This window comes from Microbulbifer sediminum (genome assembly GCF_021729035.1).
GTDB classification, from domain to species: Bacteria; Pseudomonadota; Gammaproteobacteria; order Pseudomonadales; family Cellvibrionaceae; genus Microbulbifer; species Microbulbifer sediminum.
The window spans coordinates 115,343-228,410 of record NZ_JAJSAP010000003.1 but is presented as its reverse complement, the minus strand read 5'-3'; the positions used below and the strand labels follow the sequence as shown (position 1 = coordinate 228,410).

Genomic DNA, 113,068 nt, shown 5'->3' with positions numbered 1-113,068 from the left:
GCGTACCGGAAGTCTCGATGGAGAAGGCCACGATGTTCTTGTAAGGCAGGGAGGTAAAGGCCTTCTTGCTGCCGGTAATGCCCTGGATATTGACCGCAATAATGCGCTTACTGGTAAACACCACGCCGTCGCGCATGGACTTGAAGGCGTCCAGTACTTCCTCGCCGTCCATCAACAGGTCGGCTACCTTTTCGGCGTAGGCCTGTTTTTGCTTGAGCTTGAAGATGGTCTTGTTATCGAAGTCGATCATGAGGCTTTTCGCTACTTTTACAGATGGACAATGTTCGAATGTGGAAACATGAATATCAAAAATCCATTCTTTGCGCCATATACTACTTAACACCCGGTTTACATAATGCTGTAATCAGGTTCAGGCTCCAGAGGTGGCTAATTCACAGTTCCTGGAAACCTACAACAAAGTCTGTGTGCAGGCTCAATAGAGCACCCCACATCAGTGATTACGCCTATGCCCCCGGTATCCCAAGCCTGGCTTAACGAGCTCTACCAGAAAGAATCAAGTCGTGTGCTCTCCACCCTGATTCGCCTGCTTGGTGATTTTGACCTGGCCGAGGAAGCCCTGCACGATGCCTTCGCCGCAGCGCTCACGCAATGGCCAGGTGGCGGCATACCCGATAACCCCCGTGCCTGGCTGGTTTCCACCGGGCGCTTCAAGGCGATCGACCAGCTGCGTCGCAAGGCCCGCTTTGACGTATCCTACGAGGATGTCGCCGAACGGCTGGAAGCAGAACTGGTGGCCGGGGAGGAAGAGGAGCACGGTATAGAGGACGACCGCCTGCGCCTGATCTTTACCTGCTGCCACCCTGGCCTCGCTCCGGAGGCGCGGCTGGCCCTGACCCTGCGCGAAGTGTGCGGCCTGACCACCGAAGAAATCGCCCGCGCTTTTATTACCGCCACCCCGACCCTGGCCCAGCGCATCGTGCGCGCCAAGGCGAAGATCCGCGATGCCGGGATTCCCTACGAGGTGCCGGAAGCGGACCAGCTAGCCGAGCGCCTTGAGAGTGTGTTGCAGGTCATCTACCTGATCTTCAATGAAGGCTATTCCGCCTCCGTTGGTGACACCCTGCTCCGCCATGACCTGGCGGCGGAGGCCATTCGCCTGGCGCGCCTGCTGTGCACGTTGTTGCCGGAACCTGAGGCCATGGGCCTGCTGGCGCTGTTGCTGCTGCAGGACTCGCGCCGCGCCGCCCGCGTCACCGCCGATGGCGACCTTGTCCTGCTGGAACAGCAGGACCGCGCCCTCTGGGACCGGCAACAGATCAGCGAGGGCAGCAACCTGGTAGTGCGTGCACTGGCCAGCCGTCGTTTCGGCCCCTACACCCTGCAGGCCGCTATTGCCGCGCTGCATGCTGAAGCCGACTCCGTGGAGGCCACCGATTGGCCACAGATCGTCGGCCTGTATGATGCCCTGCTCACATTGACCCCGTCACCAGTCATCGAGCTCAACCGTGCGGTGGCGGTGGCGATGCGAGATGGCCCCGCACAGGGTCTGCACCTGATAGATAGCCTGCTCGCCCGGGGAGAGCTCATCGACTATCACCTGTCCCACGCCGCCCGTGCCGACCTCCACCGCCGCCTGGACCGAAAAGATGAAGCGCGCGCCGCCTACCGGCGCGCACTGGAGCTGGTACAGCAGGGACCGGAACAGCGATTCCTTGCGCGCCGCCTGGCCGAGCTGGATGTCGGCTAACCAATTCCGAAAAAATCCAGAAAAATTTCACCCCCCTGTCGAATTCCACCAATCCTGTTCGACTATTTATCAAGGCGCACAAATTTAACAATGCAGCCCACAGTGGATCACAGTGGCCTTCTGCCTGTTTGGGCACTATGGGGGCACAAAACAATGGGCACTGAAGCGGGAGCTTGGCCTGCTAGAGAGCTGCATGGAATAGAACAACCGTACCGAAACAGCGGCTAGCAAAAAATGAGGAGCACAGAATGAAATACCTGGCACTAGTCTATTACGACGAAAAGCTTATGGAGCAGAAGTCCCAGCAGGAATGGGATGCCCTCAACCGGGAATGTATTGCCTGTGTCGAGGGCCTCAGCAAAGACGGCCACTACATTACCGGCAGCCCACTGCTGCCCACCAGCGCAGCGACCACCGTGCGGGTGCGCGACAACCGCGTGACGGTTACCGACGGCCCCTTTGCCGAGACCAAGGAGCAGCTGGCCGGCTTTTACATGCTCGAAGCCAGGGACCTCAACGAAGCCATTGCCCTGGCCGGCAAGATCCCGCCGGCACGTTACGGCTCGGTGGAAGTCCGCCCGGCGCGGGAGCTGGTGGAAACCGGAAACCAGGCCGGCGGCAATGCGGCCGAACCAGTGGAAGAAGAAACAGGAGAGGCACCATGACCGGCACCGTGCATCTACATCGCATCCTTCGGGCCCCGGCAGAGCGCGTTTACCGCGCCTTCCTGAATCCCCAGGCCATGGCCAAGTGGCTGCCGCCAGATGGCTTCTACGCCAATTTCGACTGCCTGGAGCCGGAAGTGGGCGGTACCTTCAGGGCATCATTTATCAATTTCAGCAATGGCCAGAGCCACTCGTTCGGCGGCGAATACCTGGAGCTGGTCGAGAACGAACGGATCCGCTACTCCGACAGCTTCGACGACCCGAACCTCCCCGGCACCATGCAGGTAACGGTCACTTTGGAGGCCGTGTCCTGTGGTACCGAGCTCACCATCGTCGCCGAGGGCCTTCCCGAAATGATCCCCGTGGAAATGTGCTACCTGGGCTGGCAGGACTCCCTGGAGGGACTGGCTCGCCTGGTCGAGCCGGAAACCAGTGAGTGATATCTGTGCAGATAAACAAGCAATCGACATCAGCAATGTAAGGAGCAACCGTGAAAAACTTCCTCGCCATGTATCTCGGCACCCCCGGATCAATGAAAGGGTGGGAACACCTGTCCGAAGAAGAGCGTCAGGAGCGCATCCAGGAAGGCATGGCCGCCTGGGGCGACTGGATGGAAACCAATAAGGATATCCTGGTGGAAGCCGGGGGACCGCTTGGCAAAACCAAGCGGATTGATCCCGCCGGTGTCCGCGACACCAGCAACAACATGACCGGCTACGTCATCATCAAGGCGGAAACCCACGAGGCGGCCGCAAAGCTCTTTGAAAGACATCCGCACTTCAGCATCTTCCCCGGGGATTGCGTGGAAGTGATGGAGTGTATGCCAATACCGACGCTGTGAGTCGAACCGTTCTCGGGGCCTACCTGCTGCGCAGTTTTAGGTAGGCCTGTCCCGCCATTTGTGAAACCCACAGGGAGTGATTACCTGAGTGTCCGCAGGATGTTGGTCGGTATGGACCCGCCCCGGTGGTAATTAGATAGTTAGTTGGAAATTGGCCTTTAAAAGTGTCGATCGAAAGCATTTCGCGCCATAATTTAACTCTGGCCTCAACTACCGTGACCCAAGTTATCGCAATATGCCAATGAGTGCGCTGGGGCATTTCGTCAATTAAGCCGGAAATGCTCGCTATCAAGTGCACCAGAAAAAATGCTTCAGTCTGTGAGGCAGCTCGGTTAGCGCAGTACAGAGAATCCTCTACTCATGCCGAACCTAAATAGGTTTGTTATTCACCTTGGTATCCGCAGAGAGAAAATACTTTAAGCCCTTGTTGCCTTAGTTTTTTACTGCCGCCCAGGTCTGGCAAGTCAATAATCGCGCAAGCTTCAACTACTTCCGCCCCCAGTCTCTTGATCAGGCTGCTGGCTGCCAGCAGGGTGCCTCCGGTGGCAATCAGGTCATCTACCAGTACCACCCTATCCCCCGCTTGCAGGGCGTCGGCATGCAATTCAACTTCGGCGGTGCCGTATTCCAGTTGATAGCTTTCGGTAATGGTGTCAAAGGGCAGCTTGCCTTTTTTGCGGACAGGAACGAAGCCGGTCTTTAACTCGTAGGCCAAAGGTGCGCCCAGGATAAAACCCCTGGCATCGACACCGACCACCGCGCTGATATCCGCTTCAAAATAACGTTGCACCAGGGTATCGATCACACAGCGGAAAGCCCGGGCATTTTCCAGCAGGGTGGTAATATCCCGAAACTGCACGCCGGGTTCGGGCCAGTCCGGAATGGTACGAATAAAGGGTTTCGGGTCAAAGCCCTGGCTCATTAGTATCCCCTCCGTGTACAAGGAATAATCAGTGATGCCCAGCTGCACCGGTTTGGTAAGCAGCGTCAATATGGCAAGAATTGCCCTGGCTTATTTGCATCAATAGCGTCAATGGGCTCAGGGGCATTGAGGCGGACTTTTTTGAACGAATAGTCGCACCGGTCCTGCAACTGTTCCGGCCAGGGTCTCCCCTTTGATTCCAGTGCATAAATCTTTTCCGGTATTGCTCTCAGCTTTTTCCCCAGGGGTTATTGCGTCTGAAAGTGGCCAGATAAAGCTCCTCGACCTTGCTTCGCGCCCAGGGCGTCCTGCGCAGGAATTTTAGGCTGGATTTCACCGATGGATTGCTCTTGAAGCAATTGATATCAATCCGTTCAGCCAGTCCTTCCCAGCCATAATGTTCCTGCAGCTCCTCGACGATAGTGGCGAGTTTGATGCCGTGGAGCGGGTTGTTGGGCTGGGATTGCTGCATAGTGGTTCGGTGCCGGTCTTGGCCTGTCAGGTGGGGTGCGGTCGGACTGCTGGAATCCCCAGTATAGCGGGCTGTTCCCGTGAAGCGAAAGGCACCTGTCAGTAGTCCTGCGGGCTGCGGATGACCTGGCGGGCCCGCTCGCGAAGCTTTTCAAGGTCGCGCTCTTCGATCCTGCCCAGCGTACTCAGCATCATCGCCATGCGCTGGTTGGCCTCAAGAAATTCCCGCTTCTCCGCCAGGAAGTTCCAGTACAAGCTGTTGAACGGGCAGGCATCCTCGCCGGTCTTCCCCTTCACGTTGTAGCGGCAGCCCTCGCAGTAGTTGCTCATCTTGTGGATATAGCTGCCGCTGCTGACATAGGGCTTGGTGGCCACGAGGCCGCCGTCGGCGAACTGGCTCATGCCGCGGGTGTTGGGCATCTCCACCCACTCGATGGCATCGATATAGATGCCCAGGTACCAGGCATCCACCTGGTCCGGGTGTACGCCCAGCAGCAGGGCGAAGTTGCCGGTGATCATCAGGCGCTGGATATGGTGAGCGTAGGCGTGGTCCAGGCTGTTCCTGATGGCGTGATGGAGGCAGTTCATGTCTGTCTCTGCCGTCCAGTAGAAGTCAGGCAGGTCCTTTTGATTGTCCAGCCGGTTGCAGCGGGCGTAGCCGGGCATCTCCTTCCAGTAGATACCGCGCATGTACTCCCGCCAGCCCAGGATCTGCCGTACGAAGCCCTCCACCTCGTTCAGGGAAATGGCCGATTTGTTACTTTCCCAGTGATGGATCACCGCCCGGATCACCTCCATGGGGTGCAGCAGCTTGCTGTTCATGGCGAAGCTCAGGCGACTGTGGAACAGGTAGACCTGCTCCGGGTCCATGGCATCCTGGTAGTCACCGAAGTGGACTAAAAGGTGGTCGCAGAAGTAGCGCAGTACCTTGAGGCAGTCTGCCCTGGTGGTGGGCCAGCTGAAATTCTGAGAGTCGATATTGCCGAAGGTCTTTACGCCGGCATCCTCGATACGCTTGACTGTCTTGCGCACATCCTTGCGGAAGCCTTTCTCGTGGGGAATCTGCGGCTGGCCCTTCCATTTGTTGCGGTTGGACAGGTCGAAGTTCCACTTGCCGCCCTCGGGTTTACCATTCTTGGTCATGAGCACATTGTGCTTCCTGCGCATATGCCGGTAGAAGCTCTCCATCAGCAGGGACTTTTTGCCCTCGAAAAATTCCGCCAGCTCGTTGCGGGTGGTGAGGAAGTGCTCCGTATCGAAGGCCTCGCTGGGGATGCTCAGGTCGTCCGCCAGCTGCCTGAGCTGCTGGTCCAGCCGGTACTCGTCCGGCAGCTGGTACTCGAACTTCTCGATACCGCGCTCTTTTACCAGCGCGGCGATGTTGGTTCCCAGTTTCTGGGTGTTGTTCCTGCCATCCAGCTTGTAATACACCACCTTCTTGCCCTTGTCCCGCAGCCACGCCACGAAGGCCTCCATGGCCTCGAAGAAGGCCACCACTTTCTGGATGTGGTGCTTCACGTAGTCGGTCTCTTGGCGCATCTCGGCGATGAAGTAGAGGGTGTCGTCATCATCGTTCCTGTACCAGCTGTGCTTGTGGTTTAGCTGGTCGCCCAGGATCAGTCGCAGGGTCTTCACTCAAGTGCTCCGTTTTCCGCTCGGCCGGCCGCGCATCGTTATCCTCGCAGACATTAACTTTGCCTCCATTAAGTTAGCAGCCCGCTGGGGGCCTGACGCGGCTTTTCACCTCCGGCGGGTGCGCGCTCACAGTGCCAGCTCGCCATCGATACCGACCGCCCCGACGAACACCGGGTCGTGGGATACCAGCAGGAAGGCGCCGGGGTACTCGCGCAGGGCGCTTTCCAACAGTCGGCGGCTGTCCAGGTCCAGGTGGTTGTCCGGCTCGTCCAGCAACAGCAGGTCCGGCGCGCGGCTGCCGCGGGTCGTCGCGAGCAGGGCCACCTTGAGCCGCTCGCCGCCGCTCAGCGTGTGCAGGGGGCGCAGTGCGCGCTCGCGGCGCAGGCCCATATTCCCCAGGGCGGTCCTCCAGTAATTATCGTCCAGGTCCGCGTGCAGGCGGCGGAGGTTAGCCAGCGCCGAAGCCTCTCGGTCCAGCAGGCTGAACTCCTGGTCCAGGTAGAGGCAGCTGCCCGACCTGCGGCAGATGCCGGCGGCCGGCGGTAGCTCGCCGGCGATCACTTTCAGCAGGGTGGACTTGCCACAGCCGTTGCTCCCGCTGACATGCCAGCGCGCGCCGCCGGGCAGGGTGAGCGAAATAGGCTCGCGTCGCGGACCGCGGGGCAGGACCAGCTCCTGCAGGTGCAACCGCGGGCCACCGCGCAGGCCGGCGCGGGCCAGTTGCAGCCGCTGGGCGCACTGTTGCTCGAGGCCCTTCCGCGCAGTGTCCAGCTGGCGCCGCAGGCGTTGCTGCTGCTGGGCGAACTGCTGGCTCACCTTGCCGCGGCTCTGCTGGGCGGACTCTTTGCGCGCATTGAGCAGCAGTTTGCTCTGCGAGCCGCGATTGCGCTCGCCCTGCCGGCCGCGCTTCACCGCACGCTCCATCGCCTGCTGCTGTCCGCGCGCTGCCTGCTGTAGCTGCCGGCGGGCAGTCTCCACCCGTTTGCCGACGCCGGCCAGCTCACCCTCGCGAAGCCGCCGGTAGAAACTGTAGTTGCCGCCGTAGTGGCGCAGCCCCGCCCGGCCCAGCTCGAAGATATGTCCGGTGGCCTCCAGCAGTTCCCGGTCATGGCTGGCAACCAGGGCGCCGCCGGGGTGACGGTCGAGCCGCTCCTGCAGCCACTGGCGACCCTGCCGGTCCAGGTGGTTGCTGGGCTCGTCCAGTAGCAGGAAGTGATCCCGCAGCAGGAATGCAGCTGCCAGTGCCAGCCGTCGGCGCTGGCCACCACTCAGTTTGGCCGCCGGGGTTTCCGGCGCGCAGTGCAGACCGGCGTCGTCCAGCGACTGGCGCCAGAGCGCCGGCAGGTGCCAGTGGCCGTCGACGGCCGCCAGGTCGTGCTCTCCGCGAGCACCCTGTTCGATACGCTGGAAACAGTCGAACAGACCTGCGCGATCCAGCGTGTCCACTGCGCGATGACCATCGACGCGTGCCAGCTGGTCCAGCTTGTACACGGGGTGGCGCCAGTCGACAGCGCCCCGATCGGGTATCCGGCGCCCGGCCAGCACATCCAGCAACACCGACTTGCCGCGCCCGTTGGGCGCTACCAGGCCGCTGGTACCGGCGGGCAGGACGGCAGTGAGATCGTCGAGGATCGGGCGGCCGTCCAGGGTGAGGAAAACATTGGTGATGGTACTGGCTGTCGGCATGGGCCCCTCCGGGTGTCGGAGCGGGTGGCGCAGTCTTGTCAGCCGGGATCTGGTGAGCCGGAAATATTTTACGCCACCTGCACAGGAATTTGCCGGCCACGCAGCGGGAGGCCGATCGGTATCCGGTGTGTGCAGGTCTTAATTCATTGGCGTATCTGGGCTCCGGGAAAATAGTGCGGGAGGTAATGGGGAAAGCTTAACGGAGCGGCGGCACGGACGCAATCGGGTGGACAATCGGGCCGGGCAGGTTTCGCGGATTGCGGTCACCTGTCCGTCAGCCACAACCTGCGGTAGGTGCCGTCCGGGTCGTAGCGCTCCGCCTGGCTGTCGATATTGAAGTGGCGGTCACGCGGGTCGTTGCCGACGCCGCTGCAGTACATCCAGTTGCCGTAATTGCTGTGCACGTCGTAGTCGAGTAACACGCTCTCGAAGTAGGCGGCGCCGATGCGCCAGTCCTGCTGGCGCTCCCGGGCAAAGTAGCTGGCCACGTTTTGCCGGCCGCGGTTGCTCATCCAGCCGGTGGCGGCAATCTCGCGCATATTGGCATTGACGAAGTCGTACTCCGTCTTGCCGCTTATCCAGCGCTGCAGCTCCTGCGGGTCGCGGTGCCAGTCGTATTGTTTCTGCAGGATGCCGTCCTGCTGGAAGATGCGGTCCCCGTGTTTCAGGCTCACGTAGCGGAAGAAGTCCCGCCACAGCAGCTCGAACACCAGCCAGTAGGTATCTTCGTTGGCTATTACGTCGCGCTCGAACTCTTGGACCTGTTGGTATACCTGTCGCGCAGACAGGCTGCCGTTGGCCAGCCAGGGGGACAGCTTGGAGCTGTACTCGGTGCCGATCAGACCGTTGCGGGTATGCTTGTAGCGGGCCAGGTTTTCCGTATCCCAGAAGTATTCCTGGATGCGCTGGCGTGCGGCCAACTCGCCGCCGTCGAAGGGAAAGGCGCTGCGCGGGTCGGGGGTGAATTCCTCCAGGCCCAGGTCCGCCAGCGTGGGCAGCAGGGCACAGACAGCGGCCTGGTTTTCTCGCGGCATTGGCGGCGGGCGGGGCAGTGTGTCGCGCACCTGCCAGTCCGTCTCACAGGCCTTGCGGAATTGGGTGAAGACGCGCGGCAGCTGGTCCGGGTCGAAGGGCAGGTCGTCCGGGTGCAGCAGGAACTGGTCGAAGCTGCGGTGCGGGGTGACCAGCGCCATGCCCTCGGCCCGCATCACTGCGGTTTCCACCCGCCGGTCGTCGCGGGTCCATTCGTGCTGAAGGTACAGGTCGGTGATGCCGGCCTTGCGTACCAGTGCCGGGATCACGGTTTCCGGGTAGTCGTGGCGCACCATCAGGGTGATGTTGAGCGAGGCCAGTTGTGCGCGCAGTTCCGCCAGGGTCTGCAAGAGAAAGCGCGCGCGGAATTTCCCGGTGCGGCGGAAGCCATACTGGTCCCGCCGGAACTGGCGCGGGTCGAGGCAGTAGAGGGCACGCACCTGCCGGCCCCGCCTGCGTGCGTCGTCACAGGCGGCGCAGAGCGCGGTATTGTCCGTGGTGCGCAGGTCGTTGCGGAACCAGACCAGGTTCATTCCGGTGTGCCCTCCTCCCTGTGCTTGCCCGACTCGCCTGTCGTTTGGCGCTGGCGGCGGCAGCGTTCGCTGCAGTATTTCACCTGCTCCCAGCAGTTGGCCCACTTCTTCCGCCAGCGGAACGGCAGGCCGCACACCGGGCAGGTTTTTTCGGGCAGGTGCCGCTTGCGGTGGACCATGTCGGTGTGTGCTCGCTTACCTGATCACGCCCTCGTTGCGCAGTGCCTCGATTTCCTCGCCCGCGTAACCCAGGGAGCGCAGCAGTTCCCGGGTATCGATGCCCAGCGCGGTGCCGGCCCGGTGCCGCCGGGGCTTGGCGGCGCCAAACGCCAGCGGCGTGTTGACCTGCTGCAGGGTGTCGCCGTTCGGCAGCTCTGCCTCGCACAGCATCTCCCGCTCCTGCATCAGGGGGCTCTGGGCGGCCTCAAGGAATCCCAGCACCGGTTCCACACAGGCATCGCAGTCCTCGAACACGCGCAGCCAGTGCTCCAGTGGACGGCTGGCAATCACTTCGCCGATATCCCGTTTCAGCGCATGCTGCTGGTCTGCCTGCAGCACCCGTTCCGCCCATTCCGGGTGGCCGATGCCCCGGAACAGCTGCTCGGCAAACTGCGGTTCCAGGCTGCCCACGGACAGGTAGCGGTCGTCGGCGGTGCGATAGTAATCGTAGTAGCTGCCGCCATTTAGCAGCTCGCCCTCCAGTTGCGGCTCACCGGCACCCGCCAGCGCATTGGCGCCGCTGATGGCGTTGAGGGCGAAGGCACAGTCAGTCATGCTGATATCCACATGACTGCCCTTGCCGGTCTTCTCCCGCTGGTAGACGGCGGCAAGGATCCCCATTACCGCGTGGTGTGAGCCGCCGGCAATATCCGCCAGCTGGGTGCCGGCGAGCGCCGGCCCGCTGCCGACGCGACCGGAGTAGCTGGCGAGCCCGGACAGGGCCAGGTAATTGATATCGTGCCCGGCGCGGTCCTTCATCGGGCCACTCTGGCCGTAGCCGGTGATGGAACAGTAGATCAGGTCCTCGCGTGCCTTGCGCAGGGCGCTATAACCCAGGCCGAGCCGATCCATCACGCCGGGACGGAACTGCTCCAGTACCACGTCGTACTCGGTGAGCAGGCGCCGCACAATTTCTCCGGCGTGTTCGCTTTTCAGGTCCAGGGCCAGGGACTGCTTGTTGCGGTTGATGCTGGCGTGGGCGGCGGAGACCTGCTCCTGCCCGGTTTCCCTGCCGCCCACCATGGGGGGCAGGCCGCGCAGCATATCCGGGCGGGAGGGGGATTCGATGCGCAGCACATCGGCCCCCATATCCGCCAGCAACATGCTGGCGTAGGGACCCGGCAGCAGGGTGGAGAAGTCCAGGACTTTGAGGCCGTTCAGCGGACCGTCGATTTGTTGCATGGGTTTCCCCTCGGCAGTGGTTGGGGGCTGGTGCGCCTGCATTACTCAATGGAGCAGCGGCGCAGCCCGGATACCGGCCGGCGCGGTCGGTACCCGCTACTGGTTGCGTGGCGTCAGTGATCCTTGACCAGGTCGCGGCCGATAATCAGTTTCATGATCTCATTGGTACCGGCGTAGATGCGCTGCACGCGCGCGTCGGCCCAGGCGCGGGCAATGGGGTATTCCCACATGTAGCCGTAGCCACCGTGCAGTTGCACGCACTCATCCAGCAGCTTGCACTGGAAATCCGTCGCCAGCAGCTTGGCCTTGGCGGCGGTGGGCACGTCGAGTTTTTTCTCGTAGTGCAGTTCCAGGCAGCGGTCCACGAACACGCGCAGCGCGGTGAGTTCGCTGGACAGTTCGGCGAGTTTGAACTGGGTGTTCTGGAAGCTGGCGATGGGCCTGCCGAAGGCCTTGCGCTCGCGCACATAGTCGATGGTCCACTGCAGCCCCGCCTCGGCGTTGGCGATAGCGCCGATGGCCACGCCCAGGCGCTCCTGCGGCAACTCCTGCATCAGGTAGATAAAGCCCTGGCCCTCGCCGCCCAGCAGGTCCTCGGCGGGCACGCGCACATCGTCGAAAAACAGCTCGGACGTGTCCTGGGCCTTCATGCCGATCTTTTCCAGGTTGGTACCCTTTTTGAAGCCCGGCAGGCTGGTATCCACCAGTAACAGGCTGACACCGCTGGCGCCCTCGCCGGGATTGGTCTTGGCCACCACAATCACAAGATCGGCATGCTGGCCGTTGGTGATAAAAGTCTTGGAGCCGTTCAGCACATAGTGGTCGCCATCGCGGATGGCAGTGGTGCGCACATTCTGCAGGTCAGAACCGGTGCCCGGCTCGGTCATGGCGATGGCGGTGACAATCTCACCACTGATACACTTGGGCAGGTACTTCTGTTTCTGTTCCTCGGTGCCGTAATTGACGATATAGGGCACGGCGATATCTGAGTGCAGGCCCCAGCCGATGCCGGTGAGGCCCAGGCGGGAGATTTCCTCGTCGATAATGGCGTTGTAGCCGAAATCCAGCTCCAGGCCGCCGTAGGCTTCCGGCACCTGCGGGCACAGGAACCCCATCTCGCCGGCTTTGTTCCACAGGCCCCGGTCCACCTGCCCATCCTTTTCCCACTGGGCGTGGTGGGGTGCCGCCTCGTTCTCGAGGAATTTGCGCACGGTATCGCGGAACTGCTCGTGCTCTGTGTTGAAGACTGTTCTTGGGATCATGTGATTTCTCCGCCTTTGTTCTGCGAGTGGTCCCCGTAGGCGCGGCCATGGGCCGCTTTTATAAAACGGGACACTGTTGTCTGCTTTATTCGTCTGTGATGGTCCGGTTGGATTGCGCCATGTCCCGCAGCGTGGCGGGCGGCGCAAAGCGGTCACCATACTTTTCCGCCAGCTCGTCGGCCCGCTGGCAGAATTCCGCCGGACCGTACTGGTTGATGTACTGCAGCGCGCCGCCGGTCCAGGGTGGGAAGCCGATGCCAAAAATGGAACCGATATTGGCGTCGCGCACGCTACGCAGCACTTCCTCTTCGAAACAGCGCAGGGTCTCGATGGCCATGATGAATAGAAGGCGCTCCCTTACATCCTTGTAGGGCGGCTGTTCCGCCTGCGGGTATTCCTCGGCAAGGCCGGCCCACAGGTGCTTTTTGCCCTCGTCGGGATAGGTGTAAAAGCCCTTGCCCGCTGCCTTGCCGGCGCGTCCCAGTTCCAGCATGTGGTCGATCACCTTGTCCGCGGGGTGCGACGGCGGTGCCTTGCCCTCGCGCTCCAGGTCGGCAATGGTCTGCTGGCGGATCTTGCCCATCAGGGTCAGGGAGACCTCGTCGCTGACCGCCAGCGGCCCCACCGGGAATCCGGAAAAGGCGGCGGCGTTCTCGATAGTGGCCGGGTTCACACCCTCGCCCAGCATGGCTATGCCCTCATTGGTGAAGCAGCCGAATACCCGCGAGGTGAAAAAGCCACGGCTGTCGTTCACCACGATGGGCGTCTTGCCGATCTGTAGCACGAACGCAAAGGCACGGGCCAGGGTTTCGTCACCAGTCTGCTCGCCGCAGATGATTTCCACCAGTGGCATCTTGTCGGCGGGAGAGAAGAAGTGCAGGCCGATAAAGTTTTTCGGCCGCGCGGAGGCCTCTGCCAGCCCGGTGATGGGCAGGGTGGAGGTATTGGAAGCGAAGACGGCGCTGTCCGACAATACGGCTTCTGCCTCGGCGGTGACCCTGGCCTTCAGCTCGCGGTTTTCGAACACTGCTTCGATCACCAGCTCGCAGCCTTCCAGGTCGGCGGCGCTGTCGGTGGGGTGGATGCGCCCGAGGGTATCCGCCATGCGTTGTTCATCCATACGGCCGCGCTCGACGCGCTTGCGCAGGGATTTCTCCGCGTAGCCCTTGCCCTTGTCGGCGGCCTCGGTCGAAACATCTTTCAGCACCACCTCGACGCCCTTCATAGCACAGGCGTAGGCGATACCAGCGCCCATCATGCCGGCGCCGAGGATGCCGACTTTTTTCACCGGTTCGGTTTTGATGTCGCGCGCCGCCTGCGGTAGGGAGGCGCCGGCCTTGACCGCATTGAGGCCGAACCAGAAGGTGCCGATCATGTTCTTGGCTACCTGGCCGCAGGTGAGCTCCACAAAGTAGCGTGACTCGATTCGGGTGGCGGTGTCGAAGTCCACCTGTGAGCCTTCCACCACCACCGAAAGAATTGCCTCGGGTGCGGGAAAAACGCCCTTGGTTTTTTCCTTGAGCATCGCCGGTGCCACCACCAGCAGTTGCGCGTTCTTCGGGTTTTTTGCGTCACCACCGGGCATGCGGTAGCCGGGCTGGTCCCAGGGCTGCAGCACCTGTTCGTCCCGGTTGGCGAGGATAAAGTCGCGGGCGTGAGCCAGTAGCTGGTCGGGGTTTTCCGCCAGTTGGTGTACCAGGCCGGCATCCAGTGCCTGCTGCGGACCCACCTGCTTGCCCTCCATCAGGAATGGCAGGGACGCCTGCATGCCGAGCAGGCGCGGCATGCGTACGCAGCCACCGCCGCCGGGCAGCAGGCCCAGGGTCACTTCGGGCAGGCCGATTTTTACCGCCCGCTCATTCAGGGCTATGCGGTGGTGGCAGGCCAGAGCCAGTTCCCAGCCACCGCCCAGGGCGGCGCCGTTGATGGCGGCCACCACCGGCCTGCCCTGGGTTTCCAGCCAGCGCAGGTCGGCTTTCAGTTGCTGGCAGCTGTCGAAAAATTCCCGTGCATCATCGCGCCTGGCGGCGTAGAGGCCGTTGAGGTCGCCACCGGCAAAAAAGGTTTTCTTCGCCGAGCGCAGGATAATGCCGGCGTAGTCGCCGCCGTCGAGTTGCTGCACGGCTTCGTGCAGGGAGTCGGTAAAGTCGCTGTCCATCACGTTTGCGGACGCGTTCGGGTTATCGAGTACCAGGTGGACAATATTGTCGCTGTCTTTTTCGATGCGGATGGATTTCATTGTTGTTCTCCCTCGCCTTGTTCCGCTTAAACGCGCTCGATGATGGTAGCCACGCCCATGCCGCCACCCACGCACAGTGTGGTGAGGCCGTAACGCAGCTGGCGCTGTTCCAGCTCGTCGAGCAGGGTGCCGATGAGCATGGCGCCGGTAGCGCCCAGCGGGTGGCCCATGGCGATGGAACCGCCGTTGACGTTGATTTTCTCCGGGTCGATATCCAGTTCGCGCTGGAAGCGCATCACCACCGCGGCGAAGGCCTCGTTCACCTCGAACAGGTCGATATCCCCCGCCGACAGCCCGGCTACCTGCAGGGCCTTGACGGTGGCCGGTGCCGGGCCGGTGAGCATGATGGTGGGGTCGGTGCCAACCACCGCGGCGGAGACGATGCGCGCGCGTGGCTTGAGCCCCAGGTTTTTGCCAGCCTGCTCGCTGCCCACCAGGATGGCGGTGGCGCCGTCCACGATGCCGGAGGAATTACCAGCGGTGTGTACATGGTTGATGGATTCCACTTCCGGGTAGCGGGCCTTTGCCACCGTGTCGAAGCCAAACTCGCCTATGCCGGCGAAGGAGGGGTTGAGCTGCCCCAGCCCCTCCATGGACGTATCGGGACGCACCAGCTGGTCGCGGTCGAGGAGGGTGAGGCCGTTCTGGTCCCGCACCGGGATCACGGATTTGCTGAAGGCACCGCGCTCCCAGGCGGCAGCGGCCTTTTGCTGGGAATGCAGGGCGAAGGCGTCCACATCCTCGCGGCTGAAACCCCCCAGGGTGGCGATCAGGTCGGCACCGATACCCTGTGGCGCAAAACCGGTATCCAGCGCCGTGCGCGGATCTGCCGCCCAGGCACCGCCGTCGCTACCCATGGGCACCCGCGACATGGATTCCACCCCGCCGGCCACCACCAGTTGCTCCCATCCGGAGCGCACCTTGGCCCCGGCCAGGTTGACTGCCTCGGCGCCGGAAGCACAGAAGCGGTTCAGGGTCACCCCGCCGGTATTCCAGTCCCAGCCGGCGGCCAGGGCGGCGGTCTTGGCAATGTCGGCGCCCTGGTCGCCGACCGGGGTGACACAACCCATGACCACGTCATCAACGGCGGCGGTGTCCAGGTCGGTGCGCTGCTGCAGTTCGCGCAACAGGTCGGAAAGCAGGGTCACCGGCTTCACCTCGTACAGGGCGCCGCCGGGCTTGCCCTTGCCGCGGGGGGTGCGGATGGCATCGTAGATAAAGGCGTCGTTCATCGTTTCGCTGGGCATAGTGGGTGCCTCTTTATTATTGGACTGCTCCTTACATTAGCCTCATCCCGTTGGCGTGCAATGACAAAATGCGCCGCAAGGCGTGACTGGCACGACAGCGGCACCTTTTTCCGTCCGGGACCGGTAACGGCAGTCCGCAGGTCATGCACCGGCCCGGCGCCCCAGGCATTTTGTTATTCAGAATCGAACTAATGTGGAACGCCCGCTGCTTTACACTCATGGGAGACGTTGAGTTGTTTTTGGCGACGAGGTTCTGCTATGGCTGAAAATCTTCTGGAGATGGCCGTGCGCCAGTTGGGCACTTCCGGGATTGATGCGCTCAAGGGTGCCCTGGGGCTACCGGAGGACCAGGGGGAGGCGGCGGTCAATACCGGGGTCTCCTCGGTACTGGCAGGCATGCTGAACAAGGGGGAAAGCAAGACCGGGCGGGTCAGTATGTTCAACATGGCGACCGATGGCCCGGGACTGGACCTGTCGGCGCTACCGGACATTCTCCAGGACTCGTCGCAGCTGGACAGCCTGCAGCAGACCGGTGGCAAACTGGCGGAATCCCTTTTCGGGTCCAAGGCCGGTGACGTGGGCGGCCTGCTGGGCAGTGCGCTGGGGCTCGATGGCGACAAGGGCGGCCGCCTGCTCAAAACTGCCGCCCCGATTGTGATGGCACTGGTGAGCAGGGTAGTGAAGGGCAAGGGCCTGGATGCCGGTGGCCTGGGAGGGCTGCTGTTTGCGCAGAAGCCCCATATCAAGGGGCACCTGCCGAATGGCCTGCTGAAGACCATCGGTGTGCACGATTTTGAAGACCTGGGCCAGCACCTCGAGAGTCACGGCCACTCCGAGCCCCAGACGCCGCGCACCCATCACAAGGTCGAGAGAAAGCGTGCCGGATTTGCCAAGTGGTTCTGGCCACTGCTGATTGCCCTGGCAGTGCTGTATGCGTTGAATATGTGCGCCAGGAAAGAGCAGATGGAGGAGTCCCCCGGTGAGGGGGTGCTGGATGAGGAAATCATCACTGAGGAACCTGGCACTTCCGGCCAACCGGACGCGGAGCCGGACTCGACGCCCCCCGGTGCAGCCCCGCAGCAGGGCACTGCAGGTACCGGTGGCGATGAGGATCTCGGCTCCAGCATGCAGCAGTACCTGGACAATACCTCCCGTGACCCGAACCGGGAGTTCCGCCTGAAGATTGAGTTCCAACAGGACAGCGCCGAGGTCGCCAGTGCCTCGGTTCCAGATGTGCAGGCGCTGGCGACGATTCTCAGCAATAATCCCGGGCTCACCATCGCCATCGAGGGACACACTTCCAGCGAGGGCGACGAGAACCGCAACAAGGCACTGTCACAAGAGCGCGCCGATGCAGTTAAGCAGATGCTGGTGGAAAAGGGGATCGAGGGCGAGCGCATTACCAGTATGGGCATGGGCTCTGCCAAGCCGCTGGCTGACAATGCCACTGACGCAGGAAAACAGCAGAACCGCCGTATCAGCGTGCGAGTGGTGAAATTCGAGTAATCTTCCCCCTGTGCCTCAGCGCGAGCGCCAAGAAAAATCCCCGCTACGGCGGGGATTTTTGGGTCATTATTTGACAGGGGTGGGCAGCCGCTAGCCGCGTGAATCGCCGGTGCTCTGCAGGTCATCCAGGGACAGGTCCACCGGGATTTCCTTCTCAACCCACTCCGTGATCGCTTTCAGTTCCACATGGTCGGGCTCTCCCCAGAAATAGAGAGAGTACGAATCATCGTCCCAGTAATCGCCGCCGGGGAGATAGGCGATCCGGCGGCCGTCGCTGTCGAATGCACTGGCGGATCGGGGATTGAATACGGAACTATAGCGCGGGAACTCGCCGTCTTTCGGGTAGCTTAACTGGGCGCCGTCCAGCGTTGCCCCGCGGAAGGTTTCGCCCTGGTTGACGCGCACGGTCTCGGCCCTGGCCGGGTAGCTGAGCGTGATACTGCCGGTGATGCGGTCGGGCACCAGGTACGCGGAGTTGAAGCTGTCTGTGTCCTCCTGGAAGGAAACGCTGTATTCGGTAGTGCCAGAGCGACTCTGCGAGGGCGTGAACTCCACGGCCTGGCCATCCTTGAAAACCTGGAGATTGCCGTATTCCACCCGGGCAAATACGCTGTTGCTGAGCTCGGGCAGGGTGAACTGCAGGGAGGTGTGCGACTTGTTGTCCCAGGTGGTTTCCTCCACCAGTTCAACCTCGATACCGTCCAGCACGCCTGCGTCAACCGGGGACAGCTCCTGCTCCGGGCGTGGCGCCGCATAGCGGGTCTGCAGTATGGGGGCTTTCAGCTCGCCGAAAAGGACCTCTGGCTTTTGGGTGGCTGTGAACTCAACCTCCACTTCCTCCATTCCCAGAGGGAAATAGATATCGACACTGGCTGGCGTGCCGGCGACGGAGTAGCTGATCCGGGTCGAGCGCATGGGACGGGGGAACTCGTCCTTCTCGACGGGTTCAGTAGGGGTGACTGAGGATGCGCTTGGCTTGCGCAATGGCTGGCCCTGGGCGTTGCGAATGTAAACCAGCGGCTCCACTTCGGCTTGATCGTGGGGCTGGTACAGGCTCAGGCTCAGGCTGCCATTTTCCATCTGGGTCAGGTTCGCGGCGACATCGCCCTGCACCTGTAATTGATTCAGTTGACTGCCATCCAGGGAAATATGCTCGATTCGTGCGGGCAGCTGTAGCTTCAGTTGCCCGCTGGCGGTGGCGACGCTGGCGTCGGCGGAGCTTTTGGGCAGCTTGTCCTGCCACTGCCCCTGGAATATGCCTTTACCGCTCCTGAATTTCTCGCGTTCCTTCAGCTCCTGCTCGGTGAAACTTCCCAGTACCGGATTGCCGTCGGCATCGCGGGCATCCAGCCAGGTCACTTCGATCTCCGTGCCGGGGGGCACCGGCGTGTAGTGGAAATCGCCTTCCACCATTGCCTTGTCGGAGAAGTCGCCGGTGATGAAAAAAGACTTCGCCAGGCGCTCCCTGAGTGCCTCCCGGTCGATGTTGCTCCGGGGTGGTGGCGGGCTGTGGGTGTCGATTTCCTCGGCCACGGGTTCTGCACTAGCCGCGTCCGCGCTTGCCACGGGCTGCCCGCGTGGGGCGTCCATATCCAGCAGGCCGTCAATACCGATGGCTGTCAGCTGCCAGCGCCACTGGCGCATCTCCATGTACAGCGACAGGTCCCCGGCCGAAATACGGAAGCGGTCGGGACGATCGAAAAAGGCGTACCAGTCGAGTTCGGCTGCGCCGTTCCCGACGCCACCCGGTCGGGCGGTGCCGGTTTTGTCGGGGCGTGCCGGTGCGGGCTGGAGCTTGCCGGAATGGATCAGCTCGGCCAGTTTATCCGGCTGCACCAGCTCATCGATCATCGAGTCCAGCGCCTGGCGAATCATCGGCGCGAAGGCGGCCACCATCGGATCCTTTTCCGCCTGCGCGGTAAAGGCGCTATCTACCTGTTGGCGGAGGGAAGATTGGACGCTGGGAAAATCGATATAGCGTTCCATTTGCGCAGGTGAGCCGGATGAAACCGACTGCATGATGCGCCAGGCACTGTAGTAGGGCGTGGCCAGGTAAATAACGAGGTTGAGCCCGATAACCGCGGCCGCAGCTATCGCCACATTGTTTTTCATTTGGCACTTCCTGTGACTTATTGTTTTTCTCTGCTAAAGCTTTATGAAACTTTATGCCGGTTCGATTATGGCGCCTCCCCGAGCAGCCTGTAAAGGCAGCAGCCGGGGGAGAGGGACCCGGGAGGTGGTGGCAGAAAGGACGCTACAGCTGATCAGCTGCGGAACTTGTCCCGGTAGGCGCCCGGCGCCAGGCCGGTCCATTTCTTGAAGGCACGATTGAAGGCGCTGGGTTCTGAGAAACCGAGCCGCTCGGCGATTTCCGCCACGGCGGTCTCCTGCTGTTTGAGCTGGTATACCGCCATGTCCCGGCGCACGGAATCCTTGATGTCCTGCCAGCTGTTGCCCTCGTCCTTCAGGCGGCGGCGCAGGGTCTGTGGCGAGATGTAGAGGCGCGCAGCGACGTCGTCGAGGGAGAGGTTCTCGATGGCGTTCTGGGCCTGCAGCATGCGCCGGATGCGGCCGGTGAAGCTGTTGTCAGACTTGTACTGTGCCAGCAGGCACTCGGGCGCGCGCGCCAGGAATTCGCTCAGTTGCTGTGGGTCCCGTACCAGCGGCATTTGCAGGAAGCGGGTATTGAAGACCAGGCAGGTCTCGCGCTGGTGGAAGTAGTGCCGGCACGGGAACATATCGCTGTAGTCCTCGTTATAGTCCGGCGGCGGGAACGCCAGGTTGACCCGTTCCAGCAGGATGGTGCGGTCGATCAACCAGCTGAAGAATCGTAGCCAGATCAGCGCCAGCGACTCCACGAAGATCTGGTTGGGCAGCTGCCGGTCGTTGCCGTGGTGGAAGATCAGGCGCGCCTCCTCGCCGTCTTCCACCAGCCTGAGATGCAGGTCGTCACTGACCATGGCCACAAAGCGGGCTGAGCGCAGCAGCGCCCGCCGCAGGTTGGGGCAGTGGATACAGGCGTGGCCCATCATGGCGAAAGTGCCGGGGATCCACGGCCGGGCCAGGAAGCCACCGGATTCGTCGCTGAGCAGGTCCCACTCTCGCCGCAGCAGTCCGGCCACCTGGTCGCGTCCCAGCCGCGCATCCGGTTCTTCCAGCAGTGCCGGCGCCAGGCCGCAGTCCAGCAGCAGGCGATCGCAGTCGAGCCCTGCAGCCCGGGCGCCCGCCAGCTGGGCACGAATGGCCGCGGCAGGGATACCGGTATCCTCTCCGGGGAGGTTGGGGTTCTCGCTGTCCACTCAGTCACCCTCGGCGTTATTGATTTTTCCGCGTGCATCGCAGGTGTGGAGCAGGGATTATGCGCAAACCGCGGTGGAAAGTCAGGTTTGCGCGGGAACTTGGTCGGCAATGTCCGTGTTTTTGATTCAGGCGGTCAGGTATGGGCGGCGGCAGGCGGGGTCCTCGGGGAGGCCCAGGGCAGCCGGTACACGCCCTCAGGCGTGAAGAGCGTTCTCACCGGTTGCCTCGATACGTTTCCATAGCTTCTCGTGGAGGTAATAGGCCACGGTGTTTACCAGCGGCTCCACCATGGCCAGCGCACCGCCTACCCACAGGCTGCCGGTCATCAGGAATCCCACCGAGAAGGCTACCAGCATGTGTACTGCGGCGAAGCTGAGGGTCTTCTTCATAAGGCAATCACCGACATAAATGCGCTTGGTACGCAGTATTGTGCGGGGTCTGTGATTGTTGAAGCTGAATGATTCTTTGGTTCTTATTGGTTCTGGCTATGATTGGGCATGTCCGGCTCTGGGCGCCGCCGGATTCGCGGCGCCGGCCCGGCAGCTGTGGTACAAACACGGTCTGTACAGTCACGGATACTCACCATGCCCAATGACCCCGAGCTGAAGCTCAATCCCACCATCTGCCGGCGCCTGTTGATCGCCTACCTGATCGAGTCGCTGGAAAAACCGAACAACCCCGCGCTGGAGGCGGCTACCGGATGGCCCCGGCGCACGGTGCAGGACATTATCGCGAAGGGGCTGCCGGGGCACGGTACCCGGGTGGAGTTCGTCCAGGAGGGGGTGCGCAACAACGACGGGCACTACCTGTTGCACGACTGGGGGTCGATTGACCGGGAATGGGTCCAGCGGCACCTGTCGCAGATCTGCGCGACGCTGGGGGTGTCACTGGACTGATGGGAGCGGCCCCCGTGGGGCCGCCCCGGGAAGGTTATTCGCTGCCGGCGTGTTTCTGCAGCATGCCGTTGATGCGCTGCACCAGCTCCGGGTCGTTCTTCAGGCTGGTGGCGATCTGCTGGTATTCGTCCTTGGTCAGTCCCGCCTGCTGGATGGCCGCGACCATCTTGCCCTGGGCTTCCTTGTTCAGCGCTTCCGCCTGCTCGATGTTCTCCGCGGCCTTCAGCTTGGGGGCGTATTCCCGGCTGAGGAGCACGATGGCGCGGTAGGCGTCAGCAAAGCTCTGCAGCTGGGGTTCCGAGTAGGAAACCTTCTGCGCTGTAGCTGCGGCGGCTTCCCCGTTTTGTGCCTGGGCGACGGGCAGGGCGAGGAGAAGGGACAGCGCGGCAATACAGATGGCAGGAATTTTCATTGAACACCTCTAATGGGTTAGAGAGGGACGCTTTTGCTTTGTGTCGTGCGCCCAGCGTCGCAGTGGGGCTACAGGTGCCGTTCTCTCGCGGCGGCAAAAGAGTGGAGCTGTTCGCTCAGCTTAGTCGCTGTCGCCAGTCTCTTGTCAAATCTGCCGCCATCCGCGCGGTTTTTTACACCGCCGCGGATGGGCACTGCACCTGTAGGGGGCTGTGACAGTGGTTGGCAGGGCCAGTTCCGGCTGTCTCACTGGTCGGGGGAATGATTCTGCTAGAAGATCCCGAGGAACTTCTTGCGCCGCTGCAGCGATTTCTCACAGCTGTTGAGCTGGCGCTGGTAGGTGCGGGCCTGGGCTGACACCTTCTTGGCCACGTTCTTCAGCCAGGGCTTGCGGTTGAAGGAGCGCCGGTTAAAGCCGCCATGCCCCTCGTGGTAGGCGAGGTAAAGGTGATAGGTGTCGTCCGGGCGGATACGGCACTGGGCCTGGCTGTTGTTGTTGTACCAGCCGACGAAGTCGATGGCATCGGCAAAGTCGTCACGGTCGGCACCGTAGTTGAAAGAGGAGCGCTGGTAGGTCCGCCAGGTGGTGCCGAGCGCCTGGGAGTAGCCGAAGGCGTCTGAGGGGCGCGGGCCGGGGAAGATCCACAGGATCCTGGTGCGCGGTGGCCGGGCGTCGTGCACGAAGCGGGACTCCTGGTGCAGGAAAGCCATCATGGTGGCCACCGGTGAGCCCCATTTTTCCTCGGCGTCCTTGGCATCCGCATACCAGCCGTCCTTTTCCCGGAAGATGCTGCAGATATCCTCGGTGTTGTTGGGCGGGGTGGTGGCGCAGCCCGCCGACAGCAGTGGCAGGAGCAGCAGGCCCAGGCGCTGCCGGGCGCGGGGGAGCGTGTTGTTCTTATTCAGCATGGCAATCAATTGCACTCTGGCGGTTATTCGGCGGTGTAGGTCTTGACGCCTGCGGCAGTGCCCAGCAGCAGGATATCGGCGGGACGCATGGCGAAAATGCCGTTGGTTACCACACCGGTAATATTGTTGATCGCCTGTTCCAGCGCCACCGGCTGGGCGATCTCCAGATTGTGCACGTCCAGGATCACGTTGCCGTTGTCGGTGGTCACACCCTGGCGGTAAACGGGATCACCGCCCAGTTTCACCAGCTCGCGGGCCACCAGTGAACGGGCCATGGGGATGACCTCCACCGGCAGGGGAAAGTTGCCCAGCACCGGTACCCACTTGCTCTCATCGGCGATACAGACGAATTCGTCCGCACAGGCGGCGACGATTTTCTCCCGCGTGAGGGCGGCGCCACCGCCCTTCACCAGTTGTAATGCGGCGTTGGCCTCGTCGGCGCCGTCCACGTACACCTGCATCCCATCCACCGCATTCAGGTCGTAAACGGGGATGCCGTGGCTCTTCAGGCGCTCGGCAGAAGCCTCGGAGCTGGCCACGGCGCCGTCGAACTGCCCCTTGATCTCCGCCAGGTAGTCGATAAAGAAATTCGCCGTGGAGCCGGTGCCGACGCCGACTATCGAGTCCGCTTCCAGCTTGGGGGCGATATGCTCGACGGCAGCACGGGCGGTGGCCTGCTTGAGTTCATCCTGATTCATAGTGCTCGGGACATCCTTTGCAATGATTTTTAAGGTTTTGGTATTGTGAAGCTAAATATTCGCGCCTAATCGTCTTTATGGTGGCAAATATGCCTTACGGCGTATAGACTGGCCTGCCTGTCATGGGATTCCCGCGTCGCTTTCCGGAATACCGGTGGTCGGTCGCGGGATCCGCAGGATGTGATGTACCTGAACTGAGAGTTTCAACCGCTACAGCTGCCCGATTCCATCATGCCCCACTCCTATATCAAGCGCATTTTAGACGCGCGGATTTACGATGTCGCTACCGAGACGCCGCTCGAGGGGATGCGGCAGCTGTCGCACCGCTTCAACAACCGTATCCTGCTGAAGCGGGAGGACCTGCAGCCAGTCTTCTCGTTCAAGATCCGCGGGGCCTACAACAAGTTGCTGCAGCTGCCGGCAGACCAGCGGGCCCGGGGAGTGATTGCAGCTTCCGCGGGCAACCATGCCCAGGGCCTGGCCATGGGCGCGGCCCAGCTGGGGGTGCGCGCCACCATCGTGATGCCCACCACGACACCGCAGATCAAGGTGAATGCAGTGCGCATGCGTGGCGCCGAGGTGGTGCTGCACGGCGATACTTTTGACGAGGCCAAGACCCGCGCCCAGCAGCTGGTTGAGGAGCGCGGCCTGGTCTTTGTGCACCCCTACGATGACCCCGATGTGATTGCCGGTCAGGGTACAGTGGCGATGGAGCTGCTGCGCCAGCATTCCGCCAACCTCGATGCCGTGTTTATTCCGGTGGGCGGTGGCGGCCTGGCGGCAGGCATGGCCGCCTACATCAAGTATGTGCGGCCTGAGATCAAGGTCTATGCGGTCGAGCCGGAAGAGGCCGCCTGCCTGCAGGCGGCCCTCGCTGCGGGTAAGCGGGTCTGCCTGCCGCAGGTGGGGCTGTTTGCCGACGGGGTGGCGGTGGCACAGATAGGGGAGGAGACCTTTCGGGTGCTGCGTGAGACCGTCGATGGTGTGATCACTGTGTCCACCGACGAGGTCTGCGCCGCCATCAAGGATATCTTCGAGGATACCCGCTCCATCGCCGAGCCCGCCGGAGCCGTCGGGTTGGCGGGGCTGAAGAAGTACATCGAGCAGAGCGGCAGCCGCAACGCCGCCCTGGCCACTGTCTGCAGCGGTGCCAATACCAATTTCGACCGCCTGCGCTATATCAGCGAGCGCACCGAGATCGGTGAGAAGCGCGAGGCGGTGCTGGCCGTCACCATCCCCGAGCGGCCCGGCAGCTACCTGCAGTTCTGTCGTGACCTGGGCGACCGCGCGATCACCGAGTTCAACTACCGCTACGCCAACAGCGGTGAGGCCCATATCTTCGTCGGCCTGCAGGTGGCGGCGGATGCGGACCGCCACCAGTTGGTGGATGACTTGCAGGGCGGTGGCTACCAGGTCACCGACCTGACTGACAACGAGATGGCCAAGCTGCATATTCGCCACCTGGTGGGCGGGCGGGCCCAGGGGCTGCGGGATGAAGTGGTCTACCGCTTCGAATTCCCCGAGCGTCCCGGCGCACTGCGCAAATTCCTCGAGCAACTGGCGGGGCGCTGGAACATCACCCTGTTCCACTACCGCAATCACGGGGCCGCCTACGGGCGGGTACTGGTGGGCATGCAGGTTGCCCCGGCCGAGCGGGAGGAGCTGCGGGAGCTTCTGAATCAGTTGCAGTTTCCCTACTGGGAGGAAACCGAGAACCCCGCCTATCGCTTCTTCCTGTCAAGCTGAATCGCGACAGGTCAGGCCGTTATGTCAGTCGAGACAGGGTGGTTTGGCACTGCGATAGGCCAGAAATGTGCCGTTGTCCATCACGAAAGGTTAAAAATGGGACATTTATCTCAAAATTTGTACGGCAATCGGTTACTATTTGTCCGCTATTAAAGTATCTTCTCACCCGTGGAACTTCTGCGTTGAACTGAGTCTAACGCGGGGTGAAGTGCTCATAACAAGAACAGTCGAACGTACAGGATGGTCCCCATGAAACCCGATGCACTGACAATCGCAGTGGTTGTCTTTGTTGCGGGCGTGTTGCTGAGCAGCACCGGCCTTACCGAGGTGTTTGCCTCGGAAGAGGAGCCGGAGCCGCCGGCGGCATTGCAGCAAGGAGTGGTAACGCGCTGAGCTCGCTCCTTTCTGCCCGCACGCAAAACACGAAAAAGGCCGGACGCGAAAGCGTCCGGCCTTTTTCGTTGATGGCGGTCGGGTCAGTGACAGCGGTACAGCTGCCGGTCGGTGATCACCGCATCCAGCGGGATGTCCCAGCTGTCGGTGGGAAGCTGGTCGACGCACTGCAGCTGGTGCGCCGCGCCAATCATCTTCGGCCCGGCCCCGGCCAGCTTTCGCTTGAAGGCGAACGTTCGGTCATAGAAGCCTGCCCCCATACCCAGTCGCGCGCCACTGGGGTCGAATGCCACCAGTGGTACCAGCACGAGGTCCAGGTGCATGGGGGCGTGGCTGTCCCCCCGCACGGGTTCGGGAATGCCGTAGCGGTTGCGGTAGGTCAATCGCGTCCCGCGCCAGCGGCAGAAGCGCAGGTGCGGGCGTGGCTCTGCCGGTAGTCGCGGCAGGTAAAATCGCTTGTCGGGAAAACGGCGGGGCAGTCCCAGCAGGTCCAGTTCGCCGTCCATCGGCCAATAAATCCCCACGCGCGTGGCAACGCGGAACTCGGGGGTGCGGCTCAAACGGATTAGTGCGGTACGTGCTGCGAGCCGCTGGCGGTAGGTAGACAGGCCACGACGGGCCCTGCGCATCCTGCGGCGCAATTCCGCTTTGCTTTCGCTCATCGTTACTCGCGACCGGGAGGGAAATTAAGAGCCCCAAAGTGCGGCTGATGACGTAGCCTTGAACCGTAAAGTTCAAGGTGGCGGTTCCCGGGATGTATCAGGCTTTCCGCTGCGTGGCGGACTTGCTCAACAACACCCTCTGGCAACCACCCGGGTCAGATTATCGGCTCGAGGACATAGTCAACTGGCCAACACTCCAGGGTAAGGGAATTATAACAATGGCGGGGTGAAAAGGCTAAGTGCGTGTCGCGCGACAGATGGTTGCGGCGGCAAAAGTCAAGGTCGCTCAGGAGTCCCGGGTATCGATCTTGCTGAGCGCGGACTGGACCTTATCCTGCAGGCGGTCGAGCATCTCCTGCTCCAGGGGGACACGGGTCAGGTCCGCCTTGGCCTGGATCAGTTCGTGGGCGATATTCAGTGCGGCCATCACGGCGATGCGTTCGAGACCGATCACAGAGCCGCTGGCGCGAATACGCGACATGCGCTCGTTCAACAGGCGCGCGGACGCCTGCAGTTCTGCGCTCTCGTCTTCTGTGCAGGCAACGCGGTACTCCTTGTCGAGGATGGTTACCGTTACCGTTTCCTGCGTTGCTGCTGAATCACCCATTAGGATTCTTGTGCTAGCCCCTTGAGGCGGTTGATCATGGCTTCCACCCGGGAGCGGGCGGCTTCATTATTCTTTACCAGGCGCTGGCGCTCGCGTTGCCATTCAGCTTCCAGCTGACGCAGCTCGCGATTTTGCTCGGCCAGCTGTTGGCAGCGGGCGATCAGCGAGTCCACCGTGCTTTCTAACGCTTCAATTCTGTCCATAAGTCCTGCGTTACAGGCGTGCGCCCTGAATAGACTCCCACCACGACAGACCGCGCGGGATTCCGCTACTATATTGCCGGTGTCATGGTGGGTCAATTATCCCGCCCGAGCAGGCAATCACAAATTTACATCCTGCCTGCCACTGCTGGCCGTGAAGTATGCACACTTGCGGCATAAAGCGACGAAGTGCGCAAACTCTGAGCACTTCGGGCACCGGATCCGCTGTTGTCGCCGATAATCAGCAAAACTGTAAATCAATAATGTACCGAGCCGTCGATATGACAAGACCCGCTACCGATTTTCATTCCCTCGCCAACGCCATCATGGCTGCCGGTGGCCGGGCCGATCCCAGCGAGCTGCACGGGTTTGTCTGCGGTATTTTGTCGGCGGGCGCACGCCCGGACAAAAAGCGCTGGCAGTCCGAGCTGGCGGAGCAGCTCGACCTGGAGGCGGTCCCTGCTGACCTCAGCCGTGCTTTTGTCGAGTTGGCCCGGGAGAGCCAGGCGCAGCTGGAAGACAGTAATTTCGATTTCCAGCTGTTACTGACCGATGACCCGGACCTCGCGGCACGTACCCTGACCCTGGGGCACTGGTGCCAGGGGTTCCTGCACGGTTTCGGTATCGGCCAGTTCAGGGGCAAGCTGCAGGAAACCAGCGATGAGGCGTTGCGCGACCTGGGTGCCGTGGCCCAGGTGGACGAGACCGAGCTGGATGACTCGGAGGAAACCGAAAACCAGCTGTTGCAGGTGGAGGAATATGTGCGCGTGGCCGTGATGAATATCTTCACCGAGGTGGCGGCCGCGCAAGCGGCCAGCCGCCCCGGCGGTAACGGAAGCGCGGGCGGTCCCACGGTACATTGATGGCTATTGGCAAGGCGGAATATGCCCGGCGCCGAGCGCGCCTGGTGGCGGCCCTGGATCGGGATGGCCTGGCGATTGTGCCTGCAGCCCGGGAGCAGTTGCGTTCGCGTGATACTTATTTCCCTTTCCGGCAGGACAGTGACTTCCTCTACCTGACCGGTTTTCGCGAGCCGGAAGCATTGCTGGTGCTGGTTCCAGGAAGGGCGCAGGGAGAATCCATCCTGTTTTGCCGCGAGCGCGATGCGGAAAAGGAACTGTGGGACGGTCCCCGGCTGGGCCCGGAGCGGGCGGCGGAGGCGTGTGGCCTCTGCGACGCGTTTCCGATTGGCGACCTGGATGACATCCTGCCCGGTCTGCTTGAGGGGCGCAGCCGTATTTATTACACCCTGGGTCGCTTTCCCCAGCTGGATCGGCGCCTGCATGGATACCTGCGCACACTCGACGCCGCACCCGGCAGTGACGGGGCGCCGGAACTGGTGGATCTGGACCGCCACCTGCACGACCTGCGCCTTTACAAGAGTGCCCAGGAGGTTCGGCTGATGCGCCGTGCGGCAGAAATTACCGCCGCGGCGCACAAGCGGGCCATGGCTGCATGCCGCCCGGGACTGTGTGAACACCACCTGGAGGCGGAGTTGCTGCACGGTTTTGTCGCCGCCGGCGCGCGCGAGCCCGCCTACCCGAGTATTGTGGCTGCGGGCCGCAACGCACTGGTGATGCACTACTGCGAAAACAGCGCGCCGCTGAAAAACGGCGACCTTGTACTTGTGGATGCAGGATGTGAATACCGCGGTTACGCCGCGGATGTGACCCGCACCTATCCGGTCAATGGCCGGTTCAGCGGCGCACAGAAAGCGCTGTACGAAATTGTGCTGGCAGCCCAGGAGGCGGCGATTGGCAAGCTTCAGGTTGGCAATGACTGGAATGCCCCGCACCTGGCCAGCGTAGAAGTGATCGCGCAGGGCCTGGTGGATCTCGGTTTGTTGCACGGCGAGTTGAGCGGGATTATCGAGTCCGGTGCCTACCGTCGTTTTTATATGCACCGTGCGGGCCACTGGCTGGGAATGGACGTACATGATGTGGGTGACTATCGCGTGCATGGGCAGTGGCGCCTGCTGGAGGCGGGAATGGCGATGACCGTTGAGCCGGGTATCTATATCGCCGCCGATGATAACCAGGTGCCGGAAAAATTCCGTGGTATCGGTATCCGTATCGAGGACGATGTCGCACTGCTTAAAGATGGGCCCGAGGTATTGTCGGCGGATGCGCCCAGAGGGGTGGCCGACGTGGAATATCTGATTCGTTGTGGGGATGTACAGGAGGCGTTGCTGTGAGCCAGCCGCAAGAGTTCGTTGATGTTGCCATTGTCGGCGGTGGCATGGCCGGCGTCAGCCTGGCGCTAATGCTGCAACAATCCTGCCCGCAGTTGTCCGTGGCTCTGCTGGAACAGCATGCGCTGCCCGGGGCAGCTGCCAGTATCCGGTTGCCCAGTTTTGATGCCCGCGCCACCGCACTGGCCGCGGGTAGCCTGCAGTTGTTCGACGAGCTTGGGGTCTGGTCACAGTTGCGGGAATACGCTGCCCCCATCGGGCGGGTGCAGGTCAGCGACCGGGGCCACTCGGTGGGGGTTTCCCTGCGGTCGCGCAGCGAGCCGCGAGCGAGTTATGACGGCATGCTGGGCGCTGTGGTGGAAAACGCTGCGCTGGGCCCGGTGTTGCACGCTGCCCTGGCAGAGACGGACGTGCGCCTGCTGGCGCCGGCCCGGGTTACTGACCTGCAGATGTCAGCGGACGGTCCGCAATTGCAGTGGTGTGCCGGTGAGAACGAGGCCGGGCAGTCATTGCGCGCCGGCCTGCTGGTGGTGGCGGACGGGGTGGACTCGCCGCTGTGCCGGAGCCTGGGCATCGAGACTGAGCGGGTTGCCTACAACCAGCGCGCCCTGGTGACGACGCTGGGATTGCAGCGCGATCACGGTGGCGTGGCTTACGAGCGGTTCACCCCGGATGGTCCCATGGCCCTGTTGCCCCTGCCTCGCCGCCAGGGCCGGCATCGCATGGCTCTGGTCTGGACCTGCCCCGAAGAGCGTGCGCCGGAAATCGAATCACTGGCGAGCGGGGAGTTTGTGCGGCGATTACAGCAGGCGTTTGGTTGGCGGGCCGGGCGGATCGAATGCGCGGGGGAAGTAAGCAGTTACCCACTGAGCCTGTCGCTGGCGCGGGAGCAATGGCGCCGTGACCTGGTGTTGGTGGGCAACTGCGCCCATTTCCTGCACCCGGTGGCGGGTCAGGGCTTCAACCTGACCCTGCGGGACTGCCACGGCCTGGCTCAGGTGCTCGCCCGGGGTGGGTTGGCGCAAAATTCATCTGAGCGGCTAGACTTGTTACAGGAATATGCACGATCTCGGCAGCTGGACCAGCAGCTGACCATTGGTTTCAGCGATCGTGTGCCGGCACTCTTTGCCGCCCCCGGCCTGCTGGCCCAGGGAGTGCGCCAGTTCGGGTTGCTGGGCCTGGCGCTGGCACCGCCCCTGCGGTCAGAATTTGCCGGCCAGGCGGCCGGATTTGGGCTTTAATTGAGCGCACTCACCCGGCAAGCGCCGGTGGGGCAATAGCTGGAAAGGCACCTATGAACAGACAACGTCTCGATATTGCGGTGGTCGGCGCCGGTATGGTCGGGCTCGCGCAGGCGGCACTCCTGGCAGTGCGTCACCCGCAGCTGCAGGTGGCGGTGCTGGAAGCGTCCCCGGAACTGCCATCGGTGTCAGCGGATACTTACGACCCCCGTGTGGTGGCCCTGACACAGGCATCCCACGAATTGCTCGAGGAAGTGGGGGCGTGGGCGCTGATGGGGAAGCGCGCCTGCCCGTACGGCGAGATGCGGGTATGGGACGCGGAGGGCACCGGTTCCGTGTGTTTCAATAGCCGCGACGTACAGCTGCCGAACCTTGGCCACATTGTCGAAAACAATGTGGTTGTGAATGCGCTGCGGCAGCGTATCGAGGAACTCCCCAATGCGGAATTGATTACCGGCTTTCGCCTGGAAAGCTGGTGGCGGGACTGCGGGCTATGGCATCTGCAGCCGCGTTCGGACCGACTTGCGGATGTGGAGGGTATCGAACGCAATCCCGAGACCCTGCACGCGCGCCTGTTGATCGGTGCCGACGGCGTGCGCTCGCGGGTGCGCGACCTGTTGCATATCCGGTGCACCGAGACCAATTACCACCAGACTGCCATGGTGTGCGTGGCCCGCTGCAGCGAGCCCCATCGCCACACCGCCTGGCAGCGTTTCCTCAGGGAGGGGCCGCTGGCCTTCCTGCCGCTCAGCGGCCTCGGCGATGAAAATCACTGCGCAGTGGTGTGGTCGGCAGATGACGCCCTGGCGCGGGAGCTGATTGAACTGGATGATGCGGCCTTCGCCCTGAATATGGAAAAGGCGTTCGAGAGCCGCCTCGGCGAAGTGGAGGCCGTCGGTGAGCGCTTTGCATTCCCGCTGCGCGCGCGCCATGCGGAATCCTATTTTGGTCCCGGCGCAGTGCTGATCGGCGATGCGGCACATAGTATCCATCCGCTGGCGGGACAGGGGGCCAACCTGGGGTTGCAGGATGTGCGCGTACTGAGCGAGGAAATTGCGCGCGCATTGAAACGTGACCTGGAACCCGCTGATAACTCGGTGCTGGCGCGCTACCAGCGCCGCCGACGCGGCGACAACGCGGCCACCCTCAAGGCGATGAGTGCCTTCAAGTCCCTGTTCGGTGCGGGGGACCTGCACTGGCGCTGGCTGCGCAATACCGGATTGAGTATGGTGGACGCCAGCCCGCTACTGAAAAAACGTATTATCCTGCGTGCGATGGCGGTTTGACCGGTTACTCGCACGCGGGTCTTTAGGGAAGACACAGGCACAACTTGAGCGACTGGATTACCGTCCGGGAATTTCCCCCGCAACAGGATCTCACTGAGCTGGCGCAGTTTATCCGGCGTTCCGGCCTGCCGTTGCGCATTAGTGAAGAGCGCAACGGCCAGCGCCTGGCCACTCCGGACCCGCACCTCGCGGAAATCATGCAGCCCCTGCTGGAACGCTGGAGTAACGGTGAGATCGACCTGTCCCAGGTCCAGGTCACCGCGCAGCCCGGTGGCACCGAAGCGGATGGGGCCGGCGAAAACGAACGGGAATACCAGGCAATGGCCCCGGGGCTTCCCAGCTGGCCGCTGGATCGCACGCCGGTGAGCCTGGCGCTGATCCTGCTTTGTTTCGCCGGCTGGTTCCTGGCCAGTGGCAGCGTGGCGCGGCAGCTTATCATCATGCCCGATCGCGGCGCCGACTTTTCCCTCGCCACATCCACGCTCGCCTGGCATTTCGCCAGTGGCGAATACTGGCGCTTGTGGACACCGGCCGTCCTGCATTTTTCGTTGCCCCATGCCCTGTTCAATGCGCTTGGAATCTGGATCGTCGGCCGGCCCCTGGAAGCGCGTGCCGGCAGCCCGGTATTTCTTGTCGCAGTGCTGGTGAGTGCGGCCGGGGCGAACCTGGCTCAGTACTGGTCGTCGCCGGGAACCTTGTTTGGCGGTATGTCTGGTGTTGTGTATGCGCTGGTGGGCTGCGTGTTTGTACTGCAGCGACGGCATCCCGGCTGGCTGGACGTGCCCCGCGGCATCGTTGCAGTGGCGGTGGGCTGGCTGTTAGTTTGCGCCACCGGACTGGTGACCATGCTGGTCGGGGTCGGCGTGGCCAATGCCGCCCATTTGGGTGGGTTTGCCTGCGGCGTGCTGCTGGCAGGAGTCTATTGCCTTGCCGGTGGGGACCGCCACTTTACCAATGACGACGGGGCTGCCTGATCCAGAATGATTTTATTGATCGTCTACGTGCTGATCGCGTTGGGTTTTTCTTTCCTGTGCTCGATCGCCGAATCTGTAATTCTCAGTGTCACCACGCCCTATGTCAGCCTGATGGAACGTGAGGGGCATCGCTCGGGGAAGGTGCTGCGGGAATTGAAACAGGATATCAATGCGCCACTGGCGGCCATCCTGACCCTGAACACCATTGCACATACCGCCGGTGCTGCCGGTGCCGGTGCCCAGGCTGCTGCGGTGTTCGGCAACCAGTACCTGGGGATTGCGTCGGCCATCCTTACCCTGCTGATCCTGGTATTTTCCGAGATTATCCCGAAAACACTGGGCGCCTTTTACTGGCGCCAGCTCGCCCCGGCCACAGCCTACGCCCTGCGCGGACTGGTATGGGTGCTCTATCCGTTTGTAAAAATGTCCGAATGGCTGACCCGCGGGCTTTCCCATGGGCCCACACTGACCGGTTTCAGCCGAGAGGAGTTTGCGGTGATGGCGGAGCTGGGTGAGGCTGAGGGCCAGCTGGAGCGCCAGGAGTCCAGTATCCTGCGCAACCTGTTCTTCACCCTGCGCGACCATTCGGTGCGCGAGGTGATGACGCCGCGCACCGTGGTTTTTTCCCTTTCCCAGGACGCCACCGTTGGGGAATCCTACGAGGAAGTGGAAAAGAGCCGTTTCTCGCGTATCCCAATTTACGAGCAGCAGGACCCGGATTGTGTCGTGGGCTTTGTGCTGAAACAGGACCTGCTCCTGGCCTATGCCCGCAACGGGGGGAATGAAAAACTTTCGGTTTATCGCCGTGACATGTTGATGTTGCCGGAGACTGCCACCATCTATCAGGTATTCCAGAAAATGATGCGCCGTCGCGTCCAGATCAGCGCGGTGGTGGATGAATACGGCAGTCTCGAGGGGCTGGTGACACTGGAGGACATCCTCGAGACCCTGCTGGGTGAGGAAATTGTCGACGAGGCGGACAAGACTGCCGATCGCCAGGAAGTGGCCAAGCGACTGTGGCGCTGGCGCTCCAAGCGATACGGGCTTAAAGTGGATGAAGATGCGGACCGGGATGCCGGCCTGGATACGGATCGTGAAACGGCCAGTGACGCCAGCCGCGATGACGGGGAACCCCGGCAGGACGACAACCCGGACCGGCAGTCACGGGAGTGAGCGGGCAGTTCCCCCGGAGCCCGCCACCCCGGGTCGGGTCAAAATATACTGTCTGCAGCAATCCGGCCACCGGTGCTGTGGCCCTTGCCAGTCGAAGGTCCACTCGACAGAGACAGAGGTGTGAAGGTGGGTAAGCGTGCGTAAAAACCTGGCGTTAATTCTGCTGCAATCGGTACTGCTGTGTTCGGCGGTGCTGGCAGAGCCGTTTTCGCCAGGATTTGAACGTGCCGACCTGTCGGACCAGCCCCAGGACGACAGCCAGAGCGCACCGGTCTCCAACCCCGACAGCGATACCGATTCGCTGCCGCCGCGCAGTATCGGCCCGGTTACCGCAACTCCCATTTCCCGGGCCGGTACCATCGCGCGGAAGATCGGCCGGGCACTCCCCCGGGCGCGAGCCGGTAACGCGATCCGCGCCCCTCCTCTCCAGGCATAACTCCGCCATTCAATTACCCGGGGCCACCGAGGCCTTCCGAACGTAACCACAGGCACGAGTCGCGGCTGCGGCCCGTGCAGGAGAGTTAATGCCATGAAAAACCTGGATTTCGTCCCGCTTGAGAGCGTGGACAAGCTTGTATTCCCGGAAGAGTTCAGTGATCTGCACCTGGATTCGCCGGCACTCAGCTTTATCACTGACTTCAAGGACCACCACCCGGCCATCCTCACGCCGTCGGTACCGGCACAGGAGGCCTCACGGCTGATGCGTGCCGGCCACCTGGGCGCTGTCCTGGTACTGGATCGCCACGGAGACTTTATCGGCCTCCTGAGCGCTGACGATATTTCCTACCAGCGGGTCATGCAGCGTGTGGCTGCGGGCCAGTCGCGTCAGGAACTCACCGTTGGTGACCTGATGCGCCCTCGGCGGGAGCTGCAGCTGCTCAGCTATCCGCAGGTCCAGCGCTCCAGTATTCGGGAGGTTCTCCAGGCCATGCGCCGGGAGGGCCAGCATAGCTGCCTGGTGGTGGACCGCGACCTGCATCATGTGCGTGGCCTGATCAGTGCGGCGGATGTGGCGCGTCGCCTGCACGCCGATATCCATATTGATGCGGTCCCAACCGTGGCGGGCATGCTGCGCAAGGCAGCAGCCGTCTGCTGAAACCATGGCGAAGGGGCGTGACCGCCAGCCCCGGGCCCGCGTCAGGAAGCCGGGTCGACAATGTCGCCGAGGCTGTTGTTGACCCGGTACCAGCCGGTGACGCTGTAGCGTGGCCGGTTGACGGTAAGGACCTCGTGGGGGAATTCCTCGCTCAGGAAAATCACCATCTGCCCGAAACGCGGTGCCACCTTCAGCAGGGGCAGCGCGTCCGGCGCAGCCGCTTCCTCGCCCGGGGGGTAGATCGCCAGCTCGCCACCATCGCGGGGCTGCCAGTTCGGGGTCAGGTAGAGCACGGTGCTCAGCACCCTGTTGGTGCTGCCCTGGAAGCAGTCGAGGTGTTTTTTATAGAAGGTGCCGCGATCGTAATACGCGTAGTGGCACTCGTAATCGAACAGGCCCAGGAAGAGCCGCCGGTTGAGCCCCACCCGCAGGGCCTCCATCCAGGAGAGGTAGGCATTCACTGACAGGTTGGTGTTGTCGAGCCAGAAAATCTTGTCGCTGCGCACGAAGCGATTCAGCTGGTGCTCATCCTCCCGGCCAATACCCGCACGGCGGAACTGCTCGCGGTCGATGGAGCGGAAGTGCCGCAGTAATCCGCCCAGCGCGGCGGGAGGCAGCGGCGCGGGCAGCACGATATAGCCGTCGGTGCGCAGCGCCGCGGCGATCTGGTCAATGGGGTCGCCGTCCCGCGGGCCGCAGGGGCGGTCGCTGGTGGCGCGCAAAGCTGTGTTCAAAGGAGGAGGCTCCGGGCTGGAGGCGACCGGTCGTCGCCGCGAGTGACTTATACACCCAAACCCGCCGGTTGCAAAGTGTTACGACGGCCTGTGCCCGCTGTCTCTCCCGCGACGCCCGGCCCCGCGGAATCTTTGTCGGCCAGCAGGGCGCCGGACAGGTTTAAGTCCCGTTGCCTGCTAGGCTTGCAGAAGATCGCCATCTGGTAAGGGCGGTGGCGCGGCCGGTAGAATACGCGGCTTTCTAACAGACAGATTCGAGAACAAAAGATGGGAAACAGAACGCCTCTGTATGACGCGCATGTCGCCATGGGCGGCAAAATGGTCGACTTCGGCGGCTGGGATATGCCGCTGCACTATGGCTCGCAGCTGGAAGAGCACAACAAGGTGCGTACCGCGGCGGGCATGTTCGATGTCTCCCACATGACCGTCGTGGATGTCGATGGTGACGGTGCCCGTGACTACCTGCGCTACCTGCTGGCAAACGATGTGGCCAAGCTGGACGGCAAGCCGGGCAAGGCGCTGTATACCGGGATGCTGAACGAGCGCGGTGGGGTAATTGACGACCTGATCGTATATTTGCGCGATCCCGGCTACCGGGTGGTGGTCAATTGTGCCACCCGAGAGAAGGACATGGCCTGGATGCAGGAGCAGGCGAAGCAGTTTGATGTCACCCTGACCGAGCGCCCCGAGCTGGCCATGGTGGCCGTGCAGGGGCCCGAAGCCCTGGACAAGGCCAAGGAAGTACTGGGCATCGAGTGGACCGCAGCCATCGACGCTCTCAAGCCGTTTGAAAGTGTCGCACGCGGCGAGTGGTTTGTGGCCCGCACCGGCTATACCGGTGAGGACGGGCTGGAAATCATGCTGGCTGCCGATGACGCGGACGGCTTCTGGCGTGCGCTGGAGAAAGCCGGCGTGGCCCCCTGTGGCCTTGGTGCCCGTGACACCCTGCGTCTCGAGGCGGGCATGAATCTCTATGGCCACGAAATGGACGACGACACCTCGCCGCTGGCGGCGAACATGGGCTGGACCGTTGCCTGGGAGCCGGAGGAGCGCAAGTTTGTCGGCCGCGAAGCACTTGAGGCGGAGAAGGCAGCGGGCAGGAAGCAGAAACTGGTGGGGCTGGTGCTGGAAGAGCGCGGTGTGCTGCGTGCCGGCCAGGTGGTAAAAGTGGACGGCAGCGACGAGGTCGGTATCATCACCAGCGGAACGTTTTCGCCGACCCTGGGCCACTCCATCGCCATGGCGCGCGTGCCAGTGAGCGTCGGTGACCGGGCCCAGGTGGAAATCCGCAAAAAGCTGGTGCCGGTGAAAGTGGTCAAGCCCAGCTTTGTGCGCAACGGCAAGTCGGTTATCTGAGGCCGCGCCGGAACCAGTAATGCGACCGGGCACGGCGCCAGGCAGGCGTTCCGTGCCGGGTTTACCGAATCAGAAATCCTTAATCGAGGGATCACAGCATGAGCGAAATCCGCAACGAACTGAAATACCTCTCCAGCCACGAATGGGCGCGCCTGGAGGAAGACGGCACCGTAACCATCGGTATCAGTGACCACGCCCAGGACGCGCTGGGCGACGTCGTATACGTCGAGACCCCGGAAGTGGGCACCAATCTCGCTGCCGGCGATGAGGCGGGTGTGGTTGAGTCCGTGAAGGCCGCCAGCGATATCTATGCGCCGGTGTCCGGTGAAGTGATCGAGGTGAACGAGGCGCTGGAAGACGCCCCGGAGACCGTGAACTCCTCCCCTTACGACGAGGGCTGGTTCTTCCGGGTCAAGCCCAGCGACACCAGCGAGCTGGACAACATGCTGGATGCCGACGCCTACCGGGCCGAGTCCGAAGAGGGCTGATCGCCATCCGGGCATGAAAAAGCCGCAGCGGGAAACCGGTGCGGCTTTTTTTGTGGCTGCTTTTTGGCTGTCATTCCCGCGCGGCCGGTGACAGGGTCACTGTGGCTGCAGCAGCGCTTTCAGTCCCAGCCCCTTGAGGTAGTCCTGCAGGGTGGTTTCGATCTCCTCCGGGCACTGCATGTGGAGTACCCGCTCCAGCAGGCGTTGTGTATCGGCCCGGGATACGGCGCGGAGGGTGGCCTTGACCCGCGGCAGGTTGGTGGCGTTCATGGACAGCACGTCGTAGCCCATGGCGAGCAGCAGCAGGGCGCCGCCCGGATCCCCGGCCAGTTCGCCGCAGATGCCGACCTTGGTGTGCCCCTCATGGCCGGCCCTGACCACCTCGCTGAGGGCCCGCAGTACCGCCGGGTGCAGGGCGTGATAGTTCCCCGCCACGCGACTGTTGTTGCGGTCGACGGCGAGCAGGTACTGGGTCAGGTCATTGCTGCCCACGGACATGAAGTCGACCCGCTCGGCGAGCTCGCGCGCCTGGTATACCGCCGATGGCACCTCGATCATGATGCCCAGCGGCGGCATGGTGATCTTGAAGCCCTCGTCCACCAGCTCTGCATAGGCCCGCTCCACCAGCTTGCGGGCTGCTTCCAGTTCGGCCACTCCGCTGATCATGGGCAGCATGATTCGCAGGTTATCCAGCCCCTCGCTGGCCTTCATCATTGCGCGCACCTGGCCGAGGAAAATCTCCGGGTGGTCGAGAGTTACGCGGATGCCGCGCCAGCCAAGAAAGGGGTTGGTTTCCTCGATGGGGAAATAGGCCAGTGCCTTGTCGCCGCCGATATCCAGGGTGCGCATGGTGACCGGCCGCGGCGCGAAAGCCTCCAGCTGTTCGCGGTAGATTTCCCGCTGCTCTTCCTCGGACGGGAAGCGGTCGCGCAGCAGGAAGGGAACCTCGGTGCGGTAGAGTCCCACGCCCTCGGCGCCGCGCTCCAGCGAGCGCACCACGTCCGCCATCAGGCCGGTATTGACCCACAGCCGCACCCGGTGGCCGTCGGCGGTCTCCCCGGGAAGACTGGCCAGGTGATCCAGGTTGCGGGCGAGTTCGCGCTCTTCCTCGACGATGCTGTCATAGCGGCGCCGCAGTTCCGGGCTGGGGTGTACGAACAGCTCGCCGCGGTAGCCGTCAACGACCAGGTCCTCGCCGTCGATGCGCTCGAACGGCAGTTCCTGGGCACCCATGACGGCAGGCAGGCCCATGGCGCGGGCGATGATGGCCACGTGGCTGTTGGCAGAACCCTTGACGGACACCAGGCCCACCAGCTTCTCGCGGGGGACCTGTGCCAGGGCCGCGGCGGTGAGCTCCTCACCCACCAGAATGGTCTTCTCCGGGTAGTCGCGCTCGATCTGCTGTTGCTGGCGCAGGTGCATCAGCACGCGGGCGCCCAGGTCCCGCACATCGGCGGCGCGGTCGCGGAAATAGGAATCGGACATGGCTTCAAAGCGACGCACGTGCTCCAGCATGACTTCGGCCCATGCGCGGCTGGCTGTGAGCTGCTGGCGGATGCGGTCGGAGACCTCGACGGCGATGGAGCTGTCATCGAGCATGCTGATGTAGGCGTCGAACAGCGCCCGCTCCTCGCGGTTCAGATCTCCCTTGAGCCGCTCGCCCACCTCGCGGATTTCGGTGCGGGCATTGGCCAGTGCCTGGTTGAAGAGCTCCAGCTCGGCGTCCACATCCATGCAGCAGGCGAAAGGCACGGTGGCCAGGTTGGCAGGTGGGGCGACGATGTGCGCGCGGCCGATGGCGACCCCGGGGGAGGCGGCCAGGCCGGAGAATTTGGCTTCCCGCCGCTGCTGGCCAATGGCAGCCAGGGCACCGGTGGCCTCGGCGTGGGCGATGACCCCGGCCAGCTGTGCTGACAGCGTGACCAGAAATGCCTCCTCGCCCTCGTCAAAACGCCGCTGTTCTGCCTGCTGTACCACCAGCACACCGAGAACCTGCCGGTGGTGGATGATGGGGGTGCCGAGGAAGGCACTGAATCGCTCTTCCCCGGTGGCGGGAAAATAATGATATGCGGGGTGGGCCTCAGCGCGCTCGAGGTTGATCGGTTCCTCGCGCGTGACCACATTGCCCACCAGGCCCTCGCCCGGGGCCAGGTGTACATGGCCCACGGCGTCGGGGTTCAGGCCCCGGGTCGCCATCAGCACATAGGTGTCTGAGTGATTGTCGCGCAGGTAAACGGAGCAGACCTTGGTGTGCATTACCTCGCGCACGCGGTGCACGATAATATCCAGCACCGCGGGCAGGTCGCGTGCCGCGTTGACTTCCTGAACGATACTGCGCAGAGATCCGAGCAAAGGCCTTTCCTCGCCGTGAAGCGGAAGTGTCGGCCGGCCATCCCGGGCCGGGTCGATTATGACCATGCGGGCAGGACTAGCCCCGCTCGCCCAGCCAACGTTTCTCCAATTGTATTTGCTGTGGCGCCAATTCGGTAAGTGCGCGGCGATAGACCTCGCGCTTGAATGCCACCACCTTGTCGAGCGGGTGCCAGTAACTGACCCAGCGCCAGTGATCGAACTCGGGCTTGTAGCCGTTGTTGAAGCTGATGACGCTTTCCGGAGCCTGTAGCCGCAGCAGGTACCACTTCTGCTTCTGGCCTATACACAGCGGTTCAGACCGCCGGCGAACCAGGCGTTTCGGCAGGCGATATCTCAGCCAGCCCCGGGTACAGGCAATCATACTCACCTGGTCACGGGTAAGTCCGATCTCCTCGTACAGCTCCCGGTACAGCGCCTGTTCCGCAGACTCGCCCGGATTGATGCCGCCCTGCGGAAACTGCCAGGCGTCCTTGCCGCCAACCCGCCGCGCCCAGAGAGCCTGGCCGCGATCGTTCAGCACAATGATGCCGACGTTGGGGCGGAAACCCTCCGCGTCGATATTACTGCTGTTGTCGCCGCCCGAAGCTCGCCCCTGCCTGTTGCCGGCGCGGTTGCCGGTTGTGGGGTTGTTGGGGCGGTTGGACTTGGCGGATCTGCGGCGATTCTTTCGCCCGGCTTGCTTTGGCTTGCCGTCGCCCAAATTCCCGTCCTCTAAACTGTGTCTGCACGGCCGACCGCCGCGCAACCTTGCCCAGCATTGTTCCACAGCGGGGGACATTACTGCAATTCAGTGAAACGTATCCTGTGAACCGCTCCCGGGAAGGGTAAAATTGTCCGCCGCAATGCCCTGAAGTGGGGGTGGCTGCCGGCTTATTGATCTGCGTTGACTATATTTTGAGAAGGGAGTGTGCGGTGCACCTGGCAATTTTTGACCTGGATAACACCCTGATCGGGGGGGACAGTGACTACGCCTGGGGCGAGTTCCTGGTAGAGCGGGAGCATGTCGACGGTGACCGCTACCGCTCCGCCAATGACCGTTTCTACCGGGATTACCAGCGTGGTGAACTGGATATCTTTGCCTACCTCGAGTTTGCGCTTGAGCCCCTGGCGCAGATTTCGCGGGCACAGCTGGGCAACCTGCAGCGGCAGTTTATGGAGGAGGTGGTCAGCGAGATCTGGCTGCCCCAGGCCGAGGAGTTGATAGCCCGGCACCGCCGCGAGGGGCACCACATCATGATCATCACCGCGACCAACCGCTTTGTAGTGGAACCGATCGCCGCGCGGCTGGGGGTGGACACCCTGCTGGCCACCGAGCCCGAGGAAGTTGAAGGGCGCTTTACCGGCAAGGTAATGGGCGAGCCCTGCTACCGGAGCGGCAAGGTATTGCGCCTCGAGCAATGGTTGGCGGGCAATCCTGACTACCGTCGGGGGGAAAAGTGGTTTTACAGCGATTCGATCAATGACCTGCCGCTCTTGCAGCGGGTCGAACACCCGGTGGCGGTGGACCCGGACGATAGGCTGCGCGCCGAGGCTGAACAGCGCGGCTGGCCGATCATCAGTCTGCGGGAACCGTTGCGGTAAACAGGGCCGCAGACAAATAGTGAGTACCCGGGCCCTGGGGCCCGGGAACAGAAGGTTTGTAATTGCTTGACGTGGGGATTTGTGTGACTGGATCAATCGTTTTCAAGCGTATTTCAGTGGCCCTGGCCATCCTGCTGGGACTGGGGCTTGTGGGCTGCGAGAGCCGCGAGGATAGGGCGCCGCGGGAGGATACCCCGGCCGTGAAGGCGCCACCGGCGGTGGACCGCAAGGTTGCCGAGCGCTTCTCGCACACTATCTGGCAGGCGGGGGAGGCCCAGCTGATCGATGCCCGCGCGGCGGTGGAGGCACTGAACCGGGCTCTCACCACCCTGCTCGACAAGCCCAGCGCCGACCACCTGGAGTCCGCCAAGCTGGCCTGGCTGGATGCCCACCGGGAGTTTGCCGCCGTATTGCCCTATATCCAGCTGGCATTCGCGCCGGCGGAATTGCGAGACCAGGGGCGTGAGCTGTTGCTGGCCATGGACAGCTGGCCGGTGCAACCAGGCTACCTGGACACTGTGCCCGGCTATTCCGAGAGCGGTATCGTCAACGACACCGCAGTGGAGCTCACCCTGGCGAACCTGCGCCGGCAACACCGCCTGACCGCGCACGAGGAGGCCAGCACTGGCTTCCACGCCCTGGAAATCATGCTCTGGGGCCCGACCAGTGAACGCTCTGCGGACCAGTTCCAGGCCGCCTCCGGCGGCGAGGAGCCCGAGGCCCTGGCCGCAAACCGCCGGCGGGAGCTTACCCGGCTGATGGGGGAGGCACTGGCTGAGGACCTGGCGAGCCTGGAGCGCCGCTGGCCGTTTACGGTGAACGACCTGTCGCGCCATTTCCTGGCCCTGCAGCCGGAAGCCCGCCTGCAGCAGGTGCGCGCTTCGCATCTGCGCACAGTGGATGAGGAGCTTTTGCGACGGTTGCCGGAGAGCTCCGAGAGCGATGTGGAGAGTGGCCGTGCCGCGGATTCCAAGCAGGCAATCCTGGCCATGTTGCGGACCTTGCAGGCGGCCTGGGTCCCGACCCAGGGACCGGGCCTGGCGCAGCTGTTGCTCACTCCACGCCAGCAGGAGGCGCTGGCCGAGCGCTTCGATACGCTCGAGGAGCAGCTGCTGAAGATGGAAGACCCGGTGGAGTTGGCGGAACTCGGCCAGCTGGCCAGCGCACGGGAGTTACTGGAGGATATCGCGGGACTGATGTCGGGCCGTGCGGAAATCCCGGCGGGGGAGGATGATGTGACCCCGGTCTCCCTCACCACCGAACACTGATCGGTTGGGGTGGGAGACTAGTGCTGCTGACAGGGGGCAGGGCCAGCACTGGAAATGCCCCGCCCAGAAATGACAAACCCCGGCCTGGGCCGGGGTTTGCTTTATGGCTGTGTGTGCTCGGGATTACCAGCGGCGTACCGGGCCGGTGTCCACGTGCACGAAGTTACTCTTGGGATAGTAACCCACACCGCCCATTTTCAGGTCCAGTGCCGCGCGGCGCAGCTTGGACAGGGGCACACCCGGCATGCGGATATCGAGCGCCATGCCGCGAGTGTGGTAGCTGCGTTTGGCAACGCCCTTGGAGCGAGAGCGCAGCATGGCGTTGGTCTTCGCCGAGCGGTAACCGGAGATGATCTCCACAGTGCCGTTGAAGTTCAGCTTCTGCTTCAGCTTGTAGACAAGGTCAAACAGCTCCGGGTCCATGCGCGTGACCTCGTTAGCGCGATGGTCGCGCAACAGGCGGTTGAACTGCTTCAGGCCGCTGCGATCGTAGTCACCATTCGACCAGAAGGCGGTGTTCAACGTCTCTCCGGTGTGCAGGTTGCGCATTTTCAGTGTGCGGGCGTTGCCCACTTTCGCGAGTGTCGGTCCGGCAGTGACCGCAGCCGCTGTAGCACAGGTAACTGCCAGGAATCGACGTCTGGATGGATTGTTCATACCCTGTTTCCGCCTCGTCATACATTTCTCTTCAGTCGCTCTTGGCTTCCTCTCTGCCAGCCGTTGCGGGCTAGTTGCTTGGGGCGCCATCGAGCACGGGGAGAACTGTACGAAAAATAACCACCCGTTACAAACCTTTTACGGGTCATTACAAAAGGATCGTAAAACAGGTTTGGCAACTTTGTTCCAATAGGCTATGGGGGTGAGGGGGACTTGGGGGTGGTCCCGGTCGGTGGTGGCTGAAAAAATGAGACAGCGTTGTCATCCCGCCGGTTTGCACTGAAAAATAATTTTTTTGTGACCGTAAGGTGTTAGCTGGCCCCTGCTGTAGGACGACGGGCTGCTCTGGCTGGATTACGTGAAAAATCAGTGCCTGCAGCCGGGATCGCCGGTCAGTTAGCGTCCGCTCCGGACTTGTCGCGGTGGTAAATATCCCGCCGGAACTGCAGTCGGCCGTCATCATCAATCCAGGCCGTGAGGTAGGTGATAAACAGGCGGGCCGGGTTCTTGATGCGAACATTCATCGTCTCGGTGCCGGTGGTTACCTGGGCAATGCGGGTGCGGTCCCAGCCCTGCCGGCGCAGCAGCGCGTAAGCCAGTTCCTCCGGATGCTCCAGGCGCACGCAGCCGTGACTGAAGGCCCGGTGATGCTGCTCGAACAGGCTCTGGGCCTGGGTATCGTGCAGGTAGATCGATTGCCTGTTGGGGAGCACAAACTTGACCCGTCCCAGGGTGTTGCCGGGACCGCTGATCTGTCTCAGCGTGGCGTGGCCGTGTGCGGCCCGGTCGATACTGTCGGGGGAAATAGTCGTGGTATCCCCACTTCGGTACGAAACCACCCGGTAGCCGCGGTTATGCATGGCCTCGGGGTTGTTACGGGCCTTGGGTAGCAGGTCGGTCAGCAGGATGCTGCGCGGTACCGTCCAGGTGGGGTTGAAAACCACGTTGGTGATACGGCTGGTGATCGGTGGGGTGCGGGAGCTGCTCTTGCCCACTACCGTCCTCATGCCCAGGACCTCGCGCCCCCGCTCGATCAGTTGCAGCCGATAGTCGGGGATATTGACCAGCACGTAGCGATCCTTACTCGGCAGCGGCAGCTTCTCCCAGCGCTGGGCATTCAGTTCCAGCTGGCGTGCCCGCACGGTGGGACTGACCGCCAGTTCGGACAGCGTAGCTGTATCAGCGGCACCACTGACCTCGAGCCCATGGCGTTGCTGGAAACGCTCCACCGCGTATTGCACCGCGCCGTCAAACCGGGCTGTGTCGGGGGTGAGCAGGGTGATGGGCCCGGGCAGGCCCCGGAAGTCTCCCAGCAGTTGCAGTAGCCTGCGCAGTTGTTTAACACGGCTGTCGCGGTCGCCGGGCTTGAGTTCTTTGCCTCCATCCACTGGTTGCCAGCGGCCCTGCATCTGGCGGTAGCGCGTCGCTTCCATCCGCAGCTGTTCTGCGGCGCGACTCGCGTCTGCCGGGGGGCTGATGGCGATGGCACTCGCGGCGAGGGCGCCGGTGAGGGTGATCGCTGCGACACCACACAGCCAGCGCCGCCAGTAAAGCATGGGGCTGACCATGGCTTACTCAGCCGCCCGGGCGGCGTCCTCCGGGTCCCGCTCATAGATATCGCGGCGGAACTGCAGCAGCCCTTCCTCATCGACCCAGGCCGTCCAGTAGGCGATATATACCGGCAGTGGCTGCTCCAGCGGCACTCCGCGCGTGCGACTGGTGTTCAGGTAGTGCTCGATCCTCCGGTCTCCCCAGTTGTTCTGTTCCGCCAGCATCAGGCGGGCGAATTCCAAGGGCTTTTCCAGGCGGATACAGCCGTGGCTGAAGGCGCGCTCAGTTTTCTTGAACAGGTGCTTGCTGTTGGTATCGTGCAGGAAAATGGCTTCCCGATTGGGGATGACAAACTTGACCCGGCCCAGGGCATTCCCGGGCCCACCTTTCTGGTGCAGCATGACCTTGCCCCGCCGGATGGCAGCGATATTGCCGCGGGTAAAGGGCACGGCCCGGCCTCGGTGGTTGACCAGCCGGTAGCCGTTGGCGGTGAGGTTGGCGCTGCCTTTCGGCAGCAGCTCGCGTACGGCGATGTTCTGGGGCACGCGCCACACCGGGTTGAAGATCACCCGGGTCATGCGCGTCGCCAGCTGCGGCGTGGCGTGCTTGGGTTTGCCCACCACCACCCGCATGCGGAACACCTCCCGGTCATCATCCATCAGGCGCAGGCTGTAATCCGGGATATTCACCAGGATAAAACGCGGTCCCAGTTCCCGTGGCAGCTGCCGCAGGCGCACCAGGTTGGCGGTCAGTGTCTCGATCCGCCGGGCCGGGGCGACATTCAGGTGGCTGCGGGTGGCGTCGTCCACCAGCCCGTTGTCCGGAAGTCCGTGGCGACGCTGGAAGCGCCGTGTCGCCTGCTGCAGGCGCGGGTCATACTCGTCCGGTGCGTGGGCGGGAGCGTCGTGGTCTTCGAGTGCGTAGTCACCGTACTGCATCAGCAGGCTCCGCAGCTGCGTAACCCTCGGGTCGCGGGAGCCGGGCGCCAGTGCCGGGCCCTCGTCCATTGGTTGCCAGTGGTCACCGCTGGCCAGGGCACGGTAACGCTCAAGCTCTTCGCGCAGCAGCGCATGCTGCCGACCGTAAGGGGAAAACGGGTCGAACAGGTTGTCGACGGCAGTGGCCGCGGGGGTATCCCCGTTGCTGGCCAGCAGAGGGATTGGCGCAGTGAGACTGACTGCGATTGCGAGCGCCAGGGCACTGCAGTAGCGGACTGGCGGAAACGTGCGGGAACGGAGCGGATTGTCGGCACCCATGACTTACCCCTGTGAGACAGAAACGGTCAGGCGGACTGAACGCCGTGCTCACAGTGATAATTAATGTAGGGGTCCGAACCAATACCTATGGGGAATGCGCCGGGGCCGGCTCCGCTCAAAAAGGCATATGTACGGCCCGGCGGGCTTTCCGCCGGGCCCGGAGGGTCAGAAGCGGTTGGCTGCCAGCCCGTCCTTGCCGTAGATATCCGGCCGGAAGTGCAGCAGGCCCTGGCCGTCGACCCAGGCAGTCCAGTAAGTCACATAGACCTTCACGTTTTGCTTCATATTCACCTCGGTGGTTTCGTCGCCGGTGGTGAGCTGGTTGATGCGCCACTGGTCCCAGTCGCCCTGTGGCCGCAGGAGCGCCTCGGCCAGGTGGCGTGGCTTCTCCAGCCGGATACAGCCGTGGCTGTAGTCCCGCTCGGTCAGGGAAAAGAGGCTCCGCGCGCGGGTGTCGTGCAGGTAGATATCATCTGTATTGGGGATTTCGAACTTTACCCGGCCGAGGATATTGTCCTCACCGCCCAGTTGGCGCATCAGGTAGGAGCCAGCACCCGCGGCGGACAGGTTCTTGGATGTCAGGGGCAGGTGCTCGCCGCTGCCGCTGACCACCCGGTATCCCATGTTCTCCATGCCCTGGGGGTTGGCGCGGGCCTTGGGCAGGATCTCGTTGACGAGGATACTCCGGGGCACAGTCCAGGTGGGATTGAAGACCACCCGGCTGACGCGGGTCCTGATTTCCGGGGTGGCATGTTTCTTCTTACCCACCACCACGTTCATGGAGAGGCGGATGCGGTCATCCTCCACATAGTAGAGTTCATAAGCGGGCACGTTGACCTGGATAAACCGGTCACCGAGCGTTGCCGGCAGCTCCCGCCGGCGGCGAATGTTTTTCTCGATGATATGCGCCCGGGCAGTCGGGGACAGGTTGAGGCGCTTGCGGGTCTCGCGACCGACGATTCCGTCCGCCTTGAGGCCGTGGCGACGCTGGAAGCGCAGCACTGCCTCGTGCAGGCGCCGGTCAAACTGATTGCTGTTGGCCTCGCCGGGATAGCTGCGGTAATCCCCGTACAGGGAAAGCAGGTTGCGCAGGTGGGCGACATGGGGGTGCCTGGCGCCGATGGTCATGGCGGGGCCTGCCGGAATCGGGCGCCAGCGCCCGCTGGCAGCGATGCTGCGGTAGAGCGCGAGCTGTTCGCGCAGGGCCTGCTCGCCTCCGCCGTAGGGTATGTTTTCCTCGATGTAGGGGCCTTCGCTGTTGTCCGGTACGCGACCGACGTTTGGCTGGCCGTTGCTGTTCTGGTACTCGCGCTGGCCACTGCGCGGCGGCAGGCCGCCGGCGGAAAAGCGCGAGCTGGAACCACGGGCGCGGCTGTCGCCCTGTCGGGGGTAGGAGTAGTGGCGCGAGCGGTCGATATTGCGGCTGCGGGTGTAGTGGCGATAGCGGTCGATACCGCTGCTGCGGCGGACTTCTGCGCCGCGGTCATAGCCGCGGAAGTACTTGCGGCCGCTGTCAGTGGCACTACCCTGCCGCGCGGACATATAGCCTACCAGCACGAAACCTCCCTCGCTGTGGTTCACCGGGGTGATGTCGCGCTGCCGGCGGGTGCGGGGTTTCATCTTGTCCAGCTGCGTATCCTGGGCAAATGAGACAAAGGCGTCAGTTAACAGTACGTCGAGCACGGCGGCCATCTGCAGACGCTGGGGAGTGTCGCGCAGGGTGCGGTCGAAATAGCCCAGGTGATAGCGGTAATCCACCATGCTGCTGGGGTTGCCGGAGCTGGACGCAGTGAGCTGCTTGAGCAGGTCATTGGCAGTGTCGCTGAGGCTGTAATTGTCGAACCAGAGCAGCCGGTAGTCGGTGCGCTCATAGATCCGGCGCACGGCTGCGGGATTGAAGATGGGATCCTGGGCCGGCCAGGAGTCGGGGTTTTCAACCAGCCAGCGAATCAGGTGGGGTCGCACGGCGTTTTCCGGCAGGACCGGTACCGTTTTCTGGTTCGCGGTAAAGGCGTAATAGAGGGCGATAAGGCACAGGCTGCCAAGCAGTAATAGCGGCAGTACAGACTTGCGTGTGCGGTGCTCAGGGTTGAAATACGACATGGTACCTCAGCGATGCTGCAGGGCCCGGTGGTCTGTCACGTGGAGACGCGGGCGCCAGATCGTTCATACCTTCCCAACCTGCGGCGAGCGCGTCCTGTTGTTCGTCGATAGTGACTTATCGACGGCCCGCCTTTGTCTTGCGTCCCGCGCGACGTTCCTTTTTATGGGTCGGCGATGCCGCGCTGTTGCGCGTATATCAACATTGGCCAACCCGTGAAATTAAGTATGGCAACAAATCGGGGATTTGCTTGGCGCGCCCTTCATTTCACCTTATGTGACAGCGCTATTTGGGACTGGCTGGTCGATCTTTGCACGGAACCGGGGGCGGGCGTGGTGGCAGCCGGGGGATCCTGCGTCCGCTCGTGCCCGGGGGCCTGCTCAGCCTGGCAGCAGGGTGAAGTGCCGGAGCATGCCCGCCTCACCGTCCTCGCCGAATGTCTGCTCCCAGAGCTGGGTAACCCCGTCCCGGTCCACCGCCATCAATGTACTTGCGCGTGTGCCGTAGACATCGGTGAGGCTGTCGGCACCGTCGCGGGGGATGGTGATCTCGCCGTCCCCGATACGCACGAATACTGGTGACAGGGCGCGCTCCAGGGCCTCGCCGACGCCTGTGTCAGGGAGCTCTTCGAAGGGGGCCGGCTCCCGGTCGGCGAGCAGCGCCAGGGCCGGCTCGACGAAATTGCGCCGCCCGAGATCCCGGCCAAGACCGGCTGCCAGTTGCGCAAGCTTTTCCCTGCCTTTCACCACCTTGGGCCAGGGCGCATCGGGGGCACCGTTGGAGATTCCGTGTACCCCCGGGGAAAAGGCGAAGGCCGGATGCCGGTTGCCGGCGCAGACCAGCTCCGGATCCTCGCCCAGCTGGAACAGCAGGGCGTTATAGCCCCGGTAGCGCTGCGCCTGCAGCTGCCCGGCGAAAGTCCGCGGGGTTTCGTTTCCCAGCAGGAAGTCCCGCGGTATCTGCCCCCGGGAGAGGGGGGCTGCGGGCGAGGGCACCTGGGGTTCACGGATGTTGGTCACCGCCGCCACGCGCCCGGCTGCGGCGCCGGCCCAGGTGCCGCCGGCCTCCAGGTCGCGACCGGCAATCACGCCCGACTGGCCCCAGTGATCCGCGGGTGCCGCGGGGCGGGCGAAGAACTCGTCTCGGTTCGCGGCCAGCAGCAGGGGGTAGTGGGGGTGGGTTCGGTAGGCAAACAGCAGCAGGCACATGGCGCGGGATCTCCCTCTTCCTTATTACCGGTTCCTCAAAAACACCGCGACGGCCGGGTCGGGGCGACCTTTTGGCAGCGGGCGCGTTTACGCCCATAATACCCGCTTTGCCAACTGAGCCGATTTACCCATGCTGACTTACCCCGAACTCGACCCGGTGGCCGTGGCCATCGGGCCCCTCAAGGTGCACTGGTACGGACTCATGTACCTGGCCGGCTTTGTCGCTGCCTGGTGGCTGGCGCTGCGCCGCGCCGGCAAACCCTGGACGCCGCTGGTCAAGTCAGAGGTGGAAGACCTGATCCTCTACTGCGCCATCGGTGTGGTTGTGGGCGGCCGTCTCGGGTACATGTTCTTTTATAACTTCCCGCAGTTGCTGGAGGAGCCGTTGTCGATCCTGCGCGTCTGGGAAGGGGGCATGAGCTTCCATGGCGGGCTCATCGGGGTGATGCTCGCTACGACCATCTATGCCCGCAGGATCGGCACCACCTTTATCGACCTGATCGACTTTGTCGCCCCGCTGGTGCCGATTGGCCTGGGGTTGGGGCGAATCGGCAACTTTATCGGCCAGGAGCTCTGGGGTCGCCCGACCGACGGTCCCTGGGGAATGGTCTTTCCGCGGGACCCCGAGCAGCTTGCCCGGCACCCTTCGCAGTTGTACCAGGCGTTCCTAGAGGGCCTGGTGCTGTTCGCGATCCTGTGGTGGTTTTCCCGCAAGCCTCGCCCGCGCCTGGCCGTGGGTGGAGTCTTCCTTCTTTTTTACGGGATCTTCCGTTTCCTCGTGGAATTCGTCCGGGAACCGGACGGCCACATCGGGTTCGACCTGTTTGGCTGGATGACCCGGGGGCAACTGCTGAGCCTGCCCATGATCATCGCGGGGATCGCCATCCTGGTATGGAGTTACCGCACCCAGCCGCGGGCTGGAGAGCAGGGCTCGGTAAAGCCCACCTCGCAGGCCAAGGGCGGTGCCTGACAGGCCGCGCTGTTTAATAGGTGTAATAAATGAAGCAATACCTAGAGTTGATGCGCCATGTGCGCGATCACGGCACCCGCAAGGATGATCGCACCGGTACCGGCACGCTGAGCGTGTTCGGCTACCAGATGCGGTTTGACCTGGCTGCCGGCTTTCCGCTGGTGACCACCAAGAAGTGCCACCTGCGCTCGATCATCCATGAGCTGCTGTGGTTTCTGAAGGGCGATACCAACATCGCCTACCTGAAGGAAAACGGCGTGCGGATCTGGGATGAGTGGGCGACGCCGGAGGGGGACCTGGGGCCGGTTTACGGTCACCAGTGGCGCTCCTGGCCCGCTGCCGACGGCCGCCATATCGACCAGATCGAGCAGCTGCTGGAGCAGCTGCGCAGCCGCCCGGACTCCCGGCGCCTGCTGGTCAGTGCCTGGAACCCCGCCGACCTTCCGGACGAGGGGGTATCGCCGTCGGACAATGCCGCCGCCGGGCGGATGGCCCTGGCGCCCTGTCACGCGCTGTTCCAGTTCTATGTGGCAGACGGCAAGTTGTCCTGCCAGCTCTACCAGCGCAGTGCCGATATTTTTCTGGGCGTGCCATTTAATATCGCCTCCTACAGCCTGCTGACGCTGATGATTGCCCAGGTCTGTGGCCTGGAGCCGGGCGAGTTTATCCATACCCTGGGAGATGCCCACCTCTATTCCAACCACATGGAGCAGGTGGAGGAGCAGCTGTCCCGCAAGCCGCTGCCGCCGCCGCAGATGCACCTCAATCCGGAGGTGACCGACCTGTTCGCCTTCCGCTTTGAGGACTTCGAATTGCGTGGCTACGAGGCGCACCCGCATATCCCGGCACCGGTGGCGGTCTGATGGAGATGCAAGTAGCACTGATTGCCGCCGTGGCCCGTAACGGCGCCATCGGCATGGGCAACCGCTTGCCGTGGCGGATCTCCGGGGACCTGCAGTATTTCAAGCGCACCACTCTGGGGAAGCCCGTGGTGATGGGACGGAAAACCTACGAGTCGATCGGGCGTCCGCTCCCCGGTCGCGACAACATTGTTATCTCGCGCAACCCGCAGTGGCGCGCGGATGGGGTAATCCGCGTCGCTTCACTGGAAGAGGCGCTGGAAAGGGCGCGGAGGTCTGCCGAGGCCGCGACAGCCGGCGAGATCATGGTGATCGGCGGGGCCGAGATCTATCGGCAGGCGCTGCCCCTGGCGCACCGTTTGTACCTGACCGAAGTGGATGCTGAGGTCTCCGGAGACGCGTTTTTTCCGGAACTTGGTGACTGCTGGGTCGAGTCTTTCCGCGAGTGCTACCCGGCGTCGGACAAGGACGAATACAACTACTGCTTAGTCCGGTACGACAGGTCAAAATAAGCACGGGTTGCGCAAAAAGCAACCAATCTGGTAATTTTCAGTTACTCGTACATTGGACTTGCCGCCGCAAATGAGTGCACACGACTCGCAGGTGTTACCTGTTTGTTACCGTGCTACACATGCGGGTCGATACTGTTAAACGGCATTTGAATAATCAATTCGGCTGTTTACAATGTGCGGCTCTTAGCTGTCTTCAAGCCTAAAACTACCGCGTTGTGGCAGCTAACTCATCGCGACCATGTTGTGAAATATTGAACCCACTGGGGGGTCTAATGAAAACCAAGCGATTCATGGCTGTGGCGCTGACCACTGCGCTGTCTGCCGGCGCGCTCTACGGCAGCGTAGCCACTGCGGATACACTCGACAATGTGCTCGCCGTCGGCCAGCAGAAAACCACTGCGGCTCAGGCTTCACAGAAGCGCATTGACAAGATTGCCGAAGAAACCAGCAGCCTGCTGCAGGATTTCAAGGTAGTGAACAAGGAAATTGACGGTCTGCGTGTCTACAACCGTCAGTTGGAAAAGCAGCTGGCCAACCAGCTGGCCGTGATCAAGGACCTGGAAGAGTCCATTGAGAACGTTACCGTTATCGAGCGCCAGATCCAGCCGCTGATCCTGCGCATGCTCGACGCCCTGGAGCAGTTCATCAAGCTTGACGCCCCGTTCAAGCTGGAAGAGCGCCTGGCCAACCTTGAAGGCGTTAAGAACAACATGGACCGTTCCGATATCACTGTCGCGGAGAAATTCCGCCAGGTGCTGGAACTGTATAACTTCGAAGCCGAGTACGCGCGTGGTATCGATGCTTACGGCACCACCCTGAACGTGAACGGCCAGGACCGCGAAGTTAATGTCCTGCAGATCGGTCGTATCGCCCTGGTGGCGCAGACTACCGACTCCAAGATTTCCCTGGCTTACGACAAAGAGCAGAAGGGCTGGGTTGAGATCGATGCCGGCGACTACCGTCGTGCCATCATGCAGGGCCTGAAGATCGCCAAGAAGCAGGCTACCACTGACATCATGACCATGCCGATTGCGGCTCCGGAGGCAGCGCAATGAAAACCTCTATCGCCAAACGCGTAATTGCAGTAGCAGCGGCCGGCCTGATCAGCGCTTCCGCCGTTGCCCAGGAAAAGGCGTCCTCTCTGGACGAGCTGCTGCAGATGGTCCGCAACTCCAAGATCGCGGAGTCCAAGGAGCACAAGCAGCGCGAAGCCCAGTTCCGTCGCCAGAAGGCCAACCAGCAGGCCCTGCTGACCCAGGCCAAGAACACCCGTACCGCCGAGGAAGAGCGTTCCGCACGCCTGGAAGCCAAATACCAGGAGCAGGAGCTGCAGGTCCAGCAGAAGCGCGAGCAGCTGGAAGAGCGTATGGGCTCCCTGAAAGAACTGTTCGGTCACATGACCTCCACCGCCGGCGACCTGCGCGCCACCCTGGAAACCTCTATCGTTTCTGCGCAGTACCCGGGCCGTGGCGAGTTCCTGGATCAGCTGATCGAGAAAATGAACTCCCAGACCAAACTGCCGACTATCGAGGAAATCGAGCGCCTGTGGTTTGAGCTGCAGCGTGAGACTGTCGAGTCCGGCAAGGTGGTCAAGTTCACCGATACCGTGATCAAGCCCGACGGTGAGCAGGTCGAGCAGGAAGTTGTCCGTGTAGGTAACTTCAACCTGGTTTCCAACGGCAAGTACCTGGAGATGAACGACGCCCAGAAGATGGCCGAGCTGATTCGCCAGCCCGACGGCGAGTACCTGTCCATGGCGGAAAACCTGCAGTCAGCCACCTCCGGCTTCACCGCATTCGGTGTTGACCCGACTGGCCCGACCGGCGGCTCCTACCTGAAGGCCATGATCAACAGCCCGGACATCGTTGAGCGCTGGCACCAGGGCAAGCTGGTTGGTTACATCATCACTGCCGTTGGTGTATTTGCCATGCTGCTGGCCATCTGGCGCCTGATCGTGCTGTCTGGTGTGAACTCCAAGGTTAACGCCCAGCTGCGCGACTCCACCCCGAACACCAACAACCCGCTGGGTCGTGTTCTGGCCGTGGCCGACGAAAACAAGGGTATCGACGGTGAGACCCTCGAGCTCAAGATGGAAGAAGCGGTGCTGAAAGAGCGTCCGGCCATTGAGTCCGGCCTGAACCTGCTGAAGATCATCGCCATGGTTGCCCCGCTGCTGGGTCTGCTGGGTACCGTGACCGGTATGATCATCACCTTCCAGGCGATCACCATCTTCGGTGCCGGTGACCCGAAAGCCATGGCCGGTGGTATCTCCTCCGCCCTGGTAACTACCGTACTGGGTCTGTGTGTGGCGATCCCGACCGTGCTGATGCACACCGTCGTTAACGGCCGCGCCCAGCGTATCCTGCACATCCTGGATGAGCAGAGCGCCGGTATCGTTGCTGAAAACGCCGAGCGTAAATAAGAGGAGGCGGCAACATGCACGCATTGTATGACGCATGGGCCGCCGTCAACGCCTTTATGGCGTCGGGCGGGCCAGTACTGTTTCTGATCGCCGGCCTGACCTTCTTTATGTGGACGCTGATCTTCGAGCGCATCTTCTTCTTCAACAAAAGCTTGAAGGGAGATGTGCAGGCTGCGATGGACCAGTGGGAGGGGCGCGCCGAGCGCAAGTCCTGGAATGCCCATCGCATCCGCGAAGCGCTGATTTCCCGGGTATCCGAGAAGATCAAGAGCAACATGGATATGATCCAGGCCTGTGTATCCCTGGCGCCCCTGTTCGGGCTGCTGGGTACGGTCTGGGGCATGATCAACGTGTTCGAGGTTCTTGCGATCACCGGTGGCGGCGACGCCAAGCAGATGGCGAGTGGTGTATCCATGGCGACAATCCCGACAATGGCAGGCATGGTAACTGCCCTGTCAGGAGTATTCGCCAACACCTATCTCACCCGTAAGGCGGAGCGCGAAACCCAGCTGCTGGAAGACCATCTGACGATGGATCACTAAGGCACCACATATAGCAGTGAGCAGGCCAATGTGTGCGCTTATTTGCTATGAAGGTTTAGCCAAGCCAGAAACTCTCGCGGGGTCCCTGCGGGGCCCTGTTGAGGAAGTTCGCTGAGAGAGTTGCTATGAGCAGAAAACAAAATACGGCCCAAGAAGAACAGGGCACGATTGACCTCACGCCCATGCTGGACGTGGTGTTCATCATGCTGATCTTCTTTATCGTCACCGCGACCTTTATCAAGGAGCCGGGTGAAGAAGTGGTCAAGCCGGAAGCGACAACCGCTGAACTCAAAGCCGCCTCTATTCTGGTTGCGATCAATGAAAATGACGAAATCTGGATTGCCAAGGAAGAAGTAGATGATCGCATGGTGAAGGTCACCCTCGAGCGACTCTACGCGGAGAACCCCAAGGGTTGGTTGGTGATTCAGCCTGATAAGAAAGCCAGTATCGAGAAGGTTGCCCTGATTGCCGATGCGGCCAGGAAAATCGGTATTGAGAAAGTTTCGGTCGCGACAGAAAAGAGTTAACAGCTTATGAACCCGGTAAGATTATTAGGGGCGGGTGCACTGGCAGTAGCCACCACCTTTGGCCTGATCTTCACCATGCATGCGCTGATTGAGGCAAACCTGGGCACTCCCGAAGAGGAGGAGCAGTTGAAGGTTGCTGACGTCGTGATGCCGGAAAGGAAGATCGAAACCAAGTACGACACCAGTAAACCGGACAAGCCCGACGAGCCGGAAACCCCGCCGCCGGATATGCCGGAGCCTGAGTTCGATGATCCCAACATGGATAACGCCCTCAACATGTCCGCGCCGAGTACGAGTGCAGACCTGAAAGTTGGCGGTATCGGCGGCTTTGCCAGTGAGGGTGACTACCTGCCGATCGTGAAGGTTGCTCCCCAGTACCCGCGCCGTGCATTGCAGCGTGGCATTGAGGGCTACGCAATCGTCGAGTACACCGTGACCAAGAACGGTTCTGTACGAGATGCGCGAGTGGTTGAAGCCTTCACGGCAGACGGTAACGCCACCACCATCTTCAACCGCGCTGCGGTGAAGTCTGCGCTGAAGTACAAGTACAAGCCGCGCGTGGTCGATGGTGAGCCGATCGAGGTGCCCGGAGTGCGCACCAAGATCAGCTTTAACATGGCCGAGAACTGAGGGGAAGCACTATGAAGTTGACGACCATGACGAAAGGTTTGTCCAAGTTCGTCTTGCGCACGTCCGTGGCGCTGCCCCTGGTAATGGCACCCGCGGTGAGCGTTACCGTGCTTGACGCAGTCGGCGTATCCGCGCCCTTTGCGCAGGCCGAAGCGCAGAGCGATCAGAAGACGCGCAAGGTCCCGGCGATGCGGGAAAACGTGTTCAAGAAGCTGGGTAAGGTACAGGAAGCTGCCGACGCACAGAACTGGAATGCTGCCCTGGGGGCGCTGCGCGACATGGAAGCCGGCAAGGATAAGTACAACGCGTACGAAGTCGCGCAGATGTACTACTTCTACGGTTTCGTGTACTACAGCATGGAGCGTTATCGCGATGCGATTAACGCTTACAAGAAAGTGCTGGCCCAGGGAGTGCAAAACATTCCGGTGGGCGTCGAGCTGAACACACTCAAGACCATCGCCCAGCTGTACTTCGTTTCCGAGGATTACCAGAACGCCCTGAACTACCTGAACAAGTGGTTCGCCGCCTCTGATAAAGTCGGCGCGGATGACTACGCCCTGCGTGGTCAGGTGTTCTACCAGATGGGTAATGAGGCCAAGGCCCTGCAGGATATCAACCGTGCGGTATCCATGTATGAAAAAGAGGGCAAGGTCCCGAAGGAAAACTGGCTGAGCCTGCAGCGTTTCCTCTACTTCGAGAAAAACGACTACAAGAAGGTCACCAGCATCCTGGAGAAGCTCGTTAAGCACTACCCGAAAGCTGATTACTACAAGCAGCTGGCAGGCATGTACGGTGAGCTCAAGCGCGAGAAAGACCAGCTCCATATGATGGAGGCGGCCTACATCGCAGGTGCCCTGCAGAAAGAGAAAGAGCTGTTGAATATGGCTTATCTCTTTATGGGTCACGAGATGCCTTACAAAGGTGCCAAGGTGATCAAGAAGGGTATCGACGAGAAGAAGATCGAGCGCACTTCCAAGAACCTGGAAACCCTGGCGCAGGCCTACCAGATGGCACAGGAGCTGCAGAAGTCGATTCCTGAGCTGGAAGGGGCGGCCAAGCTGTCCGACAAAGGTGACCTCTATTCTCGCCTGGCCGGTATCTACCTGGACCTGGACAAGAATGAGAAAGCCATCACCATGGGCAAGCGGGCCCTGGCGAAAGGCGACATCAAGCGTCCGGACCAGCTCTACATCGTACTGGGGATGGCCAACGCCAACCTGAAGCAGTACGACGAAGCGCTGGAGCAGTTCAAGAAGGCCACGAAAGACGACCGTTCCAAGAAGTTCGCTGAACAGTGGATGGATTTCGTCGAGAAGGAGAAAAAGCGTGAGGAACAGCTGGCAATCTGATTTGCCCCTGTCCTACCGCTGGAAAAGCCGCACAGCAATGTGCGGCTTTTTTTATGTCTGCCAGAAATCAATGCCGGCGTGATTAAGAATTGTTTGCATTTGTGACCAGATACGCTATAAGTGTACATAGCTGATCAGCTTTTCCATACCCGGCCGGACCGCCGGCCCAGATCGACACCAGAATAATAAGGAGTGGTGTTATGGATAGAGCTTGTTCAGTCACAACCCCCGCTTTCACACTTGGCTTGCCCGGTTCCCGGGCGCCTGTCCGCAGTGTGGGTGCCGCCGCGCTAATGACATTGCTGCTCTTGTTGGTGATGAGCCGCCTGGTTGCCACCGACTTCGAAGAGCCTGTGGGGCCCCCGCCGATAAAGGTCAAACCGATCCATATCCCGGAGACCAAACCCACCGTCTTTCTCGACCCGGCACCGGAGCGACCGGGAGCTGTACCGGAGCAGCCAAAAGTGACCACCGTGGATCGCCAGGTGGACCCCTCCAGGATAACCACCGTGATTAGGCCGCCGGGGCCCACTGCGGAGCACAGGAACCCGGTTGCGGTCAGTCGTGACCCGGTACCGGTCTTCAAGCCGGCTCCCCGTTATCCCCCGGTGGCGCTGCGGCGCGGAATGGAGGGCTATGTGGTGGTGGAGTTCACCATCAGTGAGACCGGCAGTGTCGTCGAGCCGCGGGTTGTGGCTGGGTACGACAGCGCGGGGCAGGAGACACGGGTGTTCGACCGCGCGGCCCTCAGTGCGGTCAGCAGGTTCAAATACCAGCCACAGATGGACGACGGTGTGCCGGTGCGGCGTTACGGTGTGCGTAACCGGATTTCTTTCCGGTTGGCGGAATAGCGGCGATTATCTCATAGGGGAAAGTGCCGGCAGGGAATCCGTCCCCTGCCGGTGCGTGCAGGCCCCGGGCCCTAGTCGATCTCCCGTACCGCCCCGCGATCGGCGCTGGTGGCCAGCAGGGCATAGGCTTTCAGGGCCCGGCTTACCTTGCGCGGTCGTTGCTCTGCGGGCTTCCACGCATCCCCACCCCTGGACTGCATGGCCTGGCGCCGCCGCTGGAGCTCCTCTCCGCTGATACCGATCTCGATTGTCCGTGCCGGGATATCAATCCGGATGGGGTCACCATCCCGGACCAGCGCGATGTTGCCGCCGGCTGCGGCTTCCGGTGAAACATGGCCGATCGACAGTCCCGAGGTGCCACCGGAAAAGCGTCCGTCGGTGATCAGCGCGCAGGACTCGCCCAGCCCCCTGGATTTCAGGTAACTGGTGGGATACAGCATCTCCTGCATGCCGGGTCCGCCCTTGGGGCCCTCGTAGCGCACGATCACCGCCTTGCCTTCGGTTACCCGGCCCTCGAGGATATCCGCCACGGCAGCTTCCTGGCTCTCGACGATATGGGCCGGCCCCTCGAATTGCCACAGGGACTCTTCGACCCCGGAGGTCTTTACCACGCAGCCGTTGGGAGCCAGGTTGCCGAACAGCACCGCCAGCCCACCCTCGGCAGAATAGGCGCTCTCGACCGAGCGGATGCAGCCATGGGTGCGGTCGCCATCCAGGTTGTTCCAGCGGCAGTCCTGGCTGAAGGCGGTCTGGGTGGGAATACCCGCTGGGCCGGCGCGGAAAAACTTATGGACCTCCGGGTCGTCGGTACGGCGGATATCCCAGAGGTCCAGTGCCTCGCGCATGGAGTTGGTGTGCACGGTGGGCTGCGTTGCATCAATCAGCCCGGCGGATTCCAGCTCGCCCAGGATGGCCATGACCCCGCCCGCCCGGTGTACGTCCTCGATATGGTACTTCTGCGTGTTGGGCGCCACCTTGCACAGTTGGGGGATCTTGCGCGACAGGCGGTCAATGTCCTGCAGGTTGAAGTCCACCTCGCCCTCCTGGGCCGCAGCCAGCAGGTGCAGGATGGTATTGGTGGACCCGCCCATGGCAATATCCAGCGCCATGGCATTCTCGAATGCCGCCCGGTTGGCAATCCTGCGGGGCAGGGCCCGGGGATCGTCCTGTTCGTAATAGCGCTTGGCGAGGGACACGATTTCGCGCCCGGCACGCAGGAATAACGCCTCCCGGTCCGCATGGGTGGCCAGCAGGGTGCCATTCCCCGGCAGTGACAGGCCCAGGGCCTCCGTCAGGCAGTTCATGGAGTTCGCCGTGAACATGCCGGAACAGGAACCGCAGGTGGGGCAGGCGGAGCGCTCATATTCTGCCACCTGCTCATCGCTGGCATCGTCGGTGGCGGCGATTACCATCGCGTCTACCAGGTCCAGCTTGTGTTCGGCCAGTTTGGTTTTGCCGGCCTCCATCGGCCCGCCGGAAACAAAGATCACCGGAATGTTCAGCCGCATGGCTGCCATCAGCATGCCGGGGGTGATCTTGTCGCAGTTGGAGATACACACCAGCGCGTCGGCACAATGGGCATTCACCATATATTCCACCGAGTCGGCAATGATCTCCCGGCTCGGCAGGCTGTAGAGCATGCCGTCATGGCCCATGGCGATACCGTCGTCCACAGCGATGGTATTGAATTCCTTGGCCACACCGCCGGCACGCTCGATTTCGCGCGCCACCAGCTGACCCATGTCTTTCAGGTGCACATGGCCGGGCACGAACTGGGTGAAGGAGTTCGCCACTGCGATAATCGGTTTCTGGAAATCATCGTCCTTCATGCCCGTGGCACGCCACAGGGCCCGGGCACCGGCCATATTGCGACCGGCGGTTGTGGTGCGGGAACGGTAATCTGGCATATATCAGGATCCGGCTGTACTGCGGGTAATGGAGCGACAGCTTAACAAAAAACAGCCTGATTCGGGATGGTTTTCCCCGTCTCCTGCTCCCTTCGGCATGTTTTAGGATGGTTGTTTCCGCTTGTGCGGCTCCGGGCTGAGGTTATTGCTCGGTGAGCACCTTGCGCAGTACACGTGAATTACGCTGGATGTTGTACAGGGACTGCCTGGCCGCGGGCAGGTCACCCACTGCTACCTGGCCGAAGCCCTGCTCGATGAACCAGTGCTCCGCCTGGGTCGTGAGTACATACAGTTCCTGTATCCCCAGGGTTCGGGCCTGGCGTTCCAGGTGGTGCAGTAACTTCGCGCCGCGCCCACCGCCGCGAAACTCCGGGTGGATGGCCACGCAGGCCAGCTCTGCCGCCACCGTGTTGCCATCGTCATCCTGGATCGGGTAGAGCGCGGCACAGGCCACCGCCGTGCCGTCTACCTCCACCAGGGTAAAGTGGTCGATCTCCCCCTCCAGTTTCTCCCGCGAGCGTCGCACCAGGATGCCCTGCTTTTCCAGTGGCCGGATCAGGCCGAGGATGCCGCCCACATCGGTGATGCGCGCACGGCGGATGACTTCGTAACTGTCGCGATAAATCATGGTCCCGGTACCCTCACGCCGGAACAGCTCCTGTATCAGTGCGCCGTCGTCGGCATAGCTGAGCAGGTGGGTACGCGGTGTGCCGGCATTGCAGGCGCTGATGGCGCAGCGGAGGGATTCGCTGTCGGCCTGCGCCACCGACTGTTCCGCCTGCAGGATGCTGAGCTCGCGCACCGGCTCGCCATCGACGAGCAGCTGCGGTTCCTCGCGAAACAGTACCAGCTTCTCCGCCTGCAGCGCGCGCGCAGCCTCCGCCGCCAGGTCGAGGAAATTAAGGTTGAACAGTTCTCCGGTCAGTGAGGTGCCCAGCGGGGACAGGAGCACCAGCGCGCCCTGGTCCAGCGCACGCTTGATGGTGTTGACCTCCATGCGCCGTACCTGCCCGGTCCAGCGCAGGTCGACGCCGTCGAGCACGCCGATCGGGCGCGCTGTGACCAGATTGCCGGAAATCACTTTAAGGGATGAGCGTGCCATGGGGGAATCCGGCAGGCCCTGGCTGAAGGCCGCCTCGATATCGAAGCGCAGCTTGCCCACTGCGGCCTTGATCACCTCCAGGGTGTCCCGGTCGGTCACCCGGGCGTGACCGTGGAACTGGTTGTCGATGCCACGCTCGGCCAGCGCACGGCTGATCTGGGGTCGGGCGCCGTGGACCACCACCAGCCGGATGCCGAGGCTAGCCAGCAGTGCCAGGTCGTGTACCAGGTTGCGGAAGTTGCCGTGCTCCAGCGCGTCCCCGGGAATGGCGATTACCAGGGTGCGCTCGCGCAGGTCGTTGATATAGGGCGCGGCGTGGCGAAACCAGTTGAGAGAGGCGTTGTTGGCACTCACGAGCAGACTTCCGTGTATTCCCGGGATTCAGGCGCAATATACCGCAATTCCGGGCGGTTAATCACAGGCAGAACCTGGCGATCAGCCCGCGCAGCACATCCAGCATCGGTTCGATACGGTCCAGGCCCAGGTACTCATCCGGCTGGTGGGCCTGGTCGATATCGCCCGGGCCCAGCACGATCGTGTCCATGCCCATTTCGCGGAAAAACGGCGCCTCGGTGGCAAAGGCCACGCTCCCGGCGCTGTGGCCGGTGAGCTTCTCCGCCGCCGCCACCAGTTCCGATGTGTCCGGTTGTTCAAAAGCCTCCACGCCGGCAAACAGGGGGCCATAGTCCAGGTGGAGCCGCTCTCCATGAACTGACCAGGCCAGGCGTCGCTGTAATTCACCGCGTAGGTCATCCAGTGCCATGCCGGGCAGGGGACGAATATCGAATTGCAGCTCGGTAAAGCCGCAGATGCGGTTGGGGTTATCGCCGCCGTGGATGCAGCCCAGGTTCATGGTGGGCACCGGGACGGCGAAGCCGGGATTGTTGTAGCGCTGTTGCCATTCCGATCGCAGCGACAGCAGTTCGCCGATCGCGCCGTGCATGGCCTCCAGGGCGCTGGCACCCAGTGACGGGTCTGAGGAGTGCCCCGCCTGCCCGGTGATCCGCACGGCCTCCATCATCATGCCCTTGTGCATGCGTACCGGCTTGAGCCCGGTAGGCTCGCCCACTACGGCAAAGCGTGCCCGTGGCCGCCCGGCTTCAACCAGCGCGCGGGCGCCGGCCATTGAGGTCTCCTCGTCGGCCGTTGCGAGGATAGTCAGCGGCTGCTTCAGGGGCTTGCCGGCAATGGCCCGGGCCGCTTCGATGGCCAGCGGGAAAAAGCCCTTCATATCGGTGCTGCCGAGCCCGTACCAGCGGTTGTCCCGCTCTTCCAGCTTGAACGGATCCGACTGCCAGCGGCCCTCATCGTAGGGGACCGTGTCGGTATGGCCCGCCAGTACCAGCCCGCCATCGGCAGGGCCCCCGCTGCTGAGGGTGGCGATCATGTTGGCCTTGTGGGGCTGGCCCGGCAGCGGCATCAGCTCCACCGCAAAGCCAAGGGCCTCCAGCCATTCCCCCAGCAGTTCCACTACCGCGCGGTTGCCCATATCCAGCTTCGGGTCGGTGGCGCTGACACTCGGGATGGCCACCAGCTGTTGCAGTTGCTGCCTGAGATTCGGTACTGCGTTGTCCATAACCCTGCTCCTGAATGTGTTTGGGCGCTAGCCCGCCGGCACCGGCGGCCCGCTGCGCCGCTGCCGCCACTCGTTGAGTGCGACCGCGCCGACGATGATGCTGCCGCCCAGTGCCAGCCGCGGGAGATCCGCTTCACGGTTCCAGATTAACAGATTCACCAGCAGGCCTGCCGGGATCAGGGCATTATTCATGGCGGCCAGTGTGCCGGCGGCCACCTGCGTCGCCCCCTTGTTCCATAGGAAGTAGCCCAGCCCCGAGGCCACCAGCCCCAGCCACAACAGGATGCCCCACTGCAGGCCGGTCCGAGGGTAGTCGGGCTCCCCCAGTACCAGCCAGGCTGCGGTTACCACCAGCAGGGCACCCAGGTAAAACCAGGCGAAGACCTGCCGGCCCGGCAGGGTCGGCCGGTGTTGCATAAACTGCTTGTAGGCCACCTGCCCCAGGGCAAAGCAGATATTCGCGCCCTGGACCACCAGGAAACCCAACCAGAATTCCCCCTGTGGCCTGCCCCAGCGGATCACCGCGGCCCCAGCCACGGCGAGCAGGGCAACCAGCAGGTTCCAGGGGGAGAAGCGCCGCTCCAGCAGGTCGTACAGCAGGGCGATGTACACAGGCGTGAAGATGGTGAATAGCAGCACTTCCGGTACGCTGAGCAGCAGGAAGGACTGGTAGTAAAACAGGTACATGATGCCCAGCTGTACAGCACCGATGGCCATCAGTGCCAGGGCCGTGCGGGGGCTGCAGGCACGCCAGCGCAGCAGCGGCAGGAACAGCAGCGCGGCCAGCAACACGCGGGTGAATACGGCAAAATAGCTGTCCACGGACCCGGCCAGGTAAACGCCGATCAGGCTGAAGGAGAAGGCCCAGAGCAGGGTGACGATAATCAACAGTGGCATGGCATCGACCGGGTAAATAGCATTGTTATTGAAAGGTGAATCTTGTCAGTAAATAACGGAGCGTCCCGGGCCATCGACAGCCTGTGGGAGCGCCTGGCCAAAATATCCGAATTCAGCTTCACCGCCAGCAATGGTCCGGGCTCGGCGACCGACTGGCGCGGCCATGCGCGGGGCAGTGTGGCTGCGGAACGCGACGATAGCCGGATATTGTTTCGCGAGCAGGCCCTTTTTACCAGCAGCGACGGCCGTGAACTGGATATGCAGAACTGTTATCGCTGGACGCGCTTGCCCGGCTCCCTGCGGCTGGAGCACCTCCGCCGCAGTGAGCCAGTGCTGTTGTTCGAGTTGCAACCGGTCACTGAGCATGGTTTCCGCGAAGTGCGGCCACACCTGTGTGGCGCGGACACCTATACTGCGCAGCTGCTGCTGCGGAGGGGCCAGCTGGAGTTGATCTGGCAGATCCACGGCCCCCACAAGAATGAGCAGCTGCACTACCACTACTGGTAGCGCGGTTGCCGGATATGATTCCGCAATGGCCGCTCCAATGTTTTTTAGGGCCGAAAACGGATAAAGTGCTTTCCTGATCTCAAGGGCGACCAGGCTGTACTGGCAGTACAGTAAATGCAGCCGTCAGAGCCCGGTCGCCGACTCTGTCAGGGAAAATCTCCATGCCGACAAAACGCCAGTTATTGAAATCCGCAGCACTGCTCGCGGTGGCGCCGACCCTGCCGCTGCATGCGGCCAGCCAACCCGCGGCCAGTTCACCGAAAGACAACATTGAACCCCTGACCAGTGATATCCAGCCGATCACCGTCGCCGAGCGCCGCGCCAGGATAGCGCGGGCCCAGGAGCTGATGGGCAAGTTCAAAATCGATGCGGTAATCCTGGAACCGGGTGCGGCCATGCGCTATTTCACCGGCATTCGCTGGTGGCGTTCGGAGCGGCTCACCTGCGTGATCATTCCCCGCGATGGCGAGATCGGTGTGGTCACGCCGTTTTTCGAAGAGCCGTCGGTTCGGGAATCCATGACTTTCGGTGAGGACGTGCGCACATGGCACGAGCACGAGAACCCCTTTGCACAGGTGGCCGGCTTCCTCAGGGATCGCAAGCTGAAGTCCGGCCGCATCGGCATGGAGGGCTCGGTGCGCTGGTTTGTGGCCGATGGTATCCGTGCGGCTGCGCCGGGTTTCACCCTGGTCAGTGCCGACCCGGTGACGCGCGGCTGTCGCATGATCAAGAGCCCCGCGGAGCTGGCCCTGATGAAAAAGGCCAACGAAGTCACTCTCGCAGCCTATGGCCAGGTGTATCGGCAGCTGGAACCGGGCATGACCCCGGCCGATGTCAATCGCCTGATGCGTAAGGCGCAGGCCGCCTACGGTGGCGCCGATGCCTGGACCATGGCGCTGTTTGGCGAGGCCAGTGCCTATCCCCATGGTACCGACCAGCCCCAGCAGATCCGCGAGGGGCAGATCGTGCTCATGGACTGCGGTTGCAGCGTCGAGGGCTACCAGTCGGATATCTCCCGCACTTTCGTCTACGGCGAGCCAGGCAGGGAACAGCGGCGTATCTGGCAGCTGGTGCGCGAAGGCCAGGACGTGGCACTCGCAGCCGCCAAGCCCGGCGAGCCGGCCGGGCGGGTGGATGACGCGGTGCGCGATTTTTACCGCAAGAGCGGCTTCGGCCCCGATTACCGCCTGCCGGGGCTCTCCCACCGCACCGGGCACGGCATCGGCATGGAAGGCCATGAGCCGATCAATTTCGTGCGCGGGGAATCCACGCCGCTGGCACCGGGAATGTGCTTTTCCAATGAGCCGGGACTGTACCTGCCCGGGGAATTCGGTGTGCGCCTCGAGGACTGCCTGTACATGACAGAGGACGGGCCGGCATGGTTCACCCGTCCCCCCGAAAGTATTGCCTCCCCGCTGGGCGAGCTGGCCTGAAGTCGGTTACAGGCTAATCTGGCCGCGCAGGTAGGTCACTGCCGTGCCCCGTAACAGCACCCGGTCCCCCTTCAGCTCGCACTCCAGCTCGCCCCCGCGGGACGACAGCTGCAGTGCGCGGAACCGGGTCCGGTCCAGCCGTTCTGCCCAGTAGGGGGTGAGGACCGTGTGCGCCGAGCCCGTCACCGGGTCCTCGTCGATACCGATCCCGGGCGCAAAAAAGCGACTGGCGAAATCGCAGCCGAGTGGCTCTCCCGGGGCGGTGCAGATGACCCCGTCCGCGGATAACGGGATCACCCGGGAGAAGTCCGGAGACAGGGTGGCTACCTGCTCGGCACTGGCAAACTCCAGCACCAGCTTGCCGCCCTCCCGGGTCTCGCTCGCGGCGCGCAGGGGGCTGGTGCCGAAAGCCTCGGTATATACCGGCTGCACTTCCTCCGGCCGGGTGCCCTGGGCGGGAAAATCCATCGCGATCAACTCCCCCTCGCGCCGTACGCGCAGTTCGCCACTGCGGGTGAAGAAGTGGATCTCCTCCTCAAGGCAGCCCAGCTCGGTCCACAGCAGGTGGGCGCTGGCGAGGGTGGCGTGGCCGCACAGGGGCACCTCCACGGCCGGGGTAAACCAGCGCAACTCGTAGCCACGTCCGCTGGGTACGGTAAAAGCGGTCTCCGCGAGGTTGTTTTCTGCGGCGATGGCCTGCAGCACGTCGTCGGCCAGCCACTGCTGCAGCGGCACCAGTGCCGCCGGGTTGCCGCCGAACAATTGCGAGGTGAAGGCATCCGCCTGGTAGATAGGGAGTTGCATCGAAATTCCTTCTCGACTGAGTGATCACGGGTGATGAGCGGGCACAAAAAAAGGAGCCGGTTGCCCGGCTCCCCTTTTGTACCGTTTTGCTGCCGCTGTGGCTAGCCGAATACGCCCTTGAAGAAGAAGAAAAACAGGATGGCGATACCGGCGCCGGCGGGCAGGGTGACTACCCAGGAGGCGGCGATGGTGGTGATCATGCGCAGGTTCAGCGCACCGATACCCCGCGCCAGGCCCACACCCAGTACCGCACCGACCAGGGTATGGGTGGTGGAAATCGGCAGGCCGGTGCCGGAGGCTAGCACCACTGTCGCAGCCGCGCCCAGCTCGGCAGCAAAGCCGCGGCTCGGGGTCAGCTCGGTGATCTTGCGGCCGATGGTGGCCATCACCTTAAAGCCGTAGGTGGCGAGGCCCACCACGATACCGGCGCCACCCAGCAGCAGGATCCAGGAGGGCATGGTGGCCTTGGCAGTCACCGCGCCCATCTGCACGGTGTTGACCACCGCCGCCAGCGGACCGACCGCGTTGGCCACATCGTTGGAGCCGTGGGCAAACGCCATGGCGCAGGCGGTAAAGACCATCAGGATGGCAAACACACGCTCCACGTTGGCGAAGCGGTTCTCACGCTCGCGCTCCGGGTCGCGCTTGATGCGCTTCAGCATCAACACACCGATGCCCATGACCAGCAGGCCGACGAGGGCGGCGATGCCGGCGTCCTGCAGGAAGTTCAGCTCGATATTGAGGTCCTTGAATACATGCTTCAGGCCCTTGGTCAGGGTGACCATGGCGATCATCCAGCCCACGGCGAACATGTAGATGGGGATATAGCGCTTGGCGTTTCCGAAGGGGTCCTCGGTATGGAGGATCAGTCGCTGCACACTGCGGAACAGCAGGAATGAGATGGTGCCGGCGAGCACGGGCGACACTACCCAGCTGGCGACGATACTGCCGACCTTGCCCCAGGCCACCGCGTCCACGGAAATGCCCACAGCGGAGAAGCCGACGATGGCCCCCACAATCGAGTGGGTAGTGGAAACGGGCCAGCCGAGGATACTGGCGATCAGCAGCCAGGTGCCTGCGGCCAGCAGTGCCGAGAGCATGCCGTAGACCAGCAACTCGGGCTGGCTGGCGAAAATCTCCGAATCGATGATGCCCTTGCGGATGGTCGAGGTGACCTCGCCGCCGGCCAGGTAGGCGCCGGCAAATTCGAAGACCATGGCGATCAGGATCGCCTGTTTGATGGTCAGGGCGCGCGAGCCCACGGACGTGCCCATGGCGTTGGCCACGTCATTGGCGCCCACGCCCCAGGCCATGAAGAACCCGAAGACGCAGGCGAGAATCAGCAGGATGGTGCCGTATTGACTGATAACTTCCACGGTGCTTCCCCCTTAACGTGCCAACAGCAATTGCAGGCGATTACCCACGCTGTGGGACTTGTCGGCCAGGTCGCCAATCCACTCGATCACGCGATACAGGAAGATCACGTCCACCGGTGGCAGGTCTTTTTCGATATCGAACAGTGCGGCGCGAATTTCCACTTCGAGCTTGTCGGACTTGCGCTCCAGGTCATCCAGCTCCTCGGTCATGCGCTGGGCGATATCCACTTCGCGACCGGCAAAGCCGCTCTCCAGCAGTTCGTCGAGTTCGTTGATAGCCCGCAGGGCCTGGGCCGAGGTGGCGACGGCGCTGTCGACGAAGGTTTTCATCTGTACCTGCAGCGGTGCGGGTATCTGCATCTTGCGACCGATAGCCAGCCCGGCGATGTCCTGGGCGGTATTGGCCACCTCGTCCTGGGCGTGCAGCAGCTCCAGCAGGTCTGAGCGGGACACCGGCATAAACAGGCTGTCCGGCAGGTGCAGCCGCAGGTCGCGCTTGATGTCGTCTGCCTGGTTCTCACTGGCGGAGATGCGCTTCTGGACTTCCTCCGCCTCGGCGAGGTCACCCTTCATCAGGGCCTCGAAGAAGGGAACCAGGTCTGCCGAGGCCTCGTGGGCCTTGGCCATATGCTCCTTGATCGGCTTGATCGGGGAGCGGCCAAACAAGTTGGCGATATTGGACAGGGGCATGGGTAGCTCCTTGGCTCAGGGTGCGAATCGGGCGGCATGTTACCCCAACTTGGCCCGTGCGGGGTAATCGGGTACTTTCGAGGGAAATGGCGCACTGTCAGCGGGGTGGGTTCCCGCTACAATGCGCCGTCGGGCACAGAAAAGAATAGATGAAGGGGTTGTCCCATGGCGTCGGGAAAGTTAGCGGCGGGAAAAACGGCAGACCGGGTGCTGGATCTGCGCGGTTTGCTGGAGGATCTCGTGGAGCAGGGGTTGGTGAGCCGCGAGGATGCCAACCGCCTGATCGGTACACCCCGCAGCGCCGAGCAGGCGCAGATGCACCCGCTCAGCTATATCGCCAGCTGTGAGCTGGAGAACCGCAAAATTCCCGGCAAGGTGCTATCTGCCGACGTGCTGACGGACTGGCTGGCGGAGAAGTCTGGACATACCGTCTACCATATTGACCCGCTCAAGATTAACGTGGCCTCGGTGACCGAGGTGATGAGTTTCCAGTTCGCCAAGCGCCACCAGATCCTCTGTGTGGAGGCGCATCAGGACACGCTGCTGGTGGCCACGGCCCAGCCCTTTACTGCCGGCTGGGAAGACCAGCTGGAGCACACCAGCGGCAGGCGCGTGCGCCGGGTGGTGGCGGACCCGGCAGATATACAGCGTTACTGTGTAGAGTTCTATTCCCTTTCCCGGTCCATCTCCGGGGCCAGTGGCCTGAAAGGCAGTTCCGGTGCCGGCGATTTCGAGCAGTTGCTGGAGCTGGGCAACCTCAAGGATCCCGAGGCCAACGACCAGCATATCGTCAATATCGTCGACTGGCTGCTGCAACATGCCTTCGACCAGCGCGCCAGTGATATCCATATCGAGCCGCGCCGGGAGATGGGGCGTATCCGCTTTCGCATCGACGGCGTGCTGCATCCCATCCACGAGTTTCCCGACCAGGTGAATGCCGCCGTCACCAGCCGCCTGAAGATCCTCGGGCGCATGAACGTGGCGGAGAAGCGCAAACCCCAGGACGGCCGCATCAAGACCAAGCGCCCGGATGGCAGCGAGGTGGAACTGCGCCTGTCGACCCTGCCCACGGCTTTTGGTGAGAAACTGGTGATGCGGATCTTCGACCCCGAGGTACTGGCGCGCTCCTACAGCGACCTGGGCCTGGGCGGCGATGACCTGGCGCGCTGGCAGGCCATGCTGGATCGTCCCAACGGTATCGTGCTGGTCACCGGCCCAACCGGCTCGGGCAAGACCACCACGCTGTATACGGGCCTCAAACAACTGGCCACCAGTGAGGTCAACGTCTCCACCATCGAGGACCCGATCGAGATGGTGGAGGAGTCCTTCAACCAGACCCAGGTGCAGCACAGCATCGGACTGGATTTCGCCGCCGGTATCCGCACGCTGATGCGCCAGGACCCGGACATCATCATGGTGGGGGAGATTCGCGATCTGGAGACGGCGCAGATGGCGGTACAGGCAGCCCTGACCGGGCACCTGGTGATTTCCACCCTGCACACCAACGACGCGCCCACAGCGGTCACACGGCTGCTGGACCTGGGCCTGCCGCACTACCTGCTGAAGTCCACGGTACTGGGGGTGATGGCCCAGCGCCTGGTACGCACCCTGTGCCCGGCCTGCAAGCAGCCGGATACGGTGAGCGAGGAAGAGTGGCTGGCGCTGACCCGCCCCTGGAAAGCGTCGCGACCCGATACCGTCTACCGTCCCGAAGGGTGCCTGGAGTGCCGCAATACCGGTTACCGGGGCCGCCAGGGCATTTACGAGATTCTTCCGTTTACCGAATCCATCCAGAAGCTGGTCTCTGCCGATTGCGACCTGCAGCAGGTGCGCCAGCGGGCGATGCGGGAAGGCATGAACAGCCTGCGGCTCTCCGGGGCGCGCAAGGTGGCGGCGGGTATCACGACCGTTGCCGAGGTGCTGCGGGTGGCGCCGCCGCCGGATATCGCCTTCTGATGCCCGCGCGCAGATTTCTGCAACACTTTTCACCAGAAGCACTGTAAGGAAGAGAGTTCCCATGGCCGATGCCCGATTGTGTCCCGACGCGTTGCAGCCCCTGTTCCGCGAGCGCTGGCAGCGCTGGAGCGACGCGGCGGGTGAATCGCTGGCAGCGGAGGTGGGCGAATACCTGGCACAGTCTGATAGGCAGCTGGAGGCGCTGTCCCGGGCTTTCCTTGGTTCAGATTTTTTTGTCGACCAGTGTTGCCGCACGCCGGCGCTTCTGCCGGCACTCCTGCAGCAGGATGACCTGGGGCTGGACGGGGCCGAGCTCGACGGTGCCGCCGATGACGGGGAACTCGATCGTGCCCTGCGCCGCCTGCGTAACCGGGTGGTGGCCGAAGTCATCTGGCGTGATTTCGCCGGCCAGTGGGATATCCCGCGGGTCTGCAACCGTCTCACCGAGCTGGCTGAAACCTGTGCCGGGGCTGCGCTGTCCTGGCACCACGGGCAGCTTGTTGCCCGCCATGGCACCCCGCGCGATCGGGAGGGCAATGCCCAGTCGATGGTGGTGCTGGGGATGGGCAAGCTGGGGGCGCGGGAGCTCAACCTGTCGTCTGATATCGACCTGATTTTCGCCTACCCGGAGCCCGGGGAGACCGACGGCGAGCGGGCACTGGAGAACCAGAAGTTCTTCCAGCGCCTGGGACAGCACCTGATCCGCTCCCTGGACACGATGAGCGCCGATGGGTTCGTGTTTCGTGTGGATATGCGCCTGCGGCCATACGGGGACAGTGGGCCGCTGGTAAGCCACTTTGCCGCTCTCGAGGATTACTACCAGACCCAGGGTCGAGAGTGGGAGCGCTTCGCCATGGTCAAGGCGCGGCCGATTGCCGGTGACGGGCAGTTCGGTGCCGCACTGATGGAGATGCTGCGGCCATTTACCTATCGGCGCTATATCGACTTCAGTGCCATCGATGCGCTGCGCGAGATGAAATCCCTGATCCAGCGCCAGGTCCGTGCCCGGGGGCTGGTGGACAACATCAAGCTGGGGCGTGGCGGTATCCGCGAGGTGGAATTTATCGTCCAGTCCTTCCAGTTGATCCGCGGCGGCCGCGAACCGGCGCTGCGGGAGCGCAACCTGCTGCGGCTGTTGCCCCTGCTGGAGAGCGAGGGGCACCTCGAGCCGGGCATTGCCGATGAGCTGGCACAGGCCTACCTGCTGCTGCGTCGTGTGGAGCACGGGCTGCAGGCGGAGCGCGACCAGCAGACCCAGACGCTGCCGGGTGACGACGAACGCCGCGCAAGGCTGGCATTCGCGCTGGGTTACGGCGACTGGGAGAGGCTGGAGCAGGTCCTGCTCGAAGCGCGTACGGCCATCCAGCGCGAGTTCGACCAGGTGATCGCGCCGCCGGAGGAAATTGCCGAGGCGGATGCCGCGGAAGAGTGGGAGAGCCTGTGGGGCTCCTGTACCGCCGGGGACAGTGAAGAGGTCAATCTCACCAGCCTGCGGGACGCGGGCTTTACCCCGGAAAAGGAGGCCCTGGCACTGCTGGCTGACCTGGGCGGGGCGCGTATCGTTGCGGCGCTGCCGACAGCGGCACGCCAGCGCCTCGACCAGTTTATGCCACTGCTGCTGGCGGCGGCGGCGGAGGAAGCCGAGCCCTTGCTGGCGTTGCAGCGGGTGTTGCCGCTGGTGCGGGCGGTTCTGCGTCGCAGCGCATACCTGGTGCTGGTCAATGAAAACCCCCCGGTACTGGCCCAGCTGCTGCGCCTGTGCAGCGCCAGCCCCTGGATTGCCGAGCAGCTCGCCCGCCACCCGATCCTGCTGGATGAACTGCTGGATTCCCGCCGACTGCTGGCGCCTGCCTCAAAAAATGATATCGCCGACGAGCTGCGCCGGGAGCTGCTGCGGGTGGAGCGCGACGACCTTGAGGCGCAGATGGAAGCCCTGCGCCATTTCAAGCAGAGCCAGAGCCTGCGCATCGCCGCCCAGGAGGTCAGCGGGGCCCTGCCGCTGATGAAAGTCAGTGACTCGCTTACCTGGCTGGCCGAGGCAATCCTGCAACAGGCATTGTTACTGGCGTGGTACCAGGTGACAGAAAAACACGGGATGCCCGCCGGGACATCGGCAGAGGACATGCGCTTCGCGATTGTCGCCTATGGCAAGCTCGGGGGGCTCGAGCTGGGGCACGGGTCCGACCTGGATATCGTGTTTGTGCACGATGCCGATGCCCAGGGGATGACCGACGGCGAGCGCAGTATCGATAACCTGAGTTTCTATACCCGCCTGGCCCAGCGGCTGATCCATATCCTGCAGACGCGCACCCTCAGCGGCCCGCTGTACGAGGTTGATACCCGCCTGCGGCCCTCCGGCAATTCCGGCCTGCTGGTGACCTCGCTGACGTCGTTCGAGAAGTACCAGCGTGAGAGTGCCTGGACCTGGGAGCACCAGGCCCTGGTGCGGGCGCGCCCGGTGGCGGGCAGTGAGCGGCTAAGCCACGCATTCGGGGAACTGCGCAATGCGTTGCTTTGTGAGCCGAGGGATGAGCAGGAACTGCGTAATGAAGTGGTGGCGATGCGCGATAAAATGCGCACCCATCTGGATAAGAGCAACGATCAGAAATTCGATCTCAAGCAGGGCCCCGGCGGTATTGTCGATATCGAGTTTTTGGTTCAATATTCCACATTGGCCTGGGCGCACAAGGCGCCCTCGATCGTGCGGTACACCGATAATATCCGCATTCTCGAAAGCCTCATTGAGGCAGGCCTGATGTCGGCCCACCAAGCCGGACAAATGATCGACGCCTACAAAGCCTACCGATCTGAGGGTCATCGCCTGGCATTACAACAGCAGCCGGGAGTTGTTAACGGTGACCAGTTCGAAGCGGAAAGAAAGACCGTTCAAACAAGCTGGCAGCAAATTCTCGGCTGATTGTGCCCGCCGGGCTCCGTTGCTGCTGCGCAATGATTAAACTGTTTTTCAGCAATCCGGAATTTTGGATTTGTAGGAGTTACCCATGTCTTTTGCCGATCGCGACGGCCTTATCTGGTTTGATGGTGAACTGGTCCCCTGGCGGGATGCCCGGGTCCATGTCCTCACCCACACATTGCACTACGGTATGGGCGTGTTCGAGGGTGTGCGCGCCTATGAGACCGGGGTGGGCACGAGCATCTTCCGCCTGCACGACCATACGCGGCGCCTGTTCCGTTCCGCCAAAATCATGAACATGCCCATGCCCTTTGACGCGGAACAGCTCAATGAGGCGCAGCGCACCGTGGTGCGGGAAAACAACCTGCGCGAGGCCTACCTGCGCCCGATGGTGTTTTACGGCTCCGAGGGCATGGGGCTGCGCGCCGACGCCCTGCAGACCCACGTGATTGTCGCGGCCTGGGAGTGGCCCAGCTATATGACGCCTGAGGCCCGCGAGCTGGGTATCAAGGTGAACACCTCCTCGTATACGCGCCACCATGTCAATATCAGCATGTGCAAGGCCAAGGCCAACGGCAATTACATCAATTCCATGCTGGCCCTGCAGGAGGCGGTGCGTAACGGTTGCGAGGAAGCGCTACTGCTGGACCCCGAGGGATACGTGGCCGAGGGCAGCGGTGAAAATATCTTTATCGTCAGCGATGGCGTGCTCTACACCCCCGAGCTGACCTCCTGCCTGGACGGCATCACCCGCAGCTCGGTGATCGAACTGGCCCACGAATGTGGCTACCGGGTGGTGGAAAAGCGCATCACCCGTGACGAGGTCTATATCGCCGACGAGGCGTTTTTTACCGGCACCGCGGCGGAAGTCCTGCCGATCCGGATGCTGGACGGGCGCACCATCGGTGCCGGCCGGCGGGGCCCGATCACACGCCGGCTGCAGGAGTTGTATTTCGATGTGGTGCAGGGGCGCAGCCCGGCCCATGCCGGCTGGCTCACCGATGTGACCGACTCGCCGGCGCCGCTGGAGGCGCGCATTGCCTGATTGTCACGCCGTGTGCGGGGCACCTGCCAAAAGAAAGCCCGGGATTGCCCGGGCTTTTTTTGTGGCCTTATCAACTGCCCTGTCAGGGGCTATCCGGTCTTCCCACACAGTAATAGTGTAAGCCGCTGGCGCGCATGTCTTCGGGCTCGTACTGGTTGCGGCCGTCGAATATCACAGGCTGGCGCAGGGCGGCTTTTACCGCCTCTGTGTCCAGCGCCTTGAACTGCTGCCACTCGGTAGCGATGATCAGTGCGTCGGCGCCCTGCAGCACTGCATCGCGCGAATCGCACAGTTCCAGGTCTGCGCGTTCGCCGTAAATACGGCGGCACTCGTCCATGGCTTCAGGGTCGAAAGCCTGTACCCGTGCACCCCGCTCCCACAGCCCCTCCATCAGCACCCGGCTGGGGGCCTCGCGCATGTCGTCGGTATTGGGCTTGAACGACAGCCCCCACAGGGCGAAGGTCCTGCCCTTCACGTCGCCGCCAAAGTGGGTGTCAATTTTTTCCAGCAGGTAGTACTTCTGGCTGTTGTTACGGGATTCCACCGCCGACAGTATCTCGGTGGAGAGCCCCAGCTGCCCGGCGGAGTTAATCAGGGCCTTGACGTCCTTGGGGAAGCAGGAGCCGCCATAGCCGATCCCTGCATAGATAAAGTGGTAGCCGACGCGGGGATCGGAACCGATGCCACGGCGCACGGCCTCGATATCCGCCCCCACCCGGTCGGCGATATTCGCCATCTCGTTCATAAAGCTGATCTTGGTGGCCAGCATGCAGTTGGCGGCGTACTTGGTCAGCTCGGCGCTCCTCACGTCCATCACCAGGATTTTCTCGTGATTGCGGTTGAAGGGCGCGTAGAGCTGGCGCAGCTTGTGTTCGGACTCCTGTTCGGCTGTGCCGATGATGATGCGGTCGGGGCGCATACAGTCGGCAACCGCGGAACCCTCCTTCAGGAATTCCGGGTTTGAGATGACGTCGAATGCCAGTTCGGCCCGGCTGCGCTCGGACAGGACCGCATGGATGGCGGCCCTGACTTTGTCCGCGGTGCCCACCGGCACCGTGGACTTGTTGATGATATATTTCTTGTTGTCCATGTGGGTGGCGATGGTCCTTGCCACTGCCAGCACATGGCTCAGGTCAGCAGAGCCGTCCTCATCGGGCGGTGTCCCCACGGCGATAAAGATGAGCTCGCCGTGCTCCACGCCCTTTGCCGCTTCGGTGGAGAAAGACAGGTTGCCATTGGCAATGTTTTCCGCCACCAGTGGTTCCAGGCCCGGCTCGTAAATCGGGATCTCGCCACGGCACAATCGCGCCACCTTATCCTCGTCGATATCGATACAGACCACGTTGTTGCCGGATTCCGCCAATACAGCGGCCTGCACGAGTCCGACGTAGCCAGTGCCAAACACGGTAACTTTCATTCTCGAGGCAGTGTCCTGTTCAGGTCAGAGGCATATGCGCCAGGAGGCTCTCAGGCTGTCGGTGCTCCGGCGATTGAGCAGGATAAGCGCTCCCCTGCCTCCTGTGCCCGGTTCCCCGCGAGTTGGTGGCGCACCAGGATGACCGCCAGCGGTATCCAGTAGAAGAACCAGATATAGCTGGGTTTCACCAGCGGCTGCTGGGCGTAGATCAGCATGGCGAGGACGCCGAAGCCGAACCACAGCAGGTAGAGGCCCGGTACCCAGCTTAGCAGCTGGCCGCGCCGCAGGCCGATGCGGGCCACTGCCAAGCCCTGCCACAGGCAGGCAGCCACGCCCAGCAAGCCGGAAAAGCGGGCGACATCGAGCAGATAGTTGTGGGGGTGGGGTAGAACCTCATGCACCTCAATGAACTGCTTGTACACCAGGCCGGTGCCGATCCACGGAGACTCAAGGAACGGGGTCAGGCTCTTGGCCCAGAGTTCCAGCCGGATGGAGTAGGCGTTACCGCGGTGCAACAGTGGCAGATCGCCATACAGCACCAGGTAGGCCGCTGGCAGCGCCACGAGTGCACCAAATAATACCAGCACCCTCAGTGCCAGTGACCGGCTGACCACCGCCGCCAGGCAGATGGCGAAGGCGGCCATCACGATGGGAATCTTGGTCTGGGATAGCACAATATAAACGCAGCCGAGCCCCAGCCCGGCCCACGACAGCCAGCGCCAGCGGCGGGAGTCCAGGGACAGGCCGTAGCAGCAGAACAGCACGTGAAAACCGTACAGCATGGCGGTCTTGTCGATATTGTTCTGCATCGAGATGCCACCGATGCGGTACAGCTTGCTGAAACCGCCATCGAGGCCGTAAACCACCAGGGAGGCGGCGCAGGATACTGTGCCCAGGACGATCAGCCAGCGCAGCCATCGGTGCAGGAGGCCATCCAGGTCTTCACCGCGCCGCTCCATGACCAGGTAGAGAGCGCAATAGAAAAGAACAAAATAGACCAGCACCTTGAAGTAAAAGGATGTTTCACGTTCCACGGTGGCGCTGGCCTGGTCGGCCCAGAGGGTCGACAGGGCGAGCACCAGCGGCACACTAATGAAACAGGCAAACTGCCAGGTGCGCAGGAAGCGCCAGTCGCGGCGCCACGCCAGCAGCAGGATGGTAGAGGGCAGCAAGGTCAGATAAAAGATGGTCTGGATACGACCCACCTCGGGAAGCAGGTGAAAGCCCACCAGTATCAGCAGCAGGCTGGCGCTCGCGAGCCGGAGTAGTCCTGATACCCAGCGCGAGTCCGGCTGGCGGTAGAGTCCGTGGAAGGGGGCAATGGTATTACTTGATCCAGACATAGTTGTGGCTGTGTGGCAAATTCATGGCGGTTTCGACAATGTACTGGGCGTACAGGGTGTTGTTGATTTCCCGGTGAAAAAATTCCCGGCAGCGGCTGGCCCAGTGACGGCGCTTATCGTCGTCGGAGTGGAATTCGATAACCTGGTCCAGGAGTGATTCCTCGCTGTCAAAGTAAACCAGTGTCTCGTCTGGCATAAATTCTTCGAATCGTGCCGCCCGATGAGTGAACACCAGCACGCCATTTCCGGCCAGCTGGGCCATGCGCGCGGAGGAGTACCAGTGGTAGCCCTCCTGGCGGTTCAGGTTCAGCCCCATCTTGCTGTCGGCCAGGATGTGGTCGTAGTCGCGGCCCCATAGGGTGGGCTCGCCGAACATACCGGGCGTGCGGAAGTTGAAGTCGGCTGGCAGGTGCTCTTTGAGGTACCTGGCGATTTTCCCGCGCTCCGTGTGTGCCTGCGACTTGCTGCAGAACAGCAGGTCCACTTCCAGGTCGGTGCGTGCACTGCAGTCGGCCGTCTCGACCGAGGGGTCGACGGGATTGGGCATATGCCACAGGCTGGCCCGCTTGCCTTCAAAACGCTTCAGGTCCTCCACGCCCGTGGAAACGAACATGGCATCGGCGATCTCGCAGCGCTTGCTGATATTGTCGGAATTGCGCGGCACGAACAGCGGGTCGTTGTTGCATGCGGCGATCACCGTCTGCGGGCGCAGGCGGCGGATCTCGGCAAAGGTCTCGTTGTCGATCAGGTCGCAGTGGCCGAGGATCACCAGGTCCGGCTCAAATGCCTCCACCGACTGCAGCAGGCGCCGGTTGACCTTCTTGCGACTGGCCAGTTCCCGGATGCGCAGTGGGGCCTCGAAGGCCGCGACATCGCGGTCACTGAAAGGAAGCACGTTATGGCCGGCCCGGACCAGGCCGGTGTAGAGCTTCAGGGCCCAGCTGACGGAGGTATGGCCGTACTTCCGCTGCTGGTGATTGTCGACGTGAATAATGCGCATAGGGGTGAATAGCCGTCGGCGTTCAGGCGAGCCGGTTAATCAGTGATGGCGGGACCCGGATGACTAACGGGCCCGTCCAGTATCGGGTCAATTGACGAAAATCAGGGCGGCGATTATAGCGGTCCGGTTCAGACCAAGTCCACGATGCAGGCGGTAGGCCCGCGGTATATCGGGTGACGGCGCAGGCCTGTGCCCGGCCGGCCGCGGGCGCTTGTGTCGGTACTCTGGAGCCGGGTTCGCGGCTTCAATACCCGATGGCTATCGGGTAGCATGTGGCCCCGGCGCCCCTTGGTGGCGCAGTTCCCAATCAATATCCGGGGTTCCCCAATTGCGGCTCACGATCTGGCGTTTTCTCGATGGTAATCGCGCGCACGAAAAGCAGAGCGCGGCCCTGGTCAGCGGGCTGCGCGAGAGCGCGGGCGAGCCAGTCGACTGTCACGATATTGATGCCATCGGCTTCTTCGCCTTAGTGCGTCATGGCCTGCCCGCCTACCTGGCGGACCTGCCATGCCCGGATCTGATTATCGGCGCGGGCCACCGCAGTCACCTGGCGATGCTGGCGGCGCGCCGTCGCTTTGGTGGCCAGACGGTGGTCATCATGCGGCCTTCGTTGCCGCTGCGCTGGTTCGATTTTGCGGTTATTCCCGAACATGATCGCCCGCCGCCGCTGGCTAATGTCATCCTCAGCCAGGGGGCCCTGACTGAGCCGCTGCCAGCCGGACAGATGCGCCCGAGGCGGGGGTTGATCCTGCTGGGCGGCCCCAGCAAGCACTTTGCCTGGGATAGCGATGGCGTGCGTGCAACGGTAAGCCGATTGTTGCAGGCCCCGGTCCAGTGGGTTATTTCCGACAGTCGCCGTACCCCGGAGGGCACCCTGGAGGGGATCGGCGACAGTAGCGCGGAGATCTGCCACTGGCAGGATTGCCCGCCGGGCTGGCTGGTGGATCAACTGGCGCAGGCGGAGCGGATCTGGGTCACCGGTGACAGCGTGTCCATGCTGTTTGAGGCCCTGCAGAGCGAGGCGCAGGTGGGGGTGATCCAGCTGCCCAGTCGCCGGCGCGCCAACAAGGTCCGTGCTGCGGTGCAGCGCCTGCTCGACCAGGGAGTGGTGACAGACAATGTCGCTGACGCGGAACAGGCCCTGCCGTCCCCCAGGGTGCCGCTGGGACAGCAGGTAACCTGCGCGCGTGCATTGCTCAGGCGCCGCCGTCACGTGAATAATTGAAGCTTTCAAGCAGTGCGCAGTGCAGTTTGAGAACTCAGGCCCATAACTGTGGCCTGGTTACCCCGAGGTAGGCATGATCCTGATCGCAACCCAGTGTTTCCCCCCCCGTCGCGGCGGCATTGAGATCCTGATGGAGGGGCTGGCGGAGAATCTCGGCAATGCTGGTCACGAGGTGCTGGTGCTCGCCGACCGTGTCGATGATGGGCAAGTGCCGGATAGCGGCGCATTCAATGTGCGCACCTTTGGGGGGATGAAACCCTGGCGGCGGCGACGCAAGGCGGCGGCTGTTCGTGCCCTGGTAAAAGGGGGTGGTGTTGAAGGGGTCTTCGCCGACTCCTGGAAGAGTGCCGAGCTTCTCTCTGGCCTGGGTGTGCCGCTTGCAGTATTGGCCCACGGCATGGAGTTCCCCGCCAATCCCGGAACTGCCAAACGGGCGCGCATTCGCAAGGCCCTGTCCGGTGCGGCTGCAGTGATCGCCAATTCAACCTATACCGCTGATCTGGCCCGCCCCTACATCGAGTCGGGTACGCGCCTGGTGGTGATCAATCCGCCGATCGGCCCGCAGGTAGACCCCCGGCCGGCCCAGCTGGCGGCACTGGATGCCGAGATTGCCGGGCGCAGCCCGGTATTGCTCACGCTCGCGCGACTGGAGCCTCGCAAGGGCGTGGATGCCGTCATTCGCGCGCTGCCGGAAGTCCGGCAGCATCATCCCGGGCTGCTTTATATCGTGGCCGGCAAGGGGGATGACCGCGCGCGGCTGGAGAGGCTTGCGGTGGCCACGGGGGTTGCTGACTGTGTGCATTTTGCCGGGGCAGTCAGCGACGGCGAGAAGGCGGCTTTGTTCTCCCGTGCCGACCTGTTTGTGATGCCGGCGCGACGGGAGGGGGATTCGGTAGAGGGGTTTGGCATTGTCTACCGCGAGGCCAACTGGTACGGGGTGCCGGGACTGGCGGGCCGCGAAGGCGGGGCTGCCGACGCGGTGGTCGATGGTGAAACGGGCATGTTATGCGACGCGGACAGCCAGGCTGATGTCACCGCCCATATCCTGTCCCTGCTTGGGGATGAGGATAACCTGCGCCGGATGGGGGAAAATGCGGCGCAGCTGGCCCGTGGCAGCGGGCAGTGGCAAGGCTCGATACGGCGTTTTCTCGACGCCCTGCAGTAGGGGCGGCAGTGCTCAGGTGCGGGAGTACTTGTCGGCGAAGCGGACGATATCATCCTCGCCGAGATAGGAGCCCGACTGCACCTCGATCAATTCCAGGGGGATAGTGCCCGGGTTTTCCAGCCGGTGCCGGACCCCCAGCGGGATATAGGTCGACTGGTTTTCAGTCAAGAGCAGTTCCTTCTTTCCGCAGGTTACCCTGGCTGTGCCGGATACCACCACCCAGTGCTCGGCCCGGTGATGGTGCATCTGCAGGCTTAGCTGTGCACCCGGGTTCACTACGATGCGCTTTACCTGGAATCGATCTCCAGAATCCACGGAGTCATAGAATCCCCAGGGGCGATACACCTTGCGATGTACCCTGGCTTCCGGGCGTTTTTCCGCCTTGAGCCTCTCGACCACTTTTTTCACATCCTGCACGTGGTCCTTGGCGGCTACCATAATGGCGTCGTCGCTCTCCACCAGCACCACGTTGTCGAGCCCTATGGCGGCAATCAGTTTGCCATCACTCTGGATAAAGCAGTTCCGGCTGTCCTCAATAATGACGTCGCCCTTCGCCGTATTGCCCTCCTCGTCTTTATCTGAAACCTCCCACAGTGCCGACCAGGAACCCACATCGCTCCAGCCGCAATCCATGGGGACCACCATGGCATCGCGGGTTTTTTCCATCACGGCGTAGTCGATCGACTCATCCGGGCATTCGATAAATGCGCTCCGGTCGGGGCGCACGAAATCCACGTCCACTGAGGAAGCGTCCATGGCCCGCTCGCAGGCTGCCAGGATATCCGGTCGATGGGTACGGAGCTCCTCGATATAGCGTCGGGCCCGGAACAGGAACATGCCACTGTTCCAGAGGAAGTCGCCGCGGCGCAGGTAACCTTGTGCCGTCTTACGATCCGGTTTCTCCACAAATTCCTCGACCGGAAACGCCGCGCCACTGGCCGGTGTCTTACCGGCGGCGCGGCGGATATAGCCGTACCCCGTTTCCGGCCCGGTGGGGACAATGCCGAATGTCACCAATTGCCCGTGCTCGGCACTGGGCAGGGCGGTGTTAATCGCGTTCTGGAATGCAGGGATATCGCGAATAACGTGGTCTGCTGCCAGCACCAGGAGCAGTGGGTCACCACCCACGGAGGCCAGGCTGTGCAGTGCCGCCAGTGCTACCGCCGGGGCCGTATTGCGACCGGCCGGCTCAAGCACGATGCCATGGTGAGATTGGTCTATGGCCCGCAGTTGTTCCGCCACCATAAACCGGTGCTCCTCCCCGCAAACCAACAGCGGGGGCAGATGCTCGAGGCCGGACAGCCTCGCACAGGTTTCCTGCAGCATGGTCTGCTCGCTGAAGAGGGAGAGGAACTGTTTCGGGTACAGCTGGCGGGAGAGCGGCCACAATCGCGAGCCCGAGCCCCCGGCCATGATTACAGGCAAGATCATTTTCCTGGCGAGTCCCTGAGAGCGCATAGAACAGTTGGCGGTGCGCGCAAGCCGGCATCACACCCCTGAGCTGACAAGTATGGACTGCCCTCCGGTGAGGGGCCATTCGGGCGGGGAAACCGCGGATCATCCCGGGGGACGGAAATGCAGTTCGTTGGGCTGGGAGTGGTTGCCGTGTGGCCTAGCTGTGGCGCTCGGTTTCTTTCCAGGACAGGGACTTATCCGAGACTTCCCAGTGTATCCGCCGCCACATCCGCTGGATGCGCCGCCGGATATAGTGCCGGTTGAAAAACTCGAACCACTCGGGGAGGGGGAGCAGCGTGGCCCGCCCCAGGCCATCAATCAGCACCAGTTCGGGCGCACCATCATGCATACGCACCACCAGGTTGTGTGGCAGGATGTTCTTGGTCAGCACCCGGGTATCCCACAGCCACTGGGCAAAGTGCTCCAGCGCGGCGGTAATCGGGGCGTCCAGCCCGTGTTCCTGCAGGTAATCCTCCAGCGTTGGCGCCGGGTTGCCATTTTCGTCGAGGATCAGCTGTGAAACGGCCGCCCTGCCCGCGCTGGTTTCCTCCAGGCCGTACCAGCGGGCAAGGTGGCGCCAGACCGGGCTGTGGTCGTCGGCGTTGCGCAGGGCTGGCTGTTGGTAGCCCGCGAGCTCGCGCAGGTTGTCATCAAAGCGGTCATTGCCGGCCAGGCGCTTGTACCAGGGGGCGCGGGCGTGCAGTTCCTCAATGCGACCGGTACGCATGACCTTGACGCACTTCTCCGGATCCTGCGGATGGCGGTAGCAGTGACGATTGCCACCGCTGGCAAAGGGCTTGAGTTCCCCTAGATCAATCATGCAGGTCCCCGCCGCGGTTCGGCCATTAGCTTCTGGTAGAGCGCCAGGGTCCGTTCGGCCTGGGTCTCGAGGGTAAATTCCCCCTGTAGCACCGGTCGGGCATCACTTTCCAGCAGCGCGAGAGTTTTGTCCCGGAGTCCGGCGATGCTGCCATTCTCCACCAATCCTTCGGGGAAGCAGGCGCGAAGTGACTCGGCCGGGCCGCCGACATTGTAACCGATCGTCGGTACACCGATCGCCGCGGCCTCGATGACGGTGCGCCCGAATGGTTCCGGACGCTTTGACAGGTTGTAGACCAGTGATGCGGCGCTGTACCAGTAGCGAATATCGTTGCGCTGGCCGACAAACGAGACCCGGTCGCCGAGTCCCAGTGCCGCGGCCCGCTGGCGCAACTCGTCTGCGTAATGCTGTTTATTGGGCTCGGCACCGCCAAGCACCACACCGTGCAGGTCATCGCGATCCAGTTCCGCCAGCAGTTGCAGGAAGTCCTCCTGTCCCTTCCAGCGGGTCAGGCGACCCGGTAGCAGCAGCCAGCGCCGGTCGCGCAGTGCGGGAAATTCCGCTTCGACAGATTCGCGCCAGCCTGCAGGAGGCTGGATATCGGGGTGGAACTCCCTGGTGTCTACGCCCCGATAGATCACCTCAGGCGGGCGCTGCAGGTGGCCGCTGTAGTTTTCCAGCAGGTAATCGCGTACGCATTCGGAAATGGCGATCACCTGCTCGCTGCGGGCCATGATCGCGCTGTAGCGGTTGATGGAGTAGAGGCCGTGGGCCGTGCTGACCAGTCTCGGGCGGGTACCGGCGGGCAGTTTCTTCCAGGCCAGGTAGGTGAGCCAGGCGGGAACCCGGGAGCGCACATGGAGGATATCCGGTTGTTCGGCGAGGATAAGTTGCCGCAGGGGGCGCACCTGACGCAGGCTCAGCAGGGACTTGCGGTGGATGGGCCGGGACAGGTGGCGGGACCCCTCCAGCTCCAGCTGCTCCACCATCCGGCCGCCGTTCGAGACCACCACAGACTCGTGCCCCGCCGCTACCAGGGCGCGGGCGAGGTCCAGCGTTCCCCGCTCGACACCGCCGGAATTCAGCGCTGGCAGCAACTGCATGACTTTCATCGGGGGCCTCGTTATTCTGGGTGAGCTGGGCAGGCTTCTCTATCCGCGGAGCCGGGAGAGAAGGTAAGCCGCCGCCCGCAGTGCAAAGCCGGGTATTATAGACATCCCCGGCAATGGGGTATAGGCTGCCATCTTCTCGCCCGGCAGGTGCTGTACCGGGGGCTAGGTTGGTGACTGGAGTTTACGTTGCATCCCCATCTCGATATCTGTATTTGCACTTGCCAGAGGCCCGAGTTGCTGCGCCGCGCACTTTCCAGCCTGGCCGCAGTGGAGCTGCCGGAGTCGGTGGAGGTCTCGGTCACAGTGGTGGACAACGATCCCGCCGGGAGCGCCCGTCCCGTTGTGCAGGGGGTAGAGCCCACTTTCCCGCTGCCGCTTACTTATGCCGTCGAATCCCGGCGGGGAATCCCCTTTGCCCGCAATCGTTGCCTGGACGAGGCGCAGGGCAAGGGCGCCGATTACCTGATTTTTATCGACGACGATGAGTGGGTGGCCGGCGACTGGCTGCAGAAACTGTATGGATTCGCCCACGATGCCGGTGACAGGGCGGTGGTATGCGGCAGTGTGATCAGCCTGATGCCGGCCTCGGCGCCGGACTACTTCTCCATGTTCTTTTCCCGCAAGCGTCGCCGGACCGGCGAGCGCCTGCCATACTGCGCCACCAACAACGTGCTGATACCAATGGCGGAGGTGCGCAGGCTGGGGCTGCGTTTCGATGAAAACCGACCCTTCGCCGGGGGGGAAGATGTGCTCTTCTTCACCGAGGCAAACCTGCACGGGGTGGCCATTTTTCATTGCGCCGAAGCGGTGGTCTATGAGGATGTGCCGGAGTGCCGGGCCACCATTCGTTGGCTGTCGCGACGTAAATACTCGGTGGGCATTACCCTGGCGCGCCAGAAAATGCGGGCGGGACGCAGCCGCGGAATGGTTTTGGCTTCGGCCCTGGTACAGCTGCTGACAGCGTCGCTTGTGTGTTTGCTGGGTATCGCCTTCAATCGCCAGCGCTCCCGTGCGTGGCTGCGTGCCTGTCGCTCCGCCGGTATGGCCTGCGGCGCGCTGGGACTGGAGTCCCAGTTTTATCGCAGCGCAAATTCCTGACTCCCACGCCACCCGGGATCCTTTGCTGATCCCGCGCCGGGCGACTGTCTTGCCGGCGCCACACCGATGGGCGACGCACTGCCTGTAGACGGTTAGAATGCCGTTTTTCAGCAAGTCCAACGCGAGAACCCGACGCCCGCATGCAGTTCTTCTACACATGGCTCCTGCGCCTTGCCCTGCCGTTTATCCTGTTACGCCTGTGGTGGCGCGGGCGCACCATGCCCGCCTATCGCCAGCGCTGGCGGGAGCGACTGGGCAGGGTGCCGCGCCGGGCCAGTCGCCGGCCGCTGGCCTGGGTGCACTCGGTGTCGGTTGGGGAAACCCTGGCGGCGGTACCAATGATCGAGCAACTGGCGGCCCGCCACCCGGACTGGCAGTGGCTGGTCACCACCACCACGCCCACGGGATCGGAGCGAGTCGAGTCCGCGCTGCGGCCGCTGCTGGGCGGTCGACTGCTGCATTACTACCTGCCATATGACCTGCCGGAATATCACCGGCGTTTCCTGTCCGCGCTGCGGCCGCGAATCCTGGTGATCATGGAGACCGAGCTGTGGCCCAACCTGCTGGCAACCTGTGCCCGGCGCAAGGTGCCGGTGGTGCTGGCCAACGCCCGCCTGAGCGACAAGTCTGCGCGGGGGTATGGGCGCTTTCCCCGCCTGACCGCGAGTATGCTGGGGCATCTGACCCGGGTCGTGGCGCAGTACCCTGAGGATGCACGGCGTTTCGTCTCCCTGGGGCTGGAGGAAGAGCGCATTGTGGCGGTGGGTAATATCAAGTTCGACCTCAATATCGGTCTGGGCCTGTCCAGCGAGGCCCAGGCCCTGTCGCACCAGTGGCGTTCCGCCGGGCCGGAGGGAACCCGTCCGGTCTGGCTCGCGGCGAGTACCCATGATGGCGAGGAGGCAACGGTGCTGGATGCCTTCGCCGAGCTGCGCCAGCAGTTCCCGGACCTGCTGCTGGTGCTGGTGCCCCGCCATCCGCAGCGCTTCGACAGTGTGGCGCAGCTGGTGCGCGAGCGCGGCTTTGTGTTTGCACGCCGCAGTGACGGGGGCGTACCCGGGCGCGCGGTCCAGGTTTTGCTGGGCGACACCATGGGCGAACTGCTGCGCTTTTACGGCGCCTGCGATGTGGCATTTGTCGGCGGCAGCCTGGTTCCGGTCGGAGGGCACAATATGATTGAGCCGGCCGCCTGGGGGGTGCCGGTGACCTGTGGCCCGCACCTGCACAACTTTTCCCGCGTGGCGTCGTTGTTGCGCGATGCCAGGGCCCTGCAGGTGGCGGAGACCGCAGCGCAGATGGCCGCCCAGGTGGGCGCCTGGTTAGGGGACGATGAGGAACGGCGTGCCGCTGGTGCCCGTGGACGGCGCGTGGCGGCGGAGAATACCGGCGCCCTGCAAAGGCTGGTGAACGAGGTGGATGCGGTGGCAGGTCCCTGACCTTAGCCGCTGTGATGCGGTGTCGAGACCCGTTTGCCGGCGCAGGGCGCCGGCAGTGGCGGGGATTACTAGTCGGGGGACCTGCCGGGCTCCTCGGCAGACTCCTCGATCGCGGCAGGGCTGGTCGGTTCCACCGTCGTGCGGCTGCCACTGAGCGGCATCGAGGCGCCCAGGCGGGCTATGGCGCGGGACACCGCTGAGCCCGGGTTCAGACGGGTTTCCAGGTCCTGCAGGTCCTTGGGTGCCAGCAGGCCGGCAACGCGCTTGAGGCGCAGGGTGTTAAGGATATAGCTGTAGAGCGAGGCCGAGTAATCCCGGCGGGCCTGGAACAGGGTCTGCTGTGCCAGCAGGACGTCAACCAGGTTGCGTGTGCCCACTTCATAGCCGGCCTGGGTGGCGTCGAGGGCGCTGCGGGCAGAAATAATGGCCTGCTTGCGTGCGTTGACCCGTGAAACGTCGGTTACCACCGAGCGGTGCAGGGTGCGCGTATCCTGGATGGTGTTGCGCTGCGCGAGGTTGCGCAGGTCTTCTGCCTGGAATGACAGGTTGCGCGCCTCGCGGCGGCTGGCGCTGATGCGGCCGCCGGAATAAATCGGCACGTTCAGCGTCAGGGCGGTGATGGTGGTTTCACGCGTGGTGTCAATCGGCAGGTCGATGGTGGGCTCACCGGGTACGGAGGTGGAGGCATCCCCCTCCTGGCTGTAGTCCTGGTAACTGACCGAGCCGGTCAGGGTCGGCAGGTGTTCACTGGCTGCTGCACGGGCGTTATAGCGGGCGGCTTCGGCGCTCAGGCGCGCCGCCTTCAGGTCGAAGTTGTTGGCCAGGGCAAAGTCTACCCATGCGCTTCGCTCGACCGGCTCCGGCGGTGCCACGGAAAAGGTTTCACTCAGGGGGGCGATGCTGTCGTGGTGTTGGCCAGTCAGGACTGACAGGGCATCAAATGCGCTTAACAGGATATCCTGGGCGTCGTAGAGACGCGCCACGGCGGAATCGTGGGCAGCGCGGGCGTCGTAGACGTCGGTGATCGCGGTCAGCCCCACTTCGAAGCGCTGCTGGGTCTGCTCCAGCTGTTTGGCCAGTGCCTCTTCCTCCGCGCGGGCAGTCTCCAGATCATCCACGGCCCGAAGTACGTCGAAATAGGCGTCGGAAACCCGCAGCATCATTTGCTGCTGATTGGCGCTGAATTCTGCGGCGGCCTGCTCACTGATCTTCTTGCCCTGCTTGTAGTTGAACCAGGCGCTGGCATCGAACAGGGCCTGGTCGAGGCGGGCCGAGTAAATGCGTTCGTCTACATCCGTATCCCTGCTGTTTGGCGTGGGGATTACGCCCCCGGGGATAAATGTGTAGTCAAACTGGGTGGAAGTGGAGCTGGTCTGGTTGGCCTCGGCGCTTCCGTTGATCTGCGGCAGCAGTGCTGAGCGGCCCAGGTTCTTGGCCTCCAGGCCGGCCTCGTAGGCGGCGCGGTCCGCTGCCAGCTGGGGATCGTTTTCCAGTGCCTGCTGGTAGATTTCCCACAGGGTGTCAGCCTGTGCCTGCATCGAACCGAAACCGATAATTGCTGCGGCGAGCACTTTTTTCAGCGGGCCCGTAACGCGGCCTGCCCTTGAGCATTCTTTCGTTTTCATCTGTCTCAACTTCCTGTGGCGGGTCTCAAAGCTGCAAACTCACTGCCAGTCTCCCCACTGGCGGGCGCGGTATGCGGGTGGCGCAGCGCTGTGGGGAATTGCCGAAAGCGCCTGTCTGCGCGGCCCGCGGGACCGGTTGTAGCAGTCGCGAGAGTGTACCTGTGCACAGAGTGAGCGTCGAGGCGACGCTGGCAGCATTTTGGTATATCTTCGTTAAACCGACGCGAATGTGCGGTCATCGGTGCAGCACGGCAATGCTGTCCCCTCGTGATGATCAACAGTGGCGTCGCTTTTTCAATAGACGCAGGCGATGGCATTTCGGATGCAGCAATCATTCAAAAGAATCGGGCAAGGGGGGGTGCTGGATGGCGAACGCTCCTGAGCCGCCCTGGAGTCGCCGCCAGCTCGCCTGCCACGAGTGCGATCTCGTACTGGGTGATGCGGTGGCCCCGCCGGGCAACAAGCTCGAGTGCCCACGCTGCAGCGCGACCCTGCATCGAAATCCGCGCGGCAGCGTCAATCATACGGCGGCCCTGAGCCTGACCGGCCTGTTATTGTTCTTTCCATCGCTGTCCCTGCCGCTTCTGAGTTTCTCTATCCTCGCATTTGGTGCGGAAAATACCTTGTTGAACGGCGTGCGGGCGCTCTTTGCCGAAGGCTACCTGTGGATGGCGGCGCTGGTCCTGTTCTGTAGTGTGCTCGCTCCCCTGGGCAAATTCCTGTTGCTGGGGTTTATCTCGCTTGGCTGTCACTGGCGTGTATTGGATCGCCCTGTGACATGGGCAGTGCGCTGGTATGTGCACCTGAAAGAGTGGGGCATGCTGGACGTGTATATGCTGGGGTTGCTGGTGGCCCTGATCAAGATGAGTGACCTGGGCAAGATGCAGGTCGAATCGGGGCTGTACAGTTTTGTAGCCATGATGGTGGTTTCAAATCTCACCACGCTGAGCTTCGACCAGCAGGCGGTCTGGTCCCGTATGGAGCGGCGGAAAAACCAGGATGCATCGCAGGAATCATCGATGCCCCCGGGTGGGCAGCGGGTATGAGTGTGCGGGATACCGCGCTCCAGCAGGGGCGCACGTGCTGTCTCAGTTGCCACTGGCTGGTAACGCTGCCGCCGGGCGGCGGAGGGTGTCGCTGCCCACGCTGTGGCGGCAAGGTTCACGAGCGGATTGAGGGGAGCGTCATGCTGACCTGGGCGCTGACGATTACCGGAGCCCTGTTGCTGATACCGGCCAATATCCTGCCGGTAATGACGGTGGTCTATCTGGGCTCCGGTGAACCATCCACGATTATCGGCGGGGTGATGCAGCTGTACACCGCCGGACTATGGGGTATCGCCCTGATTGTATTCATCGCCAGTATCGCTGTGCCGGTAATGAAACTGGTGGGACTTGTGCTGTTGTTGTTACAGGTCCAGGGTGTGTTACCGGTAAATCCCTCGCAGGCTATGACGACCTATCGTATCGTGTCGGCTATCGGACGCTGGTCCCTGCTTGACCTGTTCATGATATCGATACTCGTGGCATTGGTGGACATGGGGGCCGTCGCCAGTGTGTCCGCTGGCCCCGCTGCCACAGCGTTTGCATCGGTGGTGGTGATCACCATGCTGGCGGTGCGCTGTTTCGATCCGCGCCTGGTCTGGGATGCCTGTGATGCGTCGCGGGGAGTGGGAGCGGCCGCTGTATCCTCGGCCCGGCCGGGCTTGGAAAAAGAGCCAGCAAAAAAAGAACCACCGGAAGAGGGAGTGGCCGGGGATGTCTGAGGAGTTTCCCCAGGAACAACAGGCGGTGATCAAGCGCAGTCACGGGCTGCCGCTCATCTGGTTGCTGCCGCTGGTCGCGGCGCTGATCGCCGGGTGGCTGGTGTACAAGGATTTCACCTCTGGTGATATCCGCACCGAGATCTTGTTCACTTCAGGCGAGGGCCTGGTGAAGGGGAAGACGGTAGTCAAGTATGCCGGTGTGGATATCGGCGTGGTGCGCGATTTCCAGCTGGTGCCGAATGCGCCGGAACTCGACGGCGAGGATGGCGTGCTGGCCGAGGTGGAATTCAACCGCAGTGCGGAGTACCTGCTGGTGGAGGGCACCAGTTTCTGGCTGGTAAAGCCGGAGCTCTCGATCACCGGCGTGCGTGGCCTGGAGACCCTGGTATCCGGTAATTACATCGGTATGGAGCCCGGCAGCGGCGGGCGCAAGCGCGAGTTTGTGGCCCGGGAGCGCGCCCCGGCCAGCGTTCGTGGCGAAGGCCTGCGCGTGGTGCTGAAAGCGCCCAGGCTGGGCTCCCTCAATCGGGGGTCGCCGGTTTACTACCGCCAGTTGCGTGTAGGCCAGGTGGAGGACTACCGGCTCGCGGAGGATGATGCCCAGGTTGAGGTGGACCTGTTTATCCGGCAGGAATACGCACACCTTGTGCACCGTGGCAGTCGTTTCTGGAACAGCTCCGGTCTGTCGGTGGAAGGGGGCATCAGCGGTATCACCGTCAACGTCGAATCCCTGGCCGCGCTGGTGGCCGGCGGGGTCAGCTTCCACACCCCGGAGACCCAGCGCCAGTCTCCCCTGGCAGTCAACGGCAGTGAATACAAACTCTATCGCAGTTTTGCTGCCGCTGATGCGGGTATCGCGGTGACCCTGAATTTTGATCGAGGTGTCAATGTGACGCCGGGCAGCACCAGCGTTATCTACCAGGGTATCAAGGTGGGTGAGGTGAGCGAGGTGAAGGCCAGCCGCAATATCGACGGCATGGAAGTGCGTGTCCTGATGGATCCCATTACCGATGACCTGCTGAGCGAAAATACCCGTTTCTGGATGGCGCCACCGACCCTGGATATTTCCTCAGGGCTGGATGACCTGCTGTCGGGGAACCGCATCGAGGTAGACCTGCGCCGCGGGCAGCGATCGCAGCGCACCTTTGCCGCCCGGGCGTCCGCCCCACCGCGGGATCCCCGTGTACCGGGATTGCACCTGCGCCTGACGGCACGTTCGCCGGGTTCCCTGCAGCGTGGTGCGAGCGTGTATTACCGGCGCATCGAGGTGGGGAAGGTACAGGGGATGGAGCTCAATTCCGCGGGGGACGGGGTCGAGGTCTACGTGGTGATCGAGCCCCGGTACGCCCACCTGGTGAATCATCGCTCCCGGTTCTGGAATGTCAGTGGTGTGCGCGCCCGGGCAGGGCTCAGTGGCGTCGAAGTGGAGGCCGACTCGCTGCTGTCATTATTGCGGGGGGGGATAGCCTTTGGCAGTGATCCGCGTGCGAGTGACGAAAAGGGACCGGTGGAGAATGGCGACCGTTTCCGCCTTTACCGCAGCCGCGAATCCGCGCTCGAGGCCGGCCTGCGTATCCGCATTACCCTGCCCTCCGCCGAAGGTTTCCGTGATGGCGCGCCGATCCGGCACAAGGGAGTACAGGTGGGCGAAATCACCCGCCTGAGGCTCGGCAACGATGCGTCGGAGGTCGTTGCCCACGCCAAGCTCTATCATCGGGCGGAGCATTTTGCCCGCAGCGGCACCCGCATGTGGGTGGTGGGACCTGAGATTGGCATCGACAAAGTGGCCAACCTGGACACCCTGGTAACCGGTCGCTACCTGTCCCTGGAACCCGGCGATGGGGGGATGCAGACTGAATTTGTTGCGCTGGCAGAGCCGCCGCGCCCCGACCTGGCGGATACCATGATGCGGCCGGGCCTGACTGTTATCCTGGACGCACCGCGGCGTGGCTCGCTGGTTGCCGGCAGCCCGGTTTACTATCGACAGGTGCAGGTGGGTGAAGTGACCGGCTTTGAGTTGGGGGAACTGGCTGACCGGGTGTACATCTACGTATATATCGAACCCCGTTACCAGACTTTGGTACGTGAGCACACGGTGTTCTGGAACGCCAGCGGCATCGAGGTCAATTTTGGCCTGCAGACCGGCCTGAACGTTCACACTGAGTCCACCAAGTCACTGTTGGCCGGCGGTGTTGCCTTTGCGACGCCGGAAGCCGGGGAAATGGGGCTGGAGGTGGAATCGGGCAGCCACTACCCACTGTACCCCGAGGCGAAACCGGAATGGTTGGGCTGGAGTCCCAAGATAGAACTGCTTAACTCCGCAGTGCCGGAGAAATAAACCGAAGTAAGGATTTACTATGCGTAAGATACTGACTGGGCTTTTGTTTGCGTTGCTCCTCGCTGGGTGTGAGTCGACCGTGGTGGAGCGTGTGCAGCCTGCGGAGGCGCCGGTTTCATTTTCCACCTATGCTTGGGGCGTGGCTCCGCTGGGGGATGTTCCCGATGCCTCGGCCCAGAATGTGGAACTGGACGATGAGCTGCGCCAGATCGTGCGGGCCTACATGCACCAGCGCGGCTACCGCCTGGTCGAGGACTCGGCAGCCGCTGATATGGTGCTGGATTACCAGGTATCGATTGTCGAGGAGGAGGTAGCCAGCGAGCAGTCGAATCCCGGCTGGGATGCCCAGTTCGACAGTAATGCCCCCCGGGGAACCGTGGAGCTGCCGAATCGCACCGGTGCGCCGCGCATAACGCTGACCCTGGAGATCGGGCGCGCCGAGGGCGCAGCTATCTGGGGTGGCAGCGCCAGCAAGTTGCTGGCTCGGCCCGAGGACGCGGCGGAGCGCCAGCGGCTGCTGGGCGCTGCGGTACGGGAGATCTTCAAGGACCTGCCACCGGCTGCGGGTTACTGAGTCGTCCGCACTGGTTGAATTCCGGCATGGAAGCCTGATCTTTATACGAAGTAATCATCAAGACAAGACACCATGTATTGGGAGACAGGCATGAAAGCCGGACTATGGGCATCGATGGCGGTGCTCTTGCTACTCATTCTCGGCGGCTGTGCCGCCACCCCGCAGGTGGCGGTGGATTACGATCCGCAGGCTGATTTTGCCGGGATGCGCACCTACTACCTGCTCGACCCGCTGGCCAGTGGCCCCGTGTCACCGCTTGAGATCAAGCGTGCGCGCCAGGCCGTCGAGGGGCTCCTGCAGAACCGTTACCGGGCTGTGGATAATACCGACGACGCGGATTTCCTGGTGCGCGTGCAGTACCTCGCGGTCGAGAAAGTTGCAGTGTATGAGGACAGGTTTGGTCTCTACGGTGGCTATCGCCACTGGGGGTTTGGCTGGCGCTCACCGGTCGAGGTGCGCCAGTACCGCCAGGATACACTGGTGGTGGATATTCTCTCGCCGGAGAGTTCACCCCTGTGGCGTGGCAGCATGCCCTCCAGCGCTGGCCGCTACCAGGACCCGGTGCAGCGCCAGCAGCGGCTGCGTGAGGAAGCCGCCCTGTTGTTGAACCGTTTCCCGCCGGCCTACTGATCGGCCAGGGCCGCCCCGGGCGATCCGGGGCGGCATCCATTCACAGATTCCCCCTCGAGAAACGATTCATGCCCGAGACCTCCAAGGAACGAAATGTCGACCTCACGCCTGCATTTTCCGCCGATGCCGTGGAGGTCGTGGAGCGCGAGACTGTCTTCGATGGTTTCTTCAAGATGTTGCGCCTGCGTTTGCGCCACCGGCTGTTCCGCGGCGGCTGGAGTGACGTGTTCACGCGGGAGCTGTTCGTGCGTGACGCTGCCGTCGGGGTGCTGCTGTTCGATCCCCACCGCGACCTGGTGGGCCTGATCGAGCAGTTCCGGGTGGGGGCCCTTGATCGCCCCGCCGGTCCCTGGTGCCTGGAAGTGGTGGCCGGCATGGTGGAAGCCGGGGAGAGCCTGGAGGATGTTGCCCGGCGCGAGGTGCAGGAGGAGTCCGGGCTGGAGGTCGACCGGCTGGAATTGATCCACAGCTATATGCCGAGTCCCGGCGGCAGCTCCGAGCGGCTGCACCTTTTCTGTGCCTGCACCGATCTCAGCGGTGCCGGCGGAATTTTCGGGCTGGCGGATGAGCAGGAGGATATCCGCCTGCGGGTGCTGCCACTGGATGCCCTCCTGTCATCGCTATCGGGCGCATCGGCGGATGCCGGTGCTGTCGATAATGCGGCGACGTTGATATGCCTGCAGTGGCTGCAGTTGCACCGGGAGCGATTGGCGGGCAAAAACGGGCCGGATCATGGTTAACGGGTCATCGTATATTTCCTGCCTTCGTCGAGAAGGACCGCAAACTGAGATCCAAGTCACGGCGTGGATAGAATTGGAGTGTCGATAATGGCAGTTCGTAAACAGGCCCATCCGGGAAGGAAAGAGCGACCGAAAAGTCGCAAAAAGTCGGAGTTCCAGGTGGACCTGCCGGCTTATCACGCGGACTGCGATGCCAACTATTTGCGCCTGAGCAAGTTGTTGCCGCAGCTGGGCGAACGCGAACGCTGGAAGTACAGTTTGCCCCACGGCTCACTGGAGCTGGAGGTGCTCGAGCGATCCCGGTATACGACCGAGGTAAACCTGAGCGCTTCCTCCGCCAGCGACCAACGCTGGCTGGCACCGCCTGCGATTACAGTCCGGCTTTACCACGACGCGCGGATGGCCGAGGTAGTCGCGGTCGACGGCAGGGGCCCCATCGGCGAAAAGGCTCCCGGGGTTCTGCACGCCGGCGCCCGTATGCAGGGGGCTGATGAGCGCCAGCAGGCCAACCGTTTCCTGGGGGAATGGTTGGGGCATTGCCTCGCGAATGGCCGGGTGGAATTTGAACTGGTACTAGATGGTCGACAGCTCTGACGCCGCTGTCGGCGGTCACATGGATGTGGTGACAGGGTAAGCAAGTGAGTGGATGCGACGGAAGCAGGCAGGACAGTTTGAGCGGCTCTAAACACCGGTTGGTGCAATTTACAGATCCCCACATCGGAGGGCGGCCGGATTACCACCTTCTGGGGCTGGATACCGGTCGAACCCTGGCTGACGTGTTGCGCGCGATTGAGCGGGACGAGGCTGCGGCAGAATTACTGATGGTGACCGGCGACATCAGCGCCAACGGCGCTGAGGCCGCTTATGAGCGTTTCCTGCGCAAGATGCGGGATATCACCGTTCCTTGGTACTGGCTGCCCGGTAATCACGACCGGGCCGAGCGGATGTACGAGGTGGCCCCGGCCAATACCGCAGAACTGGTGGCGCTGGGCAATTGGCGCCTGTTGCTATTGGATACCAGTGTCGAGGGCGAGATCTGTGGTGGGCTGACCAGCGCCCAGCTCGATCGCTTCGAGGAGCTGTTGCGGGAGTGCCGGCATCATCCGGTCATGGTGTTGATGCACCACCAGCCGGTACCGGTTGGCAGCAAGTGGATTGACGGTCATATGCTTAAGGGCGGCGCCGGGCGCTTGCTGCAGCTGGTGTCGGCAGCCGGCAATGTGAAAGCGCTGGTCTGGGGGCACGTACACCAGCAGTTTGACGGCGAGCTGGCCGGTATCGGCCTGCATGCCACCCCGTCGACTTCAGTACAGTTCACTCCCGGCAGTGGCCCTTTTTCGGTGGATGACAAACTGCCGGGATATCGCTGGTTCGATCTCCACGACGATGGCACCTATGCCACCGGTGTTGAGCGAGTACCGGTCTCAGACTATAGCGTCGACCTCTCGTCGTCAGGGTACTGACCTCCCTGACGGTATCTTCACAAGTGGTCTCTGGAGGCGCCTGTCGTTTCCACACCCGGCGATTGCCCTGCTGGCCCTGTCCGTAAACTGCTTTCTGCGACCCTACAATAGTGCCCGTATTGCGGGTGCTGCCCGAGGGTTATTCCGGACGGTATTCCGGAAAAGCTGCAACAAGCGGGCCGCACAGAGAGCATGAAAGCATACCGGGAGCTGTAATGCGGAACTTCTTACCCATTTCCCTGCTTGCCATCGTCCTTGCCCTGTTGGGCTGTGCCCAGGCTGGCCCAACCGTGGCTCCGCAAGGGGACGCGGGGGCCGGAGCGGCCACGGCCCGGGGGTTGCAACCGCGGGCCAGCGACCTCGATAGCGTCGCTTCTGCGTTTGCCTTCGACCTCAGTAACGCCAGTGTGTATGTGGCCCCGATACAGATCGACTATCGCAAGCGTAGTGCCGATGTCCGTGAGCGCCTGCGGGCACGGGACTTCGAGCTCGATGGCAGTGAGCGGGAGAGGCTGCAGGGCCTGATGGCGGAGACATTTGCCCAGCGGTTCCTGCAGCCCCGCAACAGCGGTCTGGCGGGCTCGCCGGCCTCTGCGGATTACCGCCTGCAGTTACGACTCGAGAAGCTCGCCCTCAGTGCACCGCTGGAACCCTCGACCTGGACGTGGCGAGTCTATACCGACCAGAGCGCATATGCGGTGCTTGCCGGGGAGCTGTATGATCGCGAGGGTAACCTGGTGATGCGTTTCCGCGACCGGCGGGATATCGGTGAGAACCCGGGCTCCGATGTCGGCAGCGGGCGCCTGCAGCGCTTCACCAGCGCCACTTTCTGGGCCGACATGCGCATGGATATGCGCCGTGCTTTCTCCAGTCTCGACCGATCCCTGCGTTAACGGAGTGGGTTGGCCGAGTGCTGCTGGGCTCGCCCTCTCGCTGAAGGGCGCTATAATCACCGCCCATGTCTGAACTTTTATCGGAAAAACCGCTGTTACTGTTATACCTGCACGGTTTTCTCTCCTCTCCGCAGTCGTACAAGTGTCGCCTGCTGGAGGAGTGGCTGGTCCGCGAGCGACCACATATCAGTTTTCGTGCCCCACTGGTTTCCCCGCATCCTGCTGTGGCAAGCGCCGAACTGGAAGCGATTGTCGATGAATGCAAAGATGCGACGATTGGCCTGGTGGGCAGCTCCATGGGCGGTTTTTATGCTTCCCTGCTGGCCGAGCGACACGGGCTGCGGGCGGTAGTGGTAAATCCCGCAGTACACCCGGCCCGCTTTATGCCCGCATACCTGGGGCAGCAGCTGGCGCCCTATAGCGGCGAGCCACGGGAGTATCGCCTTGACGCCGCTGACGTTGATAACATGCGCAGGCTGGAAGCTGAGCTGCAGCCGCCCCTCAGGGGGCGCTACTGGCTGCTGGCGCAGCGGGGCGACGAGACCCTGGACTGTCGCGAGGCCGAGGCTTTTTACCGGGGACACCGCCAGACGGTCGAGTCGGGTGGGGACCACGCCTTCCAGGGCTTCGAGCGCTATTGTGAAGCCATCGTGGATTTCCTGTTCACGGCCGGCAGCTGACTGAAGCCAGGCCGATTTCGTTTCAATTTCGTTGTAGGAGCCTGGACACAGGCGAGAAAATAAAAACTATGGCCAAATATTCCGCTGAAGATATCGAAGTACTCACGGGGCTGGACCCGGTGCGCAAGCGCCCGGGAATGTATACCGATACCACGCGCCCCAATCACCTGGCCCAGGAAGTGATCGACAACAGTGTCGACGAGGCCCTGGCCGGGCACGCGAAGAAAATCGAGGTGGTCCTGCACAAGGACAACTCTCTCTCAGTGAGCGATGACGGTCGCGGTATGCCGGTGGATATCCACCCGGAGCAGGGCCGCCCCGGGGTCGAGGTAATCCTGTCCACCCTGCATGCGGGCGGCAAGTTCTCGAATAAGAATTACCAGTTTTCCGGTGGCCTGCACGGTGTGGGTGTCTCTGTGGTGAACGCGCTGTCCAAGGTGCTGGAAATCACCATTCAGCGGGATGGCCAGGTGCATCGCATGGGCTTCCAGGATGGCAACAAGGCCTCCGACCTGGAAGTGATCGACACCTGTGGCAAGCGTACTACAGGGACCAGCCTGCGCTTCCTGCCGGATCCGCAGTATTTCGATTCCCCGAAATTCTCGGTGCCGCGCCTGCGTCACCTGCTGCGGGCCAAGGCGGTACTGTGCCCCGGCCTGACTGTGGTCTTTATCAACGAACAGGATGGCGAGTCCGACCAGTGGTTCTACGAGGATGGCCTGAAGGATTACCTGGCCGCTGCCAACCAGGGCTGGGAAGTGCTGCCGGCTGAACCTTTCGTGGGCAGCTTCAGCGCCTCCACCGAGGCAGCCGACTGGGCCGTACAGTGGTTGCCGGAGGGCGGCGAGGTTACCACTGAGTCCTACGTCAACCTGATTCCCACCGCCCAGGGCGGTACGCATGTGAACGGCCTGCGCTCCGGCCTGCTGGAGGCAATGCGCGAATACTGTGAGATCCGCAACCTGATGCCGCGCGGCGTCAAGCTGGGCCCGGAGGATATCTGGGTGCAGTGTTCCTATGTGCTGTCCGCCAAACTGGCAGACCCCCAGTTTTCCGGTCAGACCAAGGAGCGGCTGTCCTCTCGCGAGGCCACTGCCTTTGTTTCCGGCGTGGCCAAGGATGCCTTCAGCCTGTGGCTGAACCAGCACACCGAGGAAGGCGACCGGCTGGCAGAGCTGTGTATCGGCAACGCCCAGAAACGCCTGCGCTCGGCCAAAAAGGTCGCGCGTAAGAAAGTGACCCAGGGTCCGGCGTTGCCCGGCAAGCTGGCCGACTGTGCCAGTGGGGATACCAGCCGCTCTGAGCTGTTCCTGGTGGAGGGGGATTCTGCCGGCGGTTCCGCCAAGCAGGCCCGCGACCGGGATTTCCAGGCCATCATGCCCCTGCGCGGCAAGATCCTGAATACCTGGGAAGTGGACTCGGGTGAAATCTTCTCCAACCAGGAAGTGCACGATATCGCCGTGGCCCTGGGGGTGGATCCCAGCAGTGATAATCTCGATGGGCTGCGCTACAACAAAATCTGCATCCTGGCGGACGCCGACTCGGATGGCCTGCATATCGCGACCCTGCTCTGCGCACTGTTCCTGCGCCATTTCCGCCCGTTGGTAAAGAACGGCCATGTATTTGTCGCCATGCCACCGCTGTACCGGGTCGATATCGGCAAGGATACCTATTACGCCCTGGACGAGGCGGAGAAGCAGGGTATTCTCGATCGTATCAGTGCGGAAAAGAAAAAAGGCAAGGTGCAGGTCACACGCTTCAAGGGCCTGGGGGAAATGAACCCGTTGCAGCTGCGCGAAACCACCATGGACCCGGATACCCGTCGCCTCGTGCAACTCTATGTGGACGATGGAGATGATAGTAACCAGGTGATGGATATGCTGTTGGCCAAGAAGCGTGCGGGAGATCGCAAGCAGTGGCTGGAAAGCAAGGGTAACCTGGCCGAAGTTGTGAGCTGACTCGATTGCGGCAAGCAGTGCGTGAGGTTTCAAGGCTGGAAAGGAAAGGCATGTATACATACGGGACCTGTCCAGCCTCACAATGGAAGTTGCAATATCCATTTCACGCTGGTCGGGCTCGTTTTGCGGACGCAGCTTATCTGTCCAGCCTGCTGACAAACTGAACATCTCTGGTGAAGCTACTCCAGGATCCTACCTGAACGGTAGCTTCGCCGGTGCTAGCTGAGTTCGGTAAAGGTTGCCTGGTATATGTCGCCCGCAAAATGGGTTACGGGCACACTATGTCTTTCCGGGTAAGCCGGATGCTTCTTGTGATATCGCTCTGTGACGCAGCTTCAGAGTTGTTACCGTCCTCGCTTCGCCCCCCTGAGGACCCCGCTGTTGGCGGGGAGCATTAAAGTCCCGCTGCCTGGCATTAACCTGAAACCGAATGTGCACTCTTCCGCATAGAGGTTTCCCAGGCGGACGTTGTGAAAAAAGCATCGCGGGACTGCCACCACACGGCGTGGCGTGCCGCGCCCCCTCGCTCTCTTTCTTACTCCACTGTGTTGTCACCTAAGTCTGGTGGGACTCTAAATGTCCAGTATATCCATGGAATACCCTGCCTGGCTAAATATGGGATAGCGCCTGACGGAAACCAAATCATATGCAAAAGATATCAGCGGTAACGGCAAATAACATTTACGAAAGATAAATATTCTTACGCTGATTACTACAAATTTAAAATATTCGTTTAATGGCCTGGGGCCAAATTCATGTACCACGCAAATGTGCTTGTGGCAATTACACTCTCTTACACCGTAAGGTTCTCAACGATATTAAATCGACCCTGTCCAAAAAATGTACAGGCGCGAAAAAGATTTAGTAGTAGACGAAAAAAGTGTGACGCTGTTCCGCCTAAAGGGTTACATTGGGTCAAATTTTCTTTATTATCTGCTTCCATCTGCGACACATACGAAAAAAAATCGCGGATTTAGTGCTTTTGGGGAACGGGATGTCTATGAAGTACGCAGTCTGTTGTGCACTCTTGCTGTGCACTGCATGTTCTATTACTACTCCTGCCAGTGTGGTCCAACCAGCGTTTTATACCCGAACTCCCTGGGTGGTTGAGGGGCAGTTCGCTCCCGTAACGCGCCATTTTCAGATTTTAATTGATGGGCAGCCTGTAATGGCCGGTAACAGCGGCTGGTGCGGCCGGACAACTACCCTGTACGGCCGCTATATGGGGGCAAAGCTATCAGCGTTTTGCCACAGCGGCGATTTCTTCACTAATCGGAATTCACACTGTGAGTTGACCATAGACGGTGTCGAGTCCGGATTGATTCATTTCCAATAAGCAACTACCCGCAAGCTTCAATCAGGATACTGTAATGAGCGAACTCACATCTGAGGAGCTATTCCATCTCGGGCTTCACTCACTTGAGTCCGATGACGTGGAAAAGTCTCTGGGCCTTTTCAAACGCTGTGTTGAAGTGGATCCAGGCCATGCGAAAGCTACCTATATGATTGGTGCGCTGTATGCACAGATCCAGATGGTGGACAGCGCGGCGGAATGGATGCAGCGCGCCATAGATATGGATGCTGGTGAAAAAACAGCAATATTCCAGCTGGGCTTGCTCTATTTGACTTCCGGCGAGATCGATAAAGCGAAAACTGCCTGGGCAGGCCTGTCCGATTTGCCTGCAGATCACGCCTTTACGCTCTTCAGCAAAGGCATGCTCGCACTGGTGGAGGATGACTTTGAGGGATGCATCAAGCATCTGAGCGAGGGGATCAGTAAAAATGACTTCAATGCACCATTGAACAATGATATGTCCCGGGTAATCGAGTCAGCAGTGGCGGCGCAAGAAAGCCAGTCTGCTGGTGTTGAGCTGCAACAACCAGAGGCATCCCCCTCAGGGGCGGGAACACATATCGCACTGAGCGGTTACCGCCAGTCCCTCAAGAAGCATTAATCCTGGAGGGGGCTCTTGGACCCTATTGATGGTGTAGCAGCTATTTCCCGTCTGTTGCGGAGCAAAGTCTCCGCAGAAAGGCGAGGCGCAAAAGTCGATGGGCGGCAGAGTAATACAGCACCTGCGCCGAGGTCGTCCCTGCAGGAACTTGAGAAAGAGCTAAAGATCAGGCTGAAGCAGATCGATGCGGAATCGGGAGATACGGAAAGAAAGTCCAAGGTAATTCTTGAGAGCGTTCTGGCATGGGAGTTTGGTGACAAGGTCCGCAACGAGCCCAAGTTCAACCTGCTGGTAACCCGCATTCACCACCATCTCAATAGTGATAAAAACCTTAGCCAGGCCTTGCATGGTCTCATCGCAAGCCTCGGCGCTGGAAGAGAGTAAGAAGATTGTCTGCGAACAACGATAGTGAACAGAGGCAGCGCCTCAAGCCAATTCTTGAGTTGATGAAGGCTGAAAATTACGAAAGCGCAATTCCCCTGCTGAAAGAGTTCGTGGGCGAGTTCCCGGCAAATGAAGTCGCACTGGGGATGCTGGCCGCTGCTTACCAGCAGCTTGGGATGACCGACAGCTCCCGGGAGCTATTTCAGCAGATCCTCGCTCAGAATGAACGAAATGCACTGGCTCGCTTTCACCTCGGAATGACGTATTTCCAGGAGCGCAGCTGGACTGAGGCGCTGAAAATATGGGAGCCACTGGTGGATTCGGGTGAAGACTTCGCTGCGACTTTCTATAGCGGAATCTGTCAGGCCAACCTTGGAAACAAGAATCTGGCAATAGAGCTCCTCAAGGCAAGCGGCCACAACATGCCGAGGAATCACCCGCTATTCCAGCAACTGGAAAAAATTGCAACGGAACTCAATTTCAGCCTCTCGTAACAGAAAATGAAAAATGTAAGCGAAAAAATTTCCCAATACCTGGGCTATCTCAAGCTGGATCCGGCTAACGCCATACTGTGTGTCCAGCTTGGCGACCTTTACCACAGCCAGGGGGACCTGGAGGAGGCGCGAAAATATTTTACAGCGGCGCTCGACAGTGAGCCGGAGAATAGTGTCTACCTCTCCAGGCTGGGAAACCTGTGTCTTTCCGAGCATAAGTTCCTGGAGGCGGTGAAGCTGTTTGAACATGCCCTGGAAATTGCGCAGGGAGATACAAGTGTAATGTACAACCTGGGTCTTGCCAGGTTCTACGCAAAGCAGTTTGAATATGCGCAGGGGATTTTTGAATCCCTGGAAGGCGAAAACGAGGGGGCGAAATTCCCTGACCTGGATTTCTACCTTGTCTCCAGTTTGCACAACCAGGGCAAAAAGGAAGAGGCGATATCTCAGGCAGAAACGCTGCTTGCGAAAAAGTCAGATAATAAGCTCCGAGGTTACCTGTCGCTCATCCAGATGGATAACTTCGACATGGGGGCAGCTGTCAAAACAGCGAGCGAGGTTCTCGCCCACGATCCCGAAAATGTCGATGCGGCGACCGTCCTGGGTAACCGTGCTATTGAAGAGCAGGAAACCGGTGAAGCGAAAAAGCTCTTTGATCTGGTGGCCGAGCGCGAGCCAGAAAGTCCCCGGGGATGGCAGGGAAAGGGCCTTGTTGCCCTGTTGAACAAGGACCTGGACCTGGCAGAGGGCTATTTCAGGAAAACACTCGAAATCGATCCCAACCAGGTGGGTAATTACAACACTCTGGGGTGGACTTACATCATCAAGCACCAGTTCGAGCGGGCGGAAGATGTCTTTCGCAAGGGTATTGAGGCCAACCGGAACAACTCAGAAGTTCATGGTGGACTGGCTGTTGCATTGGTGTTCCAGAACAAGCTTGATGAGGGGCGGCGCGAGGCTGATACCGCTCTCAAGCTGAATAAGTTCTCTTTCGGTGCGGTTTACGCAAAGAGCATAATGCTGCAATTGAAGGGCAAGGAAAAGGTTGCGGCGAAAGTCCTGGGCGGGATGCTGGACCAACCGCTGGGTAATGGCAAGGCTTCGCTGATGGATCATTTGCGGAAATATGAGAGCCGGAATGGCGGTCAGTCCGATAAGACACTATGAGTGAAGATCTGGCAGTTTCCCTGCTTTCTCAAATGCTATGGGTCGCAATAAAGGTGTCAGTTCCGGTTTTGGGGCTCACGCTGATTGTTGGGCTTATCGTCAGTATTTTTCAGGTGGTCACACAGTTGCAGGAGATGTCCCTGACATTTATTCCCAAACTGCTGGTTGCCGGGCTGGCTCTGATTGCATTTGGCGGCTGGATAATTGCACAGATTACAACTTTTGCTGGTGGGTTGATTGGAAGGATACCAGAGATCCTGCAGGGGCTCTGAGGTGCTCGAGGATGAGTTTACAGTTTTCGAGTGAATGGCTGTTGTCCGTATTGCTGGTTGCAACAAGGCTGTCGCCACTTGTTTTCTTCAGCCCGCTATTCTCACTGGCAAAAGTTCCCGCGCGGATATCCGTACTGCTTATCGTCATTACAGCAGTCGGCATATCACCGCTGGTCAAGACAGCCGCAATTGGCGGGATAGGGACGGCGCTCGAGTTAGCTGTGTTTGTCATGGAGGAAGTGGTCATTGGCCTCCTGATGGCCTTTGGTGTCTTTGCTGCCTTCGCAGTTTTCAGTTTTGGTGGCAGGCTCCTGGATATGCAGATGGGCTTCGGGGTGGCCGCGGCAGTTGACCCCGCGAGTGGGGCCCAGTCCCCCTTGCTTGGTACCGCGATTCTTTCAACGGCAGTGCTGGTGTTTTTTCTCGCTGATTACCATCACGCATTTTTGAAGGCGTTTATTTACAGTTTTTCCAGTATCCCTCTCGGCGGGGGGATTGCCGGAATTGGGGGGAATGCAGTGATTTCGCAATTCGGGCTCATGTTTACGCTGGGTGTGGTGCTTGTTTTGCCAGTGGTTGTAGTCCTGCTGTTTCTCGATATCTGCATGGCCCTGGCTGCGAGATCAATGCCACAGATAAATATGTTTATGTTGAGCATACCAATCAAGGTCCTTGTGGGGTTGATCCTGCTGGCCATGCTTGCAGCGACGTTTGGCAATATTTTCACGCAGGCGTTTGAGTCTATATTCAGCTACTGGGGGGCATTGACGTAATGGCCTCGGAAGAACAGGAGCAGGATCGCTCTGAACCGGCGACTCCGTATAAGCTTGAGCAGGCACGGCAGCGCGGCCAGGTGGCAAAAAGCGTCGAAGTAAACGCATGGGTTATTCTTGCAATATGCTCCATGGTGGTGTTCGGACTATTCGATGCATTGGTGAGTAATTATCTGCGTGCCAGCCAGTTCTACCTGGCCAACTCGGGGAGTATTCCTCTCAATGGCAACAACGCAGTTCTCCTGCTCCAGAAGGTCTTCGATGACCTTTTGTTTGTCTTTGCTCCGGTCATCGGGGCCATTGTGATTGCCGCCCTTGCGGCAAGTTTTATGCAGGTGGGCGCGATCTTTAGCTGGCACCCCTTGAAGCCTGATGTAAAACGACTGAATCCGGCTCAGGGCTTCAAAAGAATATTTAATAAAAAAATAATTTATGAGCTTATAAAAACCTCAATAAAGATTTCTATTGTTGCCTGCCTGGTATGGGTCGCCGTTGTGACCACTATCGACCAGATCTTCCAGCTTCGCAGCGCTGGTGTAGGCCATCAGGTGAAGGAATTGGCCGCCATTGGGTTTGTCTGGGTCGCGTTGGTCCTCGCAGGTCTGGGTGCCATCGCAGTAATCGATCTTGTGTATACGCGGTGGGAATATAAAGACAATATGCGTATGAGCCGCCGTGAGATCAAGGAAGAGGTAAAGCGGCGTGACGGCGATCCAAAAGTAAAGGCAAAAATTAAAGAACTTCAGAGAGAAGCTGCGAAGAAAGGGCTGTCACTGGCAAACGTTCCCGATGCTGATGTGTTAATCACTAACCCGACGCATATAAGTGTTGCGATAAAGTATCAGCGGGCGCTGATGCCGGCGCCGATTGTAACCGCAAAAGGGGCCGGGGACCTGGCACTCAAAATGCGTATTAAAGCGACACAGTCGGGTGTGCCAATTGTCGAGAGCAGGGAATTGGCGCGGTTGCTCTACCGGGAAAGTCAGCTTCAGGATCCTATCCCGCCGGAAACATTCCCTGATATTGCGAGGATTCTTGTAGATGTGATGCGAAAGAAGGGTGAGGCAGATAGCTAAAATGAAGTGGAATAAAAGCCTTCTTTCCGGGCACAGTGACTTGATGCTGGTATTGGCGATGGTCGGGATCCTGATGGTCCTTTTCACACCGATACCCTCAGTATTGCTAGACTTCCTGCTTATTCTCAACATAGCGTTTGCGTTGTTGATTCTGTTGTTGACATTTTACGTTGAAAAACCGACCAAGTTTTCCACGTTTCCCTCTCTGCTTCTGATGGCGACACTTTTCAGGCTGTCCCTCAATATTGCTGCGACCAGGTTAATCCTGGACGACGCAGATGCCGGAAAGGTCATCGGTGCGATTGGCGAGCATGTGGTGTCGGGGAATTACGTGATCGGCCTGATCGTCTTCCTGGTACTAATTGTCGTGCAGTATGTGGTGGTGACGAATGGTGCACAGCGGGTTGCGGAGGTGTCGGCGAGATTTACCCTGGATAGCATGCCAGGAAAGCAGATGAGTATTGATGCGGATCTCAATATTGGCCTGATCGATGAGCACGAAGCAAAGCGGCGCAGGCAAGAGATAGAGAAGGAGAGCAATTTTTACGGGTCAATGGACGGCGCCAGTAAATTCGTTAAAGGCGATGCCATTGCAGGAATCATAATCATTCTGATCGATATCATTGGCGGTTTGACCATCGGTATTGCGCAAAAGGGGATGGCCTGGTCTGAGGCGCTTCAGACGTTCACCCTGTTAACTGTGGGCGACGGGATTGTCACCCAGATCCCCGCCCTGATCATATCCACGGGAACAGGCATAATCGTTACCCGGGCGACTTCCGACGCCTTCCTATCGCAGGAGATCAGTCGACAGATTACCTCTTTCCCCAAGATCCTGGTATTGATCGGGCTGGCCCTGCTACTGATCTTGTTCCTGCCGGGTCTGCCAGCGTTACCCGTACTTACCGCCCTGGGCATTGTGGCTGCCCTTACGTACTTTGCGATTGCCAAGGGGCAGTTGCCGGAGCCAAATGAGGAAGAGGAGGCTCCTGAAGAGCCGAGTGCTTACCAGGCACTGGGCGTTGACCCCCTGGCTATCGAGATTGGTACCGGACTGACAGAGGCATTTTCTGACGGCGGTTCTTTTAACGAAAGAATTGCTAGCTACCGGAAAAAGAGTGCCAGGGAGACCGGTTTCGTGATCCCGTCGGTAAAGGTGGTTGATGGAGAGTCACTTTCGGAGACCGAATACCAGATCGTTGTCAATGACGTTCCCGTTGCGGCAGGTAACCTGTACCTGGACAAGTGGCTGGCTATTAACCCTGGCGACGCTGGTGACGAGATAGACGGGATAGAGACCCGGGAGCCTACATACGGACTGCCCGCGCGCTGGATTGACGAGGGCTCGCTGGAGCTTGCCGAACTCAGTGGGTTTACGATTGTAGATCCGGTTACAGTCTTGATTACCCATTTGAGCGAGGTGCTCAAGACCAGCGCCCCGGAGCTGTTGACACGTAAAGAGGTGGAGCAGCTGGTTAATCAGTTGCGCCCGGACTATACCAGCGTGATCGATGAGTTAATCCCCTCCCTGATGACAATGACAGATGTACAGAAGGTGCTGCAGGCCCTCCTCGCTGAGCATGTCTCAATCAGGAATCTGCCGATGATATTGGAAGTCCTTGTCGATAAGGCTCGCATCAACAGGGAAACATCCTATTTGGTAGGCCAGATCCGGGAGCGTCTGGCAGGGCAGATCTGCCGGCAACTGGCAAATGAACAAAATGATTTGTATGTGATGGTTCTGGATCCCGCGGTAGAGAAGACCGTCAATGAGTCCCTCCAGAGGGCACAGGAGGGACGTGCTCCAATGGACCCCAGGTTCTCAGAGCAATTATTAAAGCGCATAGCCGGAAATGTAGAGAAGATGATGTCCGCCAACATCAATCCAGTCCTTCTCTGTAATCATGGCATCCGCTCGTATCTTCGTGACTTTTCATCCAAGGCAATACCGCAGTTATCAGTATTGTCGATGAATGAAGTCAGTAATAACGTCCAGCTGAAATCTTTCGGTGTGGTCACAGTTTGAGGGTTAAGTAACGATGGATAGCTTACTGGCGATAGCCGAGGCCAATATCTCCGCGCGCATGGAGCAAATATCGATCAGCAGTAACAATGTGGCAAATATGAGCACCACAGGATATAGAAGCTCGGTAATGGTGGAGCCTTCGTTTGAGCACACTTATCGGCAGGCTGTTGGTCAGGTAAATACCAGTCACTACAGCCATGTCGACTTCACGCCCGGAAATATTCGAGCCACTGGCCGGTCGCTGGATTTTGCGTTGGCCGGCAATGGGTTTTTCAAGCTGGAAACGCCGGGGGGAGAATTGCTGACTAGAAATGGACAGTTCAGCATCGCAGAAGGGGGCCAGCTGGTTGGCCCGAATAATTGGCCGGTATCGCTTGTGGGCCAAATTGATGCGCTGGATCGCGACCTGGATGTTAAACAGGATGGTCGAATTTTCAGCAAAGGCGAAGAAGTTGCACGCTTTGAAATTGTGACCGCTGAAAGCAGCCAGATCCAAGAGGTGGCACCAGGACTGTATCGGGTCAGAGAGGGATCTGTTCAGGGGCATGCTACGCCCCAACTACTCCAGTCTCACCTTGAGGCATCTAACGTGAATTTACTTGGTGAAATGCAGAAGATGATGTCTGCCGTCAGAAGTATAGAAAGCTCCCAGAAGGTTCTTCGTAACTACGATGCATTAATGGATACAGCAATTACAACTCTGGGTGAGTTTTAGGGAATATTATGATTGATTCGTTTTTTATCGCTGCCACAGGTATGCATGCGCAACAAAAGCAGATTGACTCGGTGTCTAACAATCTCGCAAACCTAAATACACATAGCTATAAAAAAAGCCATGTGACATTCGAATCGTTGATGGCGACCCAGGTTGAGAAGTCGTTTCATGTGCCTTATGTGAAGGAGGTTGCTGCAAAGGGCGTAGGTGTCTCCGCTGTAAAACAGAATGTAGATTTCAGTTCAGGGGAAATGATACAGACCGGCCGTGCGCTTGATGTAGCGATCAATGGGCAGGGCTTCTTTGAGGTGCAGTTGCCAGACGGCAGCTTCGCATACACCCGCAACGGGCATTTCGAAGTCAATAGCGAAGGTGTGCTTGTCACCTCTGGTGGAGCAATGGTGAATCCGGGCACAGAAATTCCCTATGATGCCACTGACGTTGTAATTGGCCAGGATGGCTCGGTCCAGGTTAAGTACGCCGGGGCACAGGAGTTTGTCCAGGTTGGAACCCTGGAGATAGCCCGCTTTGAGAGTGAATCAGCGTTGGTCCCTGTTGGTGGCAGCATGTACCTGAGGACAGAAAAATCGGGTGACCCAGTATTCTCCCGGCCTGATGAGTTTGGTGCCGGTAAAATTCGCCAGGGTTATCTCGAAAGTTCCAATGTTGAGATGGTTGAAGAGATCACCACCATGATGGTGGCCCAAAGAGCGTATCAGGCCAACTCCCGGGTGTTGCAGATGTCAGACCAGGTCCTCGAAATCATTAATAACCTGAAGAGCTGATGATACCTGCGCAATTACTTAGCCTTATCTTGACAGCCGGCGGGCATTCAGTCGTTTCTTTAAGTCTGAAGCCCGCTGTCTCGTTAGATACCGCCTATCCGGTGCTCGGCGATATCGCTGTGATCAGTGGTGGTGCCGGGCAGGGCTTTACCGGAGGCGGCGGTGCGCTTGGTGATGACTACATGCGCCTGAGCGAAATACCTGTAGGCGGTCCATTGTTGCCCGGCAGGACTTACAGGTTTGGTCGCGCGGAGGTCCAGTATTACCTGCGGCAGTCCGGCTTGGAAGTACCCGCCATCAAATGGGACGGCGCTCCCCGGGTGGCTATTAGCCGAGAGCAGAAAGAGCTTAAAAAAAGCCGGCTGCAGAACAGAGTCAGAGGCGCTATTGCGAGCAAGTTTGGTATACCGCTGGAAAGCCTTGAGTTATCTCTTGCTGCGCCTGCTGAAATATCGGTGCCCGGTGATGAATATGACCTCGATATCCAGATCGAACAACCAGAGCTCCACAAGAGTATGTCGGCATTGGTGTCGATCTCTTCGGCAGGCCGGTTGATCAGGAAGCAGAGGATAAAGTTTACGGTTTCTTTCTGGAAGCTGGCAATGACCGCTGCGACGGATATTCGCAGCAATACCGAGATATCCGACAGACTGCTGGCCAGAAAGACCGTGGATGTGCTCTTGGCCAGGGGGGAAGTTGCCAGCTCCCTGACAGAATTGGCGGGAACACGACTGGTGCGCCCTGTCCGTGCCGGGCAGCCGATAGCCTTACAGGACGTCGAACCTGTTCCCGCGGTAATTAAGAGCCGTGAAGTACAAGTGATATATGCCAGCGGAATGATCGCGATAAAAATGAAAGGCCTGGCACTTGAGGATGGAATCATAGGTGAAACTGTAATGGTCGCCATCCCTACATCGGATACTCCTGTGACAATGAAAGTGACAGGTGAAAAGCAGGGGAGGATAGAAAATGGGGTCTAGCAAGTTTGCAAAGCTCTGGGCATTTTTTGTGTTTGCGTTCACTTCGGGTGTTGTGATTGCAAACGGAGGGCCTGGCTATGAAGTCACGCCTGAGGAGGACTACCCGGAGGAAACTGGCTCACTGTACTCCGACGAGACATACCAGTCCCTGGTTGAAGACCATCGGGCGAGGTTCCTGGGGGATACGCTGACAGTCCTGATCTATGAAGCAGCAAGTGCCACGAGTAAAGCCGATACGGACACTGAAAAGAACTCCAGGATCTCCGTCAGGGCCTCTGATACCCATAACACTGTCGGCGGAGATTTTCGCGGATCCTCGGAATTTGATGGCGGTGGCGTCGAAAGAAGGTCCGGTGAAGTGATAGGGAAGATAAGCACCACCGTTGAAGCGATACTGCCGAATGGCGACCTTTTCGTTCGTGGACGTCAGGTGATATCGCTTAATAATGAAAGCCAGACAATTTTTGTTGAGGGCAGGGTCAGGCCTGAAGATATCACTGCTGATAATACTGTGATTTCAACACGGCTGGCTGATTCAAATATAAAATTCCAGGGTGAGGGACTGCTTTCGCGCAAGGAAACCCCGGGGTTGATCTCTAGAGCGCTGGAGTGGTTGTTTTGATGAAAAATTTCTTTTCCTGCCTTGTGTTCGGCGCCCTGCTATGTGTCGGTGCCGGCGTTCCAATGCATGCAGAAGCAGAAAGCGTCCGCTTGAAAGAGCTTGCGAGGCTCAAGGCTGATAGGGCGAACATGCTGGTGGGCTACGGTGTTGTCACAGGGTTGGCAGGAACCGGTGATAGTTACAATAACAGGCTCACGAAGCAATCAATCAGTAATCTGGTTGAGAACCTGGGCCTGAACATCGATTCGCGGGATCTGCGGGCACGAAATGTTGCCGCGGTAATGATTACTGCATCGCTTCCTCCATTCGCCCAGCCGGGATCGAGTATCGACGTGACTGTCAGCTCCATGGGTGATGCGCGTTCCCTGTTGGGGGGCACGCTGGTAACAACCCCGTTACTGGGGCCGGATGATCGAATCTACGCGCTCGCGCAGGGCGCTCTTTCAATCGGAGGTTATCGATACGACCTGAACGGCAACCTGGTACAGAAAAACCACCCGACAACCGGAACCATCGCCAATGGTGGGATTATTGAGCGCGCCGTGGCCAATGGACCAAATGGGCGTGACAAAAAGCTCACGTATGTCCTGAACAGCCCTGATATTACAACGATCAGCAGGATTGTTAACGCAGTGAACAGCCGCTTTGGTGGGGAGTTTGCTTCTGTAGTGGGGCCGGGTACCTTCGAGGTATATCCCCCGCAGCAGGGTAACAACGGCCTCTACCAGTTTCTGGCCCAGTTGGAATCCCTGACCATCAGCCCCGATGTCCGTGCACGAGTCGTGCTTAATGAGCGAACCGGCACGGTGATAGCCGGCGGGGATGTGAGGATTTCGCCTACCACGATTACCCATGGCGATATGGTGGTATCCATAAGCACCGATTTCTACGTCTCCCAACCCAATGTCTTCTTTGGTAGAAACAACCTACCAAATGTCAGGACCGAAGTTGTTCCTGATACAGAGATCAATGTGGTCGAGGAAGAGTCGGTCATGATTAACATGCCACAGGAAAGTAATGTTGCTGAGCTAGTTACCGCACTGCGGAAAGTTAATGCGAGTAGCAGGGACATCATTACGGTATTGCAGGGATTAAAGGCCGCCGGTGCGCTACATGCTGAACTGGTCATTCAATAAGGGGGAGTACAAGTGATAGATGAGTTATCCGGTGCCACATCTGCGCTGGTCAAGGTGATGCTGGACGCGAACCTGCAGTCCCAACGGCTTTCTGCCAATAATATCGCTAATGCGAACAGCCGCGGGTACAGCCCCATGACGGTGGATTTTGACAGGCTTTACCGGGAAGCCGAGGCGATATTGGACAAGGGTGGCTCTACAGTTGATGAGTTAACTGCAGTCAAGGAGTCAGTGGGTACCAGTAGTTATACCCAGACAGATGATGCGGCTGTATCGCTTGATATGGAAATGGTCCGGCTAAATCAGGCGGTAATACAGTACCAGACCCTCCTGAAGGCGATGGGCAAGTATGGCGGCCTTGTCAAGATGGCCATTAACGGGGAGCGCGGAAAGTAAATGGATTATCTATCAGTATTTGATATCAGTGCTTCGGGCATGAGTATTGAGAAGTCACGGCTTGAGCTTGTCGCGACCAATCTCGCTAATGCCAATAGGACCCGCCCGGCGGGTGAGTCGCCTTACAGTGCAAAGACGCTGGTTTCAGTCCCTGCTGGCAGCTCCAGCTTCTCCCGGGAGCTTGACGCGGTTGGGCGAGTTCCGGCCTACGGCGCTGAGAAGGCTGTAATTCTCGAAAGCGCGGAGGAGCATCGCGTCAGCTTCGAGCCTGCCCATCCTCACGCCGATAAGGATGGTTTTGTTAAGTACGCAAATATAGATCTGCTGACCGAGATGATGACAATGATGCGCTCTGTCCGTGCCTATGAGGCTAACGTGAAGGCGGTCAACGCATACAAGGCAATGGTTCAGCAAGCACTGGAAATAGGGAGCTAAATTATGGCAATTGAGCCGATCAGTGAGATTCGGGTTGAGTCCCTGGTTCCAACCAGGCTCCAGAAAGCTGAGCCTGAAGATTTTTCCTCTTGGATTGCGGAACAGTTGGGTGAGCTGGACGGCCAGATCCAGAGATCTGAGTCTGCACTGCAGGACCTTGCATTGGGTAAGGCTGAGAATATCCACGATGTGATGTTCGAGCTTGAAAAAAGTCGGACGGCTTTCCAGCTAACCCTGCAGGTTCGAAACAAAGTGCTTGAGGGTTACCAGGAAATAATGCGAATGCAGGTTTAAGCCTGTATTTAAAGGGGTTATTGATGAAGTTTACAGAGGGTAGGCCGCTATTGTTTGGCGGTATCGCGTTGATCGTTGTGTTCCTTGGTGTGGCCAGTTATTGGTTGTTGGCATCTGGGGAAGAGGTGCTGTTCCGGGAGCTTTCTCCAGAGGAGGTCGATAAGGTGTCGGCCGAACTAAGTGTGCGCTCAATCGAGCACAGCATCGACCGGGCCCAGGGCACTATCAGTGTTGCCAAGCAGGATCTGTCGCGGGCAAAAGAGACAGTAATGAACAGTGGCAATGCCTTTCGGGAGATCATTGGCTTCGAACTCTTTAACGAGTCGGATTTCGGTATTACAGATTTTGCGCAGAGAGTCAATTACCAGCGCGCGCTCGAAGGTGAGCTGTCCCGGACGATTGGCTCCCTCGATGATATCCGGCATGCGCGAGTCCATCTGGTGCTTC

The 113,068-nt window shown here is 61.3% G+C and carries 109 protein-coding genes and 1 other RNA gene (2 of these 110 cut by a window edge); 67 read left to right on the top strand and 43 right to left on the bottom strand.

Annotated features, from left to right (window positions below; translation table 11 throughout):
* A protein-coding gene (locus LVD11_RS06130) for a PH domain-containing protein (protein WP_237057277.1) crosses the window boundary here: on the bottom strand, positions 1 to 250 show its 5' portion. 119 nt of this gene lie to the left of the window's left edge; 250 of the gene's 369 nt are visible here — the first part of the coding sequence; the start codon lies at positions 248 to 250; its stop codon lies beyond the left edge, outside the window.
* Between the two features lie 216 nt (positions 251 to 466).
* Here LVD11_RS06130 and LVD11_RS06125 point away from each other — a divergent pair, with 216 nt between their 5' ends.
* The 4 genes from LVD11_RS06125 to LVD11_RS06110 all read left to right on the top strand — a co-directional run bounded on the left by LVD11_RS06125 (position 467) and on the right by LVD11_RS06110 (position 3,214).
* A complete protein-coding gene (locus tag LVD11_RS06125) occupies positions 467 to 1,708 on the top strand; it encodes an RNA polymerase sigma factor (protein ID WP_237057276.1) in 1,242 nt (413 codons plus the stop codon).
* Between the two features lie 248 nt (positions 1,709 to 1,956).
* On the top strand, positions 1,957 to 2,373 hold the full coding sequence (locus LVD11_RS06120) for a YciI family protein (protein ID WP_237057275.1): 417 nt from the start codon (positions 1,957 to 1,959) through the stop codon (positions 2,371 to 2,373).
* Positions 2,370 to 2,813, top strand: coding sequence for an SRPBCC family protein (locus LVD11_RS06115; RefSeq protein WP_237057274.1), 444 nt, complete (start codon positions 2,370 to 2,372; stop codon positions 2,811 to 2,813). Before LVD11_RS06120 ends, LVD11_RS06115 begins: the two co-directional genes overlap by 4 nt.
* A 50-nt stretch (positions 2,814 to 2,863) precedes the next feature.
* Positions 2,864 to 3,214, top strand: coding sequence for a YciI family protein (locus LVD11_RS06110; protein ID WP_237057273.1), 351 nt, complete (start codon positions 2,864 to 2,866; stop codon positions 3,212 to 3,214).
* Positions 3,215 to 3,596: 382 nt separating this feature from the next.
* On the opposite strand, the gene LVD11_RS06105 is transcribed toward LVD11_RS06110, so the two are convergent.
* The 10 genes from LVD11_RS06105 to LVD11_RS06060 all read right to left on the bottom strand — a co-directional run bounded on the left by LVD11_RS06105 (position 3,597) and on the right by LVD11_RS06060 (position 15,642).
* Complete coding sequence (locus LVD11_RS06105; protein ID WP_237057272.1) at positions 3,597 to 4,136, bottom strand: adenine phosphoribosyltransferase; 540 nt, start codon at positions 4,134 to 4,136, stop codon at positions 3,597 to 3,599.
* Positions 4,137 to 4,365: 229 nt separating this feature from the next.
* Positions 4,366 to 4,608, bottom strand: coding sequence for a VF530 family protein (locus LVD11_RS06100; protein WP_237057271.1), 243 nt, complete (start codon positions 4,606 to 4,608; stop codon positions 4,366 to 4,368).
* A 98-nt stretch (positions 4,609 to 4,706) separates the two neighbouring features.
* Complete coding sequence (locus tag LVD11_RS06095; RefSeq protein WP_237057270.1) at positions 4,707 to 6,242, bottom strand: cryptochrome/photolyase family protein; 1,536 nt, start codon at positions 6,240 to 6,242, stop codon at positions 4,707 to 4,709.
* A gap of 126 nt (positions 6,243 to 6,368) precedes the next feature.
* Positions 6,369 to 7,928: an ATP-binding cassette domain-containing protein gene (locus tag LVD11_RS06090; protein WP_237057269.1), complete on the bottom strand. Its 1,560-nt coding sequence runs from the start codon at positions 7,926 to 7,928 to the stop codon at positions 6,369 to 6,371.
* 263 nt (positions 7,929 to 8,191) lie between these two features.
* On the bottom strand, positions 8,192 to 9,493 hold the full coding sequence (locus LVD11_RS06085) for a DASH family cryptochrome (RefSeq protein WP_237057268.1): 1,302 nt from the start codon (positions 9,491 to 9,493) through the stop codon (positions 8,192 to 8,194).
* Positions 9,490 to 9,672: a DUF2256 domain-containing protein gene (locus tag LVD11_RS06080; protein ID WP_237057267.1), complete on the bottom strand. Its 183-nt coding sequence runs from the start codon at positions 9,670 to 9,672 to the stop codon at positions 9,490 to 9,492. Before LVD11_RS06080 ends, LVD11_RS06085 begins: the two co-directional genes overlap by 4 nt.
* Positions 9,673 to 9,688: 16 nt before the next feature.
* Entirely contained in the window at positions 9,689 to 10,894 is a 1,206-nt protein-coding gene (locus LVD11_RS06075) for a CaiB/BaiF CoA transferase family protein (RefSeq protein WP_237057266.1), read from the bottom strand.
* 113 nt (positions 10,895 to 11,007) lie between these two features.
* On the bottom strand, positions 11,008 to 12,156 hold the full coding sequence (locus LVD11_RS06070) for an acyl-CoA dehydrogenase family protein (RefSeq protein ID WP_237057265.1): 1,149 nt from the start codon (positions 12,154 to 12,156) through the stop codon (positions 11,008 to 11,010).
* Between the two features lie 85 nt (positions 12,157 to 12,241).
* Positions 12,242 to 14,395, bottom strand: coding sequence for a 3-hydroxyacyl-CoA dehydrogenase NAD-binding domain-containing protein (locus LVD11_RS06065; protein ID WP_237057264.1), 2,154 nt, complete (start codon positions 14,393 to 14,395; stop codon positions 12,242 to 12,244).
* Positions 14,396 to 14,421: 26 nt separating this feature from the next.
* Positions 14,422 to 15,642, bottom strand: coding sequence for an acetyl-CoA C-acetyltransferase (locus tag LVD11_RS06060; protein WP_237057263.1), 1,221 nt, complete (start codon positions 15,640 to 15,642; stop codon positions 14,422 to 14,424).
* Positions 15,643 to 15,900: 258 nt separating this feature from the next.
* On the opposite strand from LVD11_RS06060, the gene LVD11_RS06055 reads away from it, so the two are divergent.
* Complete coding sequence (locus LVD11_RS06055; protein ID WP_237057262.1) at positions 15,901 to 17,148, top strand: OmpA family protein; 1,248 nt, start codon at positions 15,901 to 15,903, stop codon at positions 17,146 to 17,148.
* Positions 17,149 to 17,238: 90 nt separating this feature from the next.
* Here the strand turns inward: LVD11_RS06055 and LVD11_RS06050 are convergent, their stop codons facing one another.
* The 3 genes from LVD11_RS06050 to LVD11_RS06040 form a co-directional block, all read right to left on the bottom strand.
* Entirely contained in the window at positions 17,239 to 19,260 is a 2,022-nt protein-coding gene (locus tag LVD11_RS06050) for a DUF2939 domain-containing protein (RefSeq protein WP_237057261.1), read from the bottom strand.
* Between the two features lie 152 nt (positions 19,261 to 19,412).
* The gene (locus tag LVD11_RS06045; RefSeq protein ID WP_237057260.1) at positions 19,413 to 20,447 is read right to left on the bottom strand and encodes an AraC family transcriptional regulator; all 1,035 of its coding nucleotides are present in this window, start codon (positions 20,445 to 20,447) and stop codon (positions 19,413 to 19,415) included.
* Positions 20,448 to 20,642: 195 nt separating this feature from the next.
* On the bottom strand, positions 20,643 to 20,837 hold the full coding sequence (locus tag LVD11_RS06040; RefSeq protein ID WP_237057259.1) for a DUF2061 domain-containing protein: 195 nt from the start codon (positions 20,835 to 20,837) through the stop codon (positions 20,643 to 20,645).
* Positions 20,838 to 21,032: 195 nt separating this feature from the next.
* Here LVD11_RS06040 and LVD11_RS06035 point away from each other — a divergent pair, with 195 nt between their 5' ends.
* Positions 21,033 to 21,344, top strand: a complete 312-nt coding sequence (locus tag LVD11_RS06035; protein ID WP_237057258.1) for a winged helix-turn-helix domain-containing protein — start codon at positions 21,033 to 21,035, stop codon at positions 21,342 to 21,344.
* 34 nt (positions 21,345 to 21,378) lie between these two features.
* Here the strand turns inward: LVD11_RS06035 and LVD11_RS06030 are convergent, their stop codons facing one another.
* The 3 genes from LVD11_RS06030 to rpiA all read right to left on the bottom strand — a co-directional run bounded on the left by LVD11_RS06030 (position 21,379) and on the right by rpiA (position 23,362).
* Positions 21,379 to 21,756: a DUF4168 domain-containing protein gene (locus tag LVD11_RS06030; RefSeq protein WP_237057257.1), complete on the bottom strand. Its 378-nt coding sequence runs from the start codon at positions 21,754 to 21,756 to the stop codon at positions 21,379 to 21,381.
* A 269-nt stretch (positions 21,757 to 22,025) separates the two neighbouring features.
* A complete protein-coding gene (locus LVD11_RS06025; protein WP_237057256.1) occupies positions 22,026 to 22,664 on the bottom strand; it encodes a transglycosylase SLT domain-containing protein in 639 nt (212 codons plus the stop codon).
* Positions 22,665 to 22,687: 23 nt separating this feature from the next.
* The gene (gene rpiA / locus LVD11_RS06020) at positions 22,688 to 23,362 is read right to left on the bottom strand and encodes a ribose-5-phosphate isomerase RpiA (RefSeq protein WP_237057255.1); all 675 of its coding nucleotides are present in this window, start codon (positions 23,360 to 23,362) and stop codon (positions 22,688 to 22,690) included.
* Between the two features lie 231 nt (positions 23,363 to 23,593).
* Here rpiA and ilvA point away from each other — a divergent pair, with 231 nt between their 5' ends.
* Positions 23,594 to 25,108 carry a threonine ammonia-lyase, biosynthetic gene (ilvA, locus tag LVD11_RS06015; protein WP_237057254.1) on the top strand — a complete coding sequence of 505 codons (1,515 nt, stop codon included), beginning with the start codon at positions 23,594 to 23,596 and terminating at the stop codon, positions 25,106 to 25,108.
* Between the two features lie 249 nt (positions 25,109 to 25,357).
* Positions 25,358 to 25,501 carry a hypothetical protein gene (locus tag LVD11_RS06010; RefSeq protein WP_237057253.1) on the top strand — a complete coding sequence of 48 codons (144 nt, stop codon included), beginning with the start codon at positions 25,358 to 25,360 and terminating at the stop codon, positions 25,499 to 25,501.
* Between the two features lie 83 nt (positions 25,502 to 25,584).
* On the opposite strand, the gene LVD11_RS06005 is transcribed toward LVD11_RS06010, so the two are convergent.
* The 4 genes from LVD11_RS06005 to LVD11_RS05990 form a co-directional block, all read right to left on the bottom strand.
* Positions 25,585 to 26,163, bottom strand: a complete 579-nt coding sequence (locus LVD11_RS06005) for a 5-formyltetrahydrofolate cyclo-ligase (RefSeq protein WP_237057252.1) — start codon at positions 26,161 to 26,163, stop codon at positions 25,585 to 25,587.
* Positions 26,164 to 26,189: 26 nt separating this feature from the next.
* Positions 26,190 to 26,369: non-coding RNA, 6S RNA (ssrS, locus tag LVD11_RS06000), on the bottom strand.
* Between the two features lie 80 nt (positions 26,370 to 26,449).
* Entirely contained in the window at positions 26,450 to 26,770 is a 321-nt protein-coding gene (locus tag LVD11_RS05995) for a cell division protein ZapA (protein WP_237057251.1), read from the bottom strand.
* Positions 26,770 to 26,973, bottom strand: a complete 204-nt coding sequence (locus tag LVD11_RS05990; RefSeq protein WP_237057250.1) for a TIGR02449 family protein — start codon at positions 26,971 to 26,973, stop codon at positions 26,770 to 26,772. Before LVD11_RS05990 ends, LVD11_RS05995 begins: the two co-directional genes overlap by 1 nt.
* A gap of 278 nt (positions 26,974 to 27,251) precedes the next feature.
* Here LVD11_RS05990 and LVD11_RS05985 point away from each other — a divergent pair, with 278 nt between their 5' ends.
* The 8 genes from LVD11_RS05985 (at position 27,252) to LVD11_RS05950 (ending at position 34,931) form a co-directional block, all read left to right on the top strand.
* Positions 27,252 to 27,833: a UPF0149 family protein gene (locus LVD11_RS05985; protein WP_237057249.1), complete on the top strand. Its 582-nt coding sequence runs from the start codon at positions 27,252 to 27,254 to the stop codon at positions 27,831 to 27,833.
* Positions 27,833 to 29,164, top strand: a complete 1,332-nt coding sequence (locus LVD11_RS05980; RefSeq protein ID WP_237057248.1) for an aminopeptidase P N-terminal domain-containing protein — start codon at positions 27,833 to 27,835, stop codon at positions 29,162 to 29,164. Before LVD11_RS05985 ends, LVD11_RS05980 begins: the two co-directional genes overlap by 1 nt.
* The gene (locus tag LVD11_RS05975; RefSeq protein ID WP_237057247.1) at positions 29,161 to 30,402 is read left to right on the top strand and encodes an FAD-dependent oxidoreductase; all 1,242 of its coding nucleotides are present in this window, start codon (positions 29,161 to 29,163) and stop codon (positions 30,400 to 30,402) included. Before LVD11_RS05980 ends, LVD11_RS05975 begins: the two co-directional genes overlap by 4 nt.
* A 53-nt stretch (positions 30,403 to 30,455) precedes the next feature.
* Complete coding sequence (locus LVD11_RS05970; protein ID WP_237057246.1) at positions 30,456 to 31,688, top strand: UbiH/UbiF/VisC/COQ6 family ubiquinone biosynthesis hydroxylase; 1,233 nt, start codon at positions 30,456 to 30,458, stop codon at positions 31,686 to 31,688.
* Between the two features lie 44 nt (positions 31,689 to 31,732).
* Positions 31,733 to 32,662 (top strand): rhomboid family intramembrane serine protease, encoded by a 930-nt coding sequence (locus LVD11_RS05965; RefSeq protein ID WP_237057245.1) that lies wholly within the window; start codon positions 31,733 to 31,735, stop codon positions 32,660 to 32,662.
* 6 nt (positions 32,663 to 32,668) lie between these two features.
* The gene (locus LVD11_RS05960; RefSeq protein ID WP_237057244.1) at positions 32,669 to 33,835 is read left to right on the top strand and encodes a hemolysin family protein; all 1,167 of its coding nucleotides are present in this window, start codon (positions 32,669 to 32,671) and stop codon (positions 33,833 to 33,835) included.
* Positions 33,836 to 33,971: 136 nt separating this feature from the next.
* Complete coding sequence (locus LVD11_RS05955) at positions 33,972 to 34,271, top strand: hypothetical protein (protein WP_237057243.1); 300 nt, start codon at positions 33,972 to 33,974, stop codon at positions 34,269 to 34,271.
* A gap of 93 nt (positions 34,272 to 34,364) precedes the next feature.
* Positions 34,365 to 34,931 (top strand): CBS domain-containing protein, encoded by a 567-nt coding sequence (locus LVD11_RS05950; protein WP_237057242.1) that lies wholly within the window; start codon positions 34,365 to 34,367, stop codon positions 34,929 to 34,931.
* Between the two features lie 41 nt (positions 34,932 to 34,972).
* On the opposite strand, the gene LVD11_RS05945 is transcribed toward LVD11_RS05950, so the two are convergent.
* Positions 34,973 to 35,665, bottom strand: coding sequence for a 2OG-Fe(II) oxygenase (locus LVD11_RS05945; RefSeq protein ID WP_237057241.1), 693 nt, complete (start codon positions 35,663 to 35,665; stop codon positions 34,973 to 34,975).
* Between the two features lie 267 nt (positions 35,666 to 35,932).
* Between LVD11_RS05945 and gcvT the strand changes: the two genes are divergently transcribed.
* Both gcvT and gcvH read left to right on the top strand, forming a co-directional pair.
* Positions 35,933 to 37,021 (top strand): glycine cleavage system aminomethyltransferase GcvT, encoded by a 1,089-nt coding sequence (gene gcvT / locus LVD11_RS05940; protein WP_237057240.1) that lies wholly within the window; start codon positions 35,933 to 35,935, stop codon positions 37,019 to 37,021.
* Positions 37,022 to 37,119: 98 nt separating this feature from the next.
* Complete coding sequence (gcvH, locus tag LVD11_RS05935; RefSeq protein WP_237057239.1) at positions 37,120 to 37,509, top strand: glycine cleavage system protein GcvH; 390 nt, start codon at positions 37,120 to 37,122, stop codon at positions 37,507 to 37,509.
* A 96-nt stretch (positions 37,510 to 37,605) separates the two neighbouring features.
* Here gcvH and ptsP read toward each other — a convergent pair whose 3' ends face one another.
* Complete coding sequence (ptsP, locus tag LVD11_RS05930; protein WP_237057238.1) at positions 37,606 to 39,861, bottom strand: phosphoenolpyruvate--protein phosphotransferase; 2,256 nt, start codon at positions 39,859 to 39,861, stop codon at positions 37,606 to 37,608.
* A 76-nt stretch (positions 39,862 to 39,937) separates the two neighbouring features.
* Positions 39,938 to 40,582: an RNA pyrophosphohydrolase gene (locus tag LVD11_RS05925; protein WP_439651273.1), complete on the bottom strand. Its 645-nt coding sequence runs from the start codon at positions 40,580 to 40,582 to the stop codon at positions 39,938 to 39,940.
* A gap of 212 nt (positions 40,583 to 40,794) precedes the next feature.
* Between LVD11_RS05925 and LVD11_RS05920 the strand changes: the two genes are divergently transcribed.
* Positions 40,795 to 41,463, top strand: a complete 669-nt coding sequence (locus tag LVD11_RS05920; RefSeq protein ID WP_237057237.1) for a histidinol-phosphatase — start codon at positions 40,795 to 40,797, stop codon at positions 41,461 to 41,463.
* A gap of 83 nt (positions 41,464 to 41,546) precedes the next feature.
* Positions 41,547 to 42,731 carry an imelysin family protein gene (locus LVD11_RS05915; protein WP_237057236.1) on the top strand — a complete coding sequence of 395 codons (1,185 nt, stop codon included), beginning with the start codon at positions 41,547 to 41,549 and terminating at the stop codon, positions 42,729 to 42,731.
* Positions 42,732 to 42,854: 123 nt separating this feature from the next.
* Here LVD11_RS05915 and mepK read toward each other — a convergent pair whose 3' ends face one another.
* The 5 genes from mepK to LVD11_RS05890 all read right to left on the bottom strand — a co-directional run bounded on the left by mepK (position 42,855) and on the right by LVD11_RS05890 (position 49,504).
* Positions 42,855 to 43,388, bottom strand: a complete 534-nt coding sequence (mepK, locus tag LVD11_RS05910) for a peptidoglycan L,D-endopeptidase MepK (protein ID WP_237057235.1) — start codon at positions 43,386 to 43,388, stop codon at positions 42,855 to 42,857.
* A gap of 392 nt (positions 43,389 to 43,780) precedes the next feature.
* On the bottom strand, positions 43,781 to 44,944 hold the full coding sequence (locus LVD11_RS05905; RefSeq protein ID WP_237057234.1) for a L,D-transpeptidase family protein: 1,164 nt from the start codon (positions 44,942 to 44,944) through the stop codon (positions 43,781 to 43,783).
* Between the two features lie 15 nt (positions 44,945 to 44,959).
* Positions 44,960 to 46,195 (bottom strand): L,D-transpeptidase family protein, encoded by a 1,236-nt coding sequence (locus tag LVD11_RS05900; RefSeq protein ID WP_237057233.1) that lies wholly within the window; start codon positions 46,193 to 46,195, stop codon positions 44,960 to 44,962.
* A 165-nt stretch (positions 46,196 to 46,360) separates the two neighbouring features.
* A complete protein-coding gene (locus LVD11_RS05895; RefSeq protein WP_237057232.1) occupies positions 46,361 to 48,298 on the bottom strand; it encodes a L,D-transpeptidase family protein in 1,938 nt (645 codons plus the stop codon).
* 378 nt (positions 48,299 to 48,676) lie between these two features.
* Positions 48,677 to 49,504 (bottom strand): NRDE family protein, encoded by an 828-nt coding sequence (locus tag LVD11_RS05890; protein WP_237057231.1) that lies wholly within the window; start codon positions 49,502 to 49,504, stop codon positions 48,677 to 48,679.
* 130 nt (positions 49,505 to 49,634) lie between these two features.
* Here LVD11_RS05890 and lgt point away from each other — a divergent pair, with 130 nt between their 5' ends.
* From lgt to LVD11_RS05840, 10 genes are all read left to right on the top strand, one after another.
* Positions 49,635 to 50,474 carry a prolipoprotein diacylglyceryl transferase gene (lgt, locus tag LVD11_RS05885; RefSeq protein ID WP_237057230.1) on the top strand — a complete coding sequence of 280 codons (840 nt, stop codon included), beginning with the start codon at positions 49,635 to 49,637 and terminating at the stop codon, positions 50,472 to 50,474.
* 29 nt (positions 50,475 to 50,503) lie between these two features.
* A complete protein-coding gene (locus LVD11_RS05880; RefSeq protein ID WP_237057229.1) occupies positions 50,504 to 51,337 on the top strand; it encodes a thymidylate synthase in 834 nt (277 codons plus the stop codon).
* Positions 51,337 to 51,846 carry a type 3 dihydrofolate reductase gene (gene folA, locus LVD11_RS05875; protein ID WP_237057228.1) on the top strand — a complete coding sequence of 170 codons (510 nt, stop codon included), beginning with the start codon at positions 51,337 to 51,339 and terminating at the stop codon, positions 51,844 to 51,846. The genes LVD11_RS05880 and folA overlap by 1 nt, the downstream gene beginning before the upstream one ends.
* Positions 51,847 to 52,118: 272 nt before the next feature.
* A complete protein-coding gene (locus tag LVD11_RS05870) occupies positions 52,119 to 52,901 on the top strand; it encodes a DUF3450 domain-containing protein (protein ID WP_237057227.1) in 783 nt (260 codons plus the stop codon).
* Positions 52,898 to 54,268, top strand: coding sequence for a MotA/TolQ/ExbB proton channel family protein (locus LVD11_RS05865; protein ID WP_237057226.1), 1,371 nt, complete (start codon positions 52,898 to 52,900; stop codon positions 54,266 to 54,268). Before LVD11_RS05870 ends, LVD11_RS05865 begins: the two co-directional genes overlap by 4 nt.
* A 14-nt stretch (positions 54,269 to 54,282) precedes the next feature.
* Positions 54,283 to 54,810, top strand: coding sequence for a MotA/TolQ/ExbB proton channel family protein (locus tag LVD11_RS05860; protein WP_233006551.1), 528 nt, complete (start codon positions 54,283 to 54,285; stop codon positions 54,808 to 54,810).
* A 125-nt stretch (positions 54,811 to 54,935) separates the two neighbouring features.
* The gene (locus LVD11_RS05855) at positions 54,936 to 55,337 is read left to right on the top strand and encodes an ExbD/TolR family protein (protein ID WP_237057225.1); all 402 of its coding nucleotides are present in this window, start codon (positions 54,936 to 54,938) and stop codon (positions 55,335 to 55,337) included.
* A 6-nt stretch (positions 55,338 to 55,343) separates the two neighbouring features.
* Positions 55,344 to 55,967, top strand: coding sequence for an energy transducer TonB (locus tag LVD11_RS05850; protein WP_237057224.1), 624 nt, complete (start codon positions 55,344 to 55,346; stop codon positions 55,965 to 55,967).
* A gap of 11 nt (positions 55,968 to 55,978) precedes the next feature.
* Entirely contained in the window at positions 55,979 to 57,316 is a 1,338-nt protein-coding gene (locus tag LVD11_RS05845) for a tetratricopeptide repeat protein (protein WP_237057223.1), read from the top strand.
* 293 nt (positions 57,317 to 57,609) lie between these two features.
* Positions 57,610 to 58,167 carry an energy transducer TonB gene (locus LVD11_RS05840; protein WP_237057222.1) on the top strand — a complete coding sequence of 186 codons (558 nt, stop codon included), beginning with the start codon at positions 57,610 to 57,612 and terminating at the stop codon, positions 58,165 to 58,167.
* 71 nt (positions 58,168 to 58,238) lie between these two features.
* Here LVD11_RS05840 and ilvD read toward each other — a convergent pair whose 3' ends face one another.
* From ilvD to LVD11_RS05820, 4 genes are all read right to left on the bottom strand, one after another.
* Complete coding sequence (ilvD, locus tag LVD11_RS05835) at positions 58,239 to 60,074, bottom strand: dihydroxy-acid dehydratase (RefSeq protein ID WP_237057221.1); 1,836 nt, start codon at positions 60,072 to 60,074, stop codon at positions 58,239 to 58,241.
* A gap of 142 nt (positions 60,075 to 60,216) precedes the next feature.
* Positions 60,217 to 61,530 carry an amino-acid N-acetyltransferase gene (gene argA / locus LVD11_RS05830; RefSeq protein ID WP_237057220.1) on the bottom strand — a complete coding sequence of 438 codons (1,314 nt, stop codon included), beginning with the start codon at positions 61,528 to 61,530 and terminating at the stop codon, positions 60,217 to 60,219.
* 61 nt (positions 61,531 to 61,591) lie between these two features.
* Positions 61,592 to 62,752, bottom strand: a complete 1,161-nt coding sequence (gene argE / locus LVD11_RS05825) for an acetylornithine deacetylase (RefSeq protein ID WP_237057219.1) — start codon at positions 62,750 to 62,752, stop codon at positions 61,592 to 61,594.
* 27 nt (positions 62,753 to 62,779) lie between these two features.
* Positions 62,780 to 63,649: a carboxylate/amino acid/amine transporter gene (locus LVD11_RS05820; RefSeq protein WP_237057218.1), complete on the bottom strand. Its 870-nt coding sequence runs from the start codon at positions 63,647 to 63,649 to the stop codon at positions 62,780 to 62,782.
* 42 nt (positions 63,650 to 63,691) lie between these two features.
* Between LVD11_RS05820 and LVD11_RS05815 the strand changes: the two genes are divergently transcribed.
* Together LVD11_RS05815 and LVD11_RS05810 are read left to right on the top strand one after the other, a co-directional pair.
* On the top strand, positions 63,692 to 64,156 hold the full coding sequence (locus tag LVD11_RS05815) for a DUF6314 family protein (RefSeq protein WP_237057217.1): 465 nt from the start codon (positions 63,692 to 63,694) through the stop codon (positions 64,154 to 64,156).
* A gap of 161 nt (positions 64,157 to 64,317) precedes the next feature.
* Positions 64,318 to 65,589, top strand: coding sequence for a M24 family metallopeptidase (locus tag LVD11_RS05810; protein WP_237057216.1), 1,272 nt, complete (start codon positions 64,318 to 64,320; stop codon positions 65,587 to 65,589).
* A 6-nt stretch (positions 65,590 to 65,595) separates the two neighbouring features.
* Here the strand turns inward: LVD11_RS05810 and LVD11_RS05805 are convergent, their stop codons facing one another.
* The 3 genes from LVD11_RS05805 to LVD11_RS05795 form a co-directional block, all read right to left on the bottom strand.
* Positions 65,596 to 66,393 (bottom strand): PhzF family phenazine biosynthesis protein, encoded by a 798-nt coding sequence (locus LVD11_RS05805; protein ID WP_237057215.1) that lies wholly within the window; start codon positions 66,391 to 66,393, stop codon positions 65,596 to 65,598.
* Between the two features lie 101 nt (positions 66,394 to 66,494).
* The gene (locus LVD11_RS05800; protein WP_237057214.1) at positions 66,495 to 67,769 is read right to left on the bottom strand and encodes an inorganic phosphate transporter; all 1,275 of its coding nucleotides are present in this window, start codon (positions 67,767 to 67,769) and stop codon (positions 66,495 to 66,497) included.
* Between the two features lie 12 nt (positions 67,770 to 67,781).
* Positions 67,782 to 68,459: a TIGR00153 family protein gene (locus tag LVD11_RS05795; protein WP_237057213.1), complete on the bottom strand. Its 678-nt coding sequence runs from the start codon at positions 68,457 to 68,459 to the stop codon at positions 67,782 to 67,784.
* Between the two features lie 165 nt (positions 68,460 to 68,624).
* On the opposite strand from LVD11_RS05795, the gene tfpB reads away from it, so the two are divergent.
* The 3 genes from tfpB to LVD11_RS05780 all read left to right on the top strand — a co-directional run bounded on the left by tfpB (position 68,625) and on the right by LVD11_RS05780 (position 74,374).
* A complete protein-coding gene (gene tfpB / locus LVD11_RS05790) occupies positions 68,625 to 70,415 on the top strand; it encodes a type IV pilus assembly ATPase TfpB (RefSeq protein WP_237057212.1) in 1,791 nt (596 codons plus the stop codon).
* A 61-nt stretch (positions 70,416 to 70,476) separates the two neighbouring features.
* On the top strand, positions 70,477 to 73,332 hold the full coding sequence (glnE, locus tag LVD11_RS05785; protein ID WP_237057211.1) for a bifunctional [glutamate--ammonia ligase]-adenylyl-L-tyrosine phosphorylase/[glutamate--ammonia-ligase] adenylyltransferase: 2,856 nt from the start codon (positions 70,477 to 70,479) through the stop codon (positions 73,330 to 73,332).
* A gap of 85 nt (positions 73,333 to 73,417) precedes the next feature.
* Entirely contained in the window at positions 73,418 to 74,374 is a 957-nt protein-coding gene (locus LVD11_RS05780) for a branched-chain amino acid transaminase (RefSeq protein ID WP_237057210.1), read from the top strand.
* 82 nt (positions 74,375 to 74,456) lie between these two features.
* On the opposite strand, the gene LVD11_RS05775 is transcribed toward LVD11_RS05780, so the two are convergent.
* The 3 genes from LVD11_RS05775 to LVD11_RS05765 are packed head-to-tail and all read right to left on the bottom strand — an operon-like array spanning position 74,457 to position 78,134.
* Positions 74,457 to 75,791, bottom strand: coding sequence for a UDP-glucose dehydrogenase family protein (locus LVD11_RS05775; RefSeq protein ID WP_237057209.1), 1,335 nt, complete (start codon positions 75,789 to 75,791; stop codon positions 74,457 to 74,459).
* A 50-nt stretch (positions 75,792 to 75,841) separates the two neighbouring features.
* The gene (locus LVD11_RS05770; protein WP_237057208.1) at positions 75,842 to 77,134 is read right to left on the bottom strand and encodes an O-antigen ligase family protein; all 1,293 of its coding nucleotides are present in this window, start codon (positions 77,132 to 77,134) and stop codon (positions 75,842 to 75,844) included.
* Complete coding sequence (locus LVD11_RS05765; RefSeq protein ID WP_237057207.1) at positions 77,118 to 78,134, bottom strand: glycosyltransferase family protein; 1,017 nt, start codon at positions 78,132 to 78,134, stop codon at positions 77,118 to 77,120. Before LVD11_RS05765 ends, LVD11_RS05770 begins: the two co-directional genes overlap by 17 nt.
* A gap of 328 nt (positions 78,135 to 78,462) precedes the next feature.
* Between LVD11_RS05765 and LVD11_RS05760 the strand changes: the two genes are divergently transcribed.
* Together LVD11_RS05760 and LVD11_RS05755 are read left to right on the top strand one after the other, a co-directional pair.
* Positions 78,463 to 79,359 carry a mitochondrial fission ELM1 family protein gene (locus LVD11_RS05760; protein WP_237057206.1) on the top strand — a complete coding sequence of 299 codons (897 nt, stop codon included), beginning with the start codon at positions 78,463 to 78,465 and terminating at the stop codon, positions 79,357 to 79,359.
* Between the two features lie 73 nt (positions 79,360 to 79,432).
* The gene (locus LVD11_RS05755; protein ID WP_237057205.1) at positions 79,433 to 80,524 is read left to right on the top strand and encodes a glycosyltransferase family 4 protein; all 1,092 of its coding nucleotides are present in this window, start codon (positions 79,433 to 79,435) and stop codon (positions 80,522 to 80,524) included.
* Positions 80,525 to 80,536: 12 nt separating this feature from the next.
* Here the strand turns inward: LVD11_RS05755 and LVD11_RS05750 are convergent, their stop codons facing one another.
* The 3 genes from LVD11_RS05750 to LVD11_RS05740 form a co-directional block, all read right to left on the bottom strand.
* A complete protein-coding gene (locus tag LVD11_RS05750; RefSeq protein WP_237057204.1) occupies positions 80,537 to 81,955 on the bottom strand; it encodes a mannose-1-phosphate guanylyltransferase/mannose-6-phosphate isomerase in 1,419 nt (472 codons plus the stop codon).
* Positions 81,956 to 82,136: 181 nt separating this feature from the next.
* Positions 82,137 to 82,799, bottom strand: coding sequence for a YrbL family protein (locus tag LVD11_RS05745; protein ID WP_237057203.1), 663 nt, complete (start codon positions 82,797 to 82,799; stop codon positions 82,137 to 82,139).
* A complete protein-coding gene (locus tag LVD11_RS05740; protein WP_237057202.1) occupies positions 82,796 to 83,911 on the bottom strand; it encodes a glycosyltransferase family 4 protein in 1,116 nt (371 codons plus the stop codon). The genes LVD11_RS05745 and LVD11_RS05740 overlap by 4 nt, the downstream gene beginning before the upstream one ends.
* 186 nt (positions 83,912 to 84,097) lie before the next feature.
* Between LVD11_RS05740 and LVD11_RS05735 the strand changes: the two genes are divergently transcribed.
* Positions 84,098 to 85,009 (top strand): glycosyltransferase family 2 protein, encoded by a 912-nt coding sequence (locus tag LVD11_RS05735; protein ID WP_237057201.1) that lies wholly within the window; start codon positions 84,098 to 84,100, stop codon positions 85,007 to 85,009.
* 140 nt (positions 85,010 to 85,149) lie between these two features.
* On the top strand, positions 85,150 to 86,445 hold the full coding sequence (gene waaA, locus LVD11_RS05730) for a lipid IV(A) 3-deoxy-D-manno-octulosonic acid transferase (RefSeq protein ID WP_237057200.1): 1,296 nt from the start codon (positions 85,150 to 85,152) through the stop codon (positions 86,443 to 86,445).
* A 68-nt stretch (positions 86,446 to 86,513) separates the two neighbouring features.
* Here the strand turns inward: waaA and LVD11_RS05725 are convergent, their stop codons facing one another.
* The gene (locus LVD11_RS05725) at positions 86,514 to 88,070 is read right to left on the bottom strand and encodes a TolC family outer membrane protein (RefSeq protein WP_237057199.1); all 1,557 of its coding nucleotides are present in this window, start codon (positions 88,068 to 88,070) and stop codon (positions 86,514 to 86,516) included.
* 365 nt (positions 88,071 to 88,435) lie between these two features.
* Between LVD11_RS05725 and LVD11_RS05720 the strand changes: the two genes are divergently transcribed.
* The 28 genes from LVD11_RS05720 to fliF form a co-directional block, all read left to right on the top strand.
* Positions 88,436 to 89,116 carry a paraquat-inducible protein A gene (locus tag LVD11_RS05720; protein ID WP_237057198.1) on the top strand — a complete coding sequence of 227 codons (681 nt, stop codon included), beginning with the start codon at positions 88,436 to 88,438 and terminating at the stop codon, positions 89,114 to 89,116.
* On the top strand, positions 89,113 to 89,835 hold the full coding sequence (locus LVD11_RS05715) for a paraquat-inducible protein A (RefSeq protein ID WP_237057197.1): 723 nt from the start codon (positions 89,113 to 89,115) through the stop codon (positions 89,833 to 89,835). The genes LVD11_RS05720 and LVD11_RS05715 overlap by 4 nt, the downstream gene beginning before the upstream one ends.
* Positions 89,828 to 92,173 (top strand): PqiB family protein, encoded by a 2,346-nt coding sequence (locus LVD11_RS05710; RefSeq protein WP_237057196.1) that lies wholly within the window; start codon positions 89,828 to 89,830, stop codon positions 92,171 to 92,173. The genes LVD11_RS05715 and LVD11_RS05710 overlap by 8 nt, the downstream gene beginning before the upstream one ends.
* Positions 92,174 to 92,192: 19 nt before the next feature.
* A complete protein-coding gene (locus LVD11_RS05705) occupies positions 92,193 to 92,747 on the top strand; it encodes a DUF4136 domain-containing protein (RefSeq protein ID WP_237057195.1) in 555 nt (184 codons plus the stop codon).
* A gap of 90 nt (positions 92,748 to 92,837) precedes the next feature.
* Positions 92,838 to 93,377 carry a DUF4136 domain-containing protein gene (locus tag LVD11_RS05700; RefSeq protein WP_237057194.1) on the top strand — a complete coding sequence of 180 codons (540 nt, stop codon included), beginning with the start codon at positions 92,838 to 92,840 and terminating at the stop codon, positions 93,375 to 93,377.
* A gap of 68 nt (positions 93,378 to 93,445) precedes the next feature.
* Positions 93,446 to 94,117: an NUDIX domain-containing protein gene (locus tag LVD11_RS05695; protein ID WP_237057193.1), complete on the top strand. Its 672-nt coding sequence runs from the start codon at positions 93,446 to 93,448 to the stop codon at positions 94,115 to 94,117.
* Between the two features lie 87 nt (positions 94,118 to 94,204).
* On the top strand, positions 94,205 to 94,711 hold the full coding sequence (locus LVD11_RS05690) for a DUF1249 domain-containing protein (protein ID WP_237057192.1): 507 nt from the start codon (positions 94,205 to 94,207) through the stop codon (positions 94,709 to 94,711).
* A gap of 77 nt (positions 94,712 to 94,788) precedes the next feature.
* Entirely contained in the window at positions 94,789 to 95,580 is a 792-nt protein-coding gene (locus LVD11_RS05685; RefSeq protein ID WP_237057191.1) for a phosphodiesterase, read from the top strand.
* 215 nt (positions 95,581 to 95,795) lie between these two features.
* Positions 95,796 to 96,473, top strand: a complete 678-nt coding sequence (locus LVD11_RS05680) for a hypothetical protein (protein WP_237057190.1) — start codon at positions 95,796 to 95,798, stop codon at positions 96,471 to 96,473.
* A 65-nt stretch (positions 96,474 to 96,538) separates the two neighbouring features.
* Positions 96,539 to 97,153 (top strand): YqiA/YcfP family alpha/beta fold hydrolase, encoded by a 615-nt coding sequence (locus LVD11_RS05675; RefSeq protein WP_237057189.1) that lies wholly within the window; start codon positions 96,539 to 96,541, stop codon positions 97,151 to 97,153.
* A 68-nt stretch (positions 97,154 to 97,221) separates the two neighbouring features.
* A complete protein-coding gene (parE, locus tag LVD11_RS05670; protein ID WP_237057188.1) occupies positions 97,222 to 99,111 on the top strand; it encodes a DNA topoisomerase IV subunit B in 1,890 nt (629 codons plus the stop codon).
* 1,370 nt (positions 99,112 to 100,481) lie between these two features.
* Positions 100,482 to 101,066 carry a tetratricopeptide repeat protein gene (locus tag LVD11_RS05665; RefSeq protein ID WP_237057187.1) on the top strand — a complete coding sequence of 195 codons (585 nt, stop codon included), beginning with the start codon at positions 100,482 to 100,484 and terminating at the stop codon, positions 101,064 to 101,066.
* A gap of 15 nt (positions 101,067 to 101,081) precedes the next feature.
* A complete protein-coding gene (locus LVD11_RS05660; protein ID WP_237057186.1) occupies positions 101,082 to 101,450 on the top strand; it encodes a hypothetical protein in 369 nt (122 codons plus the stop codon).
* Positions 101,451 to 101,455: 5 nt separating this feature from the next.
* Positions 101,456 to 101,944: a tetratricopeptide repeat protein gene (locus tag LVD11_RS05655; protein ID WP_237057185.1), complete on the top strand. Its 489-nt coding sequence runs from the start codon at positions 101,456 to 101,458 to the stop codon at positions 101,942 to 101,944.
* A gap of 6 nt (positions 101,945 to 101,950) precedes the next feature.
* Positions 101,951 to 103,111: a tetratricopeptide repeat protein gene (locus LVD11_RS05650; protein WP_255775391.1), complete on the top strand. Its 1,161-nt coding sequence runs from the start codon at positions 101,951 to 101,953 to the stop codon at positions 103,109 to 103,111.
* Positions 103,108 to 103,383, top strand: a complete 276-nt coding sequence (locus LVD11_RS05645) for a flagellar biosynthetic protein FliQ (protein ID WP_237057183.1) — start codon at positions 103,108 to 103,110, stop codon at positions 103,381 to 103,383. Before LVD11_RS05650 ends, LVD11_RS05645 begins: the two co-directional genes overlap by 4 nt.
* Positions 103,384 to 103,394: 11 nt before the next feature.
* On the top strand, positions 103,395 to 104,156 hold the full coding sequence (locus LVD11_RS05640) for a flagellar biosynthetic protein FliR (RefSeq protein ID WP_237057182.1): 762 nt from the start codon (positions 103,395 to 103,397) through the stop codon (positions 104,154 to 104,156).
* On the top strand, positions 104,156 to 105,232 hold the full coding sequence (locus LVD11_RS05635) for an EscU/YscU/HrcU family type III secretion system export apparatus switch protein (RefSeq protein ID WP_237057181.1): 1,077 nt from the start codon (positions 104,156 to 104,158) through the stop codon (positions 105,230 to 105,232). Before LVD11_RS05640 ends, LVD11_RS05635 begins: the two co-directional genes overlap by 1 nt.
* A 1-nt stretch (position 105,233) precedes the next feature.
* Positions 105,234 to 107,258 (top strand): flagellar biosynthesis protein FlhA, encoded by a 2,025-nt coding sequence (gene flhA, locus LVD11_RS05630; RefSeq protein ID WP_237057180.1) that lies wholly within the window; start codon positions 105,234 to 105,236, stop codon positions 107,256 to 107,258.
* Positions 107,259 to 107,271: 13 nt separating this feature from the next.
* Positions 107,272 to 107,973 (top strand): flagellar hook-basal body protein, encoded by a 702-nt coding sequence (locus tag LVD11_RS05625; RefSeq protein ID WP_237057179.1) that lies wholly within the window; start codon positions 107,272 to 107,274, stop codon positions 107,971 to 107,973.
* Between the two features lie 8 nt (positions 107,974 to 107,981).
* Complete coding sequence (flgG, locus tag LVD11_RS05620) at positions 107,982 to 108,758, top strand: flagellar basal-body rod protein FlgG (protein WP_237057178.1); 777 nt, start codon at positions 107,982 to 107,984, stop codon at positions 108,756 to 108,758.
* Positions 108,758 to 109,738: a flagellar basal body P-ring formation chaperone FlgA gene (flgA, locus tag LVD11_RS05615; protein WP_237057177.1), complete on the top strand. Its 981-nt coding sequence runs from the start codon at positions 108,758 to 108,760 to the stop codon at positions 109,736 to 109,738. The genes flgG and flgA overlap by 1 nt, the downstream gene beginning before the upstream one ends.
* A complete protein-coding gene (locus LVD11_RS05610) occupies positions 109,728 to 110,360 on the top strand; it encodes a flagellar basal body L-ring protein FlgH (protein ID WP_237057176.1) in 633 nt (210 codons plus the stop codon). Before flgA ends, LVD11_RS05610 begins: the two co-directional genes overlap by 11 nt.
* Positions 110,360 to 111,496, top strand: coding sequence for a flagellar basal body P-ring protein FlgI (locus tag LVD11_RS05605; protein WP_237057175.1), 1,137 nt, complete (start codon positions 110,360 to 110,362; stop codon positions 111,494 to 111,496). The genes LVD11_RS05610 and LVD11_RS05605 overlap by 1 nt, the downstream gene beginning before the upstream one ends.
* A gap of 12 nt (positions 111,497 to 111,508) precedes the next feature.
* Complete coding sequence (locus LVD11_RS05600) at positions 111,509 to 111,892, top strand: flagellar basal body rod protein FlgB (RefSeq protein WP_237057174.1); 384 nt, start codon at positions 111,509 to 111,511, stop codon at positions 111,890 to 111,892.
* Positions 111,893 to 112,327: a flagellar basal body rod protein FlgC gene (gene flgC / locus LVD11_RS05595; RefSeq protein ID WP_237057173.1), complete on the top strand. Its 435-nt coding sequence runs from the start codon at positions 111,893 to 111,895 to the stop codon at positions 112,325 to 112,327.
* A gap of 3 nt (positions 112,328 to 112,330) precedes the next feature.
* Positions 112,331 to 112,621, top strand: coding sequence for a flagellar hook-basal body complex protein FliE (fliE, locus tag LVD11_RS05590; RefSeq protein ID WP_237057172.1), 291 nt, complete (start codon positions 112,331 to 112,333; stop codon positions 112,619 to 112,621).
* Positions 112,622 to 112,644: 23 nt separating this feature from the next.
* Positions 112,645 to 113,068, top strand: the beginning of a protein-coding gene (gene fliF, locus LVD11_RS05585) for a flagellar basal-body MS-ring/collar protein FliF (RefSeq protein ID WP_237057171.1). It continues 911 nt past the right edge of the window; the window shows 424 of its 1,335 coding nt (coding positions 1–424); the start codon lies at positions 112,645 to 112,647; its stop codon lies beyond the right edge, outside the window.

Coding starts and splice junctions, on each gene's coding strand:
- LVD11_RS06125 (WP_237057276.1), top strand. CDS start 467: ATGCCCCCGGTATCCCAAGCCTGGCTTAACGAGCTCTACCAGAAAGAA.
- LVD11_RS06120 (WP_237057275.1), top strand. CDS start 1,957: ATGAAATACCTGGCACTAGTCTATTACGACGAAAAGCTTATGGAGCAG.
- LVD11_RS06115 (WP_237057274.1), top strand. CDS start 2,370: ATGACCGGCACCGTGCATCTACATCGCATCCTTCGGGCCCCGGCAGAG.
- LVD11_RS06105 (WP_237057272.1), bottom strand. CDS start 4,136: ATGAGCCAGGGCTTTGACCCGAAACCCTTTATTCGTACCATTCCGGAC.
- LVD11_RS06100 (WP_237057271.1), bottom strand. CDS start 4,608: ATGCAGCAATCCCAGCCCAACAACCCGCTCCACGGCATCAAACTCGCC.
- LVD11_RS06090 (WP_237057269.1), bottom strand. CDS start 7,928: ATGCCGACAGCCAGTACCATCACCAATGTTTTCCTCACCCTGGACGGC.
- LVD11_RS06085 (WP_237057268.1), bottom strand. CDS start 9,493: ATGAACCTGGTCTGGTTCCGCAACGACCTGCGCACCACGGACAATACC.
- LVD11_RS06080 (WP_237057267.1), bottom strand. CDS start 9,672: ATGGTCCACCGCAAGCGGCACCTGCCCGAAAAAACCTGCCCGGTGTGC.
- LVD11_RS06075 (WP_237057266.1), bottom strand. CDS start 10,894: ATGCAACAAATCGACGGTCCGCTGAACGGCCTCAAAGTCCTGGACTTC.
- LVD11_RS06070 (WP_237057265.1), bottom strand. CDS start 12,156: ATGATCCCAAGAACAGTCTTCAACACAGAGCACGAGCAGTTCCGCGAT.
- LVD11_RS06065 (WP_237057264.1), bottom strand. CDS start 14,395: ATGAAATCCATCCGCATCGAAAAAGACAGCGACAATATTGTCCACCTG.
- LVD11_RS06060 (WP_237057263.1), bottom strand. CDS start 15,642: ATGCCCAGCGAAACGATGAACGACGCCTTTATCTACGATGCCATCCGC.
- LVD11_RS06055 (WP_237057262.1), top strand. CDS start 15,901: ATGGCTGAAAATCTTCTGGAGATGGCCGTGCGCCAGTTGGGCACTTCC.
- LVD11_RS06050 (WP_237057261.1), bottom strand. CDS start 19,260: ATGAAAAACAATGTGGCGATAGCTGCGGCCGCGGTTATCGGGCTCAAC.
- LVD11_RS06040 (WP_237057259.1), bottom strand. CDS start 20,837: ATGAAGAAGACCCTCAGCTTCGCCGCAGTACACATGCTGGTAGCCTTC.
- LVD11_RS06035 (WP_237057258.1), top strand. CDS start 21,033: ATGCCCAATGACCCCGAGCTGAAGCTCAATCCCACCATCTGCCGGCGC.
- LVD11_RS06030 (WP_237057257.1), bottom strand. CDS start 21,756: ATGAAAATTCCTGCCATCTGTATTGCCGCGCTGTCCCTTCTCCTCGCC.
- LVD11_RS06025 (WP_237057256.1), bottom strand. CDS start 22,664: ATGCTGAATAAGAACAACACGCTCCCCCGCGCCCGGCAGCGCCTGGGC.
- rpiA (WP_237057255.1), bottom strand. CDS start 23,362: ATGAATCAGGATGAACTCAAGCAGGCCACCGCCCGTGCTGCCGTCGAG.
- ilvA (WP_237057254.1), top strand. CDS start 23,594: ATGCCCCACTCCTATATCAAGCGCATTTTAGACGCGCGGATTTACGAT.
- LVD11_RS06010 (WP_237057253.1), top strand. CDS start 25,358: ATGAAACCCGATGCACTGACAATCGCAGTGGTTGTCTTTGTTGCGGGC.
- LVD11_RS06005 (WP_237057252.1), bottom strand. CDS start 26,163: ATGAGCGAAAGCAAAGCGGAATTGCGCCGCAGGATGCGCAGGGCCCGT.
- LVD11_RS05995 (WP_237057251.1), bottom strand. CDS start 26,770: ATGGGTGATTCAGCAGCAACGCAGGAAACGGTAACGGTAACCATCCTC.
- LVD11_RS05990 (WP_237057250.1), bottom strand. CDS start 26,973: ATGGACAGAATTGAAGCGTTAGAAAGCACGGTGGACTCGCTGATCGCC.
- LVD11_RS05985 (WP_237057249.1), top strand. CDS start 27,252: ATGACAAGACCCGCTACCGATTTTCATTCCCTCGCCAACGCCATCATG.
- LVD11_RS05980 (WP_237057248.1), top strand. CDS start 27,833: ATGGCTATTGGCAAGGCGGAATATGCCCGGCGCCGAGCGCGCCTGGTG.
- LVD11_RS05970 (WP_237057246.1), top strand. CDS start 30,456: ATGAACAGACAACGTCTCGATATTGCGGTGGTCGGCGCCGGTATGGTC.
- LVD11_RS05960 (WP_237057244.1), top strand. CDS start 32,669: ATGATTTTATTGATCGTCTACGTGCTGATCGCGTTGGGTTTTTCTTTC.
- LVD11_RS05950 (WP_237057242.1), top strand. CDS start 34,365: ATGAAAAACCTGGATTTCGTCCCGCTTGAGAGCGTGGACAAGCTTGTA.
- gcvT (WP_237057240.1), top strand. CDS start 35,933: ATGGGAAACAGAACGCCTCTGTATGACGCGCATGTCGCCATGGGCGGC.
- gcvH (WP_237057239.1), top strand. CDS start 37,120: ATGAGCGAAATCCGCAACGAACTGAAATACCTCTCCAGCCACGAATGG.
- mepK (WP_237057235.1), bottom strand. CDS start 43,388: ATGAACAATCCATCCAGACGTCGATTCCTGGCAGTTACCTGTGCTACA.
- LVD11_RS05905 (WP_237057234.1), bottom strand. CDS start 44,944: ATGCTTTACTGGCGGCGCTGGCTGTGTGGTGTCGCAGCGATCACCCTC.
- LVD11_RS05900 (WP_237057233.1), bottom strand. CDS start 46,195: ATGGGTGCCGACAATCCGCTCCGTTCCCGCACGTTTCCGCCAGTCCGC.
- LVD11_RS05895 (WP_237057232.1), bottom strand. CDS start 48,298: ATGTCGTATTTCAACCCTGAGCACCGCACACGCAAGTCTGTACTGCCG.
- LVD11_RS05890 (WP_237057231.1), bottom strand. CDS start 49,504: ATGTGCCTGCTGCTGTTTGCCTACCGAACCCACCCCCACTACCCCCTG.
- lgt (WP_237057230.1), top strand. CDS start 49,635: ATGCTGACTTACCCCGAACTCGACCCGGTGGCCGTGGCCATCGGGCCC.
- LVD11_RS05880 (WP_237057229.1), top strand. CDS start 50,504: ATGAAGCAATACCTAGAGTTGATGCGCCATGTGCGCGATCACGGCACC.
- folA (WP_237057228.1), top strand. CDS start 51,337: ATGGAGATGCAAGTAGCACTGATTGCCGCCGTGGCCCGTAACGGCGCC.
- LVD11_RS05870 (WP_237057227.1), top strand. CDS start 52,119: ATGAAAACCAAGCGATTCATGGCTGTGGCGCTGACCACTGCGCTGTCT.
- LVD11_RS05865 (WP_237057226.1), top strand. CDS start 52,898: ATGAAAACCTCTATCGCCAAACGCGTAATTGCAGTAGCAGCGGCCGGC.
- LVD11_RS05860 (WP_233006551.1), top strand. CDS start 54,283: ATGCACGCATTGTATGACGCATGGGCCGCCGTCAACGCCTTTATGGCG.
- LVD11_RS05855 (WP_237057225.1), top strand. CDS start 54,936: ATGAGCAGAAAACAAAATACGGCCCAAGAAGAACAGGGCACGATTGAC.
- LVD11_RS05850 (WP_237057224.1), top strand. CDS start 55,344: ATGAACCCGGTAAGATTATTAGGGGCGGGTGCACTGGCAGTAGCCACC.
- LVD11_RS05845 (WP_237057223.1), top strand. CDS start 55,979: ATGAAGTTGACGACCATGACGAAAGGTTTGTCCAAGTTCGTCTTGCGC.
- LVD11_RS05840 (WP_237057222.1), top strand. CDS start 57,610: ATGACATTGCTGCTCTTGTTGGTGATGAGCCGCCTGGTTGCCACCGAC.
- ilvD (WP_237057221.1), bottom strand. CDS start 60,074: ATGCCAGATTACCGTTCCCGCACCACAACCGCCGGTCGCAATATGGCC.
- argE (WP_237057219.1), bottom strand. CDS start 62,752: ATGGACAACGCAGTACCGAATCTCAGGCAGCAACTGCAACAGCTGGTG.
- LVD11_RS05820 (WP_237057218.1), bottom strand. CDS start 63,649: ATGCCACTGTTGATTATCGTCACCCTGCTCTGGGCCTTCTCCTTCAGC.
- LVD11_RS05810 (WP_237057216.1), top strand. CDS start 64,318: ATGCCGACAAAACGCCAGTTATTGAAATCCGCAGCACTGCTCGCGGTG.
- LVD11_RS05805 (WP_237057215.1), bottom strand. CDS start 66,393: ATGCAACTCCCTATCTACCAGGCGGATGCCTTCACCTCGCAATTGTTC.
- LVD11_RS05795 (WP_237057213.1), bottom strand. CDS start 68,459: ATGCCCCTGTCCAATATCGCCAACTTGTTTGGCCGCTCCCCGATCAAG.
- tfpB (WP_237057212.1), top strand. CDS start 68,625: ATGGCGTCGGGAAAGTTAGCGGCGGGAAAAACGGCAGACCGGGTGCTG.
- glnE (WP_237057211.1), top strand. CDS start 70,477: ATGGCCGATGCCCGATTGTGTCCCGACGCGTTGCAGCCCCTGTTCCGC.
- LVD11_RS05780 (WP_237057210.1), top strand. CDS start 73,418: ATGTCTTTTGCCGATCGCGACGGCCTTATCTGGTTTGATGGTGAACTG.
- LVD11_RS05775 (WP_237057209.1), bottom strand. CDS start 75,791: ATGAAAGTTACCGTGTTTGGCACTGGCTACGTCGGACTCGTGCAGGCC.
- LVD11_RS05770 (WP_237057208.1), bottom strand. CDS start 77,134: ATGTCTGGATCAAGTAATACCATTGCCCCCTTCCACGGACTCTACCGC.
- LVD11_RS05765 (WP_237057207.1), bottom strand. CDS start 78,134: ATGCGCATTATTCACGTCGACAATCACCAGCAGCGGAAGTACGGCCAT.
- LVD11_RS05755 (WP_237057205.1), top strand. CDS start 79,433: ATGATCCTGATCGCAACCCAGTGTTTCCCCCCCCGTCGCGGCGGCATT.
- LVD11_RS05750 (WP_237057204.1), bottom strand. CDS start 81,955: ATGATCTTGCCTGTAATCATGGCCGGGGGCTCGGGCTCGCGATTGTGG.
- LVD11_RS05745 (WP_237057203.1), bottom strand. CDS start 82,799: ATGATTGATCTAGGGGAACTCAAGCCCTTTGCCAGCGGTGGCAATCGT.
- LVD11_RS05740 (WP_237057202.1), bottom strand. CDS start 83,911: ATGAAAGTCATGCAGTTGCTGCCAGCGCTGAATTCCGGCGGTGTCGAG.
- waaA (WP_237057200.1), top strand. CDS start 85,150: ATGCAGTTCTTCTACACATGGCTCCTGCGCCTTGCCCTGCCGTTTATC.
- LVD11_RS05725 (WP_237057199.1), bottom strand. CDS start 88,070: ATGAAAACGAAAGAATGCTCAAGGGCAGGCCGCGTTACGGGCCCGCTG.
- LVD11_RS05720 (WP_237057198.1), top strand. CDS start 88,436: ATGGCGAACGCTCCTGAGCCGCCCTGGAGTCGCCGCCAGCTCGCCTGC.
- LVD11_RS05715 (WP_237057197.1), top strand. CDS start 89,113: ATGAGTGTGCGGGATACCGCGCTCCAGCAGGGGCGCACGTGCTGTCTC.
- LVD11_RS05710 (WP_237057196.1), top strand. CDS start 89,828: ATGTCTGAGGAGTTTCCCCAGGAACAACAGGCGGTGATCAAGCGCAGT.
- LVD11_RS05705 (WP_237057195.1), top strand. CDS start 92,193: ATGCGTAAGATACTGACTGGGCTTTTGTTTGCGTTGCTCCTCGCTGGG.
- LVD11_RS05700 (WP_237057194.1), top strand. CDS start 92,838: ATGAAAGCCGGACTATGGGCATCGATGGCGGTGCTCTTGCTACTCATT.
- LVD11_RS05695 (WP_237057193.1), top strand. CDS start 93,446: ATGCCCGAGACCTCCAAGGAACGAAATGTCGACCTCACGCCTGCATTT.
- LVD11_RS05690 (WP_237057192.1), top strand. CDS start 94,205: ATGGCAGTTCGTAAACAGGCCCATCCGGGAAGGAAAGAGCGACCGAAA.
- LVD11_RS05680 (WP_237057190.1), top strand. CDS start 95,796: ATGCGGAACTTCTTACCCATTTCCCTGCTTGCCATCGTCCTTGCCCTG.
- LVD11_RS05675 (WP_237057189.1), top strand. CDS start 96,539: ATGTCTGAACTTTTATCGGAAAAACCGCTGTTACTGTTATACCTGCAC.
- parE (WP_237057188.1), top strand. CDS start 97,222: ATGGCCAAATATTCCGCTGAAGATATCGAAGTACTCACGGGGCTGGAC.
- LVD11_RS05665 (WP_237057187.1), top strand. CDS start 100,482: ATGAGCGAACTCACATCTGAGGAGCTATTCCATCTCGGGCTTCACTCA.
- LVD11_RS05650 (WP_255775391.1), top strand. CDS start 101,951: ATGAAAAATGTAAGCGAAAAAATTTCCCAATACCTGGGCTATCTCAAG.
- LVD11_RS05645 (WP_237057183.1), top strand. CDS start 103,108: ATGAGTGAAGATCTGGCAGTTTCCCTGCTTTCTCAAATGCTATGGGTC.
- LVD11_RS05640 (WP_237057182.1), top strand. CDS start 103,395: ATGAGTTTACAGTTTTCGAGTGAATGGCTGTTGTCCGTATTGCTGGTT.
- LVD11_RS05635 (WP_237057181.1), top strand. CDS start 104,156: ATGGCCTCGGAAGAACAGGAGCAGGATCGCTCTGAACCGGCGACTCCG.
- flhA (WP_237057180.1), top strand. CDS start 105,234: ATGAAGTGGAATAAAAGCCTTCTTTCCGGGCACAGTGACTTGATGCTG.
- LVD11_RS05625 (WP_237057179.1), top strand. CDS start 107,272: ATGGATAGCTTACTGGCGATAGCCGAGGCCAATATCTCCGCGCGCATG.
- flgG (WP_237057178.1), top strand. CDS start 107,982: ATGATTGATTCGTTTTTTATCGCTGCCACAGGTATGCATGCGCAACAA.
- flgA (WP_237057177.1), top strand. CDS start 108,758: ATGATACCTGCGCAATTACTTAGCCTTATCTTGACAGCCGGCGGGCAT.
- LVD11_RS05610 (WP_237057176.1), top strand. CDS start 109,728: ATGGGGTCTAGCAAGTTTGCAAAGCTCTGGGCATTTTTTGTGTTTGCG.
- LVD11_RS05605 (WP_237057175.1), top strand. CDS start 110,360: ATGAAAAATTTCTTTTCCTGCCTTGTGTTCGGCGCCCTGCTATGTGTC.
- flgC (WP_237057173.1), top strand. CDS start 111,893: ATGGATTATCTATCAGTATTTGATATCAGTGCTTCGGGCATGAGTATT.
- fliE (WP_237057172.1), top strand. CDS start 112,331: ATGGCAATTGAGCCGATCAGTGAGATTCGGGTTGAGTCCCTGGTTCCA.